This is a genomic window from Leclercia sp. LSNIH3 (assembly GCF_002935105.1).
In the GTDB taxonomy this organism is placed as follows: domain Bacteria; phylum Pseudomonadota; class Gammaproteobacteria; order Enterobacterales; family Enterobacteriaceae; genus Enterobacter; species Enterobacter adecarboxylatus.
Genome location: NZ_CP026387.1, coordinates 3,208,437 through 3,323,357, shown reverse-complemented (window position 1 = coordinate 3,323,357; position 114,921 = coordinate 3,208,437). Strand labels below are relative to the sequence as shown.

The following is a 114,921-nucleotide window of genomic DNA, read 5'->3' as shown; positions in this document are numbered from 1 at the left end:
TAACGGCGAAACTCGTTCGCGGCCTCTTCCAGCGCGCCGGTGAGACGTTCGCGCTCAAGAGCGGTGTCCAGCGTCGAGGCTTCGTAAACCTGCTCCATTAACGGCAGCGTGGCGTCCATCCAGCCTTCTGCAATCGCAACACCCGGTGAGGCCGGTAAAGCGCGAATGCGCGTCTGCCGGTACTGACCAAACAGTGCCGTCAGCTGAGATTGGGAAAGAATGGCGGCCATTTGCGTGGCCAGCGTAACGAGGAACGACTCTTCGCTTTCATCATACTGGCGCAGCTCACGCTGCTGTACCACCAGCACGCCAAGTAGCTGACGGCGCTGGATAATCGGCACGCCGAGGAAGGCGCGGAAGCGCTCCTCTTTGACGGAGGGGATATATTTAAAGCTGGGGTGTTTCTGCGCATCGGCAAGGTTGATGGGTTCCGCCAGACGCCCGACCAGACCTACAACGCCTTCATCAAATGCCAGCGCAACGGTACGACCACGCGGTTTTTTTAATCCGCGCGTGGCCATAAGGTAGTAACACCTGCGGTCGTGATCGGCCAGATAGACCGAACACACCTCGGTTTCCATCGCAAGGCAGATATCCGTGACCAGAATATCCAGCGCCTCGTTGAGCCGTGGGGCACTGGCCACCTTCTCGACTATTTCGCGCAGGCGGGTGAGCATAATGTGCGTAGCTTAACCTCTTTTACGTCGCCAGGCAGGTGCGCTCTGCGGCTTAGGAGGGGCCTCCTGAAGCATCATCACGGCACTTGCGAACTCTTTCATCACCCTACGGTAAACGTCGCGCTTAAAGGACACGACCTGACGAACGGGATACCAGTAGCTGACCCAGCGCCAGCCATCAAATTCGGGCGTGCTGCTGGTTTGCATATTGATATCCGCATCGCTGCTCACCAATTGCAGAAGAAACCATTTCTGTTTCTGGCCGATACATACCGGCTTTGTGTCCCAACGCACCAAACGCTTCGGTAACTTGTAACGCAACCAGTTGCGGGTCGAAGCCAGAATGCGGACATCCTTGCGGCTTAAGCCAACTTCTTCGAACAGCTCCCGATACATCGCTTGCTCTGCTGACTCTCCTGGATTAATCCCACCTTGGGGAAATTGCCAGGAGTGCTGACCATATCGCCGGGCCCACATAACCTGACCCTGGCGATTACAAATTACGATACCTACATTCGGGCGGTAGCCATCGTCATCAATCACCGGACTACCCCAAACTAAACCTTATATATAAATGATTGTTTCACACTCCAGTGAGGCGGTAAACCACTCTCTTTCTGGCCTGGAGCCGAATAACATTTGAATAACTCACAATTATCATCAGAGTTATAAACAGATGACCGGTCAGAAGGGCAATTTTATTCACTTTTTCTGTGGATAGAGTTGTGAAGAAGTGTGGAATTACCGATGGACAACCCAGATCACTCTGAATATTGCAGATAAGACTGATTTTTACAAAGGACTATATTTCATAGAGTTAAACTGTGGATTACCTGAATTACAGGCCTTAGTGTGATGCAGGTCACTTTAAAGATCGTCGTACTGATGAAAGATCGAACAACGTCGGTTTTATCCACAGATTGTGCCAATAAGTTAGGCACATTTTGTCTGATTTTTCGATTTTCATCCCACGTCAAGGCTGTAAATGGAAACAGTAGTGGGGGTTATGCCCAGTTATCCCATTTTTCTGTGGATAACAGGGTGTAAGATCCTGTTTATTGTCAGTGACCAGATTTGAACAACTGGGATATATCCCGTACCTAAACGGGTTAGCAGTTGATAAAAATTGTGATAAATCATCCACCTGGAACAGGCAAAAAGAAAAAGTTAAACTCTGTCTGTGCAGTGGAAAACTGCTGTTCATTTTTTAACCAAAAGGCAATCACCATGCTTCCCCTCGCTCCCCTGACCTCTCCCCCCGCAACGGAAGCGGCCTTATTGCAACAAGCGCAGCGCCTGGCGGGATACTCGCTGGGAGAGCTTGCCGCCCTGGCCGGTCTGCCTGTTCCGCCCGATCTGAAGCGTGATAAAGGGTGGACGGGCGTTCTGCTGGAGCTGTGGCTGGGGGCCAGCGCGGGCAGCAAACCAGAACAGGATTTTGCCGCCCTGGGGGTGGAGCTGAAGACTATCCCAATCGACAGCCTCGGTCGCCCGCTGGAGACGACCTTTGTCTGCGTGGCACCCTTAACCAGCAATACCGGGATCACCTGGGAGAGCAGCCACGTGCGGCATAAGCTGAAGCGGGTGCTGTGGATCCCGGTAGAGGGGGATCGTGCGATCCCGTTGGCGGCACGGCGCGTCGGCGCGCCTTTGATCTGGAGCCCGGATGAAGATGAAGATCGTCAGCTGCGGCTGGACTGGGAGGAGTTAATGGACATGATCGTGCTGGGTCAGGTTGAGCGTATCACCGCCCGTCACGGCGAAGTGCTCCAGCTGCGACCCAAAGCGGCAAACAGTAAAGCCCTCACCGAGGCCATCGGCGCGCGCGGCGAACCGATCCTGACGCTGCCCCGTGGCTTTTATTTGAAAAAGAACTTCACGGGTGCTCTGTTAGCCCGTCACTTTCTGCTGAACACGTGACTTTTTAGCCAGAATTATGTCTTTTATCACATAATTGCCCGTTTTTTCAGATTTCACCGCTTTGTTAAAACCTAAGCCCGAGTTATTACTACACTAAGATGTGATACGAGCCAGGTGGAGGTAATAAAAATGAAGAAATGGGCAGTAATAATCTCGGCTGTTGGTTTAGCGTTTGCCGTTTCAGGTTGTAGCAGCGATTACGTCATGGCGACGAAAGATGGCCGCATGATCCTGACCGACGGCAAACCCGAAGTCGACGATGATACCGGTCTGGTCAGCTACCGGGATCAGCAGGGTAATAATATGCAGATTAACCGCGACGACGTTTCACAGATTATTGAAAGATAGTCGTAAAGGTCAGCAGCTTGCTGGCCTTTTGATTTTTCTCTTCCCCTTTCGCTTCCCCTCTGCCATGTTTGTATACCCGTCATACTTCAGGTTACAGACGCGTTGGCTGCGCTTGCTCACTCCAGTCACATAGTTATCTATGCTCCTGGGGATGCGCTCTCCTGCCGCCTTCCTGCAACTCGAATTTTGTAGGGTATGTTCTTTGTCGGGAAGTTCCTTCCTGATGCGCTTAACATGTCAAATAAGGAAGCCGGCTATGCATTATCACCGTATCCCCCATAGCGCTCTTGAGATAAGCCAACTGGGGTTGGGCACGATGACATTTGGTGAACAAAATAGCGAAGCCGATGCCCATGCCCAACTCGATTACGCCGTCAGCCAGGGCATTAACCTGATTGATGTCGCAGAGATGTACCCGGTGCCACCCCGCCCGGAAACCCAGGGCTTAACCGAAACTTATGTCGGCAACTGGCTGGCAAAACGCGGCAACCGCGAAAAGCTGATTGTCGCCTCCAAAGTCAGCGGCCCGTCGCGCAATAATGACAGCGGCATTCGCCCGAATCAGATGCTCGATCGGAAAAACATCCGCGCCGCGCTGGATGCCAGCCTGACGCGTTTACAGACCGATTATCTCGACCTTTATCAGGTCCACTGGCCTCAGCGCCCGACCAACTGCTTCGGCAAGCTTGGATATAGCTGGAGCGATAGCGCGCCGGTCGTCACGCTGCTGGAAACGCTGGAAGCCTTAACCGAATGCCAGCGCGCGGGGAAAATCCGCTACATCGGCGTCTCTAACGAAACGGCCTTCGGCGTCATGCGCTATCTGCACCTGGCGGATAAGCACGACCTGCCGCGCATCGTGACCATTCAAAACCCGTACAGCCTGGTGAACCGCAGCTATGAAGTGGGTCTGGCGGAAGTGAGCCAGTATGAAGGCGTTGAACTGCTGGCCTACTCTTGCCTGGCCTTCGGGACGCTGACCGGTAAGTATCTCAACGGTGCCAAACCGGCGGGAGCACGTAATACGCTGTTTAGCCGCTTTACCCGTTACAGCGGTGAGCAGACGCAGAAAGCGGTGGCGGCCTACGTCGATATCGCTAAACGTCACGGGCTGGATCCAGCGCAGATGGCACTGGCCTTTGTGCGCCGTCAGCCGTTTGTTGCCAGCACCCTGTTGGGCGCGACCACCCTGGAGCAGCTGAAAACGAACATTGAAAGCTTCCATCTGGATCTGAGCGAAGAAGTGTTAGCGGAGATTGAAGCGGTGCATCAGGTGTATACCTACCCGGCGCCGTAATAAAAGCAAAAAGGCAACCTGAGTTGTAATGCCAGTCAGTTAAGCCCGGCGGATTGTTCCGTTCACCTCATGTTCAGCAGAAGATGGCATTACACAACCCGTGAACGTGACAAGGGGGGCCGCCGGGCCCCCCTTATCAATCCCCGCGGCCCCGCAATGAAACCGGTGCTCCGCACTGCGCTCACCTCCCGACCGGCTGCCTGCGGTCGGCTCAACTCGACATCCTGTCTCGATTCGCCTCTGGCCGCCATCCCTGGCGCCCAGCCCTTGTCATCCGGTCTCCGGTTCGCCGGTTTCAGCGGGGACTCAACACCCGTGCCACATTCAGGCGACTGAGAAGCGTGAGGGAGCGTGAATCCGGCTGAAAATCGCCGAAGCGTTGACCGCAGGCCGGGGCGAGGCGCAGGGACGCGCCGGGAGGGCATAGCCTGCAGGGATGCAGGCTGGTACCCGGCCCGAAAGCCGGAGGGAATAAGCTGAGGACAAAATTGCCGGGAGCCGGGGTAGCCAGGGGGGAGGCGGCGAGCCCCCCTGGCACGTTCACCGCAGCGGAGGGGGCATAAAGCAGAGGTGCTTTAGTGAACGGAACCCTTCCACTTCAGTCGCTTAGAAATACCGAATCGTTTAACTGACTGGCATTACAACCTGAGTTGCCTTATTTAATATTTGCGCCCTCTCTCAAGGAGAGTGCCTCAGGATGAAGGCATCAGACCGGACAGCCCGGCGCGGTATTACCGCCGACGCTGCCACACCCACAGCGCCGCAATCGCCAGCGCAAACAGGCCACCAAATCCAACGCCAATGCCCACCACCGGCACCCCCACCTTCACGGCCAGCGAGTAAAGCCCGAGCATCAGCAGCATGGCGGCGTTTTCACCGAGGTTTTGCACCGCAATGGCATTGCCTGCGCCAACGGTATGTTTCCCGCGCTCCTGCAGCAGCGCATTGAGCGGTACCACGAAGAAGCCCCCGCAGATCCCCATCAGGAACAGCAGCGCATAGGCCGGTAACAGCGCATGTTGCAGGGCGAAGATCAGCACCACCACGCCAATCAGGATCCCGGCAGGCATACAGCGGGCCACCGTTTGCAGTGTCACCAGCTTCGCCGCGGCACCCGCGCCGAGAACGATCCCCACCGCCACCATTGCGTTGAGATAGGTTGGCGTGGCGTTATCGGTAATACCCAGCGCCGTGGGCACCCACAGCACCAGCAGGAAGCGCAGCGTGACCCCCGCGCCCCAGAACATGCTGGTCCCCATCAGCGAGAAGCGGGTTTCACCGTTTTGCCACAGTACGCGGCAGGCGTTAAAGAAGCTGGCGGTCATCGGGGTAAAACGCCAGGACTGCCCCGGACGCGCCGCCGGCAGTTTCGGGATGAAGACGTTGGCGATCACCGCCCCGCCATACACCACGGCACAAACGCCCAGCGCCGCCAGCACATGCCAGTCTGCCAGCACCCCACCCGCCATGGAACCCAACAGGATCGCCGCAATGGTTGACGCTTCCATCAGCCCGTTAGCTTTGACCAGCTTATCCCCGGTCGTCAGCTCGCCGAGGATGCCGTATTTAGCCGGTGAGTAGGCTGCCGCCCCAATCCCCACCAGCGTATAGCCAATAAACGGATTCACGCCAAAGCAGATACTGGCGGCACCCAGCAGTTTCAGGCTGTTGGCGAACATCATCACTCGCCCTTTCGCGAAGCTATCCGCGACCTGACCCACAAAGGGGGCGAAAACGATGTAAGCGCCCACAAACACCATCTGTAGAATCGGTTGGCTCCAGTCCGGGTAAAACTGGGATTTGAGCAGCGCCAGGGTGGCAAACAGCAGTGCGTTATCGCCAAAAGCAGAGAGGAACTGGGCGGCAGTGACCGCCATCATCCCTTTCGACCAGATTGAGGTGTTAGTGTGTACTGACTCACTCATTATGCGGCTCCGCCTGGTCAACCATGCCTTTGAGGGTGACAAAATCCGGCTTGCCGCTGCCCAGCACCGGAAGCTGTTTTAAGTAGCGAATATCGCGCGGTACCGCCAGCTCAGGAATGCCATGCTCTCGCGCCTTCTGAAGCAACTGCTCGCGCTTCAGCTCGCTGTCGGTGGTAAAGAGCACCAGCGCCTCGCCTTTACTGGCATCGGTTTTCACTGCAGTGGCGTGCATTTTGTCCGCCGAAACGGCCAGCGCCAGCTGTTCAACCATCTCCAGCGACACCATTTCCCCGGCGATTTTGGCAAAGCGTTTTGCGCGGCCCTGGATCTGCACATAGCCCTGCTCGTCAAAGCGTACGATATCGCCGGTGTCGTACCAGCCGGTTTCGACCTCGCCGTTGATATTCTCTGCCGTTGGCGCTTCCAGCACGCCCGGGTTTTCTACCCGCAGGTAGCCGTTCATGACGTTCGGCCCTTTCAGCTGCAGGCGTCCGCCCTCTTCAATGCCCGGAACGGCGAGCAGACGCGCGTCCATCCCCGGTAGAATGCGCCCGACGGTGCCGGGCTTCGCCGCCATCGGCACGTTAATAGAGACCACCGGCGCGCACTCGGTCACGCCGTAGCCTTCCAGGATGCGCAGGCCAAACTTGTCCTGCCACAGCTGGCGGGTGCTCTCCTGTAATTTCTCCGCCCCGGCCACCACGTAGCGCACGCGGTGAAAATCATACGGATTGGCGAAACGGGCGTAGTTGCCGAGGAAGGTCGAGGTGCCAAAGATCACCGTACAGTTACGGTCATAGGTCAGCTCGGGCACAATGCGATAGTGCAGCGGGCTAGGATAGAGGAACACTTCGGCACCGGTAAGCAGCGGCGTGAACAGCCCCACTGTCAGGCCAAAGGAGTGGAACAGCGGCAGCGCCGACATAAAGCGATCCCGGGCGGTGAAGTCAGCGATAGTTTTAATCTGCTCGACGTTGGCCAGCAGGCTTTTATGGCTGTGGACCACCCCTTTCGGGTTCCCCTCCGAGCCGGAGGTAAAGAGGATCACGGCGGCATCTTCCGGCTGCTGTTTCACCTGCGCCAGGTGCGGCATCAGCAGGTGAGCAAAAATCCACAGCTTATCGCCCGCGGTGACCTCTGCTTTCAGATCTTCGAGGAAGACCCAGCGCACCTGGGTGAGCTGCTCAGGCAGATGCCAGAGTTTGCCTTTATCGAGAAACGTGCGTGAGGTAAACACAGTATTGATTTGCGCGGCGGTGAAGGCGCTGCTGAGTCCTTTCACCCCTGCGGTGTAGTTCAGCATCGCAGGAATACGCCCGCGGGAGACGGCACCAAAGATCACCGCGGCGCTGATCCCGGCATTCGGCAGCAGCAGGCCGATCTTTTCCCCTTGCTTGCTGTATTTTTCAAGGATACGGCCAACAAACAGGGTTTTGGTCAGCAGCTTGTGATAGCTGTCAGGGGCAAAATTGATATCGTCGATGCAGTGTTTCTTTGCGCCATAGCGGTACATCGCCGACAACAGCGACTCATACAGGGTTTCGCGCGGGCGCACCGCCATCCGGGCTTCCATCATGACCTGATGCAGCATCTCCCCGGCGATTTTACGTCGATCGCGGGCGCGAGGCGCATCGGGCATCGGCAAAGTGGTCGGCGGCAGCAGATGCAGGGTAATGCGTGGGAACAAGCGCTGTTTCACCAGCCCTTTCAGACGGCTGAAAAAGGTCAGCTCCGCGCCTTCAATGCGTACCGGCACCACGGTGGCACCGGATTTCGCCGCCACAAAACCCGCGCCGTCATAGATTTTCATCAGCGAGCCGGTGATAGAGATGCGCCCTTCCGGGAAGATCACCACCGGACGCCCCTGCTCAATCAGACGCACCAGGTGTTTGATCATCATCGGTTTGGTCGGGTCGAGCGGAACAAAATCAATCAGTGATGTCAGCCAGCGCATGTACCACTGCTTGCTGACAGAGGTATAGACCGCGAACACCGGCCGCACGGGTAAAAACAGCGCCAGCAGAATGCCGTCAATAAAGGAGACATGATTGGGGGTGATAAGAACGCGCCCGGCGTGCAATGCCTGGGTGTCGCCCGTCAGACGGACACGAAAAAGAATACGGAACAGCGTGCGGAAGAACCCAAATAACATCTCAACTCCCTTTGCCTTTCAATTTGTCGGGTTACGGTAAATTGTGGCAGATTACACGAGAAGTGCAGCAGGAGCGACAGCCGGATAGAGACAAAAAAAAACCTGCGCATCTGCGCAGGTTGGTGCAAGAGATGAGTACGCAGTACGTACTAAGAATTCTCACCAATCAATACCTCTGGGATCTTGATTGTGGCGTCTGGCACCCGACTTCTCCAGTGCTAAAAAGCAAGCGAATGAGCCGAAGTGCAACCAGGTGTGAATTTTATCTGCGGCTGTTACATGTTGAACAACAAGCAAAAAAAACCTGCGTAAGAACGCAGGCTGGTGTAAAGCTTGGCAGTTAACCGCGGGTTAACGTCACCTATCAATACCTCTGGGATCTCAAATGTAGCAATGGCGACTCTTTCCCTGCCAGCAGACAATCGCAACAGCCTGAGGCAAAGTGTAACCAAAGATTCAAATTCACCCGTCTTTGTCACGCTTCGCTGTGTAACGATTACACAATTTCCGCAGCCCTGTATCACCTTTGTGAAATGCCTCACCGCCCTGCGCTTGAATACACCTGACTTTTCCGCAACACTAATTAGTGTGTAAACGCTTACCCCAATGAGAAGGTAGAGAATGGCGACAATTAAGGATGTGGCCCGACTGGCGGGTGTTTCTGTTGCCACGGTTTCACGCGTCATCAACAATTCCCCCAAAGCCAGCGAAACCTCCCGTCAGGCGGTGCTGGCTGCGATGGAATCACTGAACTATCACCCTAATGCCAACGCCCGGGCGCTGGCCCAGCAGTCTACCGATACCGTCGGGCTGGTGGTGGGCGATGTGTCAGATCCCTTTTTCGGCGCGATGGTGAAAGCCGTGGAGCAGGTCGCCTACCACACCGGCAATTTTCTGCTGATCGGCAATGGTTACCACAACGAACAGAAAGAGCGTCAGGCGATTGAGCAGTTGATTCGTCACCGTTGCGCGGCGCTGGTGGTGCATGCGAAGAAGCTGCCGGATGATGAGCTCGTCCATCTGATGAAGCAGATCCCCGGCATGGTCATTGTGAACCGCATTATTCCCGGCTATGAACAGCGCTGCGTGGCTCTGGACGATCGCTATGGCGCCTGGCTTGCCACTCGCCACTTGATCCAGCAGGGCCATACCCGCATCGGCTACCTCTGCTCTAACCACCCTATCTCTGATGCCGAAGACCGGCTACAGGGTTATTACGATGCGCTGCGCGAAAACGACCTGCCCTGCAACGATCGTCTGGTCACCTATGGCGAACCCGATGAGCGCGGCGGCGAGCAGGCCATGACGGAGTTGCTGGGACGCGGGCGTAACTTTACGGCGATTGCCTGCTATAACGACTCAATGGCGGCCGGGGCGATGGGCGTATTAAACGATAACGGGATTGACGTGCCGGGAGATATTTCGCTAATCGGCTTCGATGACATTCTTATCTCCCGCTATGTTCGCCCGCGGCTGACCACGGTGCGCTACCCGATTGTCACAATGGCGACCCAGGCGGCGGAGCTGGCGCTGTCACTGGCGGATAAACGCCAGCCGCCGGAGATCACCCACGTGTTCAGCCCGACGCTGGTGCGCCGTCACTCGGTCACGCCGCCGGCAGAGTCCACCAGCGAATAGCGGTACAGGTGCACGGTTTTGTCCGGGTACTCCAGGCCGTCACCGATGTAGTTCCAGCCGTAGCGTTCATAGAAATCGCGGCAGGCTGACCAGAGATGCAGCTCGCGATGTCCGTTCTCTGCGGCATACCTCTGCACATGATGCTGTAATTTGCCCGCCAGCCCCTGCCCGCGCGCCGCTTCATCCACATAGAGCGCCGCCAGCCAGGGGTAGAGATCCTGGCGGGTGATCAGATCGCAGCGCCATAACCCCACCGTGCCAAGTAACTGCTCGCCCTCGGTGGCAATAAAGGTGAGCGGCAGCGCGCCCGGAGTCTGACTGTAGGTCACGACGCTGGCGAAAAAATCGCGCGACAGGCCGTCGCCAAAGGCCTGCCACAGCCAGTCGATCACCTGCTCCGCATGCTGCGGGGCGGCGTACAGCGGTTGGATCTTCACACCAGCTTCCCCTGGAAAAGGGGCACCGACTCAAACAGATAACCGTCAAAGTCCGGGGCGTCTTCATCGGAGAACTCCAGCAGGCTCTTTTTGACATTTTCCAGATGCTGGAACATGGCCTGCCAGGCTCCCATTACGTCGCGGCGGCGGAGGGCGGCGAGAATAGTTTGTCTGTCGCCCAGCCACTTCAGGCGATATGCCCGGCTGGCGATATGGACGTTGAACTGCTGCCACAGTGGACTGCTGTCCATGTGGTGCCAGACGCTTTCAACCGTCGCCAGCAGCATCTGATTCTGCGTAGCGGCTGCCAGCACCAGATGAAACATCTTGCTGTTGTCCTGGCTGTTGTCATTGGCGGCGATCGCCCGCTGCTCCTGCTCGATGATGCGACGCAGGTTGTCGATATCGGCGCGGGTCGCCATTTTGGCAGCAAAAGCGGCGATGTTGCTTTCGAGCAGCTGGCGCGCCTGTAAGATTTCAAACGGGCCAACGTCGCTTTTTAACAGACGCTCTTCCTCGTTTTCATGCTCTTCGGGGATGCGCATCACGTAGACGCCGGACCCCTGACGGATATCCACGGTGCCCTGCAGCTCCAGCATCAGCAGCGCTTCCCGCACGATAGTGCGGCTGACGCCGTAGGTTTCCGCGATATTGCGCTCCGGCGGCAGACGCGAGCCTACGGGATAGTGCCCCTGGATGATCTGGGCGCGTAAATCTTCGCCAATCTCCTGGTACTGCTTCTTTTCCGCCGGGACGACAGCCTTATCCACGTTATCACCTGTACTGTGAGTTAATGCGCGGGCCGGGCATCCTCCCGGCCAGTTTGCGCACTATGTTACCAGAAGCGTCGCGATCTGCGGCTACTTCCATTCGTCATCAATGGTCAGGGTCAGCACACGCTCATCACGCAGTTGCCGGAACCAGCTGGCCGACTTTTTGGGGTGTCGGGCGCGGTTATCCGCCAGATCGATCTCAATCAGGCCGTAGCGGTTTTTAAAGGCGTTCATTGGCGAGACGTTATCGGTGAAGGCCCACAGCATGAAGCCGTGGCAGTTTGCCCCCTCCTCCCGCGCCAGCAGCGTGTAATAGAGATGCTCGCTGATGAAGTTAATGCGGTAGCTGTCCTCAATGATTCCGTCGCGGTTGCGGTACTGGCCTTCGTTTTCCACTCCCATCCCGCTTTCGGCGACAAACCAGTCGATGTTGCGGTAGTCGTTTTTGATCCGCATCGCCATGTCGTAAATAATCCGCGGGGCGATCTCCCAGCCACGGGAGGGGTTCATTCGCCGCCCCGGCAGTTCAAAGGGTTCGTAGTACCAGGCCGGATGGAAGGGTGTGTCAGGATGCCATGCCCGGGACGGAGCCTTAACCCGATGCGGGTAATAGAGGTTGATCCCCAGCTCATCGACGGTGTTGTCAGCTATCAGCGCCAGCTCTTCGGCGCTGTATTCCCACTGCACCTGATGTTTCTCCAGCAGGGTAAACAATTCTTGCGGGTAGTGGCCGTGTACCAGTGGATCGAGGAATACCCGGTTGTAGAACAGGTCGTAGATCTCAGCGGCCTTCACATCATGGGCCGCGCGCGACCGCGGATAGGTCACCTCCGGGTTAAGAATGCAGCCCACGCTACCGCGATAACCTTTTTCACGGAACAGCTTCACCACCTTCGCCGTCGCCAGCACCTTATGGTGATTCCACTGCATCCAGGTGCTGGTGTTCTGTTCATACGGCCAGCGCAGCGCGTCGAGATAGACCCGGGTCTGGACCACAATCGGCTCGTTGAAGCTGAACCAGCGCTTCACCTGATGGTGATAGCGGGCAAACACTTTTTCGGCATAGCGCACGAACAGTTCCACCACATGCTTTGACGCCCAGCCGCCGTAGGTTTCCAGCAAGACGCCCGGCAGCTCGTAGTGCTCCAGGCAGATCATCGGCTCAATGCCCTGGCGGTGCATCTCCGCAAACAGGGCGTCGTAATAGGCGGCGTACTCCTCATCCACGGTGGCGTTTTCGTAATCGGTAAGAAAACGCGACCAGTTGATCGAGGTGCGGTAGTGGGTCAGCCCGGCCTGCTTCATCAGCGCCACGTCTTCACGGAACCGGTTGATGAAATCGGTGGCGACCGCCGGGCCGTAGCCGTTATGCCACACCTGACGATCGTTTTTGTACCAGAGATCGATCCACGAATCCTGCCCGGCTTTCTTGCCGCTCCAGCCCTCGGTTTGCCAGGCGGAGGCCGCCGCCCCAAGGATAAAATCCTCGGGGATAGTCATCTGTTTTATGCTCATGCGTTATTTGTCGCCTCCTTGTTGGCGGCCTGAATCGCAGCCTGCTCAGCGCGGCGTGAAGCAATTTTCACAAACGGCAGGTAAATCAGGACGGCAGTAATGATGCAGATACCCTGCGTGACCACCGCACCCATCGAACCGGCGGTGGAGAGCCAGGCGTTGATCAGCGGCGGTGTGGTCCAGGGCACCATCACCACGGCTTTACCGGCAAAACCGGTGACGGTGGCGAAGTAACCGATGGAGCCGGTCACCAGCGGGGTGATGATGAATGGGATCGCCAGAATCGGGTTGAGCATGATTGGCATACCGAAGATCACCGGCTCATTGATGTTAAAGATCCCCGGGCCGATGGAGAGCTTGGCAATCTCCTTCATCTCTTTGCGTTTGGTGCCGATCATCACGGCGATCAGCAGGCCAATGGTCAGGCCCGAGCCGCCGATGCTCATGTACACATCCCAGAACGGCATGGTGATGATGTTCGGGATCTCTTTGCCCTGCTCAAAGGCGCTCATGTTGACGGTGATCGCCCCCAGCAGTAGCGGCTCGCGGATCGGTTTGATCATCTGGTTACCGTGGATACCAATCACCCAGAACAACTGAGCGACGAACATCAGCAGCAGGATCCCCGGCAGGCTTTGTACCACCCGCTCCAGCGGCTGCTGCACCACCTGATAGACCGCATCGTACAGGTACATGCCGGTCACCTGATGGAACACAAAACCAAAGGTGGCGATGAGGGTGGTGGTAATGATCGCCGGGATCAGCGCCGAAAACGAGGCCGACACGTTCGGCGGCACGGTGTCAGGCATTCTGATTTTCAGCCCCGGGCGTCCCTCCAGCCAGCAGTAAATCTCCACCGACAGGATGGCGATAAACATGCCGAGGAACAGGCTGCGGGTATCGGAGAACTGGCGCAGCAGCACATCTTTTACGATGTGCATTTCGCCATCGACCATCATCTCAACGGTGGTGGGGGTGACGCAGATAAAGCAGATCACCGCCAGCAGCCCCGGGAACAGGGACTTCATGCCGTTGATGCGCCCCAGTTCGATGCCAATTAAGAACACGGCTCCGATATTAAGGAAGTTCAGCGTGGCGTAGTTCAGGGCGCTGGTGATCGGTTTTAGCGTGGCGAGAAACGAGAGCGACTGAAAGCTGGCTAAACCGTTTTTCGGATCCAGCACCATGTTGGAGATCAGCACCGAAAACGCGCCCACAATGATGACCGGCATTAAGGTGATGAAGGCGGACTTTATCGCCATGATGTAGCGATAACTGTTGAACTTAGTGGCGAAACTGCCCAGAGAGTTGATCAGTTTTTCCTGTAATGCCATGGGGTAATACCTCAGTAAAAGGGCCTTTATTGGGATAAGGTGTACAGCCGGCTTCTATTGGCATACCAAAAATAGCTTCCAGTCACGATTTGTTCTGTGATTAAGCTCTCAACGCGGAAAGAGGTATCCCAGAGAGTAATTTATAATCACTTTGGTATGCCACTTTTACGTTGTCCGCGACCCGTTACCAGAAAGCGTGATCCTGATGGGGGTTTTGCCCCTCCCGTCCGGCTTATGCCCCTGAACGTCTGTGATAAACTTGCGAGCATAACGTGGAAGCAGGAAGAACAAATGGCAACAATGCTGGATGTCTCACTGCGCGCGGGCGTGTCGAAAGCCACGGTGTCGCGCGTACTGAACGGCACAGGTCAGGTCAAAGAGAGTACCCGTCAGCAGGTGTTTAACGCGATGGAAGAGCTGGGCTATCGCCCCAATTTTCTGGCGCGATCGCTGGCGAACCGGACCAGCAACAGCATTGGTCTGGTGGTCTCGACCTTTGACGGTTTTTACTTTGGCCGCCTGCTGCAGCAGGCCTCGCGTCAGACCGAAACGCACGGCAAACAGTTGATTGTCACCGACGGTCACGATACCCCGGAGCGGGAAGAGGAAGCGGTGCAGATGCTGGCCGATCGCCAGTGCGATGCCATCGTGCTTTATACCCGCTACATGAGCGAAAAAGCGATCATGAAGCTCATCAACAGCGTGCAGATGCCGCTTATCGCGATCAACCGCGACGTCAGCCAGGCCCGGGAACGCTGCGTGTTCTTCGAGCAGCAGTCGGCGGCCTTCAGTGCCGTGGAGTACCTGATAAGCCAGGGGCACCGGGAGATCGCCTGTATGACGGTGCCGATCCACACCCCCACCGGCAAGGCGCGACTGGCCGGCTATCGCAAGGCGCTGGAAAAGCACGGCATTCCCTGGGATGAGAACCGGGTAAAATATGGCGATTCGGGGATGACCCGCGGGTATGAGCTGTGTCAGGAGTTACTGAACGACAAGGTGCCGTTCAGCGCCCTGTTTGCCTGTAATGATGATATGGCTCTGGGAGCCTCGAAGGCGCTGCACCAGGCCGGGCTGCGCATTCCGCAGGACGTGTCGTTATTCGGGTTTGATGACGCGCCCTGCGCGAAGTGGCTGGAACCGGCGCTGTCTACCGTCTATCTGCCGATCGACAACATGATCACTACCGCTATCGATCAGGCGATCCGGCTGACTAAGAACGAGCCGATCGAAGCGATCCCGCCGTTTACCGGCACGCTGGTACTGCGCGATTCGGTGGCGACGGGACCCTGGTTCGATCAGAAGAGTTCGAGCGCGAGCAGTTCCTGAATGGTCTGGCGGCGGCGGATCAGCCGCGCCTCGCCCTTATCAAACAGCACTTCCGGCAGCAGCGGACGGCTGTTGTAGTTTGAGGACATCGACGCACCGTACGCGCCAGTATCGTGCAGCACCAGATAATCCCCCGGCACCACCTGCGGCAGTGCGCGGGTTTCCACTTTCCCGCCCTCCTGCTGGGTAAAGACATCCCCAGATTCGCACAGCGGCCCGGCCACCACCGTCTCCACCACCGGTGCCTGGGTTAAATCCCGGCCGTCCGCCGCCAGGGCGGTAATGTGGTGATAGCTGCCGTACATGGACGGACGCATCAGATCGTTAAAGCCCGCGTCGATCAGCACGAAGTGACGGCTCCCCATCGCTTTCACGCTGCGCACCTGGGCCACCAGCACGCCCGATTCCGCCACCAGGAAACGCCCCGGCTCGATCTCCAGCTTCACAGGGTGACCCAGATGGGCGGCAATTTTGTCTCGCGCGCCGTTCCATAAACCGAAGTAGTGATCGGTATCGATCGCCTCTTCCCCTTCGCGATACGGAATGGATAACCCACCGCCCGCGGAGATCGCCTCCAGATCCTGACCAAACTCAATCACCTGGCGCACCATCGCGCCACACACCTGCTCAAGGTGACCGTAATCCACGCCGGAGCCAATGTGCATGTGGATACCCACCAGCTTCAGGTTATAGCGCTGCAATACTTCCAGTGCCGCGGGCAGATCGCTGTACCAGATACCGTGTTTGCTGTTTTCGCCGCCGGTGTTGGTCTTCTGGCTATGACCGTGACCAAAGCCCGGATTGACGCGCAGCCAGACGCGATGGCCCGGCGATACCTGCCCCAGTTGCTCCAGCATATCCACCGAACCGGCGTTGACCGGGATCTGCAGCTCACGCACCCGGGCAAGGGTGGCGCTGTCGATCAGATCGGCGGTAAAGACGATGGAATCCTGGTCGGCCTGTGGATCGTAGCCCGCCGCCAGCGCACGCTCGATTTCACCGAGCGACACGGAGTCGACCCTGACGCCCTGCTCACGCATCAGGCGCAGAATGTGGATGTTGGAGCAGGCTTTCTGGGCAAAGCGCACCACGTCGAACTGATGCAGTGCCGCAATTTTGTCGCGGATAATCTGCGCGTCATAGACCCAGACCGGGCAGCCAAACTCCGCAGGCAGGCGCAGCAAATTGTTGGCGTTCAGATCGGTATCGGTGTTGTTCAGCGGGCGTGGCATGGTGCTCTCCGGGAAATCAATTTTTTATGATTACGCCACAGCCCGAAGAGAATAAAAAATATCGTTTTATCGGCAGTCTATGCAAAAATGATATGGATACGCGCAACCAGGTCGCCTTCCATGCCCGCAGTAAACTTACGCCATATTGAAATTTTCCACGCCGTGATGACCGCCGGAAACCTGACCGAAGCCGCGCGCCTGCTGCACACCTCGCAGCCGACGGTGAGCCGCGAGCTGGCGCGCTTCGAGAAGGTGATCGGCCTAACGCTGTTTGAGCGCACGCGCGGGCGGCTGCACCCCACCGTGCAGGGGTTACGGCTGTTTGAAGAGGTGCAGCGCTCCTGGTACGGGCTGGATCGCATCGTCAGTGCCGCCGACAGTCTGCGAGAATTTCGCCAGGGCGAGCTGTCTGTCGTCTGCCTGCCGGTCTTCTCCCAGTCGTTTTTGCCTGCCCTGCTGCAGCCGTTTCTCGCCCGCTACCCGGACGTGAATCTGACTATCGTCCCGCAGGAGTCGCCCCTGCTGGAGGAGTGGCTCTCGGCCCAGCGCCACGATCTGGGCCTGACCGAAACCCTCGCGACCCCGGCGGGTACCGCGCGTCACGAACTGCTGTCATTAGATGAAGTGTGCGTTTTGCCCGCCGGGCATCCGCTTGCCGCCAGAACGGTGCTGACGCCGGCAGACTTTCAGGGCGAGAACTACATCAGCCTGTCGCGCACCGACAGTTACCGGCAGTTGCTGGATACCCTGTTTGCCGAACATCAGGTGAAACGACGCATGGTGGTGGAGACGCACAGCGCCGCCTCGATCTGTGCGATGGTGCGGGCGGGAGTGGGGATATCAGTGGTGAATCCGCTGACGGCGCTGGATTATGCCGACAGCGGAATTGCGATCCGCCGGTTCAGTATTTCGGTGCCCTTTACGGTGAGCCTGATCCGCCCCCTGCACCGCCCGGCCTCGGCGCTGGTGGATGCCTTTAGCGCCCATTTGCAACAGGGCTTGAGCACCCTTATTGACCCGCTGGAGCGGCTTTTAACTTCGCCCGCTACGAAAGCATAAACGTCACCGCATCGGCGGCGTGGATCGCAGCGGTATCGAACACCGGGATCGGGCTTTCATCCGCCGGGATCAGCAGGCCGATCTCGGTGCAGCCAAAGATCACCCCCTGCGCCCCGCGATCGGCAAGCTTCTGGATAACGCTCAGGTAGTAGTGCCGTGATGCGTCGCTGAAGGTGCCGAGGCACAGCTCCTCAAAGATAATCTGATTGATACGCGCCCGATCTGCCTCGTCCGGGATCAGGCTCTCGATGCCGTACTGGTCCGTCAGCCTCCCGCGGTAGAAATCCTGTTCCATGGTGTAGCGGGTGCCGAGCAGCGCCACACGGTTCATGCCCGCTGCGGTAATGGCCCGCCCGGTGGCATCGGCGATATGCAGGAACGGCAGCGAGCAGCGCGCTTCAATCTGCCCGGCGACTTTGTGCATGGTATTGGTACAAAGCAGAATGGCCTCCGCCCCTGCTCCCTGCAAACCCAGCGCCGCCTCCGCCAGGATCGCGGCAGCCTTCTCCCAGTCACCGCTGGACTGGCAGGCTTCTATCTCATGAAAATCGACGCTGTGCAGCAGCAGGCTGGCCGAGTGTAATCCCCCCAGGCGCTGCTTCACCCCCTCGTTAATCAGACGGTAATACGGAATGGTGGATTCCCAACTCATTCCTCCCAACAGGCCAATCGTTTTCATCGCGCTCTCCTTTCCGGTTTTACCCAGTGAAGCAAACTTGTGATCGAGTTTCCAGTTCTCTGGTTTCACATTTCCTTTTACCCGGCACTGGGATAAATTAAATGAAACGGTGTTTCACTATATAACAGGATATGAGCATGTTTATTTTCCACAAAGAGACCACGCTTCAGGATTTGGGTAATGGCGTTTCACGTCGCATTCTGGCCCATGACGGCAAAATGATGGCGGTGGAAGTCAATTTCGAAGAGGGTGCCGTTGGCCCGATGCATAACCACCCGCACGAGCAGCTGACCTACGTATTATCCGGTGAATTCGAATTTACCATTGGTGAAGAGAAACATGTCGTCACTGCCGGAGACACGCTATATAAAGAGCCCCATGTCATGCACGGCTGCGTTTGCCTGAAGCCGGGCACTCTGCTGGATACCTTTACCCCGGTTCGTGAAGACTTCCTGAAATAATGAAAAGGCGATGCTTCGGCATCGCTTTTTTGGTCCGCGCCTTATGCCCCAATCATTCAACAAGTAAATTATATCCTCGCTACCTTATTTGTAGCCCCCCGCTTGCTACAAATGTTAGTAGTTTGTAACTGCCGCCGATAGTTTCCAGAATACGGGCGTAAAGTCCCTGTTTAACTGGTTTTTTCTCATCGCCTTTCTTCGCAAGCCGATAAAAATGCCACCCATCTCACCTTATTGAAACGCTGTTTCGACCGCGATCACATTTCCACTATTTATCGAATGACGTGGATTTAAATCGCAATAAAATAAATTAAAACGATGTTTTACAAATTGAAAACACCGGTTCATATGTTTTAAAAATGGCTCACCGCACAGATTCCGTTTTAAACCATTAATTACCAGGTAGGTATGTATGAATGAAAACAAGATGCTGGGGCTGGCGTGGATATCACCCTACATAATTGGGCTGATACTCTTCACCGCCTTCCCCTTCGTTTCATCGTTCTTCCTCAGTTTTACTGAGTACGATTTGATGAGCCCGCCGGTATTTAACGGCATTGAAAACTATCGCTACATGTTTACGGAAGATACCCTCTTCTGGAAATCCATGGGCGTGACCTTTGCCTACGTCTTTTTAACCATCCCATTGAAACTGGCCTTTGCGCTGGGAATTGCGTTTGTTCTGAACTTTAAACTGCGCGGCATCGGCTTCTTCCGTACGGCGTATTATATTCCGTCGATCCTCGGCAGCTCCGTCGCCATTGCCGTGCTGTGGCGCGCCCTCTTTGCCATTGATGGCCTGCTCAACAGCTTTATTGGCGTGTTCGGTTTTGACGCAGTGAACTGGCTTGGCGAACCCTCTTTGGCGCTGATGTCCGTGACGCTGCTGCGTGTCTGGCAGTTCGGCTCCGCGATGGTGATCTTCCTCGCCGCCCTGCAGAACGTTCCGCAGTCGCAGTATGAAGCCGCGATGATCGATGGCGCATCCAAATGGCAGATGTTCATGAAAGTCACCGTGCCGCTGATTACCCCGGTGATCTTCTTCAACTTCATCATGCAGACCACTCAGGCGTTCCAGGAATTTACCGGGCCGTATGTTATTACCGGCGGTGGACCAACCTACTCCACCTACCTGTTCTCACTGTACATCTACGACACCGCATTCAAGTACTTTGACATGGGTTACGGCGCTGCGCTGGCCTGGGTCCTGTTCCTGGTAGTTGCTGTCTTCGCCGCTATCGCCTTTAAGTCTTCGAAATACTGGGTGTTCTACTCCGCCGATAAGGGAGGCAAAAATGGCTGATATTCAACAACTCTCCACGGCGAGAAGCATCGCAGAACGTGAAGTGGCCCGGACGCTGCGTCGTGAAAAAATAAGCGCCAGCATTCGCTATGTGATCCTGCTGTTTGTCGGCCTGCTGATGCTCTATCCGCTGGTGTGGATGTTCTCGGCGTCGTTCAAACCGAACCACGAGATCTTCACCACCCTGAGCCTGTGGCCAGCCCATGCCACCTGGGACGGCTTTATCAATGGCTGGAAGACCGGGACCGAGTACAACTTCGGTCATTACATGCTGAACACCTTTAAGTATGTGATCCCGAAAGTGATCCTGACCATTATCTCCTCCACCATCGTGGCGTACGGCTTTGCCCGCTTCGAGATCCCGTGGAAGAAATTCTGGTTCGCGACGCTCATCACCACCATGTTGCTGCCAAGCACCGTGCTGCTGATCCCTCAGTATCTGATGTTCCGTGAAATGGGCATGCTGAACAGCTACATGCCGCTGTACCTGCCGCTGGCCTTCGCCACGCAAGGGTTCTTCGTCTTCATGCTGATCCAGTTCCTGCGCGGCGTACCGCGTGACATGGAAGAAGCCGCACAGATCGACGGCTGTAACTCCATCCAGGTGCTGTGGTACGTGGTAGTGCCGATCCTGAAACCGGCCATCATCTCTGTCGCACTGTTCCAGTTTATGTGGTCAATGAACGACTTTATCGGGCCGCTGATTTACGTCTACAGCGTGGATAAATACCCGATTGCACTGGCTCTGAAAATGTCCATCGACGTCACCGAAGGTGCGCCGTGGAACGAAATTCTGGCAATGGCGAGCATCTCCATTCTGCCATCCATCATTGTCTTCTTCCTGGCACAGCGCTACTTCGTACAGGGCGTAACCAGCAGCGGAATTAAAGGTTAAGAGGGAAATATCATGGCTGAAGTTATTTTCAACAAACTGGAAAAGGTTTACTCCAACGGCTTCAAAGCGGTACATGCTATCGACCTGAAAATCGCTGAAGGTGAGTTCATGGTGATCGTCGGCCCATCCGGCTGCGCGAAGTCCACCACCCTGCGTATGCTGGCCGGCCTTGAGACCATCAGCGGCGGCGAAGTGCGTATCGGCGACAAGATCGTCAATAACCTCGCGCCGAAAGAGCGTGGGATTGCGATGGTATTCCAGAACTATGCGCTCTACCCACACATGACCGTGCGTGAAAACCTGGCCTTTGGCCTGAAGCTGAGCAAGCTGCCGAAAGCGCAGATTGAGGCTCAGGTTAACGAAGCGGCCAAGATCCTGGAACTGGATGAGCTGCTGGACCGTCTGCCGCGCCAGCTCTCCGGTGGTCAGGCCCAGCGTGTGGCCGTAGGCCGTGCGATCGTGAAAAAGCCGGACGTGTTCCTGTTCGATGAACCGCTGTCTAACCTCGATGCCAAACTGCGTGCTTCGATGCGTATCCGTATCTCTGACCTGCACAAGCAGCTGAAGGCCTCCGGCAAACCGGCAACCACGGTCTACGTGACGCACGATCAGACCGAAGCGATGACCATGGGCGACCGCATCTGCGTGATGAAGCTCGGCCACATCATGCAGGTGGATACCCCGGATAACCTGTACCACAAACCGAAAAACATGTTCGTTGCTGGCTTTATCGGCTCGCCGGAGATGAACATCCGCGCCAGCAAGCTGGTGGAACAGGATGGCCAGCTCTCCCTGACCATCGGCAACCAGACCATGCCGTTAAGCCCGGAGCTGAAAGAGAAAGTCGCCAGCTACGTCAATCAGGATATTTTCTACGGTATTCGTCCTGACTTCGTCTCGATCTCTGATGAGCCTTTCGCGCAGGGCTGCTGCAGCGGCGAGATGGTTCGCGCCGAAAACATGGGACATGAATTCTTCGTTTACCTGAAAGTTGGCGAGTATGAACTGACTGCCCGAATTCCTTCCGATGAAGCTAAACCTATGATCAACAAGGGCCTTCACCGTCAGGTGTACTTTAAGTTTGATATGAATAAGTGTCATATTTTTGACGCGAAAACTGAACAGAACATCTCTCTCTAATGGAGTTATAAAAATGAAAAAAGTGCTTTTAAGCGCCGTTATCTCCGCTACTTTTGGAATGAGTGCCCTACCCACTTTTGCTGCGGATAGCACAGATTTGCGTATGTCCTGGTGGGGCGGCAATGGCCGTCACCAGGTCACACTGAAGGCTCTGGAAGAGTTCCACAAACAGAACCCGGATATTAACGTTAAGGCGGAATACACCGGCTGGGACGGTCACCTGTCACGCCTGACCACGCAGATTGCGGGCGGCACCGAGCCGGACGTGATGCAGACCAACTGGAACTGGCTGCCGATCTTCTCCAAAACCGGCGACGGCTTCTACGACCTGAACAAAATGAAGGACGTGATCGATCTGACGCAGTTCGATCCGAAAGAGCTGCAGTCCACCACCGTGAACGGCAAGCTGAACGGGATCCCGATCTCCGTGACCGCGCGCGTGTTCTACTTCAATGATGAAGCCTGGAAAAAAGCGGGCGTTGAATACCCGAAAACCTGGGATGAGCTGAAAGCGGCCGGTAAAGCCTTCGAGAGCAAACTGGGCAAACAGTATTATCCGGTGGTCCTGGAGCACCAGGATACCCTGGCGCTGCTGAACTCCTACATGATCCAGAAGTACAACATCCCGGCGGTAGACGAGAAAACGAAGAAATTCTCCTACAGCAAAGAGCAGTGGGTTGAGTTCTTCCAGACCTATAAAAATCTGGTGGATAGCCACGTAATGCCGGACACCAAGTACTATGCGTCGTTCGGTAAGAGCAACATGTACGAGATGAAGCCGTGGATCGAGGGTGAATGGGGCGGAACCTACATGTGGAACTCCACCATCAAGAAATACTCCGACAACCTGAAGCCACCTGCGAAGCTGGAGCTGGGTAGCTACCCAATGCTGCCGGGTGCAACGGATGCCGGTCTGTTCTTCAAACCAGCCCAGATGCTCTCTATCGGTAAATCCACCAAGAACCCGGAAGCGGCAGCGAAAGTCATCAACTTCCTGCTGAACAGCAAAGAAGGCGTTGAGACGCTGGGTCTGGAGCGTGGCGTGCCGCTGAGTAAAGTGGCGGTGAAATACCTGACCGAAAACGGCACCATCAAAGAGGACGATCCGGCGGTTTCCGGCCTGCGTCTGGCGCAGTCCCTGCCTGCCAAACTCTCCGTATCGCCATACTTTGACGATCCGCAGATCGTGGCTCAGTTCGGCACCTCCCTGCAGTACATCGACTACGGCCAGAAAACCGTGGAAGAGACTGCCGCTGACTTCCAGCGTCAGGCTGAACGTATCCTGAAACGCGCAATGCGCTAATTAGCTTAGGTTATCAATACCCTACCGTTCTGCGGTGGGGTATTTTTTTATCTGAAGGAACATACAATGAAAGGAAAAATCATCCCCCTGAACTTCCGTACCCGTCAGGACAGCCAGACCGGCCACACCGTGATACGCATGACGCCCCCACACATTATTTGTCATCGTAATTACTTCTATCAGAAATGCTTTACCCGCGAGGGTAGCAAGATCCTTTTTGGTGGCGCCTTTGAGGGGCACTGGAACTACTATCTGTTAGATATCGGCCAACAGCAGGCAACCCAACTGACCGACGGCGCCGGGGATAACACCTTTGGCGGTTTTCTCTCTGAGGATGACCAGTCCCTTTGGTACGTGAAAAACAGCCGCGAACTGCGCCGCGTGGATCTCCATAGCCTGGAAGAGTATGTGGTGTATGAGGTCGATGAGGAGTGGGTGGCCTACGGTACCTGGGTGGCTAACTCGGACTGCACGAAGCTGGTGGGTATCGAAATCAAGAAAAGCGACTGGCAGCCGCTCACCGACTGGAGCAAGTTCCGCGCGTTTTACTTTACTAACCCGGAATGCCGCCTGATCAACATCGATCTGCACACCGGCGAACGGCAGGTGATTTTGCAGGAAAAACGCTGGCTCGGGCATCCGATTTACCGGCCATTCGACGACAATACCGTGGCGTTTTGCCATGAAGGCCCGCGCGATGCGATCGATGCACGCATGTGGCTGATTAATCAGGACGGCAGCAACCTGCGCAAGGTGCGCCAGCATGACGCGGGCGAGAGTTTTACCCACGAATTCTGGGTGCCAGATGGCTCGGCGCTCTATTACGTGGCGCACAAAGAGAACGATCCGCAGCGCTATCTGTTCAGCGCCGATCCCGCGACGCTGGAAAACCGCCAGCTGATGGCGATCCCACCCTGTTCCCACCTGATGAGCAACCACGACGGCTCGCTGATTGTGGGCGATGGTGCCCCGCACAATACCGGCGATATTAGCCTCAACGATCCCTTTATCTGGGTGTTCGACATTAAAAACGGGACGCAAAAAGCCATCTGCCAGCACAATACCAGCTGGAAAGTGCTGGATGGCGATCGCCAGGTGACGCATCCGCATCCATCGTTTTCACCGGATAATAAGTGGGTGCTGTATACCTCCGACGAAGAAGGGATGCCAGCCCTGTATCTCGCGCAGGTGTAAAAAAAGCCGGGTGGCGGCTACGCCCTCCCGGCCTACGAATAAAGGCTTTTGACCCTCCAGGCCCGGCGAGCGGCGCGCCGCCGGGCATTATCCTTACACGCCAATGTTTCTTAACTTCTCCCCGGCCATCAGCTTGCGCTCGATGTGCTCCAGGGTGACACCTTTGGTTTCTGGAATCAGCCAGAAGGTGATGCCAACAAATGCCACGTTCAGCACCGTATAGAGCCAGAAAGTTCCCGCAGCACCGATAGAATCCAGCAAGGTCAGGAAGGTGGCCCCAATGATCATGTTCGACACCCAGTTGGTGGTGGTGGAACAGGTGATCCCGAAGTCGCGGCATTTCAGGGGCTGAATTTCAGAGCACAGGATCCACACTACCGGGGCCGCACTCATCGCGTAACCCGCAATGCACATCATGGTCATTCCCACAGACAGCCAGGATAAGCTGCTGGACGCCGTACCGTTATCAAACTGCATCAGGCAATAGCCGAGGATCAGCGTCCCCAGCGCCATTACGCTAAAACCAATCTTGAGGGCTGGTTTACGGCCTGCTTTATCGACGGTAAAGACCGCAATGAAGGTGGCAAACATAAATGTCAGCCCAACCACCAGCGTGGCGATCATCTGTTGTTCGGTCGTTGTGAACCCGGCCATTTTGAAAATACGGGGGGCGTAATACATGATGATGTTCATGCCGGTAAACTGCTGCATCGCCTGCAACAGCATGCCGAGAAATACCGCGCGACGGACGTTGCGGTTTATTTTGAATAAGGACCAGCCCCCCTGTTTCAGCTTGAGGCTTTCACGGATCTCATTCAGCTCTTCACGCGCTTTTTCAGAGGTATCGCGCAGCATCCGCAGCACTTCTTCCGCCTCGACGTGACGCCCTTTCTGCGCCAGCCAGCGTGGGCTGTTGGGCAAAAAGATCACCAGCACAATCAGCAGTACCGCCGGTAATGCCAGTACACCCAGCATTGCACGCCAGTTGCCGCTGTAGCTGAAATAGGTATCAGACAGAAAGGCCAGCACGATACCCAGCGTCACCATCAGCTGGTACATGCTGATCATTTTTCCGCGCACGTTTTCGCTCGCCATTTCCGAGAGATAAAGCGGCGCGGTGTAGGACGCAATCCCCACGGCCACGCCCAGCAGCACGCGAGAAAGCAGTAAAGCTTCAACCCCTGTGGCAAACGCGGAGCCTAATGAACCCGCCACAAACAGAATGGCACCCACCATCAGGCTGTATTTTCGGCCGAGACGGAACGAGAGCCAGCCATTGAACAAGGCACCCACTGCTGCGCCCAGCATCATGCTGCTCACCACCCACTCCTGCAGGCGATTACTCAGCGTAAAGTGATCGGTGATAAAAGGTAACGCACCGGCAATAACGCCGATGTCCAGCCCAAACAGTAAACCGGCTACCGCCGCGGAAACAGAAACAAACATGTTCATCCTTCGGGTATCACGAAGGGCGCGGGGCATAAAGGTAGAGTCGTTAATAGATGTCATATTTTCCTGCCTGAACAGCGTAAGACGTTAAATGAAATTACGAGAAACCCTGAAAAAGTGTCAGGTCGTATAACGTGAAAATATGGATTTATTGGCTGGCAGAGGGCGATCTGTGATGGACATTACACTTTAAAACAAAGATGAAGATTCACCACTTTTAGTTAACAAGATGATTTATATGAATTAAAAATGTGATACACGTCATTTTCGTAGAAGGACTATGGATTTTTCTCTTTTATTGATATGGACAATGACTAATTCAGGGCAAAAAAAACCTCCGCCCGGGGGCAGAGGTCTTTTGGCAGGGGCGAGAATTAACGCGCCAGCCAGCCACCGTCAACGGCAACGGTGTAGCCGTTGATGTAATCAGATGCGCTGGAAGCCAGGAACACAACCGGCCCCATCAGATCGCTTGGCAGACCCCAACGACCCGCCGGGATACGCTCGAGGATCGCTGCGCTACGCTCTTCGTCTGCACGCAGCTGCTGGGTGTTGTTGGTCGCCATGTAACCCGGTGCGATGGCGTTCACGTTGATGTTGTGCTGCGCCCATTCGTTCGCCAGCAGGCGGGTAACGCCCATTACGCCGCTTTTTGACGCGGTGTAAGAAGGCACACGGATGCCGCCCTGGAAGGAGAGCATGGAGGCGATGTTGATGATTTTGCCGCCGTTGCCCTGCGCGATAAAGTGTTTCGCTGCTGCCTGAGACATGAAGAACACGCTCTTGATGTTCAGGTTCATGACGTCATCCCAGTCCTGCTCGCTGAAGTTGATTGCGTCTTCACGACGGATCAGACCTGCGTTGTTAACCAGAATGTCGATTTTACCGAACTCAGCTACCGCACGCTCCAGCAGCTCAGGGATGGCATCGATTTTACGCAGGTCAGCGGTCAGGCTCAGGAAACGACGGCCCAGCGCGGTCACACGCTCAATGGTCTCCTGCGGCTCAACGATGTTGATCCCGACGATATCACAGCCAGCTTCCGCCAGACCCACTGCCATACCCTGGCCCAGACCGGTATCACAACCGGTGACGACCGCAACTTTACCTTGCAGAGAAAATGCATCCAGAATCATTTTTTATCCTTTATCTTTCAGCGCCTGAACGAACAGGCAAGTTTATGCTTAACTGTCCGCGACTAGCGCAGATCCTTAACGGCAACATGGTCCATATCATCGAAGACCTGGTTTTCACCCACCATGCCCCAGATGAAGGTGTAGGCACGCGTACCCACGCCAGAGTGAATAGACCAGCTTGGCGAGATCACCGCCTGCTCGTTATGCATGACGATATGGCGAGTTTCCTGCGGCTGTCCCATCATGTGGAATACACAGGCGTCCTCTTCCATATTGAAGTAGAAGTACACTTCCATGCGGCGCTCGTGGGTGTGGCACGGCATGGTGTTCCACAGGTTGCCCGGCTCCAGCTCGGTCAGGCCCATGCTGAGCTGGCAGGTTTCCAGCACATCAGGAACGAAGTATTTGTTGATGGTGCGACGGTTGCTGGTGAGGTTGTCACCCAGGATGACCGGAGAGACCTCTGCCGGGGTCACTTTTTTGGTTGGATAGGTGGTGTGTGCCGGGGCGCAGTTGTAGTAGAACTTCGCCGGTTTGCCGCTATCGACGCTGGCAAAGACCACTTCCTGCGCGCCTTTTCCGACGTACAGGGCATCGCGATGGCCGATCTCATAGCACTGACCGTCAACGGTGATGGTGCCCGGGCCGCCAATGTTAATCACGCCCAGCTCACGACGCTCCAGGAAGAAGCTGACGCCAAGCTGCTTGCCCACTTCGCCCCCAACAGAGACCGTTTTTGCCACCGGCATGATGCCGCCAACAATGATGCGGTCAATGTGGCTGTACACCATGGTGTACTCATCCGCGACAAACACTTTCTCGACTAAAAACTCATCGCGCAGTCCCTGGGTATCCAGCGTTTTTGCATGCGCGCTGTGGATGCTTTGTCTGACTTCCACATTAACCTCCAGAATTTATCGGCCCCGAAGGCCTGGATAATTAACAAAACGGTGTTCCGTTTTCATGATGGGCACATATTATCTGCTGTGAAATGGGTTTTCAATTACATTTAAAACGATGTTTCACTTTTTCTGTCAGTTAATCTCAAAATTGCAGTTGCGATCACGATTGTCAGGGAGTTGACATCGCGTTGTTTAAACGATTTTTTAACCGCACATTTTTAATTTTCAAATTTAACAACAGGTTAATAAAGAAAAAAAGCGATACCGATATGATACAAATCTGAACAGATATAAAGAGGATGATGATTTTGCGGGCTTTTTCTTCAGAAGTGCGCCACCAGTCACACACACTGAAACGATGTTTTGATAATTTAACACCCAGTTTTTAAACTCATATTATACCGAGTGAACCGCAGGGAAATCCTGCCGTCGAATTCAAGGAGCGCATTATGGCAAAAGGCATGCGGGTCAAACTGAACTATGATGTCAGTCGCGACCCGGATACAGGTGTGGAAGTAACCCGCCTGACACCACCTGAAGTTACTTGTCATCGTAACTACTTCTATCAAAAATGCTTTTTCAACGACGGTAGCCATCTGCTGTTTGCCGGTGAATTCGATGGCCACTGGAACTACTATCTGCTGGATCTGGAAAAGGCCGAAGCGGTGCAGTTAACCGAAGGCACGGGCGATAACACTTTTGGCGGTTTCCTGTCACCGGATGATAAATCGCTCTACTACGTTAAGAATGATCGCACTCTGCGGGAAGTCAATCTGACCACCTTTGAGGAACGCGAAGTCTATCGCGTCAGCGATGACTGGGTCGGCTACGGTACATGGGTTGCCAACTCAGACTGCACTAAACTGGTCGGCATCGAAATTGCGAAAAGTGACTGGACGCCGCTGAACGACTGGCAAATCTTCCATGATTTCTTCCATAAAGGCCCACACTGCCGCCTGCTGCGCGTCTATCTGCAGACCGGTGAAAGCAGCGTGATCCACGAAGAGAAAAACTGGCTCGGCCACCCTATCTACCGTCCGTTTGACGACAACACCGTCGCGTTCTGTCATGAAGGCCCACACGATCTGGTGGATGCCCGTATGTGGATGGTCAACGAAGATGGCAGCAACGTGCGCAAGGTAAAAGAGCATGCGGAAGGTGAAAGCTGCACCCATGAGTTCTGGGTACCGAACGGCTCGGCGCTGGTGTATGTCTCTTACCTGAAAGGTGAGCAAGGCCGTACCGTGTATAGCTTCAACCCGGACACTGGCGAAAACAGCGCGGTAATGAAAATGCCGGCCTGTTCGCACCTGATGAGTAACTTTGACGGCACCCTCCTGGTAGGCGATGGTTCCGGTACGCCGGTAGATGTGAAGGACACCAGCGGTTACACCATCGACAACGATCCTTATCTCTATGCATTCGACGTGGCGAAGAAGGCTTACTTCCGTATCGCCCGCCACGATACCTCCTGGGCAACCGTGGCGAACAGCCGCCAGGTTACCCATCCGCATCCATCCTTTACCCCGGATGATAAAGCGGTACTGTTTAGCTCCGATAAAGACGGTAAACCGGCTCTTTATATTGCGAAGCTTCCTGAGCAACCTGAACTGTTGCGTGAATAAATGTTTGTGTTTGTGTTCCTGTAACTGGCCTTGCCCTCCTTATGGAGGGCTTTTTTTTATCTGTGTATGGCTTCAGCAATAAATCGCAGACATAAAAAAACCGGCTCTTTCGAGCCGGTTAATCCCGGAGATACTGTTTATTATTAGAAGGAATAAGCTACACCGACACGGAGACGGGTCTGACGCTCATCGGTCTCTTTCACACCAATGTTGCCCACTTCACCATACGGGGCCCAGTTTTTGTCGATTTTATACGCCAGCTTGACGTTATATTCCTGGGAATAATCTTTGTTGTTATTACGGATAGTGCCTTCGGTGCTTTTCGCGTATACGTAGTTAAGCTCGGTACGCCAGTCGCCCATCACCCAGCCAACCCATGCATCGCCACGGTTAACTTTATCGTCGTCCTTATCGGCACTTGACGGATAACGGGTGTAGTCATAACGATAACGCGCGGCGACGTAGAAGCCATTATCAAAGCTATATTGCGCATGCAGATACGGTTTATAAATGGTGAAACTGTCTTTACTTTCAACCGTAAAGCCTGGGGTTAAGGCAATATTCGGGGTTGCTTTCCAGCGCCAGCTGATCTGATCTTCGTGACCATTACCGACCACATCCGAAAAGGGTTGGTCAGCCTTATCGCCACCGGATTTCCATTTTGCTTCTACTGAAAAACCAAAACCATTTTCAAAACGGTGCGAAACTGACGCGCGGTCTGCGTTCGTGCCGGTATCAATATATTCGTGACGCAGATCCACGGTGACAGCCTGAGCTGCGAAAGAAGCGCCAATAAGTGAAGCAAGGACCAGAGATTTCTTAAACATGGAATAACCCTCGTTTAAAATGATGTTTCGTTTTTATGGAATTGCATTTTATTTTTTTAAATACGTAATTTTAGTGATCGCGATCGTAATTATTTGTTTCATTTTTTTTGGCAAAGTCAGGCGTGAGCAATATCAACAAAAGAGGGGTTTTAAGCGGAATTTAACGGATCGGGATCACACTAAAATCTTATTTTTGATTCAGCGAATGCATTAATTATTTTGAGGGTGTTTGAGAATTTACTTACAAGGGTAAAAATATGACGCGGCTCACAAACAAATAAGCCTCCACGATGGGAGGCTTATTGGGGTTGATATATATCAAAACATATTATCGTTCTATTGCTAAGGCCACGCCCTGCCCGCCGCCAATACACAGCGTCGCCAGCCCTTTACGGGCATCGCGTTTCACCATCTCATGCACCAGCGAGACCAGAATACGGCAGCCTGACGCGCCGATGGGGTGTCCCAGCGCAATCGCCCCGCCATTGACATTGACCCGGCGCTCATCCCACTCCAGCATTTTGCCCACCGACAGCGCCTGAGCAGCAAAGGCTTCGTTCACTTCGATCAGATCGACATCCGCCAGCTGCCACCCTGCCCGCTCCAGACAGCGACGCGTGGCATGCACCGGCGCGATTCCCATTAAAGCAGGATCCACGCCAACGCTGGCAAAGGCTTTAATGCGCGCCAGCACCGGCAGGTTCAGCGCTTCAGCTTTACTCTCGCTCATCATCATCACCGCGGCGGCGCCGTCGTTGATGGAAGAAGCATTCCCGGCGGTGACCGAACCGGTGATATCAAAGGCAGGATTGAGTAACGCCAGCCCTTCGGCGCTGGTGTCGGTGCGCGGCTGTTCATCGGTATCGACCAGCAGTGGCTCACCGTTCTGCTTCTGCGCGTTAACCGGGACAATCTCATCCCGGAAGCGGCCTGCGTCGATGGCGGCCCGGGCCTTCTGCTGCGAGCTAAGCGCATAGGCGTCCTGCCTTTCACGGGAGATACCATATTCTCGTGCCAGGTTTTCAGCCGTGACGCCCATATGGTAATCGTTGAAAGCATCCCATAGCCCGTCATGCACCAGGCTGTCGATAAGCTGGCTGTTGCCCAGTTGAGCACCCGTGCGGCTATCGGTCAGGACGTGCGGCGCACGGCTCATATTCTCCTGGCCGCCGGCGATCACCACATCCGCTTCACCGCACTGGATCGCCTGGGTTGCCAGGTGCAGCGCCTTCAGCCCGGAGCCACACACGTCGTTGATGGTAATCGCAGAGACAGTGTTGGGTAAGCCACCTTTAAGCGCGGCCTGACGGGCCGGGTTTTGCCCGGCTCCGGCGGTCAGCACCTGACCGAGGATCACCTCGTCGATCTCGTGGGCCTCAACGCCACTGCGCTCCACCAGCGCGCGAACCACCACGCTGCCCAGATCTACCGCCGAGTGGCGTGAGAGCGCTCCCTGGAAACAGCCAATTGCTGTGCGCAACGCACCCACTATCACGACGTCTTTCATCTCAACCTCTGCGCAAAATGACACCGCACATAGTAGAGGATTGTTATCAACTAATGATGTAATTGTTTAAAAATAGTGAGTTTTATCACAAAGCATCGCGTGGGTGTGGGCCGGGGCTGCCGTATGCATTCACGCCAATTATGATTTTCACGGTAATTATTAGATAACTCATTGGCATTGGGACGGCGCGGCGATAAGTTAGGAGATGCAAACACGCGTTAACACTGGAGTAACAAATGTCCGACTGTATCATTCCAGAAATAAAAGAATCAGAAGACGAAATCATCGCCATCCGCCGTCATTTACATGCCAACCCTGAATTAAGCCTCGAAGAGTTTAATACCAGTAATCTGGTTGCCCGCCAGCTGGAAGGCTGGGGTTATCAGGTGACCCGGGAGATCGGGAAAACCGGCGTTGTCGGCTCGCTCAGCAAAGGCCAGGGCAGCAAATCCATTGGCCTGCGCGCCGATATGGACGCCTTACCCATCTTCGAAGCCACCAATTTACCCTGGGCCAGTACCGTGCCGGGTAAAATGCACGCCTGCGGTCACGACGGCCACACGGCGATTTTACTGGCTGCGGCGAAATATATCGCCTCTGATGCCTGCCAGTTTAATGGCACCGTACACCTTATTTTTCAGCCTGCCGAAGAAGCAATTGGCGGCGCTGATTTAATGATTAAAGACGGGCTGTTTGACCGCTTCCCCTGCGATCGTATTTTTGCCCTGCACAATATGCCTTATCTGCCGACCGGTAAGTTTGGCTTCTATGAAGGCAACTTTATGGCCTCTGCCGATACCGTGAAAATTACCCTGCAAGGGTACGGTGGGCATGGCGCACACCCGGAACGTACCGTGGATCCGATTGTCACCGGGGCCGCCCTGATCATGTCCCTGCAGAGCATTGTGGCGCGTAACGTGCCGCCGGGTGAAACCGCCGTGGTGACCGTAGGGACTTTCCAGGCGGGCATTGCCTCCAACGTGATCCCGGACAGCGCGGTGATGGAACTGACGGTGCGTTCAATGAAGCCGGAGATCCGCGACCTGCTGATCCGCCGCATTCAGGAGCTTACCGATTTCACCGCCCGCAGCTACGGCGCCACCAGCGAAGTGGAGATCTATGACTCCTACCCGGTACTGGTGAACGATGCCGAGCAGACTGCCTTCGCCCGCCAGCTGGCCGTCGAATTTTTTGGTGAAGATGCGGTACTCGACAGCGTCTCGCCGTCCAACGGCAGTGAAGATTTCGCCTTTATGCTCCAGCAACGTCCGGGCAGCTATTTCCTGCTCGGCAACGGCGAGAAAGGGGAAAAAGGCGGCTGCATGGTGCATAACCCCGGCTACGACTTCAATGATGAGATCATCACGACCGGGGCCTCCTTCTTTGCTCGTCTGGTTGAAAACTACTGCCGTTAAAACAGGGATCTGAAATGAAAAAATACCTTTTACCGCTGGTCGCGTTACTGGCAGCGTCGTCTGCTTTTGCAGCCGAGACGAAAGAGCTGCGTTTTGGCGTAGATCCCACCTTTGCACCCTTCGAGTCGAAAAACCCGCAGGGCGAGGTGGTCGGTTTTGATATTGATTTGGGCAATGCCATTTGTCAGCAGCTACAGGCCAAATGCGTCTGGGTTGAAAGCAACTTCGACGGCATTATTCCGTCCCTGAAGGCGCGTAAATTTGATGCCATCCTCTCTGGGATGTACATCACTGAGAAACGTAAAGAGCAGATTGCCTTCAGCGATAAAATTTACAGCGGCCCGGCCTTCCTGGTGGCGCGTAAAAACAGCCTTACCAGCGCCAGCGTGGATCAGCTGAAAGGGAAAACCATCGGCGTGGAGCAAGGTTCCGCTCAGGAAACCTATGCTAATGAACAGTGGCGCGGCAAGGGTGTCAACGTCGTGGCCTATCAGGGCGCTGACCAGGTGATACGCGACCTCGAATCCGGGCGTATTGACGGCGCGGTGCTCTCCGGGGTGATGGCGGAATACAGCTTCCTCAACAAACCGCAGGGGAAAGATTTCGCCTTTGTTGGCGGCGCGCTCCAGGACGATGCGCTGTTTGGTGCCGGGGCAGCCATTGGTCTGCGCAAAGAGGATGATCAGCTGCGCCAGGAGCTGAACGGGGCGATCGCGGCGATCCTGGCCGACGGAACCTACAAAAAGCTTGCTGCCAAATACTTTAGTTTTGATATTTATACCGGCAAGTAATGCTATCCCGCCCTTCACGGGCTGAAGGGCGGGGTTTTCCAGAACTGGGTTAAGGGGAGCGAGTTGCCATTCACCGGATCCTGCTCAGGAAACGGCAGCGAGACGATACGCGACAGGACTGCGGGCGTCGCCGCCTGCTTACACAGATCGAACTCCATACCCGGCGGATAAGCGCCCACTACCTGAAAATCGAGCGTCGCCGATAAGCGGCAGTGTCCGGTTCCCGCAGGCAATAAAAGGGCGTCCCCGGCTTCGACCTCCACCTCTTCTCCCCCAGGACCGCCGATGACCAGGCGCGCCGCGCCGCGGGAAACCCCCAGGACTTCATGCGCAGTGGAGTGGTAATGGTGATAATCAAAAATCCCATCGCGCCACTGAGGCGGCCAGCCATTGTCGGCAAACCGTTGTTCAAACTGACTGGCAAAATCGCCATCCGTTACTGCCCCTTTATAAATCAGCACCGGCAGATGGGGATTATTCGGCACCCAGTCTTTTGACGAGAGCATCAACACCCGGGGCGTTATCTGGTTGTTAGCGGCCATGTCTCTTCTCAGTCGGTTAATTTACCCCATTCAGTGTAGACCTTTTAGATTTTGCTACCGATCAGGAAAATGTCGTATTCGTCACACGGGATCCGCCTTGTGCTGCAGATAGTGCCGCAGCCAGTTTCCCGCCGTGCCTGGCGGGGAGCGTTTATTCCATACCAGATCGATCGCCACCGAACGCGGCCAGCCCGACACGTTGAGCTGCACCAGCGTTTTCGCAGGCGCAAACTCCTCCACCAGCGCAGAGGGCAGCGCGCACCAGCCGAAGCCCTGCACCGCCATGCTGAGCAATAGCAGGTAGTTGGGTGCCGACCACACCGGCCCTTGCGCCAGCACCGGTTCGCGCTCCAGATAGGTATTCAGGCGCAGCTCCCGCCAGCCGTGCAGCTCGTCGGCTTCGATGCGGCTTTGCGCGGCGAGGGGATGCGTGGCGGAGGTATAGATCGCCATGTGGGTCTGCATCGGCAGGCGGATAGCGGCAATGTCGGTGGGATAACTTTCCCGCGCCTCGGTGAGGCCGATATGCGCCCGCCCCTTTTGGAGGAGGTCGATAACATCTTCCTCCTCACCAATCAGGCATTCGAACTCGGTATGGGGAAATCGCGCGTCAAAACGAAACAGCATCTCCTCCAGCACGTCCGGGTGCAGGGTGTCCGAGAGAACAAAGGTCAGGCGCGCTTCGGTCTCTTCGCTGAGGGAGACCGCCAGTTCATCGAGCCTTGCGCTGGCCGCGAGGATCGACTGGACATAGCCCAGCACCTGCTTGCCCTGGGGGGTGAGTACCGGCTGGCGGGCGCTGCGATCGAACAGCGCAAAGCCGAGGTCATCTTCCAGATGGGCGATGGCAGTACTGATGGTGGACTGGCTTTTACGCAGGCGGCGGGCGGCGGCGGAGAACGAGCCTGCGGAAACCGTCTCGACAAATGCCGTTAAGGCTTCGGGTGAGTAGCGCATGATGTATCTACTTTATCGATGGAATCTAACTTTAATATATCAGTTTTAGCGATAAAAATAGCGCCCTGGCTCTGCCCATCCTGGCAGGTTAATGAGGTATCAGGTTATGCAGCACAACGATATTCAGCGCAGAAAACTGCCGGAACGCATCTTCCACGCCGTCTTATTCGAAGGGATTGCCACGGCGATCCTGGCCCCCACCACCGCCTGGCTGATGCAACGTCCGGTGCTCGAGATGGGCGGGTTAACCATTCTTCTCGCCACGACGGCGATGATCTGGAACATCATCTATAACGCCGGTTTTGACAGACTGTGGCCGCGGCATATCGTTACCCGCACCGCCAAAGTTCGTGCCCTGCACGCCCTTGGCTTCGAAGTCGGGTTTATTTTTATCGGCGTCGGTATTGTATCGCTGGTGCTGGGCGTGAGCCTGTTGCAGGCGTTAACCTTAGAGATTGGCTTCTTCATCTTCTTCCTGCCGTACACCATGGTCTATAACTGGGCGTACGACACCCTGCGCGATCGCATCATGAAGCGCCGCCAGCAGCAGCACGCTGCCACGTCTTAATCCCTCCGGCCGGAAATGCTTTCCGGCCCGCTCCCTTCAGCGCCAACTGCGACCCCTACGGGTAATTATGGTAAAATAGTCTCCTTTTTGTTGGTTTCATAGTTGATACGTTTCTCTCATGTCGAAAATCTGGTCTAAAGAAGAGACCCTCTGGAGCTTTGCCCTGTACGGCACAGCCGTGGGCGCAGGAACCCTGTTTCTGCCCATCCAGTTAGGATCTGCGGGCGCTGTCGTCCTGTTCATCACCGCCCTTGTGGCGTATCCATTCACCTACTGGCCCCACAAAGCGTTATGTCAGTTTATCCTCTCAGCGAAAACGAAAGGCAGCGAAGGGATCACCGGTGCGGTGACGCACTACTACGGGAAAAAGATCGGCAATCTGATCACCACGCTCTACTTTGTCGCTTTTTTTGTGGTGGTGCAGATCTATGCCGTGGCGATCACCAACTCCCTGACTGAGCAGCTGGCGAAGCATATCCCGGTAGACATGACCGTGCGGGTGCTGGTCAGTCTGGGCGTCGTGCTGACGTTAAATCTGATCTTTCTGATGGGGCGTCACGTCACCATCCGGGTGATGGGTTTTCTGGTCTTCCCGCTGATCGCCTACTTCCTGCTGGTGTCGCTGTATCTCACCCAGAACTGGCAGCCCTCGCTGCTCACCAGCCAGATGAGCGTTGATCAGCACACCTTGCACCAGGTGTGGATCTCCATTCCGGTAATGGTATTCGCCTTCAGCCATACCCCGATTATTTCGACCTTTGCCGTTGACCGGCGCGAGAAATATGGCGACGCCGCAATGGGCAAATGTACCCGCATCATGAAGGTGGCGTATCTGATTATCTGCCTGAGCGTGCTGTTCTTTGTCTTCAGCTGCCTGCTGTCGATCCCTTCGTCTTACATCGTGGCCGCTAAAGAGCAAGGGGTTACCATTCTCTCTGCCCTCTCGATGATGCCCTCTTCCCCTTCGTGGCTTGGGATCTCCGGCATTGTGGTGGCCATCATCGCGATGTCGAAGTCGTTTCTCGGCACCTATTTTGGGGTGATTGAGGGGGCAACGGAGATGGTGAAATCAGCGTTAAATCAGGTTGGCGTAAAGAAAAGCCGGGCCTTCAATCGGGCCGTGTCGGTGATGGGGGTTTCGCTGATCACCTTTGCGGTGTGCTGTATTAATCCCAATGCTATCTCGATGATCTATGCCATCAGCGGACCGCTTATCGCCATGATCCTGTTTATCATGCCGACCCTGTCCACCTTCCTTATTCCGGCCCTGAAACCTTACCGCTCTATTGGCAACGTGCTGACGCTGATCGTGGGGGTGTTATGCGTGTCGGTGATGTTTATCGCCTGACCAGGAGGCAGCACGCTGGTTTGCGGCAGCGTGCTGTTCAACGTTAAGCGCGGATACTGTCATACTCGCGGTTGTTATCAAATTCATGTTTCGCGAACGGGCACAGGGGGATGATTTTGCGGTTTTCTGCACGCATCTTTTCCACCACCTTCGCGACCAGCTGTTTGCCCACGCCCTGCCCTTTCAGGATGGGATCGACATCGGTGTGCTCAATAATGCTGAGGTGTTCGCCGGTGGGAACAAAAACGATCTCCGCGACCTGGTTACCGTCGGCATCATTCACATAAAACTTGTTATGACCTTCCTGAATTTCCATGTTTTCTCGCTTATTTATGGCGGTATTTAAGTGCGCCGCTTGGGCAGGTGTCAATCACACGCACGACCGTATCAACATCCACTTCATCAGGGATGATCCACGGCTTACGTTTCAGGTTGAAGAGTCTGGCGCTGCCGCGCACGCAGTTTCCCGCGTGCTGACAGATACCGGTGTTGAAGTAGACATCAATTTTCTCACCGGTATAGGCCCGGTACCCGGCTTGCAGGAGATCGTTATCCATGACATTTCCTCTGTCGTTATTATGCTTTCGGGAATAGGGATGATGCTGGCTGTGAGAATCAAAAAGTTAACATTTATTTAATAGAATGATCCAGTGCCTTAAGCGGGGCAGAATTCTGACTGAGAAATCATGCTATTAATCAACGTTAAGGTGGTGTCTTTCAGGTAGTCTGTTTTTATCAGCAGACTACCCGGAGCGTCTGAATCACCATGGATAACCCGCTATTTTTAAAAGGATTAGTTGTTTTACTGCTCGCCTTATGGGCGTGGGATATCATTAGAGCAAAACGCAAAAAGCAGCCTGCGGATCCCGCCATTGCACACGCTGATGCCCGGGAACGCCAGGCATGGCGCTATGTCAGATGGGGTTTTCGGGTAATACAGATCGCCTGTGCGCTCTATTTCGTACGGATGCTGATTCAGATCTTACTGGTGTAGATTGGCAGGAAATAAGGGAACGTAAAAAAGGATGCTGGAGCGGGCGAAGGGAATCGAACCCTCGTATAGAGCTTGGGAAGCTCTCGTTCTACCATTGAACTACGCCCGCTTTGAGGTGCGTAAAGCATTATAGACCTTACGCCCCTTCTGACAAGACTCCCCTGCGCTAACCGGCGATTAAATAACCACTTAGCACTTCGGTTTGCCGCCCGGCGCCGGTAAATAGCGTACCGGGTCGATGGCGGTTGCCTTATAACGAATCTGGAAATGAAGCGCCACGGTGTTGGAGCCGGTGCTGCCCATGGTGGCGATCTTCTGCCCGGCCTTCACGTTTTGTCCGTTATTCACCAGCAGGGTGTCATTATGTGCATAGGCGGTGATGTAATCCTCGCCATGCTTAATCATGATCAGGTTGCCATAGCCGCGCAGCTGGTTGCCGACATAGACCACCTTGCCCGCATCGGAGGCGTAGACCGGCGATCCGCGGGTGCCCGCGATATCAATCCCTTTGTTGCCCCCTTCCGAGGTGGAGTACGGTATCACCACTTTGCCGCTGGCAGGCCAGACCCAGCAACGCTGTCCGACGGGTGGCCAGGAGGACTTAGGCACGACGTAAGAAGGAGTGACTGCGGCGGTTTTACCTTTGCTACGCGAAGAGGATTTTTTAGCTGTGGCGCTGCTGCCGTTAACCTTCAGCTTTTGCCCCACTTCAATGGTGTAAGGCGGCGAAATATTGTTCAGGCGCGCCAAATCCTTCACGCTGGTGCCAGTCGCACGGGAGATGCGGTACAGCGTATCGCCGCGTTTAACGGTATACACAGCACCAGAATCCGATGACTGATTGCCTGCGCATCCCGCCAGCAACAGGGCCAGGATCAGGCAAAACGGAGCAGAAACAGGGTTTTTCGTCGGGCTTCCTGCAAACAAAACAGTTCCTCGGTCAACGTGAATGGCCGCGCTATCATAGCAGCCCCACCGCGGATGCCCAAGAGCACCCTATGCGACAAACAGTTTAATGCCGATTGCGATATAATCGCCCGGGTCAGGCCGCGCTGAACTTAGTGGAACACTAACAAGTCAGTATCGCCTGACGATTTCAGCACGGAGTTACAATGGACACACACGAACACGTCATTTTGGTCAACGACCTGGGAAAGATAATCGGCACCCAGGAAAAGTACGCTGCACACACCTCTCACACCCCACTACATCTGGCCTTCTCTTGCTGGCTTTTCAACGACAAAGGTGAGTGTCTGGTCACCCGTCGCGCCATGAGTAAAAAAGCCTGGCCCGGTGTCTGGACCAACTCCGTTTGCGGCCATCCGCAACAGGGTGAAACGTCAGAACAGGTCATAATCCGCCGCTGCCGCTACGAAGTGGGCGTCGAGATTGCCGGGATTATTCCGATCGCACCCGCATTCCGCTACTGCGAAACCGATCCCTCCGGGATTGTTGAAAACGAAATATGCCCGGTCTTCGCGGCACATGCCGTCAACGACGTAAACATCAATCGCGACGAAGTGATGGAGTATCAGTGGGTAAAGCTGGACGCACTGTTACGCGCGCTGGAAGCCACTCCGTGGGCCTTTAGCCCGTGGATGGTGATGGAAGCGAGAGCGGCAGAAGAGGGTTTGGTCCGCTTCGCAGCAGACGCGAAGCAATAAAAAAGCCCCGACGCGATTAACGCCGGGGCTTTCTGGTAGCTGTGGCTTACTTAACCGGACGCATCGCCGGGAACAGGATCACATCACGGATGGTGTGGCTGTTGGTAAACAGCATCACCATACGGTCGATACCAATGCCCAGGCCCGCTGTTGGCGGCAGGCCGTGTTCCAGCGCGGTCACGTAGTCTTCATCGAAGAACATGGCTTCGTCGTCACCCGCCGCTTTCGCATCAACCTGATCCTGGAAGCGCTGCGCCTGATCTTCTGCATCGTTCAGCTCGCTAAAGCCGTTGCCGATTTCGCGGCCACCGATGAAGAATTCAAAGCGGTCAGTGATCTCCGGGTTCTCGTCGTTACGACGCGCCAGCGGAGAAACTTCTGCCGGGTATTCGGTGATGAAGGTAGGCTGAATCAGGTGCGCTTCCGCCACTTCTTCGAAGATCTCGGTCACGATACGGCCCAGACCCCAGCTCTTCTCAACCTTGATACCGATGCTTTCAGCGATCGCTTTCGCAGAGTCGAAGTTATCCAGGTCAGCCATCTCGGTTTCAGGACGGTATTTCTTGATCGCTTCGCGCATGGTCAGCTTAACGAACGGCTTGCCGAAGTCGAAGACTTCTTCGCCGTAAGGCACTTCAGTGGTACCCAGAATATCCTGCGCCAGCGTACGGAACAGGGATTCGGTCAGCTCGATCAGATCTTTGTAATCCGCGTAAGCCATATAGAGTTCCATCATGGTGAACTCTGGGTTATGACGTACGGAGATGCCTTCGTTACGGAAGTTACGGTTGATCTCGAATACGCGATCGAAACCGCCCACCACCAGACGCTTCAGGTACAGTTCCGGCGCGATACGCAGGTACATGTCCAGGTCCAGGGCGTTGTGATGGGTGATAAATGGACGCGCAGACGCACCGCCCGGGATCACCTGCATCATTGGGGTTTCCACTTCCATAAAGTCGCGGCCCACCATGAACTGACGGATGCCAGCCATAATCTGGGAGCGAATTTTGAAGGTCTTGCGGGATTCATCGTTAGAGATGAGATCCAGGTAACGCTGACGATAGCGCGCTTCCTGATCCTGCAGGCCGTGGAACTTGTCCGGCAGCGGGCGCAGGGCTTTGGTCAGCAGACGCAGCTCGGTGCAGTGGATGGACAGCTCGCCGGTCTTGGTTTTGAACAGCTTGCCTTTAGCGCCCAGGATATCGCCCAGGTCCCACTTCTTGAACTGCTCGTTGTAGATCCCTTCCGGCAGATCGTCGCGGGAGACGTACAGCTGAATGCGGCCGCCAACGTCCTGCAGGGTGATGAAAGACGCTTTACCCATGATACGACGGGTCATCATGCGGCCTGCAACGGCCACTTCGATGTTCAGCGCTTCCAGCTCTTCGTTCTCTTTAGCGTCGAAGTCAGCGTGCAGTTGGTCTGAGGTATGATCGCGACGAAAATCGTTCGGGAACGGCACGCCCTGCTCGCGCAGTGCAGCCAGCTTCTCGCGGCGGGTTTTCAGTTCATTGTTTAGATCGACGACCGCGTCAGCGCCCTGTGCTTGTTGTTCAGACATGTTGGTTCCTCATAACCCTGCTTTCAGACTTGCTTCGATAAATTGGTCCAGGCTGCCGTCCAGCACCGCCTGCGTGTTACGGGTTTCGACACCGGTACGCAGGTCTTTGATGCGGGAGTCATCAAGGACGTAAGAACGGATCTGGCTGCCCCAGCCGATGTCGGATTTGTTATCTTCCATCGCCTGCTTCTCAGCATTTTTCTTTTGCATCTCCAGTTCATAAAGCTTCGCTTTCATCTGCTTCATGGCCTGGTCTTTGTTTTTATGCTGGGAACGGTCGTTCTGGCACTGTGTTACCAGCCCGGTCGGAATGTGGGTAATACGCACCGCGGATTCCGTACGGTTAACGTGCTGACCACCCGCACCGGAGGCGCGATAAACGTCGATACGCAGATCCGCTGGGTTGATTTCGATGTCGATATCGTCCTTCACTTCCGGGTAGACAAACGCGGAACTGAAAGAGGTGTGACGGCGACCGCCGGAGTCGAACGGGCTTTTACGCACCAGGCGGTGAACGCCGGTTTCCGTACGCAGCCAGCCGTAGGCGTAATCGCCAATGATTTTGACGGTGACAGATTTCAGGCCTGCCACTTCACCTTCAGACTCTTCGATGATCTCGGTCTTGAAGCCGCGGGCTTCAGCCCAACGCAGGTACATACGGGTCAGCATGCTGGCCCAGTCCTGTGCTTCTGTACCGCCGGAACCTGCCTGAATATCCAGGTAGCAGTCGGCGCTGTCGTATTCACCGGAGAACATACGACGGAATTCCAGCTGTGCCAGCTTCTCTTCCAGACCGTCGAGTTCTGCTACGGCTTCGTTGAAGGTCTCTTCGTCGTCGGCTTCAACGGCCAGTTCCAGCAGCCCGGAAACGTCATCCAGGCCTTGTGCCATCTGATCCAGCGTATCGACGATAGCTTCCAGAGAGGAACGCTCTTTACCCAGCGCCTGTGCGCGTTCAGGTTCGTTCCAGACGTCCGGCTGTTCCAGCTCGGCGTTTACTTCTTCGAGACGCTCTTTCTTGGCATCGTAGTCAAAGATACCCCCTAAGAACGTCGGAGCGCTCCGTGAGGTCCTGAATGCGGTTTTTTACCGGATTAATTTCAAACATGGTCTGTTTTCTTTTATGGACGAGTCAAAATGCGGTTATAAGGGCGGAATTGTACCGGATTCACGCCCTTTTTTATAGCGGAATAGTGATGCTAAAGTGGCCAGATATGGTCGATGATGATTTGCAGCGTGCGGTTGCCGCGAAACTCGTTGATATCCAGTTTGTAGGCCAGTTCGACTTCGCGCACGCCGTTGTCCGGCCAGATGGTGGTATCGACGTTAAAGGCGATACCGTCCAGCAGCGGGCCGCCGCCTACCGGTTCTACCATCACTTTCAGGTGGCGTTCACCCACCAGCCGCTGTTGCAGCAGACGGAAGCGGCCATCGAACAGCGGCTCCGGGAACATCTGCCCCCAGGGACCGGCATCCCGCAGCATCTGTGCCACTTCCATGGTCATTTCGGCTGGTATTAACGGGCCGTCGGAGACCACTTCGCCCTGCAACAGGGCCGGATCCAGCCAGTCGGTGACCAGCTCGCTGAACAGGCGCTGGAACTGATCGAACTTCGCCTCCTCCAGTGACAGACCCGCCGCCATCGCATGGCCGCCAAATTTGATCATCAGCCCCGGATGCAGCGTGTCCAGCCGCTCCAGCGCATCGCGCATATGCAGCCCCTGGATGGATCGGCCCGATCCTTTCAGCGTGCCGTCGCCTGCGGGAGCAAAGGCAATCACCGGGCGGTGAAAACGCTCTTTGATACGCGAGGCCAAAATCCCGACCACGCCCTGATGCCACTCAGGATGATACATTGCCAGCCCGCCGGGCAGCGTTTCGCCGCTGCGCTCCAGCTTTTCGCACAGGGTCAGCGCTTCGGCCTGCATTCCCTGCTCGATCTCTTTACGGGTCTGGTTCAGCGCGTCCAGTTCGTTGGCCAGCACGCGCGCTTCCGCGATGTTGTCGCACAGCAACAGCGCCACCCCGACTGACATATCATCCAGACGCCCGGCGGCGTTAAGACGCGGGCCAAGGGCAAAACCTAAGTCGCTGGCCGCCAGCCGCTGTTGATCCCGGTTGGAGATCTCCAGCAGCGCCTTAATGCCCGGACGGCATTTGCCCGCCCGAATGCGGTTTAAACCCTGCCAGGTGAGAATGCGGTTATTGGCATCCAGCGGCACGACGTCCGCCACGGTGCCCAGCGCCACCAGATCGAGGAATTCCGCCAGATTCGGCGGCGCAATGCCCTGCGCCTCGAACCAGCCTTTATCCCGCAGCTTCGTGCGCAGCGCCAGCATCAGGTAAAACGCCACCCCCACACCTGCCAGGGATTTCGACGGGAAGGCGCAGTCTCGCAGGTTAGGGTTGATGATCGCTTCCGCCGCTGGCAGCGTGTCGCCGGGCAGGTGGTGATCGGTGACCAGCACCGGGATCCCCAGCGAGTGTGCACGATCGACACCGTTGTGGGATGAGATCCCATTGTCGACCGTCAGGATCATTTGAGCGCCACGGGCATGCGCTTGATCAACCACTTCCGGGCTGAGGCCATAGCCATCCTCGAAGCGGTTCGGCACCAGGTAAGAGACGTTATCGCACCCCATCGCCCGCAGGCTGAGCACGCTCAGCGCGGTACTGGTGGCACCATCGGCGTCGAAATCCCCCACCACGATGATGCGCGTCCCTTCGCGAAAGGCGTTATACAGCAGCTCCGTGGCCGTATCGACGCCACTCAGTTGCTGCCAGGGCAACATGCCTTTTACGCTTCGCTCAAGGTCGTCTGCCGTTTGCACGCCACGGCTGGCATACAGTCGACGCAACAGGGGCGACAGATCCGCGGGTAGCGCGGCGCTGTCGTTCACTTCACGACGACGGAGTTGTATCGAAGATTTCACGCGAATTATTTACCGCCAAACTGTTTCTGGTGCTCGTCGAGGAAGGCTTTCATCTCTTTCGGCCCCTGGTAACCTGGCACCACGTAACCGTTGCTGAGTACGATAGCTGGCGTACCGGTCACGCCAAACTGCACGCCCAGCGCGTAGTGGTTGGCAATGTCGATATCGCAGGAGGCTGGCTGAATGCCTTTGCCGCTCATGGCATCATCAAAGGCTTTGTTGCGATCTTTCGCACACCAGATGGCCTTCATGTCCTGCTCAGGCTGGCTCTGCACGCCCGCACGCGGGAAAGCGAGGTAACGCACGGTGATCCCCAGCGCGTTGTAGTCTTTCATCTCTTCGTGCAGCTTGTGGCAGTAACCGCAGGTGATGTCGGTGAACACGGTGATGACATGTTTTTCCTGCGCCGCTTTGTAGACAATCATCTCTTTTTCCAGCGCGTTCAGGTTTTTCATCAGCATCTGGTTCGTCACGTTAACCGGCTGGGCGCCGCTTACGTCATACAGCGGCCCTTGCAGAAAATGTTTACCGTCTTCGGTAACGTACAACACACCGCCGCTGGTCATCACGGTTTTCATCCCAGGAATTGGCGCAGGCTGAATATCGCTGCTGGTGACGCCAAGCTTCGCCAGAGATTGTTTGATGGCTGCATCGTCTGCATGCGCCAGGCCGGATAATGAGGCTGCCAGCAGAGAGAACAGCACTAAAGTCTTTTTCATATTGATTCCTGTTACACGTCACCACTCACGCGCGTGGGTGATGCTGTTGGTGGAGCTGTCGCAGGCGTTCCGTGGCGACATGCGTGTAGATTTGCGTCGTTGAAAGGTCACTGTGCCCAAGCAGCATCTGGACCACGCGCAGGTCGGCGCCATGGTTCAGAAGATGGGTCGCAAAAGCGTGACGCAGAACGTGCGGCGAAAGTTTTTCACTGTCGATACCCGCCAGTGTGGCGTAATGTTTGATGCGATGCCAGAAGGTTTGGCGCGTCATTTGTTGCGCACGCTGGCTCGGAAACAGCACATCGATGGAGACACCGTTAAGCAACCACGGACGCCCATGCTGAAGATAGTTCTCCAGCCAGTAAACCGCTTCTTCCCCCAGCGGCACCAGACGTTCTTTGTTGCCTTTACCGATCACCCGTACCACGCCCTGACGCAGGCTGATATCGCTCATCGTCAGCCCAACCAGTTCAGAGACGCGCAGTCCCGTCGCGTACAACACTTCAAGCATCGCTTTATCGCGTAACTCCAGCGGTTGGTCAACCACCGGCGCCTGTAATAATCTCTCAACTTGTGCTTCGCTGAGATCCTTCGGCAGACGCTGCGGCAGTTTTGGCGACGCCAGCACGGCGCTAGGATCGTCGGGACGTAATTTCTCACGATACAGATGCTGAAACAGACGCCGCATGGCGCTCAGCAGTCGCGCGGAACTGGTAGCTTTATAGCCTCCCTCCATACGCTCGGCAAGCAGCGCCTGCAGATCGTCGCTTTGGGCCGTCGCAAGAGAGAGTTGATGGTGATGCAACCAGGCTACCAGCATGCCCAGATCGCGTCGGTAGGCGCTGAGGGTATTTTCGGCAAGATTCTTCTCCAGCCACAGCGCATCGAGAAACTGCTCGATGAGTGCGAGATCCTTTTCCACGTCAGCCTCTTTCGTTCTGCAATGGGTGCATTATGCCTGAAGGCGGGTTGTTTCTGGTACACTACACGCAAAGTCATAGCAAGTATTGAGACATTTTAGCGATGAATATTGGTCTGTTTTATGGTTCCAGCACCTGCTACACCGAGATGGCGGCAGAGAAAATTCGCGACATTATCGGCCCGGAACTGGTCACCCTTCATAATCTCAAAGACGACGCCCCAACGATGATGGAACAGTACGACGTACTGATTCTGGGCATCCCAACCTGGGATTTTGGTGAACTGCAGGAAGACTGGGAAGCCATCTGGGATCAGCTTGATTCCCTGAAGCTGGAAGGCAAAATTATCGCGCTGTACGGCATGGGCGACCAGTTAGGCTACGGCGAGTGGTTCCTTGATGCGCTGGGGATGCTGCACGATAAGCTGGCGCCGAAAGGCGTGACCTTCATCGGTTACTGGCCGACCGAGGGCTATGAGTTTACCAGTAAGAAACCGATCATTGCCGACGGCCAGCTGTTTGTCGGGCTGGCCCTTGATGAGACGAATCAATACGATCTGAGCGAAGAGCGCCTGCAGAGCTGGTGCGAGCAGATCCTTGGCGAAATGGCGGAGCAGTTCAGCTAATCCCCTACCGCCCGTGCGTCGGTTGCTGCGAAAGCATCCGGCGCAGATCCCGCCACTCCCCTTCATCCATGCTGTCTGCCGACAACCACAAATGCTGGTAGCGTTTCCCGTCGCCCTTGCGTAAGCGGAGCATCATGCCGGAATTGAGCATCCACGGCGTACCGATAATCTCCCACTCGCTACCCTGCCACTGCAGGCGGGAATCCATGAATAGCTTGATTTCGCCCTGGCGGGAATTGATGCGCCGTTGGCTGCGTACGCTGTCAAACACCACCAGCGACAGTAAAATTAACCATAACGGGGTGTAGCTTAGCGGCCATGGTATCAACAGGATGCAAGCCGCAACCAGGCCGTGGAGCAAAAGAGACATCCACTGGGCGCGCCACGAGACGCGTAAATCAGATTGCCACAGGACCACGTTCCCGATTCCGTGTTTGAATTAAAAGCACCATCCGTTGCAGTTCGGCGTCGGCGGGTTCGCCGTGATTCATTAACCAGTTAAATAAATCAGGATCGTCGTTCTCCAGCAGGCGGATAAACAGCTTTTTATCCTCATCGCTCAGGGTGTCGTATTCGTATTCGAAGAACGGCATGATGGAGATATCGAGTTCGCGCATACCGCGACGGCATGCCCAATGAATGCGGGCTTTGTTAGTAATGTCCATGTGTATTTTCCTGCATAACGTTGAGTTCAGGCAGTGTTCCGTTCGTATCGGCTGAGAAAGAGAGTCCACCGGGAAGAAACGGCTCTTAGTGTAACGTGTTTTTTGCTGTTTCATTACTGGAATATTATGTTCCTGGCGCACTCTTCCATAAAAAACCACAACAAATACGGGTATTCATCCGTTTTGCGTAGCGTTATGCAGAATGGCGCAAGGGCACGAATAGCCTGATGAAACCGCTTGCAATGGCTACAGTCTCTTTTACCATTAGGCATCAACAAAGCGTTATGCAATTCAGGACCTCATTATGGCATTTACACCGTTTTCTCCGCGCCAGCCTGTCGCCTCTGCGCGTCTGCCGCTGACGCTTATGACTCTTGATGACTGGGCGCTGGCAACCGTTGTCGGCGTGGACAGCGAAAAGTACCTGCAGGGCCAGGTGACCGCTGATGTCAGTCAAATGACCGAACACCAACATCTGCTGGCCGCGCACTGCGATCCGAAAGGCAAGATGTGGAGCAACCTGCGCATTTTCCGCCGTCAGGACGGCTTTGCCCTGATCGAGCGCCGCAGCCTGCGTGACGCGCAGCTTACCGAGCTGAAAAAGTATGCGGTGTTCTCCAAGGTCACCATCGCTGCCGATGACGAACTGGTGCTGCTGGGCGTGGCCGGATTCCAGGCGCGCGCAGCCTTGAAAAACCTGTTCAGCGACCTTCCTGATGCTGACAACCAGGTCACTCACGACGGTGTTACTTCGCTGCTGTGGTTTGAACACCCGGCGGAACGCTTCCTGCTGGTGACCGATGTCGCCACCGCAGAGCGCGTAACCCAGGCCCTGCGTGGCGAAGCACAGCTGAATAATAGCCAGCAGTGGCTGTCACTGAACATTGAAGCGGGCATTCCAGTTATCGATGCCGCCAACAGCGGGCAGTTTATTCCGCAGGCCACTAACCTGCAGGCGCTCGGTGGGATCAGCTTTAAAAAAGGCTGTTACACCGGCCAGGAGATGGTGGCTCGCGCGAAGTTCCGCGGCGCCAACAAACGTGCGCTGTGGTACCTGGCGGGCCAGGCCAGCCGCGTACCGGAAGCCGGCGAAGATCTGGAGCTGAAAATGGGTGACAACTGGCGCCGTACCGGCACCGTGCTTGCCGCCGTTCAGCTTGATGATGGCCGTCTGCTTGTACAGGCCGTCATGAACAATGATATGGAGCCAGACAGCGTTTTCCGCGTGCGTGAAGATGTGAATACCCTGAGCATTGAGCCGCTGCCATATTCCCTGGAAGAGTGATGTTGTGAGTACCGGGTGGCAAAGGTAAAAGCAAAACGGTAACCCCAGGGTTACCGTTTTTAATGTTTGCGCCGCTATCCGCAGGAGAGGGTTGGCGTGAGGACATCAGGCCGCACCCAACAATCTTAATTAAACCTGTCCAACGTACAGATAAATCGCCAGGAAGTGACACACGCTGCCGCCCAGCACAAACCCGTGCCAGATCGCGTGGTTATAGGGTATGCGCTTACAGACGTAAAAAATTACCCCCAGCGAATAGACAATTCCGCCCACCGCCAGCAACGTCACCCCACCCGCCGCGAGTTTTACCGCCAGCTCATAGATGACAATCAGCGACAGCCAGCCCATGGTCAGATAGGTCACCAGCGACAGCACCTTGAAACGGTGCGTGATGGTCAGCTTAAACAGGATCCCCAGTAGCGCCAGGCTCCAGATAACAATCATTAATCCGCGCGCCAGCGGTGAATCCAACCCCACCAGCAAAAAGGGCGTGTAAGTCCCGGCAATCAGCAGATAGATGGCGCAGTGGTCGAATTTTTTCAGCCAGATCTTGGCCCGCTGATACGGAATGGCATGATAAAGGGTGGACGCCAGGAACAGCAGAATCATGCTTCCGCCATACAGGCTGTAACTGGTGATCGCCAGCGCGCTGGCGTTCGTGTCGACGGCCTGAACCAGGAGTAATACCAGCCCGACGATGCCAAACACCAGACCTACCCCGTGACTAATACTGTTGGCTATTTCCTCAGCCAGCGAATATCCCTGTGTGGTTAATGGTTTGCTAACCATAGATAACTCCGGGAAAACATAAGTGAATACTGCATCGCTGACTATGCTAACTGAGAATGATTCCAGTGAACACCTGTTAGCTAAAATAAATATCCTCCAGATATTTATTTAATACAATCATATAGTTGAATGAAATTTTCAGCTAACGGATGTTCACGATAAACATTAAACGCATTTAAAATCAATAACATAAAACTGACGCTGATTCGGGTAGATCTCTGCGATCACCCGCTTAAGTTCACCGAGGGTCATGTTTTCCTGCTGGGCATGTTTTTCGGTCAGCGTGTCCAGCGTCACGGTTGAAGTGCCTGTTACCTCAATGGTGCAAAAGTAGCCGTCATCTTCATAACGCCCCACCCGCAAAACATCGCCCGCTTTGAAGTGCGCCTCGCTCTCATCACGGATGGTGATGGTCTTACGTCCGGCCAGAATGTCATCCTGAAAGCGCTGAAAAAAAGTAATGTCGTTTGGCTGCATGTTATTATTCCCTGAAGATGAAGTCTGATGAGTGAGTTTAGCCACTGTGAGCATGTTCTCCCATTCCGCCATTGCCAGTCTCAATAATCTGGAGATGATGGTCTACAACACCGTCATTAAAAACCGTGACCAGGTGATGTACATGACCATTCGCGAACTGGCTGATGCGGCGGGGGTTTCCACCACCACCGTGCTGCGCTTTTGCCGCAAGCTGAAATGCGATGGCTATTCTGAATTCCGCGTCCGCTTTAAATTATATCTTGAACAAAACGAACCGCAGCAGGCGAATTTTGGTGCCAGTGAGATTATCAGTTTTTTCAAAAGCGTAAACAACGACGAGTTTGATACGCTTTTAAATAACGCTGTAGATATTATTTTATCCTCGGAGCGTATTATATTTGTCGGCGCAGGTACATCAGGCTCGCTGGCAAAATATGGTGCACGTTTCTTTTCCAATATTGGTAAATTCAGCAACCATATCGACGATCCTTATTTCCCGGTGACCAACGATATGGCGAAAAATGCCCTGGCGATTGTGCTCTCCGTCTCTGGCGAAACCGAAGAGATCCTGCGCTTCGCCAGCCAGTTCAGCCTGCATCACTGCAAGGTGCTTTCCATCACCAGCCACGAACATTCACGGCTGGCAAAACTGGCAGACTTTAATCTCTCGTGGCATGTGCCGCAAACGCGTATCGCGGGCGTCTATGATATTACCACGCAAATCCCGGTGATTTATATTCTTGAATCTCTGGGGCGCAAACTGGCGAAGAAATTAACGGAATAAAACACCCTGTTTTTTTGCCGTAACAAATCACAATGTCTGCAAATTGTTATATCGTGACTTTTTATTCCCCTTTGTTAGACTCCAAATAAGACAATAAATGAGATTAGCAAAGATGAAAAAACTCACCTTACCAAAAGACTTTTTATGGGGCGGCGCAGTGGCGGCGCACCAGGTAGAAGGCGGCTGGAACAAGGGCGGTAAAGGCCCGAGCATTTGTGACGTGCTGACCGGCGGCGCTCACGGCGTGCCGCGTGAAATCACCCAGGAAGTGGTTGATGGCAAATACTACCCGAACCATGAAGCCATCGACTTCCACGGCCACTATAAAGAAGACATCAAGCTGTTTGCCGAGATGGGCTTCAAATGCTTCCGTACCTCCATCGCCTGGACCCGTATCTTCCCGAAAGGTGATGAAACCCAGCCGAACGAAGAGGGGCTGAAATTCTACGACGACATGTTCGATGAGCTGCTGAAGTACAACATCGAGCCGGTGATCACCCTCTCCCACTTCGAAATGCCGCTGCATCTGGTGCAGGAGTACGGCGGCTGGACCAACCGTAAGGTGGTCGATTTCTTCGTTAATTTCGCTGAAGTGGTGTTTGAGCGCTACAAGAGCAAGGTCAAATACTGGATGACCTTCAACGAGATCAACAACCAGCGTAACTGGCGCGCCCCGCTGTTCGGCTACTGCTGCTCCGGCGTGGTCTATACCGAGCATCAAAACCCGGAAGAGACCATGTACCAGGTGCTGCATCACCAGTTCGTGGCCAGCGCCCTGGCGGTAAAAGCCGCGCGTCGCATCAACCCGGAAATGAAAGTCGGCTGCATGCTGGCAATGGTGGCGCTCTATCCATTCTCCTGCAAACCTGAAGACGTGATGTTCGCCCAGGAGTCAATGCGTGAGCGCTATGTCTTTACCGACGTACAACTGCGTGGTTACTACCCATCCTACGTGCTGAACGAATGGGAGCGTCGCGGTTTCACCGTCAATATGGAAGCGGGCGATGAGCAGATCCTGCGTGAAGGCACCTGTGATTATCTGGGCTTCAGCTACTACATGACCAACGCGGTGAAAGCGGAAGGCGGTACGGGCGATGCGATCTCCGGCTTCGAAGGCAGCGTTCCGAACCCGCACGTCAAAGCTTCTGACTGGGGCTGGCAGATTGACCCGGTGGGCCTGCGCTACGCCCTGTGCGAGCTGTATGAACGTTACCAGAAGCCGCTGTTTATCGTCGAAAACGGATTTGGCGCGTATGACAAAGTGGAAGAGGACGGCAGCATCAACGATGACTACCGTATCGACTACCTGCGTGCCCATGTGGAAGAGATGATAAAAGCGGTGACGTATGATGGCGTGGATCTGATGGGCTACACCCCGTGGGGCTGCATCGACTGCGTGTCCTTCACCACCGGTCAGTACAGCAAACGCTACGGCTTTATCTACGTGAACAAGCACGACGACGGTACGGGCGATATGTCTCGTTCCCGTAAGAAGAGCTTCGAATGGTATAAAGGCGCGATTGCCAGCAACGGCGAGACATTGTAATTTTTTGCCCGGTGGCGCTGCGCTTACCGGGCCTACGATTGATCCCCTCTCCCCTTTGAGGTGAGGGGTTATTTCCCGCCCGCTAACTCAATAAAACTGCCCGTCACGTACGACGCCTTCTCGCTCAACAGCCAGACAATCGCCTGCGCCACCTCTTCAGGTTGGCCGCCGCGCTGCATCGGCAGCATCGACTTCACCCGATCCACACGGCCCGGCTCACCGCCAGAAGCATGAATTTCCGTGTAGATCAGCCCAGGACGAACACAGTTAACCCGAATGCCCTGCGCGGCTACCTCCAGCGCTAACCCGGTAGTAAGAGAATCCACAGCACCTTTTGACGCCGCGTAATCGACATATTCCCCTGGCGCACCAAGCCGCGAGGCGGCAGACGAGACGTTCACAATCGCCCCGCCCTTTCCGCCATGTTTCAGCGCCATGCGTTTTACCGCTTCACGACAGCAGAGGAAATACCCGGTCACGTTGGTGCCCAGCACCCGGTTGATACGCTCGGCAGAAAGATTTTCGATAGTGCTCTGCTCGAACAGGATCCCGGCGTTGTTAACCAGCGCCGTGAGGGGTTCGCCTTCACGATCGAGGCTGTCGAACATTGCCATGACCTGCGCTTCGTCACTGATGTCGGCGCGCAAGGCAAAGGCCTTGCCGCCCTCTTCCACAATCTTTGCGATGACGTCGGTTGCAGCTTTGATATTGTGGTGATAATTCACCGCCACGGTGTAGCCTTCCCTCGCCAGTTGCAGCGCAGTTGCTTTGCCAATTCCGCGGCTGGCACCGGTTACAAGTGCAATTGCCATTACACACCTCCAGAAAGAAAAAAAGCCGGGTGGCGGCTTCGCCTTACCCGGCCTACATCAATACCTTACTCTAGCTGAGCGATTACTGATATTCGCTCATGGGTACGCAGGAGCAGAACAGGTTGCGGTCGCCATAGACGTCATCAAGACGTTTCACGGTCGGCCAGTATTTGTTCGCTACGCCTGCCGGGAAGACCGCCAGCTCGCGGCTGTAAGCGTGGTTCCACTCTGCCACCATTTCGTGCTGCGTGTGTGGCGCATTGACCAGCGGGTTATCTTCCAGCGTCCATTCGCCGTCCAGCACGCGATCGATCTCCATGCGGATCGCCAGCATTGCATCAATAAAGCGGTCCAGCTCGGCTTTGCTCTCAGACTCGGTTGGCTCCACCATCAGCGTACCTGCAACCGGGAACGACATGGTTGGCGCGTGGAAGCCGTAGTCGATGAGGCGCTTGGCGATATCCAGTTCGCTAATGCCACTCTGCTCTTTCAGCGGGCGAATATCGAGAATACATTCGTGCGCCACGCGGCCATCGCGACCAGTGTAGAGCACCGGGAAGGCAGATTTCAGGCGAGTCGCGATGTAGTTAGCATTCAGGATCGCCACCTGGCTTGCCTGCTTCAGCCCTTCTGCGCCCATCATGCGGATGTACATCCAGCTGATTGGCAGAATAGAGGCGCTACCAAACGGAGCCGCGGAAACCGCGCCCTGACGGGTGAGCATGCCTTCGATCTGCACGACGCTGTGACCCGGTACGAACGGTGCCAGGTGCGCTTTGACGCCAATCGGCCCCATGCCCGGGCCGCCACCGCCGTGCGGAATGCAGAAGGTTTTGTGCAGGTTCAGGTGTGACACGTCTGCGCCGATAAAGCCTGGTGTGGTGATCCCCACCTGGGCGTTCATGTTGGCGCCATCGAGGTAAACCTGGCCGCCATGCTGGTGCACAATTTCGCACACTTCACGGATGGTCTCTTCGTACACCCCGTGGGTAGACGGATAGGTCACCATGATGCAGGAGAGTTTATCGCTGGTCTGTTCTGCTTTAGCGCGCAGATCAGCTAGATCGATGTTGCCGTTTTTATCACAGGCCACGACCACCACTTCCATCCCTGCCATCTGTGCAGAAGCCGGGTTGGTGCCGTGGGCAGAGCTTGGGATCAGGCAGATATCACGATGGCCTTCGTTGCGGCTCTCGTGGTAGTGACGGATCGCCAGCAGACCCGCGTATTCACCCTGTGCGCCTGAGTTCGGCTGCATGCAGAGCGCATCGTAACCGGTCAGTTTCACCAGCCAGTCGGAGAGCTGGTTGATCATCTGATGATAGCCTTCCGCCTGATCTGCCGGGCAGAACGGGTGCAGCTCAGCAAACTCCGGCCAGGTGATCGGAATCATCTCGGCGGCGGCGTTGAGCTTCATGGTGCAGGAGCCCAGCGGGATCATCGCCTGGTTCAGCGCCAGATCCTTGCGCTCCAGAGAGTGCATATAGCGCATCATCTCGGTTTCGCTGTGGTAGCGGTTGAATACCGGATGGGCCAGGATCGCGTCGTCGCGCAGCATGGTTGCCTGGATTGAGCGGCTGTCATGCGCCACCTCTTTGTCCAGGGTATCAATGTTCAGACCGTGGTCATCACCCAGCAGGACGTTGAACAGCACCTGAACATCTTCACGGGTGGTGGTCTCATCCAGCGTGATGCTGACGGCATTCAGAATGTCGCTACGCAGGTTAATCTCTGCTGCCTCAGCGCGTGCCAGCACCGCCGCTTTGTCGGCCACTTCGACACACAAGGTATCGAAGAAGTGCGCGTGGCGCAGTTTTTGTCCTTTCTGCTGCAGACCGCAGGCCAGGATATCGGCCAGACGGTGAATACGGCTGGCGATACGTTTCAGGCCAACCGGGCCGTGGAAGACGGCGTACAGGCTGGCGATGTTAGCCAGCAGCACCTGTGAGGTACAGATGTTGGAGTTCGCCTTCTCACGACGAATATGCTGCTCGCGCGTCTGCATCGCCATGCGCAGGGCGGTGTTACCTGCGGCATCTTTCGACACACCGATAATACGGCCTGGCATGGAGCGTTTGAATTCATCTTTTGCGGCGAAGAAAGCCGCATGTGGGCCACCGTAGCCCATCGGCACGCCAAAGCGCTGTGCGGAGCCGAAGACAATGTCTGCACCTTGTTTGCCCGGGGCAGTTAACAGCACCAGCGCCATAAAATCGGCCGCCACGCTGACGACAACTTTGCGCGCTTTCAGCTCGGCAATCAGAGTCGTGTAATCGTGAACTTCACCGGTAGTGCCCACCTGCTGCAACAGCACGCCAAACACATCCTGGTGATCCAGCACTTTCTCTGCGTCATCCACAATCACTTCAAAACCAAAGGTTTCAGCACGCGTACGTACCACGTCGAGGGTTTGTGGGTGAATATCGGCGGCGACGAAGAAGCGGTTCGCCCCTTTCAGTTTACTGACGCGTTTTGCCATCGCCATTGCTTCGGCGGCGGCGGTGGCTTCATCCAGCAGCGAGGCGGAGGCGATGTCCAGACCGGTCAGATCCAGCGTCACCTGCTGGAAGTTCAACAGTGCTTCCAGACGGCCCTGCGACACTTCCGGCTGATACGGGGTGTACGCGGTGTACCAGCCCGGGTTTTCCAGCATGTTGCGCAGAATAACCGGCGGCAACTGCACGTTGGTGTAGCCCATGCCAATGTAAGACTTAAAGCGCTTGTTCAGGCCGGCAATGGCCTTCAGTTCTGCCAGCGCGGCAAATTCAGTCGTGGCTTCACCCACCTGCGGCGGGGTGGCGAGCTGAATATCCTTTGGCACGATCTGCGAAATCAGTGCGTTTAACGAATCCGCGCCAACCGTCTTCAGCATCTCCTGCTGTTGCTGAGCATCCGGCCCAATGTGACGTTCAATGAAGGCGCCACGGTTTTCAAGCTGGCTTAAAGTCTGTGTCATGAGCGATGGTTCCTGAAACGTGCAGTGAATGTGTTTTCTCCCTCTCCCTAAGGGAGAGGGCTGGGGTGAAGGTGTCGTCTGTTCCCCTCACCCTACCCTCTCCCCACAGGGGAGAGGGAAAAGGCTTATTCGTCTTCCAGTAATGCTTCGTACGCGGTCGCATCCAGCAGCGAGGCAACCTGCGCTTCGTCGCTGGCTTTGATCTTAAAGATCCAGCCGCCTTCATACGGTTCGCTGTTAACCAGTTCCGGGGAGTCGCTCAGCGCGTCGTTTACCGCAACGATTTCACCGCTCACCGGGGCATAGATATCAGAAGCGGCTTTTACCGACTCGGCCACTGCGCAGTCATCGCCCGCGCTTACGGTCGCGCCAACGTCGGGCAGATCTACAAACACCATGTCACCCAACAGCTCCTGGGCGTGTTCGGTGATGCCCACGGTATAAGTACCGTCGGCTTCTTTGCGCAGCCACTCGTGTTCTTTGCTGTATTTCAGTTCTGCTGGCACATTGCTCATTGAATTTCTCCTGATAAAAATGATTAGGCGACCGGCTTACCGGCGCGAACAAAAATCGGTTTGGTCACGCGGACCGGCATTTCGCGGTTGCGGATCTGCACCACGGCAGTCTCGCCAATACCCGCCGGCACACGTGCCAGAGCAATACTGTAACCCAGCGTCGGTGAGAAGGTGCCGCTGGTGATAATGCCTTCGCAGTGGTTGCCATTGGCATCGGTGAAACGCACCGGCAGCTCGCCGCGCAGCACGCCTTTCTCGGTCATCACCAGGCCAACAAGCTGTTCGGTGCCCTTCTCACGCTGCTGCTCCAGCACCTCACGACCGATAAAGTCGCGATCGGCCGGTTCCCACGCGATGGTCCAGCCCATATTGGCCGCCAGCGGAGAGACGCCTTCGTCCATCTCCTGGCCGTACAAATTCATGCCCGCTTCCAGACGCAGCGTGTCGCGCGCGCCCAGACCGGCTGGCTTAACGCCCGCTTCCACCAGAGCACGCCAGAAGTCGGCCGCTTTTTCGTTCGGCATCGCAATTTCATAGCCCGCTTCACCGGTGTAACCGGTGGTAGCCACAAACAGATCGCCCGTCTGCACGCCAAAGAACGGCTTCATGCCGTCGGTGGCCTGGCGCTGTTCATCGCTGAACAGTGACGCGGCTTTCGCCTGCGCGTTCGGCCCTTGCACCGCAATCAGCGACAGGTCATCACGCACGGTGATGTCGATGGCATAAGGTTCAGCGTGTTGGGTGATCCAGGCGAGGTCTTTTTCACGGGTGGCAGAGTTAACAACGAGGCGGAAGAAATCATCGGAGAGGTAATAGACGATCAGGTCGTCAATCACGCCGCCCGAGGCATTCAGCATGCCGGAATAGAGCGCTTTGCCCGGCTTCGTGAGCTTCGCCACGTCGTTCGCCAGCAGATAACGCAGAAAATCCCGGGTGCGGCTGCCGTGCAGATCGACAATGGTCATATGCGAGACGTCGAACATACCGGCATCGGTGCGCACCGCATGATGCTCATCAATCTGCGAACCGTAATGCAGCGGCATCATCCAGCCATGGAAATCGACCATGCGAGCACCGCATAAGGTGTGTTGTTCGTACAAAGGCGTCTGTTGAGCCATCTTATCCTCGTTGAATGAGCAGGGCTGTCATGCGTTTTATGCTGAAAAATTCACCATAAAACCCGGCATCGGCATCACTCCCGGACACCGACGCAAACGTTCTCTTTTACCTGAACTTACCACTGAAAACGGTGGTTAACCATAAGGAAAAACGGGCCATCACATTAGCTTATGGTCAAAAATGCCAACAAAGCGTACAGAGTTATTCACTACAAAAATGCGAAACATTCCGCACAAACGCAAAGCCGGGAAGATGGGATTCAGCACAGGGTGATATTTAGTGCGGAAAAATGCGCGAAATTTCCGTCACATAAAAATCGACAGATTAGATTATCTAATGCGAAAAAGTCGGTGAAATTAGATTATTTCAAACGAAGGAATTCCCCCGGCCCGCAGGCCGGGAGAATAAAGTGTGACGGGGGTCAAATAGACAACGTCATTCAGGTTGCAGTACAAAAATGCTGACAACGTTTTTGAACAACGCTGGCACTGGCCTTAAAGGGGCGAGGCCGGGTAACGTGGCAAGCCTCAGCATCCCCAGACGCTCACTCTGGTCAGTAAGCAGACGCAGCCAACGCAGAGGCAACCTGAAGGATGCAGTATGTTTTAGCGCAGCCAGTCCGGCAGATCGTTAAGACCCATCGCCTGACGCAGGAGCTGTGGCTTAACACCCGGGAGGGTATCAGCCAGCTTCAGGCCGAGGTCGCGCAGCAGTTTTTTCGCCGGGTTGGCACCGGCAAACAGCTCGCGAAAGCCCTGCATGCCTGCCAGCATCATGGCCGCACTGTGTTTACGGCTGCGCTCGTACCGGCGCAGATAAAGATGCTGGCCGATGTCCTTGCCGTCACGCTGTAAGCGACGAAGTTCGCTCACCAGCTCGGCAGCATCCATAAAGCCCAGGTTAACTCCCTGCCCGGCCAGCGGATGAATGGTGTGTGCAGCGTCACCCACCAGCGCCAGACGATGCGCCGCGAACTGGCGCGCATAGCGACCGGTTAACGGGAACACCTGCCGCTCGCTTTCGACGGCGCAAAGTCCCAGTCGGTTATCGAAGGCCATGCACAGAGCCTGATTGAACTCGTCGGCTGATGCCTCCTGCATCTGCTGCGCCTTCTCGGGTGAAAGCGACCAGACGATCGAGCAAAGGTGCGGATCGCTGAGAGGCAGGAAAGCGAGAATGCCATCATTGTGGAAAATCTGCCGGGCCACGGCCTGATGCGGCTCCACGGTGCGAATGGTAGCCACCAGCGCATGGTGGCGGTAGTCCCAGTACGTCAGCGGAATGTCGGCTTTGTTACGCAGCCAGGAGTTTGCCCCGTCGGCCCCCACCACCAGGCGAGCAGTCAGCATATCGCCACTTTGCAGGGTAATGAACGCATCGTTTTCGCCCCAGGCGACCTGCTGCAGCTGCGCGGGGGCAATCAGGGTAACGTCGCTGCACTGCTGCGCTTTCTGCCACAATGCATGGTGAATCACGGCGTTTTCGATGATATGGCCGAGATGGCTGTAGCCCATGCTTTCATCATCAAAAGCGATATGCCCGAAGCTGTCTTTATCCCACACTTCCATCCCGTGATAACGGCTGGCGCGCTGGGCAATAATGTCTGACCAGACGCCGATCCGCGTCAGCAGCTTTTCACTGGCGGCGTTGATCGCCGAAACACGGAGTTCAGGCGGCGCATCAGAAGCGACTGGCTGAGGCTGTTTCTGCTCCAGCACCGCCACGCGCAGACCGCTGCCCTGCAAACCACAGGCCAGCGCCAGTCCTACCATTCCGCCACCGACAATGGCAACATCAACATTCTGCACTTTGTTTACTCCTTAGCGAGCGACCCAACCGAGAGTCCTCTGCGCCAGCACATCGCGTGCCGGAATGAATAATTCCATCGCCATCAACCCCAGGTTACGCCCGACAACCAGCGGCGCCCAGCGATTGGCAAACAGATGTACCAGCCCGTCGGTCACGCCGATGGTCGCCTCTTTATCTGCCTGACGTCGTTTCTGATACTGGCACAGCACCGGATATGCTCCGCAATCCTGCTGTTGTTCAAACGCCTGCGCCAGCGTTTCGGCAAGGGTCATTACATCGCGCAGTCCGAGGTTAAAGCCCTGTCCGGCGATAGGGTGTAACGTCTGCGCCGCATTGCCTACCAGCGCGACGCGATGGGAGACAGACTGCGATGCCGTGGTTAATGCCAGCGGATAGGCCGAACGCTTCCCGGCCTGGGTGATACGCCCCAGCCGCCAGCCAAAGGCTTTTTGCAGTTCGGCGCAGAAGCGTTCATCAGACCAGCCCTGCACTTCATCCGCTTTTTCCAGCGGATGGCACCAGACCAGCGAGCTGCGCCCCTGCGACATAGGCAGCATGGCCAGCGGGCCATGCTGGGTAAAACGTTCAAAGGCGCGGCCACGGTGCGGCTCGGCGGTGGCCACGTTAGCGATCACCGCCAGTTGATGGTACGGCTGTTGCTGCCACTGGATCCCGCACTGCTGGCCGAGCGCCGAACGGGAGCCATCGGCCGCCACCAGCAGTTGGCCATCGAGCGTAGTGCCGTCATTCAGCGTGACGCTGACCGACGTTTCGCTGCGGGTAAAATGCTCGACACGTGCCGGGCAATGTAGCGTTACGCCTGGAGCATCCTGCAACAGACGGAACAGGCGCAGCCCCACGTCGTGCAGCTCGACCACCTGCCCCAGCGCATCAATGCGATAATCCTGCGCTTCCAGGGTGACAAACCCGGCGTGGCCCCGGTCGCTGACATGAACGGTTTCGATCGCGGTGGCGCAATCGGCAATCGCCTGCCAGATACCACTGCGGGCCAGCTGCTGGCAGGTCCCTTGCGCCAGGGCGATGGCACGGCCATCAAACCCCGGATGGCCGGTCGATTGTGGTGCCACGGCTTCCACCAGATGGACCGGAAGCTTACCCTGGGTCAGCGTGGAGAGGGTCAGCGCCAGCGTTGCTCCCGTCATGCCTCCGCCAACAATGATGATGCTCATGAGCGTGCCGCCGCCATCAGGGCTTCAATCTCGTCGGCGTTTTTCACCACGGAGGCCGTCAGGTTTTCGTTACCGGTTTCGGTGATCACAATGTCATCTTCAATACGAATGCCGATACCGCGATACTGGGCGGGCACGTCGGCATCCGGGGCAATATACAGACCCGGTTCAACGGTCAGCACCATTCCCGGCTCCAGTACGCGCGAACGTTCCGGGCCATACACGCCCACGTCATGCACGTCCAGCCCCAGCCAGTGGCTCAGGCCATGCATAAAGAAGGGACGGTGAGCATTGTCAGCAATCAGCAGATCGACGTCGCCGTTAAGAATACCCAGCTCCACCAGCCCGCTAACCATAATCCGCACCACTTCCCCGGTGACATCCTGAATGGAAGTGCCGGGACGGAACAGCATCAGCGCGGTGTCCAGCGAGTGCAGCACGATGTCGTAGATTTCGCGCTGGGCCGGGGTAAATTTGCCGTTCACCGGGAAGGTGCGGGTGATATCACCGGCATAGCCTTTAAATTCGCATCCGGCATCAATCAGTACCAGATCGCCATCCCGCAGTTCAGACTCGTTTTCGGTGTAATGCAGAATGCAACCATTTTCACCGCCGCCAACGATGGTGTTGTACGCCGGATAGCGCGCGCCGTGGCGGGTAAACTCATGGTGAATTTCGCCTTCCAGCTGATATTCGAACATCCCCGGACGGCACTTTTGCATCGCCCGGGTATGGGCCAGGGCGCTAATCTCCCCCGCTTTACGCATGACATCCAGCTCTTCGTCTGACTTAAACAGGCGCAGCTCGTGGACGGCAGGACGCCAGTCGGTGAGGGTTGCGGGTGCCTTCAGGTTTTGCCGGGAGCCTTTACGCAGCTTATCCAGCGCGGCAAAGACAATCTCGTCGGCATAAGCGTATTCACCCTGCGCGTGGTAGACCGTATCCAGGCCATTGAGCAACTGGTAAAGCTGCTCGTTGATTTCGCTGAACGCCAGGGCGCGATCGACGCCCAGCTTTTCCGGCGCGGCCTGCTGGCCCAGACGGCGACCAAACCAGATCTCGGCGGTGAGATCCCGGACGCGGTTAAACAGCACGCTGTGGTTGTGGGTATCGTGACTTTTAATCAGCACCAGCACCGACTCCGGCTCGTTAAAGCCGGTGAAGTACCAGAAATCACTGCTCTGGCGGTAAGGATATTCGCTATCGTTGCTGCGTGTGGCTTCCGGTGCGGCAAAAATCAACGCGGCGCTGCCCGGCTGCATCGTAGCCAGCAGCGCCTGACGGCGGCGAAGATACTCTTGCTGAGTCATGACACCCTCCAGTAGTTTTTATTAGTGTAAGGTTGGTTTACGCACTTCCGGCGCAGTGGGCTGTGTGCGCGTAAAGGTATCGTGGCAGAGCAGAGACGCAACGCGCACGTACTCGATGATCTCTTCGAGGGACATCTCCAGCTCTTCCTGATCTTCGTCTTCATCGTAGCCCAGTTGAGCGATGTTACGCAGATCGTCGATCGCTTCTCCCGCTTCGCCCGTCACTTTCTCGAGCTTAGGCTGCGTCACACCCAATCCTAACAGATAGTGGTTGACCCAACCGGCCAGCGCATCGGCGCGGTCGAATACGCTGACGCCGTCTCCATCAGGCAGATAAAGCTGAAAAAGGAAACCGTCATCTTCGAGCGCATCGCTGGTTGCGCCATGCATATTGCGCAACGCCTGGGCGAGATCGTGGCCGAACGCCAGACCCTCGTTCGTCAGGTCGTGAACCAGCGGCAGCCATGAGCTGTCGTTGTTTCCACCACACAGCATCCCGCTGATCAGACCGTGCATTTCAGCCGGCGTTAACCCCACGCCTTGCTGGTTCAGTAACTGGCTAACGTCGTTGTAACCAGGCATTTCGTTCTGTATAGACATGGCATTCGTCATCAATGGGAGGAATATTCATGATATGCTACCACTTTGGACCCTGGTGAACCAGAATAGGGCTTGTATCTACGCACCAGGGTAGCTATAGTGTCGCCCCTTCGCAGCCCCCGGAAGCGGATGTGAAGGCAGCGCAGTCAAACAGCAGGAAGGTGGCATGTCTGCACAACCCGTCGATATCCAAATTTTTGGCCGTTCGCTGCGAGTGAATTGTCCGCCTGAACAAAGGGATGCTTTGAATCAGGCTGCGGATGATTTGAATCAGCGGTTGCAAGATTTAAAAGAACGCACTAGAGTCACAAATACTGAGCAACTGGTCTTCATCGCCGCGTTGAACATCAGTTATGAACTGGCTCAGGAAAAAGCGAAGACCCGCGATTACGCGGCGAGCATGGAACAACGCATTAAAATGCTCCAGCAGACCATTGAACAGGCATTGCTTGATCAGGGTCGCATTACAGACAGACCGGGGCAAAACTTTGAATAACACTTCGTGGTCTACTATGGTAGAGTGACCCTGAAGGAAAAATTTCTCTGAGATGTTCGCATGCGGGCCAGTCCCCTGAGCCGATATTTCATACCACAAGAATGTGGCGCTCCATGGTTGGTGAGCATGCTCGGTTCGTCCGAGAAGCCTTAAAATCATGACGACACATTCACCTTGAACCAAGGGTTCAAGGGTTACAGCCTGCGGCGGCATCTCGGAGATTCCCTCACCTTTCTACCCAGCGACTACCATGACGCAACTTCCTGAAGTTCCTGCCTCACGTCAACATATTCGTCAGTTAATTCGTCAGCATCGCAGAGCCTTAACGCCTGAACAGCAAGCCCATTTTGCACAACAAGCCGCGGCCCGCATGATGGCGTATCCGCCCGTCGTAATGGCGCACACCGTCGCCCTGTTTCTCTCTTTTGATGGCGAACTCGACACCCAACCGCTGATCGATGAACTCTGGCGCACCGGAAAAAAAGTTTACCTGCCGGTACTGCACCCTTTCAGTCCGGGAAATCTGCTGTTTCTGCACTACCATCCTCATAGCGAACTGGTGGTGAATCGTCTGAAAATCACCGAACCGAAACTGGACGTGCGCGACGTGTTGCCGCTTGAGCAACTGGATGTGCTGGTAACGCCGCTGGTGGCTTTTGATAAAAGCGGTCAGCGTTTAGGTATGGGCGGAGGATTTTACGATCGCACGTTGCAGAATTGGCAGCAGCATGGCCTGCAACCGGTGGGCTACGCACATGATTGCCAGGGCGTTGAAAAGTTGCCGGTGGAAAAATGGGATATTCCGCTGCCAGCGGTGGTGACACCGTCGAAGATCTGGCAGTGGTGAAAAAAGCCGGGTGGCGACTCCGCCTTACCCGGCCTGTAAGACCCGCAGGCCCGGCAAGCGAAGCGCCGCCGGGGATCAGATGGCACTCACTTAGTAGAGCAAACGCGCGCGGATAGTGCCCGGAATGGCCTTCATCGCCTGCAACGCTTTCTCTGCAACATCTTCATCCGCTTCAATATCAATAACCACATAACCCATCTGCGCGTTAGTTTGCAGATACTGTGCCGCGATGTTCACACCCTGCTCAGCGAAGATCTGGTTAATGGCCGTCAGTACGCCTGGACGGTTTTCATGAATGTGCAGCAGGCGACGCCCGCCGTGCAACGGCAAAGAGACTTCCGGGAAGTTGACCGCAGACAGGGTTGAACCGTTGTCAGAGTATTTGCTCAGCTTACCAGCCACTTCAAGACCGATATTTTCCTGTGCTTCCTGCGTAGAGCCACCGATGTGTGGCGTCAGGATCACGTTGTCGAACTCGCACAGCGGCGAAGTGAACGGGTCGCTGTTGGTCGCAGGCTCGGTCGGGAAGACGTCAATCGCCGCGCCCGCCAGATGTTTGCTTTTCAGGGCTTCGCACAGCGCAGGGATATCCACCACCGTACCGCGCGCGGCGTTGATCAGGAGTGAACCCGGCTTCATCAGCGCCAGCTCTTCCGCACCCATCATGTTTTTGGTGGAGGCGTTTTCCGGCACGTGCAGGCTCACCACATCGCTCATATTGAGCAGGTCGGAGAGATGCTGAACCTGGGTGGCATTACCCAGCGGCAGCTTGTTTTCGATATCGTAGAAAAAGACGTGCATCCCCAGCGATTCCGCCAGAATGCCCAGCTGCGTGCCGATGTGGCCGTAACCGATAATGCCCAGTTTTTTACCACGCGCTTCGAAAGAGCCAGATGCCAGTTTATTCCAGATCCCACGGTGGGCCTTGGCGTTGGCTTCAGGGATGCCGCGTAGCAGCAGCAGAAGTTCACCGATGACCAGCTCCGCCACGGAACGGGTGTTGGAGAATGGCGCGTTGAAGACCGGAATACCGCGCTTCGCGGCAGCATTGAGATCAACCTGGTTGGTGCCGATGCAGAAGCAGCCAATCGCGACCAGTTTTTCTGCTGCGGCAATGACATCTTCGGTCAGGTGGGTACGGGATCGCAGGCCGATGAAATGAGCATCACGGATCGACTCTTTCAGCTGTTCGGTATCCAGCGCACCTTTGTGGAATTCGATGTTGGTATAACCTGCCGCACGAAGGCTATCCAGTGCTTTCTGATGCACCCCTTCGACCAGCAGAAATTTAATCTTGTCTTTCTCCAGTGATACCTTTGCCATTTCCCCGACCCTGTCTGATTGTCTGAACTGTTGTTGTGCTGATTTAAAATCCGCTCCCGCCAACATATCAAAAAAAACTATTGCAGCAATATGAACGTTTGCGTCGGCACTCTGAAGAAATGTCATACAGCGCCAAATGGCAGTGAAAAATGCTGTGGAGCAATACGAAAGCGGTAGGATCGTCAGGAGAGGGTTAGAAATGTGACACAAGTCACCGAATATCGCTGTTGCAAAAAAAGTTAGCGGGGGGAGGCTCCCCCCGTCAGATCATTTCACGATGGTTTTAACGCCATCGGCGGTGCCGATCAGCGCGACATCCGCGCCACGATTAGCGAATAACCCTACCGTTACCACGCCTGGCAGGCCATTGATGGCATTTTCCAGCGCCACGGCGTCGAGGATCTCCAGACCGTGAACATCCAGAATCACGTTACCGTTGTCCGTTACCACGCCCTGGCGGTATTCCGGGCGACCACCCAGTTTCACCAGCTCGCGGGCAACCGCGCTGCGCGCCATTGGGATCACTTCAACTGGCAGCGGGAAGTTGCCGAGGATATCGACCTGCTTGGAGGCATCCGCAATACAGATAAACTTGTCTGCCACGGAGGCGATGATTTTCTCGCGCGTCAGTGCCGCACCGCCGCCCTTGATCATCTGCATATGGCCGTTGATCTCATCCGCGCCGTCGACGTAAATCCCCAGGCGGTCAACTTCGTTCAGATCGAACACAGTGATGCCCAGGCTTTTCAGTTTTTCCGTGGATGCATCGGAGCTTGAAACGGCGCCCTCGATCTGGCCTTTCATCGTGCCCAGCGCATCAATAAAGTGTGCTGCCGTTGAACCTGTGCCCACGCCGACAATGGTACCCGGCTGTACATACTGGAGAGCGGCCCATCCTACTGCTTTTTTCAGTTCATCCTGCGTCATGATCTCTTGCCCGTGGTGATTTTGCGTGACGCGCATTATAGAGCATTCGCCTGCGCCATGTGATCTGCGAGGTCACCAATTTCGTCTGTATCAAACATAAATTTATGTCATAGTGCGAAGTATCGTATTTTTTGGGAGTCAGCCAGAGCAATGAAACGTCCGGACTACAGAACATTACAGGCGCTTGATGCCGTTATTCGTGAACGCGGATTCGAACGCGCAGCACAAAAGCTGTGCATTACCCAATCCGCTGTTTCACAACGAATCAAACAGCTTGAGAACATGTTCGGGCAGCCGCTGCTGGTTCGTACCGTGCCGCCGCGCCCAACCGAACAGGGGCAGAAGCTGCTGGCGCTGCTGCGTCAGGTTGAGTTGCTGGAGGATGAGTGGCTGGGCGATGAACAGACCGGCTCCACGCCGCTGCTGCTCTCTCTGGCGGTCAACGCCGACAGTCTGGCAACCTGGCTTCTTCCTGCCCTCGCTCCGGTGCTGGCTGATTCGCCTATCCGGCTAAATTTACAGGTAGAAGACGAAACCCGTACCCAGGAGCGCCTGCGCCGCGGTGAAGTGGTCGGGGCGGTCAGTATCCAGCCTCAGGCGCTGCCAAGCTGCCTGGTGGATCAGCTGGGGGCTCTGGATTACCTGTTCGTCGCCTCGAAAGCCTTTGCCGAGCGTTACTTCCCGAACGGCGTCACTCGCGCCGCCCTGCTGAAAGCCCCTGCCGTGGCTTTTGACCATCTTGATGATATGCATCAGGCATTTTTACAGCAGAACTTCGACCTGCCGCCGGGCAGCGTACCTTGCCACATCGTTAACTCTTCCGAAGCCTTCGTGCAGCTGGCACGTCAGGGCACGACCTGCTGCATGATCCCACATCTGCAGATCGAGAAAGAGCTGAACAGCGGCGAGCTGATCGACCTGACGCCAGGCTTACACCAGCGCCGTATGCTCTACTGGCACCGTTTTGCGCCAGAAAGCCGGATGATGCGCAACGTCACCGATGCACTGCTGGCCCATGGCCATAAGGTCCTGCGCCAGGATTAATAAAAAAGCCGGGTCGCATTAACGCGAACCCGGCCTGTATTTGTGCTGACAAACAAGACTTACGGTGCTTTGGTCGCCGTATCTTGCTCCTGAGTCTGCTGAGGCTGCTCGTTCTGGTGAGTCTGCTGAGTCTGCTGATTTTGCTGAGCCTGCGTGCTCTGCTGCTGGCCCTGAGCTGGCTCCAGCTGGAACACCACATCAACCTGATCGTCAAACTGAATCGTTGGCTGTTCGTAGGTATCCTGCGCAGAGACCGGTGCCGCTTCAGATTTCATCATGCGAACCATCGGGCTGGGCTGATAGTTAGAGACGTGGTAACGCACGCTGTAAACCGGGCCAAGCTTGCTGTTGAAGCCAGAAGCCAGTTGCTGCGCCTGACGCACGGCATCATCAATTGCCGCTTTACGCGCTTCATCTTTATACTTCTCAGGTTGCGCAACCCCCAGGGACACAGAACGGATCTCGTTCAGACCTGCTTTCAGCGCGCCATCTAACAGAGAGTTAAGCTTATCAAGCTGACGCACCGTCACTTCCACGGTACGCACCGCGCGGTAACCTTTCAGGATGCTTTTGCCATCCTTATAGTCATAGTCCGGTTGGGTACGCAGGTTGGCAGAATTGATGTCTTTTTTACCGACGCCGTTCTGCTCCAGGAAAGAGAGATATTGCGCAACGCGATCGTCTGCCTGTTTCTTGGCGGTGGCCGCATCTTTTGCCGCCACGTTCACTTCGATGGCTAAGGTTGCGATATCGGGTGCCGCATCCACGCTTGCGGTACCAGAGGTCACAATGTGCGGGCTATCAGGCAGTTCACTGGCCTGAACGGATGCTGCGCCAAAACCCATTAATGCCGCCAGGGCGATTACATTCAACTTCACTTTTATTCCTCCATGTTGCGAAGAGTGCCCATGTAACAGGGCGCATGCCAGCAAGCTTAGCGCCTGCTGGTCGAATGTCCATAAGACAACGCTTAGTAGAATAGTTCACGAATATGATGAATCCCCTCTTTCGCCAGCTGAAAAGCGATAAACCACATTACCAGGCCCACCAGTGCGTTGATAATGCGCTGAGCTTTAGCGGTGCGCAGACGGGGAGCCAGCCATGCAGCGAGCAGCGCCAGGCCAAAGAACCACAGGAAAGAGGCGCTGACGGTACCCAGCGCAAACCAGCGTCTCGGCTCGGCATCCAGTTGCCCTCCAAGGCTACCCAGCACCACGAAAGTATCCAGATAGACGTGTGGATTAAGCCAGGTCACCGCCAGCATGGTCACAATAATTTTCCAGCGCCCCTGCTTCATCACTTCGGCGCTGGCCAACTCAATATTGCTGCCCATCGCCGTTTTCAGGGCACCAAAACCATACCAGAGCAGAAACGCGACACCGCCCCAGGTCACTAGCGCCAGCAGCCAGGGTGACTGCATCAGCAGTGCGCTACCGCCGAAAATACCGGCACAGATCAGAAGCATATCGCTTACCGCGCAAAGCAAGGCAATCATCAGGTGATACTGGCGGCGAATCCCCTGATTCATTACAAACGCATTTTGCGGACCGAGGGGCAGGATCATTGCCGCACCAATCATAAGCCCTTGAATATAAAAAGATAACATCGGAATCAATCTCAATAAACTGTCTGAGGGCAAACTATACTGCGAGGGGATAATAAGAGGAAATGGATAATATTAATTGGTAATAAGTGAAGCTAATAAGCCCGGCACGCATTGCGCGCGCCGGGTAACGGAGAAACGTTATTCTGCCGGTTCTTTCACACGCTTGAAGTTAACGTCCATCTGCGGATATGGGAAGCTGATGCCGTTGGCGTCAAAGTCGCGCTTGATGCGTTCCAGTACATCCCAGTAAACGCTCTGCAAATCACTGCTGTTGCTCCAGACGCGCACCACAAAGTTGATGGATGAGGCACCCAGTTCATTCAGGCGTACGGTCATATCACGATCTTTCAGAATGCGGTCGTCCGACTCGATAATGTTGGTGAGCAGTTGCTTCACCTTTTCGATATCAGAGTCATACGCCACGCCAATAATGAACTCATTACGACGTACCGGTTCACGGGAAAAGTTGATGATGTTATTGGCAATGATTTTGCCGTTCGGGATCACGACCATACGACCATCCGCGCTGCGCAGCGTGGTAGAGAAGATCTGCACCTGCAGCACAGTACCGGCCACACCGCCGAGATCAACATATTCGCCGGAGCGGAACGGACGGAAGGTTACTAACAGCACGCCTGCGGCCAGGTTCGACAGCGAGCCTTGCAACGCCAGACCAATAGCCAGACCTGCGGCACCCAGCACTGCGATAACCGATGCTGTTTGCACCCCGACACGCCCCAGGGCCGCAATCAGCGTAAACGCGATAACACCGTAGCGCACCAGCGCGGAGAGGAAATCTGCCACCGTGGCATCAATATGACGCGCCCGCATTACGCGGTTAACGGCGTTAGAGATGATGCGCGCCACGATCATACCGATGACGATAATAGCGATGGCCGCCACAATGTTAACGGCATAACTCAGCAGCAACGCCTGGTTGCGCACCAGCCAGGAACCCGCGTTATTGATGCTATCTACAACACCGAGATCTTCCATTCAATATTCCTTATCTAAGCAAACCATAGAAATGCATCCCCCATCGAGGCAGGCAAGTTAGTAAAGGGTAAACAAAAGCGGGGGTTTTTGCCAAACAGATCACATAAATAGTGTCCGTAGACAGTTGAAAGGCATAAAAAAAGCCCGCGATTAACGCGGGCTTTCTGAGGCTGTTAGCAGCGCAAATTACAGAACGTCAACCGCGTTCAGCTCTTTGAATGCCTGCTCCAGACGCGTCACCATAGAGGTCTGCGCTGAACGCAGCCATACACGTGGATCGTAGTATTTCTTGTTCGGCTGGTCTTCGCCTTTCGGGTTGCCCAGCTGGCCCTGCAGGTAAGCTTCGTTAGTTTTGTAGTACTGCAGGATACCGTCCCAGGTTGCCCATTGGGTATCGGTATCGATGTTCATTTTGATAACACCGTAGCTTACGGAGTCTTTGATTTCCTGAGCAGAAGAACCGGAACCGCCGTGGAAGACGAAGTTCAGGCTGTTATGCGGCAGGTTATGTTTCTTGGAAACGTATTCCTGAGAATCACGCAGAATGGTTGGGGTCAGAACCACGTTGCCTGGCTTGTACACGCCGTGTACGTTACCGAAGGAAGCAGCGATGGTGAAACGCGGGCTGATTTTGCTCAGCTCGGTGTAAGCGTAATCAACGTCTTCTGGCTGAGTGTACAGGGCAGAAGCGTCCATGTGGCTGTTGTCCACGCCGTCTTCTTCGCCACCGGTGCAACCCAGTTCGATTTCCAGAGTCATGTCCATTTTGGCCATGCGCGCCAGGTATTTAGAGCAGATCTCGATGTTCTCTTCCAGAGACTCTTCAGACAGGTCGATCATGTGAGAAGAGAACAGTGGCTTACCGGTTGCAGCGAAGTGTTTTTCGCCCGCGTCCAGCAGACCGTCGATCCACGGCAGCAGTTTCTTCGCGCAGTGGTCAGTGTGCAGGATAACCGGAACACCATAGTGCTCAGCCATCTGGTGAACGTGGTGTGCGCCAGAGATTGCGCCCAGGATTGCCGCACCCTGAGGAACGTCAGTTTTCACGCCTTTACCTGCGATAAACGCAGCACCGCCGTTGGAGAACTGAACGATTACCGGCGCTTTAACTTTTGCTGCGGCTTCCAGTACGGCATTGATAGAGTCGGTACCGACGCAGTTAACCGCTGGCAGAGCAAAGTTGTTTTCTTTTGCTACCTGGAACACCTTCTGAACGTCATCACCAGTGATCACGCCAGGTTTTACGAAATCAAAAATTTTAGACATGTTGCGAGTCCTGTATCTTCGGCCTTGGAAAGGGGCGAGCTATTAAAAGCACGCTGAAAATTGGGCAGGTTTCCCTGCCCTAAAATGGCTTACTTCTTAGCGCGCTCTTCGAGCATGGCTACTGCTGGCAGAACTTTGCCTTCCACGAATTCGAGGAATGCGCCGCCGCCAGTGGAGATGTAGGAGATCTTGTCGGAAATACCGAACAGATCGATTGCTGCCAGGGTATCACCGCCACCAGCAATGGAGAACGCTTCGCTGTCTGCAATCGCGTTAGCCACGATTTCAGTACCTTTACGGAAGTTCGGGAATTCGAACACGCCAACCGGGCCGTTCCACAGAATGGTTTTTGCATTCTTCAGGATTTCAGCCAGCTTCTCTGCAGAGGCGTCGCCCAGATCCAGAATCTGCTCTTCGTTTTTGATGTCAGAGACAGATTTCAGTTCAGCGGTTGCGGTTTCAGAGAACTCGGTCGCCACGCGAACGTCAGTTGGGACAGGGATATCACAAGTGGTCAGCAGGCGTTTGGCTTCGTCAACCAGGTCTGCTTCGTACAGGGATTTACCAACGTTATGGCCTTGAGCAGCCACGAAGGTGTTAGCGATACCGCCACCCACGATCAGCTGGTCAGCAATTTTGGACAGGGAATCCAGAACGGTCAGTTTGGTAGAAACTTTAGAACCGCCAACGATAGCAACCATTGGACGAGCAGGTTCTTTCAGGGCTTTGCCCAGAGCTTCCAGTTCGTCAGCCAGCAGTGGACCTGCACAAGCGACGTCGGCGAATTTACCGATACCGTGGGTAGAAGCCTGCGCACGGTGAGCAGTACCGAAAGCATCCATTACGAACACATCGCACAGTGCCGCATATTTTTTGGACAGAGTTTCGTCGTCTTTCTTTTCGCCTTTGTTGAAGCGAACGTTTTCCAGAACAACCAGCTCACCTTCAGCCACTTCCACGCCATCCAGGTAGTCTTTAACCAGACGTACCGGGCTGGACAGTTTGTCTTTCAGGTAATTAACAACCGGCAGCAGAGAGAACTCTTCGTTGTACTCGCCTTCGGTCGGACGACCCAGGTGGGAGGTTACCATCACTTTTGCGCCCTGCTTCAGTGCCAGTTCGATGGTTGGCAGAGAGGCACGGATACGCGCGTCGCTGGTTACTTTTCCATCTTTAACCGGTACGTTCAGATCCGCACGGATGAAAACGCGTTTACCTGCCAGATCCAGATCGGTCATCTTAATTACAGACATGGTGAATCCTCTCGTTGATTCTTAAAGTTTTGCAGACGCAACAGGCGTCTTACCTGAAACCTTGTGCGGCCATGGCTAACGTGGTGTCGAGCATCCTGTTAGCAAAGCCCCATTCGTTATCACACCAGACCAGCGTTTTGATCAGATGTGCCCCACTTACGCGCGTTTGGGTGCCATCGACGATGGCGCTATGCGGATCGTGGTTAAAATCTACTGAGACCAACGGTAATTCCGTATAGTCAACTATACCATGAAATGCTTGCTGTGCCGCTTTTTGCAGCAACAGGTTGACCTCACAGGCTTTTACCGGTTTTTTCACGGTCACGCTGAGGTCAATCGCCGTCACGTTGATCGTTGGAACACGTACGGCGATGGCTTCAAAACGGTCTTCAAACTGGGGAAAAATTCGGGTAATTCCGGCCGCCAGTTTGGTATCCACCGGGATAATCGACTGACTCGCCGCGCGAGTGCGTCGCAGGTCCGGGTGGTATGCGTCAATGACCTGCTGATCGTGCATAGCGGAATGAATCGTGGTCACGGTGCCCGATTCAATGCCGTAGGCATCGTCCAGCAGTTTGATGACCGGAATAATACAGTTGGTGGTGCAGGAAGCATTGGAGACGATGCGGTGTTCCGCTTGCAGCTCATGATGGTTCACGCCGTAAACCACCGTGGCATCGAGATCGTTACTGCCCGGATGTGAGAAGAGCACTTTCTTAGCGCCAGCCGCCAGATGGGCTTCGCCATGCGCGCGATTACCGTAAACGCCGGTACAGTCGAGCACCACATCTACGCCCAGCTCACGCCAGGGTAAGGCGTCGATCGTCTGCTCGTGCAGGACACGAATCACGTCATCACCGACGAACAGCTGCTCTCTCTCCTGACGAACGTCCCAGGCAAAGCGCCCATGGCTGGTGTCATATTTCAATAAATGCGCCATGCCTGCGGCATCCGCCAGTTCATTGATGGCCACCACGGTCATTTCCGCCCGACGCCCGGATTCATATAAAGCACGAACCACGTTGCGTCCGATGCGACCGAAACCATTAATCGCTACGCGTACGGTCATAAGTCTCCTGCAAAGCTTTCCCTGATTCGAGGTGGCTGACAGAGTAATCCAGCAACGCTCTGAGGGGAATCCTCGCCTGTCACAAACTCCAACTGATTGGTCATTTGTCGAACGTTTAATCGACTGAAACGCTTCAGCTAGAATAAGCGAAACATGGAATAAAGGGAATGTCCGTCCAGAGCAATAAGCCAGCTATATGACGCATATCACATTTTGAATGGAATAACTTACAGGCGTATTACATTTATGAGGAATAAGATGCACAAAAAGCCGGGTGGGCAGGTAAAAGCAAAACGGTAACCAAAGGGTTACCGTTTTTAGGGTTTGCGCCCTCTCTTACAGGGAGAGTGCTGCGGTGAAGGCATCTGCCCGCACCGCATCAACCACGATTACAACAGTTCTTTCGCTTTCGCGACCACGTTCTCAACGGTGAAGCCGAACTCTTCGAACAGCTGCTCAGCCGGCGCAGACTCACCGAAGGTGGTCATGCCGACGATAGCGCCGTTCAGGCCCACGTATTTGAACCAGTAGTCAGCGATACCCGCTTCAACAGCAACACGGGCAGAAACAGCTTTCGGCAGCACGGACTCACGGTATGCCGCATCCTGCTTGTCGAAGGCGTCGGTAGACGGCATGGAAACCACGCGCGCTTTAACGCCTTCGCCTGCCAGCTGATCCCAGGCCGCAACCGCCAGTTCAACTTCAGAACCGGTCGCGATGAAAATCAGCTCAGGCTGACCGTCGCAGTCTTTCAGCACGTAACCACCGCGGGCGATGTTCGCCAGCTGCTCTTCGGTACGATCCTGCTGAGCCAGGTTCTGACGGGAGAGGATCAGTGCGGTCGGGCCGTCCTGACGCTCAACGCCATATTTCCACGCTACCGCAGATTCAACCTGGTCACATGGACGCCATGTGGACATGTTCGGGGTCACACGCAGGGAAGCAACCTGCTCTACCGGCTGGTGAGTCGGGCCATCTTCGCCCAGACCGATGGAGTCGTGGGTGTACACCATCACCTGACGCTGTTTCATCAGCGCAGCCATACGCACCGCGTTACGGGCATATTCCACAAACATCAGGAAGGTGGAGGTGTAAGGCAGGAAACCACCGTGCAGGGAGATACCGTTAGCAATTGCGGTCATACCGAATTCACGTACACCGTAATGGATGTAGTTACCGGCAGCATCTTCGTTGATCGCTTTGGAACCGGACCAGATGGTCAGGTTGCTTGGTGCCAGGTCAGCAGAACCGCCGAGTAATTCTGGCAGCCATGGGCCGAAGGCTTCGATGGCATTCTGGGATGCTTTACGGCTGGCGATTTTGGACGGGTTCGCCTGCAGTTTAGCGATGAATTCGTTCGCTTTCGCGTCGAAGTCTGCTGGCATTTCACCTTTCATACGACGGGTGTATTCAGCCGCTTCCTGTGGGAAGGCTTTAGCGTAGGCAGCAAATTTCTCGTTCCATGCAGCTTCTTTCGCCTGGCCCGCTTCTTTGGCATCCCACTGCGCGTAGATCTCAGACGGGATCTCAAACGCGGCGTGTTTCCAGCCCAGCTGTTCGCGGGTCAGGACGATCTCTGCGTCACCCAGTGGTGCGCCATGGGAGTCGTGCGTACCGGCTTTGTTCGGGGAACCGAAACCGATGATGGTTTTGCACATCAGCAGGGACGGTTTGTCGGTCACAGCGCGTGCTTCTTCTACTGCACGTTTAATCGCTTCAGCATCGTGGCCATCAACGCCACGCACCACGTGCCAGCCGTAGGCTTCGAAACGTGCTGCGGTATCGTCGGTGAACCAGCCTTCAATGTGACCATCGATAGAGATGCCGTTGTCGTCATAGAACGCAACCAGTTTGCCCAGCTTCAGGGTACCGGCCAGGGAGCATACCTCGTGAGAGATACCTTCCATCATGCAGCCGTCGCCGAGGAATGCATAGGTGAAGTGGTCAACAATGTCATGACCCGGACGGTTGAACTGCGCCGCCAGCGTTTTCTCAGCAATCGCCATGCCCACGGCGTTAGCAATACCCTGACCCAGCGGACCGGTGGTGGTTTCTACACCTGCGGTGTAACCCACTTCCGGGTGGCCTGGGGTTTTAGAGTGCAGCTGACGGAAGTTTTTCAGCTCTTCGATTGGCAGGTCGTAGCCGGTGAGGTGCAGCAGGCTGTAGATCAGCATGGAGCCGTGGCCGTTGGACAGTACGAAACGGTCACGGTCAGCCCAGGCCGGGTTATTCGGGTTGTGGTTCAGGAAATCACGCCACAGTACTTCGGCAATGTCAGCCATACCCATCGGGGCACCCGGGTGACCGGATTTAGCTTTTTGTACAGCATCCATGCTCAGCGCACGAATAGCATTGGCAAGCTCTTTACGTGAGGACATTTTGACTCCAGATCGGATGTTGAAGGCCATACCCGTTTCGGCTTGACGACAGCGCGTTTTGGGCTACGCCAGAAAAAAGTGCCAACAATGTAACCCAAGCGACAAAGCATGTACATGGACCATTCTTTTGCCGGTTAAGAAATCTCTGGAACACGCTCGCACGTTGCGCAATCTTCTCGCTCGCCGTCGTTTATATTCTTTATACTTAGCCATACTCCGGCTTCGCTGCCGTGATGTACTTTCAGAATTTATCGTGTTTAACGAGTGCGGAAGCAACCTAATGAAAATGCGTGCAATAGTGCTGGCTCTGGGAACAACGCTCCTGCTGAGCGGATGTCAGAATATGGACTCGAACGGTCTGATGAGCTCCGGTGCAGAGGCGTTTCAGGCCTACACCCTGAGCGATGCTCAGGTTAAAACATTAAGCGATGAGGCCTGTAAGGAGATGGACGGTAAAGCTACCATCGCGCCGGCAGGCAGCACTTACGCTCAGCGTCTGGATAAGATTGCTTCTGCGCTTGGCAATAACATCAATGGCCAGCCGATAAACTACAAGGTTTATATGGCCAAAGACGTCAACGCCTTCGCCATGGCCAACGGCTGCATCCGCGTTTACAGCGGGCTGATGGACATGATGACCGACAACGAAGTTGAAGCGGTTATCGGGCATGAAATGGGTCACGTTGCGCTCGGCCACGTGAAGAAAGGAATGCAGGTTGCGCTTGGCACCAACGCCGTTCGCGTGGCGGCTGCGTCTGCCGGGGGCATTGTCGGGAGCCTGTCGCAGTCACAGCTTGGCGATCTCGGTGAAAAACTGGTCAACTCCCAGTTCTCCCAGCGTCAGGAATCTGAGGCCGATGACTACTCTTACGATCTGTTGCGCAAACGCGGCATCAACCCGTCCGGTTTAGCCACCAGCTTCGAAAAACTGGCTCAACAGGAAGCAGGCCGTCAAAGCTCAATGTTTGACGACCATCCTGCCTCTGCAGCACGTGCGCAGCATATTCGCGATCGCATGGCCACAGACGGCATTAAGTAACAGCGATAATCAGGCCGGGCAACCTGTCCCGGCCTGTTTCTTTATTACTCGCCTTTTTTCGCAGCCTGGATGTAGAGCATCTCCAGCGCCAGCGTCGCAGCGGCAAGCGCCGTGATCTCAGACTGATCGTAAGCCGGAGCCACTTCTACTACGTCCATACCCACGATGTTCAGATCTTTCAGACCGCGTACCAGCTTAATGGCGCGATCGGAAGTCAGGCCACCGATGACCGGGGTGCCGGTACCTGGCGCAAAGGCCGGATCCAGGCAGTCGATGTCGAAGGTCAGGTATACCGGCATATCACCCACGATCTGTTTCACCTGCGCGATGATGTCGTCCACGCCGCGATCGTTCACCTGACCGGCATCCAGCACGGTGAAGCCGTTGTCTTTGTCAAACTCGGTACGGATACCAATCTGCACGGAGTGGTTAGGATCGATCAGACCTTCTTTCGGCGCGGTGAAGAACATGGTGCCGTGGTCAAATTCGCAGCCGTTCGCGTAAGTGTCGGTATGGGCATCGAAATGCACCAGCGCCATCTTACCAAAGTGCTTCGCGTGGGCGCGCAGCAGCGGCAGGGTCACGAAGTGGTCACCCCCGAAGGAGAGCATACGCTTGCCGGCAGCCAGCAGTTTTTCTGCGTGGGCCTGCAGTTTTTCACTCATCTCACGCGCGTCACCGAAGGCATACACCAGGTCGCCGCAGTCAACCACGTTCAGGCGCTCACGCATGTCGAAGTTCCACGGGAAACGATTGTGCTCCCAGGCCAGGTTAGTAGAGACCTGACGAATAGCCGCCGGGCCATGACGGCCACCGGCACGACCGGATGTCGCCATATCAAACGGCACACCGGTAATTACCCAATCCGCATCGCTGTCGTACGGCTGGAAATTCATCGGAAGGCGTAAAAAACCAAAGGCGTTAGATACCAGGGAGTTATCGTACTGATGGCCTAAAGTGCTCATGTCCTGACCTCTTTTTAAAGTCGATACATTAAAAATAGATGAAAAAAAATCCCTTCCGCGTCGTTAAACCCGACGAGGAAGGGATTGATTCGAATAGTGCTTGTTGCGGCGGATTATCGCCGCTAATTCATACGGGTTCAAGAGAGTATAAAGCATCGCGCGCGCTTTGCTCCTCACCCTACCCCTCCCCAAAAAGAAGAGGGGATGTGAACACCTGCTCCCTTTTAAAAAGCAGGCTGGAAAAGGAGAAAGCGCGGATGCTTTACTCGTCTTCCAGATACGTGTAGCCGTACAGACCCGCTTCAAACTCTTCCAGGAACTGCTTCTGCAACGTATCGTCAAGATCGGTGTTTTTCACCTGATCGCGGAACTGCGTCAGCAGCTTGTTCGGATCGAGCTGCACGTACTGCAACATATCCGCCACGGTGTCGCCCTCGTCAGAAAGCTCCACTTCGACGTTGCCGTCAGGGAAGACAAACACGTCAACCGCTTCGGTATCCCCGAACAGGTTATGCATGTTGCCCAGAATCTCCTGATATGCCCCGACCATAAAGAAGCCCAGCATAGGTGGACTCTCTGGATCGTACTCCGGCATCGGCATGGTGGTGGCGATGCCATCACCGTCAATGTAGTGATCGATAGCCCCGTCTGAATCACAGGTAATATCCAGCAGCACTGCGCGACGCTCAGGCACCTGGTTCAGCCCTTCGAGCGGGAGGACCGGGAACAGCTGATCGATACCCCAGGCATCCGGCATCGACTGGAACAGAGAGAAGTTGACGTACATCTTGTCCGCCATTCGCTCCTGCAGTTCGTCGATAATCGGACGGTGCGCACGATTGCTCGGGTCGAGCTGTTTCTGCACTTCGTGGCACATGTTCAGATACAGCTGCTCTGCCCAGGCACGCTCCTGCAGGCTGAACGCGCCGGATGAATAGCCGGTGTGAATATCGTGCAGGTCCATCTGGCTGTCGTGCAGCCATTCACGCAGGGAACGACGGGTGCCCGGCTCGTGCATCTCAATCCAGGTTTCCCACATGCTTTGCAGCGCGCGTGGGGCATCGTCTTCCGGTGGCGTGGCTTCGGTGTATTCGTTGCGCTCGACGCCGATGATGTTAGACACCAGCACCGTGTGGTGCGCGGTCACCGCACGCCCGGACTCGGTGATCACCGTCGGGTGCGGCAGGCCGTTCTCTTCACACGCATCGCCAATGGCCCAGATAATGTTGTTGGCGTACTCGTTCAGGCCGTAGTTTACGGAACAGTCGGACTTCGAGCGGGTCCCTTCGTAATCCACGCCCAGACCGCCGCCCACGTCAAAGCACTGGATGTTCACGCCCAGCTTGTGCAGCTCGACGTAGAAACGGGCCGACTCACGCACGCCCGTCGCGATATCGCGGATGTTGGCCATCTGCGAACCGAGGTGGAAGTGCAGGAGCTGGATGCTGTCCAGGCGACCACGTTCACGCATGATCTCCACCAGCTGCAGAACCTGGTTCGCCGCGAGGCCGAATTTGGATTTCTCACCGCCGGAGGACTGCCATTTACCGGAGCCTTGCGAGGCCAGACGCGCACGCACGCCAAGACGCGGCACCACGTTCAGGCGCTCGGCCTCTTCCAGCACGATATTAATCTCGGACATCTTCTCGATGACCAGATAGACCTTGTGACCCATCTTCTCGCCAATCAGCGCCAGACGAATGTATTCACGGTCTTTATAGCCGTTACACACGATCACCGAGCGGGTCATGCCGGCATGCGCCAGTACCGCCATCAGCTCTGCTTTGGAACCGGCTTCCAGCCCCAGCGGTTCGCCGGAGTGAATTAAGGATTCGATAACGCGACGATGCTGATTCACCTTGATCGGGTAAACCAGGAAATAGTCGCCGTTGTAACCGTAAGATTCACGCGCGCGCTTGAAGGCGGCGTTGATAGAACGCAGACGGTGTTGCAGGATCTGTGGGAAGCAGAACAGTGCAGGCAAACGCTGCCCCTGCGCTTCACGCGCTTTCACCAGTTTGGCGAGATCGACGCGCGCTTCCGGTACGTCAGGATCCGGGCAAACGCTGATGTGGCCCAGTTCATTGACGTCGTAGTAGTTATTGCCCCACCAGGCAATATTGTAAGTGCGCAGCATCTTGCTGGCTTCCTGGGAGCTCATCGCAACCTCCTGCATAGAACGTAGTACACCCTGTTCGCCTGCTGACGAAGGCGAAAAAGAAGACATGTCGTCAGACATAGCGAACCTCAACTCTTACTATTCAGTGTAAAACAGTTGACTACTATCGCAGCGTCAATCTGCGATAACAACCCATTATCCGACCGGATTTCCAGCACAGAATGCTGAAAGCCGGGGCGTGCGACCGGTTTCTTATTCATATCATTGTAAAACACGTATCCGAACTCTGTATGACAAGGTCCGGCGAAACCACGAGAAAACTCTTGTATTTACAAGAGCGCCCTTGTTCAGACTTCACAAAGCGTAGTGCCTGCCCTGGAATCCTGAGAAGCGCCGAGATGGGTATAACATCGGCAGGTTTGCAGATTAGAAATGCGAATGGCGGGGAGCATGTTCCGGCCTGAAAGGCAGAACTGATTAAGCGGAAAACGACGGTTCATTATCTCGTATCACCTCCACGCAAGCTTAAGCAAACTCGCGACAAGTTAAAGCTAAAAGTTCACTGCTTTACCCGGCTGGAAGTGGCGACACGAAGAAACGTCGTGTGCTTTTTTTGTATGAGCCGCGCGCCGCGTTTTATACCGACAAGACAGGGAAAATGCAAAATATAAATGTGTGCATTGCCAGGACCGTCAGTAAAAATTTCCAGTCGGGTTTTCAGGGTTGTAGGCGCACCGACAAAAAAAGCTGGAAATCGGGCGAAGAAGTGACCTAAAATAGCCGTCCAGATGTTAATCCATCCATACTGATTAACACTCAGACTGCCAGTGTCATCGTTTGCAAGCCCTGGTGGAAAACCCTGCCGCGGCTATCCCACACGACAGTTTGAGCTAAACAAATTCTCCTTAGGTAAATTAAAACATGGCAAAACACCTGTTTACGTCCGAGTCTGTATCAGAAGGACATCCTGATAAAATTGCTGACCAGATCTCCGATGCCGTGCTGGATGCGATCCTCGAGCAGGATCCAAAAGCGCGCGTCGCCTGCGAAACCTATGTCAAAACAGGCATGGTGATGGTTGGCGGTGAAATCACCACCAGTGCATGGGTTGATATCGAAGAGATCACCCGTAACACCGTGCGTGAAATCGGCTATGTGCATTCTGATATGGGCTTTGATGCCAACTCTTGCGCCGTACTGAGCGCCATCGGCAAACAGTCCCCTGACATCAACCAGGGCGTTGACCGTGCCGATCCGCTGGAACAGGGCGCAGGCGACCAGGGCCTGATGTTTGGCTACGCCACCAACGAAACCGACGTGCTGATGCCAGCCCCTATCACCTATGCTCACCGTCTGGTGCAGCGTCAGGCTGAAGTGCGTAAAAACGGCACCCTGCCATGGCTGCGCCCTGATGCGAAAAGCCAGGTAACCTTCCAGTACGATGACGGCAAAATTGTCGGCATCGACGCGGTGGTTCTGTCCACTCAGCATGCTGAAGATATTGATCAGAAATCCCTGCAGGAAGCAGTGATGGAAGAGATCATCAAGCCGGTTCTGCCGACCGAGTGGCTGAATGCTTCTACGAAATATTTCATCAACCCAACGGGCCGCTTCGTTATCGGTGGACCAATGGGCGACTGCGGTCTGACCGGTCGTAAGATCATCGTTGATACCTACGGCGGCATGGCCCGTCACGGTGGCGGCGCGTTCTCCGGTAAAGATCCGTCTAAAGTTGACCGTTCCGCAGCCTACGCAGCACGTTATGTTGCCAAGAACATCGTTGCGGCTGGCCTGGCTGACCGTTGTGAGATTCAGGTTTCCTACGCGATTGGCGTGGCAGAACCGACCTCTATCATGGTTGAAACTTTCGGCACCGAGAAAGTGGCAACTGAGCAGCTGACCCTGCTGGTGCGCGAGTTCTTCGACCTGCGTCCATACGGTCTGATCCAGATGCTGGATCTGCTGCACCCTATCTACAAAGAAACCGCTGCATACGGTCACTTTGGTCGCGAACATTTCCCATGGGAAAAAACCGACAAAGCCGCCCAGCTGCGTGAAGCTGCCGGTCTGAAATAATCGACTGACAGTCTTTCTGAAAGGCCAGCCCCGTGCTGGCCTTTTTGTTTTCAGTTTTACAACGCCCGCCATGAAATCGCTTACACCCAAATAAAATCAGGCCCTTTCGGAATACTCTCTTTGTCACTCCTGACCCTCTGACATATTTTTACTGTCTCCTCATAAAATCTTTACATTGATGAAACAGCTAAGCCAAATGGAGGGCAAAATGCCTGACAATAAAAAACAGGGGCGGACGTCTAACAAGACGATGACGTTCTTCGTCTGCTTCCTTGCCGCTCTGGCAGGATTACTTTTCGGTCTTGATATCGGCGTTATTGCCGGGGCATTGCCGTTTATCACGGATGAATTCCAGATCAATTCCCACACGCAGGAATGGGTGGTCAGCTCGATGATGTTCGGCGCGGCCGTCGGCGCAGTCGGCAGCGGCTGGCTCTCCTTCAAACTCGGGCGTAAAAAAAGCCTGATGATTGGCGCCATTCTGTTTGTCGCCGGTTCGCTCTTTTCCGCAGCAGCGCCAAACGTGGAAGTGCTGATTGTCTCCCGCGTGCTGCTCGGCCTGGCGGTAGGTGTTGCCTCTTACACCGCGCCGCTTTACCTGTCGGAGATCGCGCCAGAGAAAATTCGCGGCAGCATGATTTCCATGTACCAGTTGATGATCACTATCGGGATTCTGGGTGCTTACCTTTCCGATACCGCATTCAGCTATAGCGGCGCATGGCGCTGGATGCTGGGCGTCATTATTATCCCGGCGATCCTGCTGCTGATCGGTGTCTTCTTCCTGCCTGACAGCCCACGCTGGTTTGCGGCCAAAAGGCGCTTTAACGATGCGGAGCGCGTGCTGCTACGCCTGCGCGATACCAGTGCAGAAGCGAAACACGAGCTGGAAGAGATCCGTGAAAGCCTGAAGATCAAACAGAGTGGCTGGGCGCTGTTTAAAGAGAACAGCAACTTCCGCCGGGCGGTGTTCCTTGGCGTGCTGCTGCAGGTGATGCAGCAGTTTACCGGGATGAACGTCATCATGTATTACGCGCCAAAAATCTTTGAACTGGCGGGGTACAGCAATACCACCGAGCAGATGTGGGGCACGGTGATCGTCGGTCTGACCAACGTGCTGGCAACCTTTATCGCCATCGGCCTGGTGGATCGCTGGGGCCGTAAACCGACGCTGACGCTGGGCTTCCTGGTGATGGCCGCCGGCATGGGCGTGCTGGGAACGATGATGCATATGGGCATCCACTCCACTACCGGCCAGTATGCCGCCGTCGCGATGCTGCTGATGTTTATCGTTGGTTTTGCAATGAGCGCAGGTCCTCTGATTTGGGTGCTGTGTTCTGAGATCCAGCCGCTGAAAGGGCGTGATTTCGGTATCACCTGCTCCACCGCTACCAACTGGATCGCCAACATGATCGTCGGCGCAACCTTCCTGACCATGCTCGATACGCTGGGTAACGCCAATACCTTCTGGGTGTACGGCGGTCTGAACCTGCTGTTTATCGTGCTGACCCTGTGGCTGGTTCCTGAAACCAAACACGTGTCGCTGGAACATATTGAACGTAACCTGATGAAAGGTCGTCCCCTGCGCGAAATCGGCGCTCACGACTGATCCCGCCGGGTTCCTCCCCTCGGGAGGAACCCGCTTGCACCGCTCCGCGACAGGCTCTATGCTCTGCCGTTATGAAAACACCCCGTCTCCCCATTGCGCTTCAGCAAGCCGCCATGCGCAGCCTGCGTGACAACCTGGCGCAGGCCAATCTGAAGCTCGCCCGGAACTATCCTGAACCGAAACTGGTCTGGCAGCAGCGCGGCACCGCAGCGGGCACCGCCTGGCTGGTTGCGTATGAGATCCGCCTCAACCCGATCCTGATGCTGGAAAACCAGCAGGCTTTTATCGAGGAAGTGATCCCGCATGAACTGGCGCACCTGCTGGTGTGGAAACATTTTGGCCGCGTCGCCCCTCATGGCAAAGAGTGGAAATGGATGATGGAAGCGGTGCTGGGCGTTCCGGCTCGTCGCACGCATCAGTTCGAGCTTGATTCAGTACGGCGCAATACCTTCCCTTATCGTTGCTCGTGTCAGCAGCACCAGCTTACCGTGCGTCGTCACAACCGGGTGGTGCGCGGCGAAGCCACCTACCGCTGTGTGAAATGTGGTGAACCGCTTACGGCGGAGTAAGCGGCAGAACCAACAGGAACATTCCTGATCTAGCTGATTGCATACAGGAACAACTTTCGTTACGTTGCGGGCTCGTTTTGACACGGAGCTCACGATGTCCCGTAATTTCTCTCTCGCGGTCGCTTTTCTGACGACGGCGTTCTCAGGCCATGTGCTGGCCGAAGGTATCCATAGTTTCTCTCAGGCAAAAACTGCAGGCGTAAAGGTCAATGCCGATGTCCCCGGCGATTTTTACTGTGGCTGTAAAATTAACTGGCAAGGCAAAAAAGGCGTCGTGGATCTGGCGTCCTGCGGCTACAAAGTGCGTAAAAACGAGAATCGCGCCAGCCGCATCGAATGGGAACATGTCGTACCGGCCTGGCAGTTCGGCCACCAGCGTCAGTGCTGGCAGGATGGCGGACGAAAAAACTGCGCCAAAGATCCGGTCTATCGTCAGATAGAGAGCGATATGCATAACCTGCAGCCCGCCGTGGGCGAGGTGAATGGCGATCGCGGCAACTTTATGTACAGCCAGTGGAACGGCGGCGAAGGCCAGTATGGCCAGTGCGCCATGAAAGTCGATTTCAAAGATAAACTCGCCGAGCCGCCGGCCCGCGCCCGGGGCAGCATCGCCCGCACCTACTTCTACATGCGCGATCGCTATCAGCTGACTCTTTCCCGCCAGCAAACCCAGCTTTTCAATGCCTGGGATAAACTCTATCCGGTGACCGCCTGGGAGTGCCTGCGCGACGAGCGCATTGCCAAAGTGCAGGGGAATCACAATCCGTACGTCCAGCGCGCTTGCCAGGCGCAAAAGAGCTAACCTACACTAGCGGCAATTGTTTCTTTGTGTACCCCTCACCCTCGCCCTCTCCCCTCAAGGGAGAGGAGACAGAATGTGCAAGGGACTCAGCTCTTGATGGACTTCTTAACTATGCGTGTTCCTCGTATTTATCATCCCGAAATGATCGTTGCAGGCAGCGAAATTGCCCTCTCTGAAGAGGCCGCCAACCACGTCGGCCGCGTGCTGCGCATGGGCGCTGGCCAGGCGATTCAGCTGTTTGATGGATCAAACCAGGTGTTTGACGCACAAATCACCCGCGCCGATAAAAAAAGCGTGCAGGTGAGTATCCTGCGTGGCGAGCTCGACGATCGGGAATCGCCGCTGCATATTCATTTAGGCCAGGTGATGTCACGCGGCGAAAAAATGGAATTCACTATCCAGAAATCGATCGAACTGGGTGTAAGCCTCATTACGCCACTTTTTTCTGAACGCTGTGGCGTTAAACTGGATGCCGAACGTCTGAATAAGAAGCTCCAGCAGTGGCAAAAAATCGCCGTTGCCGCCTGTGAACAGTGTGGCCGCAATCGCGTCCCGGAGATCCGCCCGGTCATGGATCTCGAAGCCTGGTGTGCGGAAGAGGAGCAGGGTCTGAAGCTCAATCTGCATCCCCGCGCCAGCGCCAGCATTAACACCCTGCCGCTGCCGGTGGAACGCGTGCGTCTGTTGATTGGCCCGGAAGGCGGGTTGTCGGCAGAAGAGATTGCCATGACCGCGCGCTACCAGTTTACTGATATTCTGTTGGGACCCCGCGTTCTGCGTACTGAGACCACCGCGCTAACCGCCATTACTGCCCTGCAGGTGCGTTTTGGCGATTTAGGTTGAAGCATTAACGGAGAAGACAATGATCAAGCTCGGCATCGTGATGGATCCCATCACAAGCATCAATATCAAGAAAGATTCCAGCTTCGCTATGCTGCTGGAAGCGCAACGTCGCGGCTACCAGCTCCACTATATGGAGATGAGCGACCTGTACCTGATTAACGGCGAAGCGCGTGCCCGCACCCGCATTGTCAACGTCGAGCAGAATTACGATAAATGGTACGAGTTTGGTTCCGAGCAGGATCTGCCCCTGGCCGAACTCGACGTCGTCCTGATGCGTAAAGATCCGCCGTTCGACACCGAATACATCTACTGCACCTATATCCTTGAACGTGCAGAAGAGAAAGGGACGCTGATCGTCAACAAACCGCAGAGCCTGCGTGACTGCAACGAGAAGCTCTACACCGCCTGGTTCTCTGACCTGACGCCAGAGACGCTGGTGACGCGCAGCAAAACGCAGTTGAAAGCCTTCTGGCAGAAACACGGCGACATCATCCTGAAACCGCTGGACGGTATGGGTGGTGCATCTATCTTCCGCGTCAAAGAGGGTGACCCGAACCTCGGTGTGATCGCAGAAACCCTGACCGAGCATGGCTCTCGCTACTGCATGGCGCAGAACTATATTCCGGCCATTGTTGATGGTGATAAGCGCGTGCTGGTAGTGGACGGCGAGCCGGTGCCATACTGCCTGGCGCGTATTCCACAGGGTGGTGAAACCCGTGGTAATCTGGCGGCCGGTGGCCGTGGCGAACCGCGCCCGCTGACCGAAAGCGACTGGGAAATTGCCCGCCGCGTTGGCCCGATGCTAAAAGCCAAAGGGTTGATCTTCGTCGGCCTCGACATCATTGGCGATCGTCTGACAGAAGTGAACGTCACCAGCCCAACCTGTATTCGTGAAATCGAAGCGGCGTTCCCGGTGTCCATTACCGGCATGCTGATGGATGCGATCGAAAAACGGCTGAAGCAGTAGTAACCCAGCCAATACTGTTAGTGACAGCATCCGGGTTTGTACGCATACTGGGTGCTGTCGCTTTTTAAACCAGGAAACAGAACCTCTGACAATGAATTTACAGCATCACTTTCTTATTGCCATGCCTGCTCTCCAGGATCCGATTTTCCGTCGTGCAGTGGTTTACATCTGCGAGTACAGCGAAGATGGCGCGATGGGGATTATCATCAATAAACCGCTGGAAAATCTTACTGTTGAAGGCATTCTGGAAAAATTAAAAATTTCCCAGGACGAACGTGTTCCTGAAATTCGTCTCGACAAAGCTGTGATGCTGGGTGGCCCGCTGGCAGAAGATCGTGGCTTTATACTGCATACGCCGCCAGGGTTTTCCTCCAGTATCCGTATCTCTGACAACACCGTGATTACAACCTCCCGCGACGTGCTGGAGACCCTGGGCACAGAGAAACAGCCTGCTGATGTGCTGGTGGCGCTGGGCTACTCCTCATGGGAAAAAGGCCAGCTTGAGCAGGAGATCCTCGATAACGCCTGGCTGACGGCTCCGGCAGATTTGAACATCCTGTTTAAAACCCCGATAGCCGATCGCTGGCGTGATGCGGCAAAGTTGATTGGCATTGATATCCAGACCATGCCTGGCGTAGCGGGGCATGCCTGATGAGCGGCACGCTTCTCGCATTTGATTTCGGCACCAAAAGTATCGGCGTGGCGATCGGCCAGCGCATCACCGGCACCGCTCGCCCGCTGACGGCGTTAAAAGCGCAAAATGGCACCCCGGACTGGAACCTGATTGAGCGCCTGCTGAAAGAGTGGCAGCCGGATGTGGTGATTGTCGGGCTGCCGCTGAATATGGATGGCACCGAACAGCCATTAACTGCACGCGCACGCAATTTTGCCAATAAAATTCATGGCCGCTTTGGCGTGGCGATTAAGCTGCACGATGAACGACTGAGTACGGTAGAAGCCCGCGCCGGTCTGTTTGAGCACGGCGGTTTTCGCGCGCTCAACAAAGGCAGCGTCGATTCCGCTTCGGCGGTGATTATCCTCGAAAGCTTCTTCGAGCAGGGTTACTGACCCCCCTTCCCTTTGCCCGGCTTCCCGGGCAAAGACCTCTTATTGTTCCAGCAAGGTAGCGTTAAGCGTCGTCAGTTCAGCCAGACGCGTGCGAACCTGTTCATCATCAATATTCCACATCCCAGCAAAGGCCAGCGCGGCGTGATGCGCGCCCACGGGTAGTGCCATCGATACTTCGCCATCGTCATGGTGCCAGACAACATGTCCCTGCTGGCGTTGCTGCGCCACATGCGGAGCAAGGTTTTGCCACTGCTCAGGCGTAAAGCGCAACATCAGCGCCTCGTCCGTCTCACTCGCCAGCAGTGACATACCAATCACCGATTGCCAGGCAGGCAGCATGTGGAAACCTGCCAGCGCCTGGGTGGTCTGGCTGCCGGGCACGGAGTGCCAGATATAGATCACCTGGTCTTCCCACAACACACCCAGCGCCACCACGATATCGCGTGGTGCATCGCGCTCCAGCCGGGGCAAGGCGCGGGAGAAAAGCTCGGAACCGCGGATAGACTGCGCCGCCAGGGCATGAATGCCAGGGCCAGGCAGGTAACGCCGATGCTCGTCCTGCATGGTCAGGCCAATGGAGGCCATGGTCATCAGCAAGCGGTTAACACGGGTGGTGTTGATCCCCATCAGCCGCGCAAGTTCACGGCAGCCAATGGCGCGGCCGCTGGAAACCAGATATTGCAGACAGCGAATGCCGTCGATAAGACTTTGGTTCGGTTGTGATGACATAGCCACTTTTAAGGTGTGCAATCGGAGGCTCGATTTTACCGCCCGCGCAGAAGGATACAAGGCCGTGAAAATCATTCTCTGCCGTAAATTGCCCGTGCTTTAAAGCCGCCCCTGCGCCTTGCGTTCAGCACGGCTCTGCTCGAAGTTCTGCATCCCTGCCTGCAGCCCGGTCTGGATCACACCAGGCAGTTGATAGGTTTTGCCTTCACGAATCAAATTCGCCGCAGCTGGGGTGTTAATGAGTAACTCAAACAGCGCCACGCGCCCCTGCTGGTTGTCCCTTTCGAGTTTTTGTGCCAGCACCGCCTGCAAACTGCCGGCCAGCTGCTTGCGTACCGGCTCTTTTTCCTCCGCCGGGAAGGCATCCACCAGCCGCTCTATCGCCTGGGCTGCGCCACGGGTATGCAGGGTCGCCAGCACCAGATGCCCGGTCTCTGCGGCGGTGAGGGCAAGGCGGATCGTTTCGCTATCGCGCAATTCGCCTAACAGGATCACATCGGGATCTTCCCGCAATGCCGCCCGCAGCGCATCGGCAAAGGCGTTGCAGTGCAGGCCAATCTCCCGCTGCTGCACCAGGCAACGTTTGCTCTGATGGATAAACTCCACCGGATCTTCCAGGGTCAGGATATGTCCGTCGCTGTGGTGATTGAGAAAGTCGACCATTGCCGCAAGCGTGGTGGACTTGCCGCTGCCGGTGGCCCCGGTCACCAGAATCAGGCCGTTATCCCTGGTCAGCAGCTCGGGGATCGCCCGCGGCGTACCCAGACTATGCAATTGCGGGCACTGTTCTGGCAGCAGCCGGAGCGCCAGCGAACACCCTTGCGTATGGGCGAAGGCGCTGGCCCGCAGCCGGTGGCTCTTCAGAGTGACGGCAAAATCGACCTGCCCCTGAGCACACCATGCCCCCTGTTGTTCATCGCTGAGCCAGCTTTTCAGCAGCATCACCACATCCGGCCCCGGAAAAGGCGCCAATTCCATCTTTCCTCGTCGTCGCCAGCGAGGTGGTGCGTTACTGCACAGGTGTAGATCCGACACGTTATGCTTTACACTAAGGGCCACAATTTCTTCCATATCCATTTAATGATCCTCGGAAAATGAACGACATTGCGCATAACCTGGCACAGGTCAGGGATAAAATCTCAGCCGCGGCAACACGTTGCGGCCGTGCTTCAGAAGAAGTTACGTTGCTTGCAGTCAGTAAAACCAAGCCTGCGAGCGCCATCGCAGAAGCGATTGATGCAGGCCAGCGCATGTTCGGTGAAAACTACGTGCAGGAGGGGGTGGAAAAAATCCGCCACTTCCGGGAGAAAGGCACCGCGGATCTGCAATGGCATTTCATCGGGCCATTACAGTCGAACAAAAGCCGACTGGTAGCGGAGCATTTCGACTGGTGTCATACCGTCGATCGTCTCCGCATCGCCAGTCGTCTGAGCGAACAGCGCCCGGCCGAGATGCCGCCGCTTAACGTGCTGATTCAAATCAACATCAGCGACGAAAACAGCAAGTCCGGCATTGCGCTTGAAGCGCTGGATCAGCTGGCGGATGAGGTGGCGGCGCTACCTGGCCTTAAGCTTCGCGGGTTAATGGCGATCCCGGCCCCGGAGTCAGATTACGACAGGCAGTTTGCCGTCGCCCGGCAAATGGCTGTAGCATTTGAGGCGCTTAAAACACGCTTCCCAACGGTCGACACGCTTTCACTGGGCATGACGGACGATATGGCTGCCGCGATTGCGGCTGGCAGCACCATGGTGCGCATCGGCACAGCAATTTTCGGTGCGCGCGATTACACCCAATAATAAGGAAACCTGAGGAACGCCATGAAGACGTTGACCTTCCTGCTCTCAACGGTCATTGAACTGTATACGATGGTGCTTTTGTTACGCGTCTGGATGCAGTGGGCCCGTTGTGATTTTTACAACCCCTTCTCACAGTTTGTCGTTAAAGTCACCCAGCCCATCATCGGGCCGCTGCGCCGGGTGATCCCGCCGATGGGGCCGATTGACAGCGCCTCCCTGCTGGTTGCGCTGATCCTGTGCGTGGTGAAAGCGATCGTGCTGTTTATGGTCATTACCTTCCAGCCGATCATCTGGATCGCGGCGGTGTTGATCCTGATAAAAACGATCGGCCTGCTAATTTTCTGGGTACTGTTGCTGATGGCAATTATGAGCTGGGTGAGCCAGGGCCGTAGCCCGGTGGAATATTCACTTATTCAGCTTGCCGACCCGCTGCTGCGCCCGATCCGTAATCTGCTGCCTGCCATGGGCGGAATCGACTTCTCCCCGATGATCCTCGTGCTGCTGCTGTACGTGATCAACATGGGTATCGCTGAACTGCTGCAGTCCACAGGCAACATTCTGCTGCCGGGGCTGTGGATGGCGTTATGAGTGCTGTCAGCACCTGCGCCGACGGGCTGGTTTTACGGCTGTATATTCAGCCTAAAGCCAGCCGTGACACCATTATCGGGCTGCATGGCGACGAAGTAAAAGTCGCCATCACCGCCCCTCCTGTAGATGGCCAGGCGAACGCCCATCTGGTGAAGTATCTGGCAAAGCAGTTTCGCATTGCGAAAAGCCAGGTACTGCTCGAGAAGGGTGAACTGGGTCGCCACAAGCAGGTCAAAATTCTCAATCCGCAACAAATCCCGACGGAAGTCGCGGCACTGATACAACAGGACTAACGCATGCAAAAAGTTGTTCTCGCTACCGGTAATGCCGGTAAAGTGCGCGAGCTGGCCTCGCTGTTAAATGATTTCGGTCTGGATGTGGTCGCCCAGACCGAGTTGGGGGTGGACTCTGCTGAAGAGACCGGCCTGACCTTTATTGAAAATGCCATTCTGAAAGCGCGCCATGCGGCGCAGGTTACCGGTTTGCCGGCCATTGCCGATGACTCCGGTCTGGCGGTGGACGTGCTTGGCGGTGCGCCGGGGATCTACTCTGCCCGCTATTCTGGCATCGATGCCAGCGACCAGCAGAATCTTGAAAAGCTGCTTGAAGCGCTTAAGAACGTACCCGATGATCAGCGCAAAGCGCAGTTCCACTGCGTGCTGGTCTATATGCGCCATGCCGAAGATCCTACGCCAATTGTCTGCCACGGCAGCTGGCCGGGTGTCATTGCCCGCGAGGCGGCAGGCAACGGCGGCTTTGGCTACGATCCGATTTTCTTTGTCCCGACCGAGGGCAAAACCGCTGCGGAACTGTCCCGCGAAGAAAAAAGCGCGATTTCCCATCGTGGGCGCGCACTGAAACTGTTACTGGAAGCGTTACGTAATGGCTAATTTGCCACCTCTGAGTCTTTATATTCACATCCCGTGGTGCGTGCAGAAATGCCCGTACTGCGATTTCAATTCGCATGCGCTGAAAGGCGAAGTGCCTCATGACGATTACGTTCAGCATCTGCTTGCCGATCTGGACGCCGACGTCGCTTACGCACAGGGACGTGAAGTTAAGACCATTTTTATCGGTGGCGGTACGCCGAGCCTGCTCTCAGGCCCGGCGATGCAGACGCTGCTGGATGGCGTGCGTGCGCGCCTTAATCTGGCAGCGGATGCAGAAATTACCATGGAGGCCAATCCGGGTACGGTTGAGGCCGACCGTTTTGTCGAGTATCAGCGCGCCGGGGTGAACCGTATCTCCATTGGGGTACAGAGCTTCAGCGAGCCGAAGCTAAAGCGTCTGGGGCGCATTCATGGCCCGGGTGAAGCAAAGCGCGCCGCACATCTGGCAACCGGGCTGGGCCTGCGCAGCTTTAACCTCGACCTGATGCACGGCCTGCCGGATCAGTCTCTGGACGAAGCGCTGGACGATCTGCGCCAGGCCATTGAGCTGAACCCGCCGCACCTCTCCTGGTATCAGCTGACCATTGAGCCGAACACGCTGTTTGGTTCGCGCCCGCCGGTGCTGCCGGATGACGACGCGCTGTGGGATATTTTCGAGCAGGGCCACCAGCTGCTGACTGCCGCCGGGTATCAGCAGTACGAAACCTCGGCCTATGCGAAGCCAGGCTGCCAGTGTCAGCACAACCTGAACTACTGGCGTTTTGGCGATTATCTGGGAATTGGCTGCGGCGCACACGGTAAAGTGACCTTCCCGGACGGACGTATTCTGCGAACCGCCAAGACGCGCCATCCGCGTGGGTATATGGAAGGACGTTATCTGGAGCGCAGCCATGACGTTGAGGCCGAAGATAAACCGTTTGAGTTCTTTATGAACCGCTTCCGCCTGCTGGAAGCCGCGCCACGCGCAGAGTTTTCCCGCTATACCGGTTTAGCGGAGTCGGTGATTCGTCCTCAGATTGACGAAGCGCTGGCACAAGGTTATTTGACCGAATGCGATGAGTTCTGGCAGATCACCGAGCATGGCAAACTGTTCTTAAACTCCCTTCTTGAGCTGTTCCTCGCCGAAGAATCCTGAAGCCTGATTCAGGATGTTGCATCCCGTTCTGCTGGCTGAGGGAAAAGCTGGCAGAGTGCGGGGATGGACATGATTCGCTCTTATGCAAAACAGCTCCGCCGTGAGCTGACCACAGAAGAGAGACGACTCTGGTATCGGTTACGTAGTCGTCGATTCGCTCACTATAAATTTCGTCGCCAGCATCCTGTTGGGAATTACATTCTGGATTTCGTTTGTTGCGAAGCTCGCCTGGCTATTGAGCTGGATGGAGGACAACACGATGAAAGAGAAGAATATGACCGGCAGAGAACCGTCTGGCTGAATCAAAAAGGCTGGCAGGTGATTCGGTTCTGGAACAACGAAATCTGGCATAACGAGGAAGGGGTGTTGGATGAAATTTTAGAGAAGCTGCAAACGCTTTTACCCTCACCCCGACCCTCTCCCTGAAAGGGAGAGGGAGCAAACCATACCTGGGCTCACCTCGGGCAGCAAACTGCTCCTTCTGCCCTGTGAGAAAAGGAGGTAAACCATTTCCGGGCTCACTTCGGGCTGCAAACTGTTCCCTCTCCCTTTGGGGGAAGGAGGCAAACCCTTCCCGGTCTCACCTCGGGCAGCAAACTGTTCCCTCTTCCCTTTGGGGGAACGAGGCAAAACATTCGCGGGTACGCCTCGGGCAGCAAACTTTTCCCTCTCCCCTTTGGGGAGAGGGTTAGGGTGAGGGGTCCAGACCGCACTACACTACTTCAGCGACCCCACCAGCCCCTTGCGGCTCTCTTCCAGCGACACTACGCGTTTGCACACATCTTTGCCGAAAGCTTTGAAATCCGCTTCCTGGTTTTTCCACTCGTTCTGAATTGAGGTTTGCAGGCCGCCCAGGCTACCCAGCACGCCCTGCAGCGGGTTGCCACCGCCTTTCAGCACCGCTTTGGCACCCATCTCGTTGATGCTGTCCTGCAAAATGCCGCCCATCGCCTGGTTAACCAGCTGTTGGCCATCAGCACGCACCTGATCGATCGCCTGATAGTGGAACGTCAGGCCATCGGTACGATGTTCAATAATACGGTTCATCTGCTCTTTTAACTGGGCATCCAGTTTGGTCAGGCGCGAGCGCATATTGCTGCTCTCCCCCACCTCTTTAGCGATGATCTTATCCAGCGCGACACGGCCTTTTTCTACGCGTGTCAGAGCACCTTCATCGATCCACGGCAGCGCGCTACGCAGATCGGCCTGGTAATCTTTTGCCTGTTCACGTTGGGCTGCGCTCAGCGTGTACTGCTTGCCGTTGAACATGACATTGCCATCCGGGGTGATCACCAGATTGCCGTTCTCCCCTTTTACCTGCACGGTTTGCGGGCTCAGGATCACGTCATCACGCGGCGTGACTTCGCATTTGTAGTCGGCGTGAGCGGTCAGAGCCGTCGTCATTAAAGCCGCAGCGAGCAGCGTTTTGCGCATCATATCTTCTCCCTTATACAAAACGGGCCAGCAATTGCTGGCCCCTTATGTTCTATTAGTCCCACCAAATATCGAAAAGTTCGCTGATGCGTACCTCTTCGAATTTACGGTCTTCCAGCCACTTACGCACGATGGCCTGATGCTCTTCGGTGCACTGGCCGATCTCTTGTTTGCAGATCAAACCTTCCCACGCCAGGTAGCCACTGCCGTCAAACGCCAGCTTGTTCGGCTCGATAACTTCATTGATGAAGGCATCTACCTCTTCATCAATTTTTTCTACACTGGTGCCTTCCGGGAAACGCCATGCAACCGAAAAACCAATTTCCTGGAATTCTTCGATGTGCATTTTCTTACGCAGACGACGGCTACGGTTCTTTGCCATTATTTCACCCTCTCGAACATTAAGTCCCATACGCCGTGACCAAGACGATGGCCACGCTGTTCAAATTTCGTTACCGGACGTGAGTCAGGACGCGGCACATAATCATTGCTCGCCGACTGGTTTTTATACCCGTCGAGTGACGACATCACTTCCAGCATATGCTCCGCATACTGTTCCCAGTCGGTCGCCATGTGGAAAACACCACCCAGCTTCAGTTTGCTCTTTACCAGCTCAGCAAAGGGTGCCTGAACAATACGGCGTTTATTATGGCGTGCTTTGTGCCATGGGTCAGGGAAAAAGAGCTGAACCATGTTCAGAGAATTGTCAGGGATCATCTTGTGCAGCACTTCCACCGCGTCATGACACATCACCCGCAGGTTCTCGACGCCCTCTTCATGAGCCGTTGCCAGGCAAGCACCCACGCCCGGCGAGTGAACCTCAATACCGAGGAAATTCTGCTCCGGGCGCGCTTTTGCCATTGTCACCAGCGAGGCGCCCATGCCGAAACCGATCTCCAGCGTAATCGGCGCGTCGCGGCCAAACAGCTCCACAAAGTCGAGCGGCTGTTCGGTGAACTCCACGCCCATCACCGGCCAGTAGTTATCCAGCGCGTGTTGCTGCCCCTTTGTCAGGCGCCCCTGACGGCGGACAAAGCTGCGAATACGGCGCAGCGGGCGGCCGTTTTCATCAAATTCCGGTGATATGACGTCGTTTTTCATAAAAGAGTAGTCTGCTTGTGAGAATGTTCGGGAAACGGGCATTATCCAAAGTTAATGATGGGATGCAAGCATGGGAAAGATCCGGTTTACAGCCGCAGGCCTCTGTGCTGCAATCTGCGTCCCTGATATCGCGAAGCGAAGACCATGCAAGCCTCTCAATTTTCAGCCCAGGTGCTGGACTGGTACGACAAATACGGGCGTAAAACCCTGCCCTGGCAAATTGAAAAAACACCCTACAAAGTATGGCTCTCTGAGGTGATGTTGCAACAAACGCAGGTCGCGACTGTTATCCCCTACTTTGAGCGCTTTATGGCGCGTTTTCCAACGGTAACCGATCTGGCTACCGCCCCGCTTGATGAGGTACTGCATCTGTGGACTGGGCTAGGCTACTACGCCCGCGCCCGCAATCTGCATAAAGCCGCCCAGCAGGTGGTGTCGCTACACGGTGGCATCTTCCCTGAAACGTTCGAGGAGGTGGCAGCCCTGCCGGGTGTCGGGCGATCTACCGCGGGGGCGATCCTCTCCCTCTCGCTGGGTAAACACTTTCCTATTCTCGACGGCAATGTGAAACGCGTGCTGGCGCGCTGCTATGCCGTTGGCGGCTGGCCGGGCAAGAAAGAGGTGGAGAAGCGTCTGTGGGAAATCAGTGAGGCAGTAACCCCCGCTAACGGCGTCGAACGCTTTAACCAGGCAATGATGGATCTGGGAGCGATGGTCTGCACCCGCTCGAAGCCCAAATGTGAACTCTGCCCGCTGAATAATCTGTGTGTGGCTTATGCCAACCACAGCTGGGCGCAGTATCCCGGTAAAAAACCGAAGCAGACGCTGCCTGAGCGCACCGGCTATTTTCTGCTGATGCAGCACCAAGAGACGGTGTACCTCGCTCAGCGTCCACCAAGCGGTTTGTGGGGCGGTTTATTCTGCTTCCCGCAGTTCGAGAATGAAGAGAGCCTTCGCGACTGGCTGGCGCAACGCGGCATCCCTGCCGATACTCTTCAGCAACTCACGGCGTTTCGTCATACCTTCAGCCACTTCCATCTGGATATTGTTCCGATGTGGCTTCCCGTGTCCTCATTCACCTCGTGCATGGATGAAGGCACCGCTCTCTGGTATAACTTAGCGCAACCGCCATCAGTGGGGCTGGCAGCTCCTGTAGAGCGCCTTTTACAGCAATTACGTGTCGGAGCAACGGTTTAGCTCCGGGCGACAAAGAGGAATCAGTATGGCCAGAACAATTTTTTGTACCTTCCTGCAACGCGACGCAGAAGGCCAGGACTTCCAGCTTTATCCGGGGGACCTGGGTAAGCGCATCTATAACGAGATCTCAAAAGAGGCATGGGCGCAGTGGCAGCAAAAGCAAACCATGCTGATTAACGAGCGCAAGCTCAACATGATGAACGTTGAACACCGCAAGCAGCTGGAGCAGGAGATGGTGAATTTCCTGTTTGAAGGCAAAGACGTTCACATCGAAGGCTATACACCACCGGAAAAATAATTCCCTGCGGGCTGATGCCCGGCGGCGCTACGCTTGCACAGGCCTACGGTAACCAGGCCGGGTAAGCGTAACGCCACCTGCCACTCGCGCCAAAGCAAACACAACACGCACTCCCGGAATGATGAAAAAATTTTTAGCGCTTGCTCTTGTTGCACCGTTACTTGTTTCGTGTTCCTCCAGTAATAAAGGCGATAGCTATAACGAAGCCTGGGTCAAGGACACCAACGGTTTTGACATTCTGATGGGGCAGTTTGCCCACAACATCGAAAATATATGGGGATTTAACGAGGTTCTGATCGCCGGACCAAAGGACTACGTTAAGTACACCGACGCTTACCAGACCCGCAGCCACATCAACTTTGACGAGGGTACCATCACCGTCGAAACCATCGCCGGGACCGATCCTGCGGCGCGTTTACGCGAGGCGATCGTGAAAACCTTGCTGATGGGTGACGATCCCGGCTCTATCGACCTCTACTCCGACGCTGACGACATCACCATTTCAAAAGAGCCGTTCCTCTATGGCCAGGTGGTGGACCAAACCGGTCAATCGATTCGCTGGGAAGGTCGTGCCAATAACTTTGCCAACTACCTGCTGCAAACGCGTCTGAAGAGCCGCAGCAATGGTCTGCGCGTTATCTACAGCGTGACCATTAATCTGGTACCCAACCACCTTGATAAACGTGCGCATAAATACGTCGGGATGGTACGTCAGGCCTCGCGTAAATATGGGGTGGACGAATCGTTGATCCTGGCGATTATGCAGACTGAATCCTCGTTTAACCCGTACGCGGTGAGCCGGTCCGACGCCCTGGGCCTGATGCAGGTTGTTCAGCACAGCGCCGGGAAAGATGTGTTCCGTTCGCAGGGAAGATCGGGCACACCAAGCCGCAGTTATCTGTTTGATCCTGCCAGCAACATTGATACCGGCACCGCCTATCTGGCCATGCTGAATAACGTCTATCTGAGCGGCATCGATAACCCGACCTCGCGTCGCTATGCGGTGATCACCGCCTATAACGGTGGCGCGGGCAGCGTGCTACGGGTCTTCTCCAGCGACAAAATCCAGGCAGCAAACATCATCAACAGCATGACGCCAGGGGATGTTTACCAGACCCTGACCAGCCGTCACCCTTCCGCAGAGTCCCGGCGCTACCTTTACAAGGTCAATACGGCGCAAAAGGGCTATCGTAGAAAGTAACATTCTCTCTTTTACCCTCTCCTCCCCGGAGAGGGTAAAGATTCACTTCCCCTGTCACTGCCTCATCCATAGGAAAGTGTTATTTGCATCACAATCCAAACTGCAAATTAATGTGGATTGCATTTTTTTGCGGGAGGTAACAAAACATCACGTCACTCGCTGATAGAATTGCATCAAATACAAAACCTAAATGTTTCTACACCAACATACAGCCCGCTCTCTTGTGAGGAAAGTAACATGAACCTTAAGCTGCAGCTTAAAATCTTGTCGTTTCTGCAGTTCTGTCTGTGGGGGAGCTGGCTAACCACGCTCGGCTCCTACATGTTTGTCACGCTCAAGTTCGATGGCGCCTCTATCGGTGCCGTTTACAGTTCTTTGGGTATCGCCGCCGTCCTGATGCCGACTCTGCTCGGGATCGTGGCGGATAAGTGGATAAGCGCCAAGTGGGTGTACGCGCTTTGCCATCTGGTAGGGGCGGGTACGCTATTTATGGCGGCCGAGGTCACTACGCCAGGGGCGATGTTTATGGTGATCCTGCTTAACTCGCTGGCCTATATGCCAACGTTGGGCCTGATTAACACCATCTCCTACTACCGTCTGAAAGACGCCGGTATGGATATCGTGACCGACTTCCCACCGATCCGTATCTGGGGCACCATTGGCTTCATTATGGCGATGTGGGCAGTGAGCTTCGCAGGCTTTGAACTGAGCCACATGCAGCTCTATATCGGTGCTGCGCTGTCTCTCCTGCTGGCGTTGTTCACCCTGACCCTGCCGCATATTCCGGTTTCTAACCAGCAGAAAAACCAGAGCTGGAGCGCGATGCTCGGCCTGGATGCTTTCGCGCTGTTTAAAAACAAACGTATGGCGATCTTCTTTATCTTCTCCATGCTGCTGGGTGCGGAACTGCAGATCACCAACATGTTCGGCAATACCTTCCTGCACAGCTTCGATAACGACCCGCTGTTCTCCGGGAGCTTTATCGTTGAGCATGCGTCGGTAATGATGTCGATTTCGCAGATCTCCGAAACGCTGTTCATCCTGACCATCCCGTTCTTCCTGAGCCGCTACGGTATTAAGAACGTAATGATGATCAGTATTTTCGCGTGGATGCTGCGCTTCGGTCTGTTTGCTTACGGCGACCCGTCAGCCTTCGGTACTGTGCTGCTGGTGCTGTCGATGATTGTCTATGGCTGCGCCTTCGACTTCTTCAACATCTCTGGTTCCGTGTTTGTGGAAAAAGAGGTTCGCCCGGAAATCCGCGCCAGCGCCCAGGGTATGTTCCTGATGATGACCAATGGCTTCGGCTGTATTCTCGGCGGCGTGGTGAGCGGTAAGGTTGTAGAGATGTATACCACTAACGGTATTACTGACTGGCAGCCGGTGTGGCTGATCTTTGCAGGCTACTCACTGGTACTGGCCTTCGCCTTCATGGTGTTGTTCAAGTACAAACATGTTCGTACTCCAACAGGTGCGCAGAGCATCGCGCATTAATCTGTTACGTTCCCCCCTCCTGCTGAGGGGGGATTTTTTTATTTCAGTACATTTATTTCAGTACATAGCCGTACAACCGCTTAATCCCGTCCGCATCCTTCTCGCTGTAAACGCCCTGCAATTCCGGTGAAAAACCAGGCAGCAAATTAACGCCCTCTTCCAGCGCCAGGAAGTAACGCTGCACCGCCCCACCCCACAGTTCGCCCGGTACGACACACAGCACGCCCGGCGGGTATGGCAACGCCCCTTCTGCCGCAATGCGCCCTTCGGCTTCGCTGATGCGCACCAGCTCGACGTTACCGCGAATAAAGGCCTGGTTAGCATCCTGCGGGTTCATTGCCACGGTGGGCAGGCTCTCTTTGCGGAACATCGCTTTCTGCAGATCCTTCACGTCAAAGCTGACGTACAGATCGTGCATCTCCTGGCAGAGCTGACGCAGGGTGTAATCGCGATAGCGCACCGGGTATTTCTTCCAGATGGTTGGCAGAACATCCGCCAGCGGAGTGTCGTCCTCGATGTGCTGTTCAAACTGACCCAGCATCGCCACCAGTTGCGCCATCTTCTCTGCGCTCTCTGCCGGGGTGAGCAGGAAGAGTATGGAGTTGAGATCGCACTTCTCCGGCACAATGCCTTTCTCGCGCAGGTAGTGCGCCAGAATGGTCGCCGGGATGCCAAAGTCAGTGTACTCCCCGCTTTCAGCATCGATGCCCGGGGTGGTCAGCAGCAGCTTGCATGGGTCGACAAAATATTGTTCCTCGGCATAGCCCTCAAAACCGTGCCATTTCGCACCCGGCTCAAAGCTGAAGAAACGCAGCTCGCTGGCAATGGCGTGGGTAGGATGATCCTGCCACGGACGCCCGGCCACCACCGGCGGGATAAAAGGTTTAATCATTTTGCAGTTAGCAATGATCGCCTTGCGCGCTTCGATACCCAGCGCAACGCACTCAGCCCACAGTCGACGCCCGCTCTCCCCTTCATGGATCTTGGCATTCACGTCGAGGGCCGCAAACAGCGGATAGAACGGGCTGGTCGAGGCATGCAGCATAAATGCGTTGTTGAGCCGCTTATGCGGGCAGAAACGGGCCTGGCCGCGGATATGGTTATCCTTTTTGTGGATCTGCGAGGTCTGGGAGAAACCGGCCTGCTGTTTATGCACTGACTGGGTGACAAAGATCCCTGGATCGTTCTCGTTGAGTTCAAGCAACAGCGGTGAGCTGTCGGCCATCATCGGGATAAACTGCTCGTAACCTACCCATGCGGAGTCAAACAGGATGTAGTAGCACAGCTGGCCGATTTTATCGATTACCTGACGGGCATTATAGATAGTGCCGTCATAGGTGCCGAGCTGGATCACTGCCAGACGGAACGGACGCGCGTCACGGGCTTTTTCCGGTGCAACTTCACGGATCAGCTCCCGCAGGTACGTCTCGTCAAAGCAACGGTCATCAATACCGCCAATGAAGCCAAACGGGTTGCGTGCCGCTTCGAGATAAACGGGCGTGGCCCCGGCCTGAATCAGCGCACCGTGATGGTTAGATTTATGGTTGTTGCGGTCAAACAGCACCAGATCGCCACGGGTGAGTAGCGCATTGGTCACCACCTTATTGGCGGCCGAAGTCCCGTTGAGCACGAAATAGGTCTTGTCGGCGTTAAACACCTTTGCGGCAAACTTCTGCGCGTGTTTGGCGGAACCTTCATGGATCAGCAGATCGCCCAACTTCACGTCGGCGTTGCACATATCGGCACGAAAAACATTTTCACCAAAGAAATCGTAAAACTGACGCCCGGCCGGGTGTTTCTTAAAGAACGCTCCGTGCTGGTGCCCAGGACAGGCAAAGGTGCTGTTGTCCATGGCCACATACTGGCTGAGGGTGTCGAAAAACGGCGGCAGCAGGTTCTCTTCGTAGCGACAGGCTGCGGCTTCCAGCTCTAACCACTCCTGCGCTTTGCCGTCGATCACGCCATCAACGCCCGCAGGGATCTCAACAGGCTGAGGCGAGAACATAAATACAGGCAGGTTAAAGCCGGTGCGTTTCAGTAACGCGAGGATGCCGCTGTGACTGTCAGCGACGGTAATGACGACTGCCGCCACATCCGTAAAATCGGTGTTATCCAGCGTCACCACTTCCCGGTGCGTGGACAACGCGGACGCCAGCTCACGGCTGACGGCAATTTTCATTGATTTCATAAGCGCAAATACCCGTGCAAGGCGAGAAAAAGCCCCGGACAGGGAGTCCCCCTGTCCAACGAATGTGTCTGACCGGAGTTCAGCTCCGACCGCCAGACATCAGTAAAAACAGAACGCGTCTGGTTTTACTGTTGTCCTGCAGTGAGCCTGCATTACCCTCACCGCATGGTGAGCGTAGAATAAGATGTGTCGATACGGCCAGCCATTCGCGCAGCAAAAGAGAGTCTGTTCATCGGCGGCCCCGTATCTGAGAGGAGAAAATTCGCGCAATAATGTCACCTTTCGCCAGGGGGCGCAAGAAGGAATCATTATGCAAAAAACGGGATAACACTTGGTGATTACTCACTGAAAAGAGTAATAATAATGCAAGATCAATGAGTAAATAACAGGAGTTCACAGTGGTTATTGGACCGTTTATCAATGCGGGAGCCGTGCTGCTGGGCGGCGTACTTGGCGCCGTGCTCAGCCAGCGATTACCGGAGCGTATTCGCTCTTCAATGCCCTCTATCTTTGGCCTGGCCTCATTGGGAATTGGTATTCTGCTGGTCATCAAGTGCGCTAACCTGCCAGTGATGGTGCTGGCAACGCTGCTCGGGGCACTGATTGGCGAGTTCTGCTATCTGGAGAAGGGAATTAACGGCGCCGTCAGCAGAGCGAAAAACCTGCTCTCGCGCGGTCAGCATAAGGGCGGCGCTCATGACTCCTATATCCAGAATTATGTTGCCATTATCATTCTGTTTTGCGCCAGCGGCACAGGGATCTTTGGTTCGATGCAGGAGGGGATGACCGGCGACCCCAGCATTCTTATCGCCAAAGCCTTCCTGGATTTCTTTACCGCGACGATTTTTGCGACCACGCTGGGTATCGCCGTGGCCGCGATTTGCGTGCCGATGCTGCTTATCCAGCTCGCCCTCGCAACCTGCGCCACGCTAATCTTACCCCTGACCACGCCAGCGATGATGGCAGACTTCACCGCTGTCGGCGGTTTGCTGCTGCTGGCAACAGGGCTGCGAATATGCGGAATTAAGATGTTTGCGGTGGTAAATATGCTACCAGCGCTGGTGATCGCCATGCCCCTTTCTGCCCTGTGGACCGCGTTTTTTGCCTGAGATAGCAGCAAACTGGCGAGAGAGTGTGCGGTCGGTAGCGAATTCAACAAATTCCGTTGACGGCACGAGGCGGATCGGGTTTAATTCGCCCCGTTGCCCGGATAGCTCAGTCGGTAGAGCAGGGGATTGAAAATCCCCGTGTCCTTGGTTCGATTCCGAGTCCGGGCACCACTATTTAGAAAAACCAGCCTTAGGGCTGGTTTTTTGCTTTCAGGGGTTCAGGACTCTCCATCGAACTACGTTCGATTATTCGCCGCCAGCGGCTCACCCCTTCGGGGCCAGCGCGACAAGCGTGCTGTTCAACGCCTTCGGCATTAGTCCGGGTCCGGGCACCACTATTTAGAGAGTCCGCCCGAAAACAGTTTTTTGCTTTTGGAGAAACAGTACTACTACGGCACTCTCTCTTCCAGCTTTGCAGTCACCGAATCTGCCAGCTTTTTTGGGCATGCAAAACCCGACTGGACATGATGCGTCAGCAACTTTGAGCCATACTGGCGGGTAATTTGCGGCAGACAGGCGTCGTGGAAGGCTTTAACGTCCTCAAAGTAGTCCAGCGTATATTTATCCTCTCCAGACCGCCCTCGTGCCATACAGTCGTTATAACAGGACTCTGCATCACGATCGATATAGACCACCAGATCGATATGTGGGTAGCTCTTAAGGTGTTCCTTAACCTGGTAGAAATAGGACATATAACGGGCCGATGGCTGTTCAGTCGTTAGAAAATTCACATGGCAGAACACGATATCGCTGTAAAGAGAGCGCTCAATAACGTAGTTCCCTTCCGGGAGATTGTTTAACAGGCGCTGTCGGGAATCGGTTATATAGAGCTGAAAAGCCACCCTGGCGTCTGCGTCGTGCGGGTTCTCAACGAAGACCTGCAGTAACTCAAGGAACACCGGATCTTCATCTACGGGTTCCTTTAGCACATTCCAGTATGCGCCTGTTTTATCTGATAACGCTGCCGCCAGAGGCTCCAGCAGAGTGCTTTTTCCTGCAGCGATATTGGCCTCAATAGCGACGATCTTCATAGCGATCTTCCGGCGGAGGGATCATTTGATCCCGTATCAGCCTGTTGATCCTGATGAAGATCCGGCCACAAAGGCGCTTTGCAGGAAAGATACTCCTGATATTCAGCCACGTGAAGCAGAAGTAGCTCCCCGCAGGATTCCTGCTCGCCGTAGTCTACCCGCGTTGAAGAGTGTCTGAGGAAATGGATCATAATGCTTTCACACTGTATGAAGGAGCTCCCTTATTAATGATAAGGGAGCATTGAGATTATGCCTTTTTCGCGCTGTAAACTTCATCACCGGAAAACGGCGGTTCGGCCCAGAAATTGATATTAAACTGTGCATCATCGGTCATCTCAATACGGTGCCAGTACTGCGGTGGGCTGGTCGCAAAGGTTCCCGCGTTAATCACCACTTTCACTTCTGGCTCTGTCGCCTCTTCGTTGGCGAAGCCGTAGTAAGTCACTGTCCCTTCCATCACGCAGAGCTGGCCAAAGATACCAGCTGCGGTGTTGTGGTGGCTCAGAAGCGCTGCTGGAACATTGTCTTTCGTAAAAAAGGGAGTTGAACGTTTGATGGTCCAGTTTTTAGGGATTCTGTGATGGCTCATAAATACCTCCGACTTAAAACATGCATATAAAATACAACTTTGAATTCCAGCTGTAAAGTATTACTGATAATAAATCTCATTTACATTGAAAGCAGGAGATATGCCGAAAGAAAAGCCTTAATTGCCCGCCACCCGGCCGGGGTTAGGGTTTTATGGCCTGAGGATTTGAGGGTTTGAGAGTTGCAGGGTTTCAGGGCCTGAGGATTTTTTCATGCAGACGACAAAAAACCCCGTACCTTGCGGTACGGGGTTTCCGATTTGATGCCTGGCAGTTCCCTACTCTCGCATGGGGAGACCCCACACTACCATCGGCGCTACGGCGTTTCACTTCTGAGTTCGGCATGGGGTCAGGTGGGACCACCGCGCTACAGCCGCCAGGCAAATTCTGTTTCCGGGCCGCCTCGCGGGCCACCCGGTTAATCTGGTTCAGCTGAAAATTGTCTCAGTCGCCGAAAACAGCTTCGGCGTTGTAAGGTTAAGCCTCACGGTTCATTAGTATCGGTTAGCTCAACGCATCGCTGCGCTTACACACCCGACCTATCAACGTCGTCGTCTTCAACGTTCCTTCAGGAGCCTTAAAGGCTCAGGGAGAACTCATCTCGGGGCAAGTTTCGTGCTTAGATGCTTTCAGCACTTATCTTTTCCGCATTTAGCTACCGGGCAGTGCCATTGGCATGACAACCCGAACACCAGTGATGCGTCCACTCCGGTCCTCTCGTACTAGGAGCAGCCCCCCTCAATTCTCCAGCGCCCACGGCAGATAGGGACCGAACTGTCTCACGACGTTCTAAACCCAGCTCGCGTACCACTTTAAACGGCGAACAGCCGTACCCTTGGGACCTACTTCAGCCCCAGGATGTGATGAGCCGACATCGAGGTGCCAAACACCGCCGTCGATATGAACTCTTGGGCGGTATCAGCCTGTTATCCCCGGAGTACCTTTTATCCGTTGAGCGATGGCCCTTCCATACAGAACCACCGGATCACTATGACCTGCTTTCGCACCTGCTCGAGCCGTCACTCTCGCAGTCAAGCTAGCTTATGCCATTGCACTAACCTCCTGATGTCCGACCAGGATTAGCTAACCTTCGTGCTCCTCCGTTACTCTTTAGGAGGAGACCGCCCCAGTCAAACTACCCACCAGACACTGTCCGCAACCCGGGTAACGGGTCCACGTTAGAACACCAGCCATTAAAGGGTGGTATTTCAAGGATGGCTCCACGCAGACTGGCGTCCACGCTTCAAAGCCTCCCACCTATCCTACACATCAAGGACCAGTGTTCAGTGTCAAGCTATAGTAAAGGTTCACGGGGTCTTTCCGTCTTGCCGCGGGTACACTGCATCTTCACAGCGATTTCAATTTCACTGAGTCTCGGGTGGAGACAGCCTGGCCATCATTACGCCATTCGTGCAGGTCGGAACTTACCCGACAAGGAATTTCGCTACCTTAGGACCGTTATAGTTACGGCCGCCGTTTACCGGGGCTTCGATCAAGAGCTTCGCGTTGCCGCTAACCCCATCAATTAACCTTCCGGCACCGGGCAGGCGTCACACCGTATACGTCCACTTTCGTGTTTGCACAGTGCTGTGTTTTTAATAAACAGTTGCAGCCAGCTGGTATCTTCGACTGATTTCAGCTCCACCCGCAGGGGCTTCACCTACATATCAGCGTGCCTTCTCCCGAAGTTACGGCACCATTTTGCCTAGTTCCTTCACCCGAGTTCTCTCAAGCGCCTTGGTATTCTCTACCTGACCACCTGTGTCGGTTTGGGGTACGATTTGATGTTACCTGATGCTTAGAGGCTTTTCCTGGAAGCAGGGCATTTGTTACTTCAGCACCGTAGTGCCTCGTCATCACACCTCAGCGTTAATAAGGTACCGGATTTACCTGGAACCTCCGCCTACATGCTTAAACCGGGACAACCGTCGCCCGGCCAACATAGCCTTCTCCGTCCCCCCTTCGCAGTAACACCGAGTACAGGAATATTAACCTGTTTCCCATCGACTACGCCTTTCGGCCTCGCCTTAGGGGTCGACTCACCCTGCCCCGATTAACGTTGGACAGGAACCCTTGGTCTTCCGGCGAGCGGGCTTTTCACCCGCTTTATCGTTACTTATGTCAGCATTCGCACTTCTGATACCTCCAGCAACCCTCACAGGTCACCTTCGACGGCTTACAGAACGCTCCCCTACCCAACAACACCTAAGTGTCGCTGCCGCAGCTTCGGTGCATGGTTTAGCCCCGTTACATCTTCCGCGCAGGCCGACTCGACCAGTGAGCTATTACGCTTTCTTTAAATGATGGCTGCTTCTAAGCCAACATCCTGGCTGTCTGTGCCTTCCCACATCGTTTCCCACTTAACCATGACTTTGGGACCTTAGCTGGCGGTCTGGGTTGTTTCCCTCTTCACGACGGACGTTAGCACCCGCCGTGTGTCTCCCGTGATAACATTCTCCGGTATTCGCAGTTTGCATCGGGTTGGTAAGCCGGGATGGCCCCCTAGCCGAAACAGTGCTCTACCCCCGGAGATGAATTCACGAGGCGCTACCTAAATAGCTTTCGGGGAGAACCAGCTATCTCCCGGTTTGATTGGCCTTTCACCCCCAGCCACAGGTCATCCGCTAATTTTTCAACATTAGTCGGTTCGGTCCTCCAGTTAGTGTTACCCAACCTTCAACCTGCCCATGGCTAGATCACCGGGTTTCGGGTCTATACCCTGCAACTTAACGCCCAGTTAAGACTCGGTTTCCCTTCGGCTCCCCTATACGGTTAACCTTGCTACAGAATATAAGTCGCTGACCCATTATACAAAAGGTACGCAGTCACACCACAAGGGTGCTCCCACTGCTTGTACGTACACGGTTTCAGGTTCTATTTCACTCCCCTCGCCGGGGTTCTTTTCGCCTTTCCCTCACGGTACTGGTTCACTATCGGTCAGTCAGGAGTATTTAGCCTTGGAGGATGGTCCCCCCATATTCAGACAGGATACCACGTGTCCCGCCCTACTCTTCGAGTTCACAGCATATGCATCTTCGTGTACGGGAGTATCACCCTGTACCCTGCGACTTTCCAGACGCTTCCACTGACACACATGCTGATTCAGACTCTGGGCTGCTCCCCGTTCGCTCGCCGCTACTGGGGGAATCTCGGTTGATTTCTTTTCCTCAGGGTACTTAGATGTTTCAGTTCCCCTGGTTCGCTTCGTTAAGCTATGTATTCACTTAACGATAGTGTGACGAGTCACACTGGGTTTCCCCATTCGGAAATCGCCGGTTATAACGGTTCATATCACCTTACCGGCGCTTATCGCAGATTAGCACGTCCTTCATCGCCTCTGACTGCCTAGGCATCCACCGTGTACGCTTGGTCGCTTAACCTCACAACCCGAAGCTGTTTCACTTCTGATTGCGAAATCTGAGACCCGACCACACCTTCATCTGTTCTTATTACGGAGAACAGACACGGTGCGTCGTTTCAATTTTCAGCTTGATCCAGATTTTTAAAGAGCAAAACTTCTTAATGCACTCAAAAGTACATTCAGAAGTTCATCATTCATCAGACAATCTGTGTGAGCACTACAAAGGCAGGTTCTTTAAGGTAAGGAGGTGATCCAACCGCAGGTTCCCCTACGGTTACCTTGTTACGACTTCACCCCAGTCATGAATCACAAAGTGGTAAGCGCCCTCCCGAAGGTTAAGCTACCTACTTCTTTTGCAACCCACTCCCATGGTGTGACGGGCGGTGTGTACAAGGCCCGGGAACGTATTCACCGTAGCATTCTGATCTACGATTACTAGCGATTCCGACTTCATGGAGTCGAGTTGCAGACTCCAATCCGGACTACGACGCACTTTATGAGGTCCGCTTGCTCTCGCGAGGTCGCTTCTCTTTGTATGCGCCATTGTAGCACGTGTGTAGCCCTACTCGTAAGGGCCATGATGACTTGACGTCATCCCCACCTTCCTCCAGTTTATCACTGGCAGTCTCCTTTGAGTTCCCGGCCTAACCGCTGGCAACAAAGGATAAGGGTTGCGCTCGTTGCGGGACTTAACCCAACATTTCACAACACGAGCTGACGACAGCCATGCAGCACCTGTCTCAGAGTTCCCGAAGGCACCAAAGCATCTCTGCTAAGTTCTCTGGATGTCAAGAGTAGGTAAGGTTCTTCGCGTTGCATCGAATTAAACCACATGCTCCACCGCTTGTGCGGGCCCCCGTCAATTCATTTGAGTTTTAACCTTGCGGCCGTACTCCCCAGGCGGTCGACTTAACGCGTTAGCTCCGGAAGCCACTCCTCAAGGGAACAACCTCCAAGTCGACATCGTTTACGGCGTGGACTACCAGGGTATCTAATCCTGTTTGCTCCCCACGCTTTCGCACCTGAGCGTCAGTCTTTGTCCAGGGGGCCGCCTTCGCCACCGGTATTCCTCCAGATCTCTACGCATTTCACCGCTACACCTGGAATTCTACCCCCCTCTACAAGACTCTAGCCTGCCAGTTTCGAATGCAGTTCCCAGGTTGAGCCCGGGGATTTCACATCCGACTTGACAGACCGCCTGCGTGCGCTTTACGCCCAGTAATTCCGATTAACGCTTGCACCCTCCGTATTACCGCGGCTGCTGGCACGGAGTTAGCCGGTGCTTCTTCTGCGGGTAACGTCAATTGCTGTGGTTATTAACCACAACACCTTCCTCCCCGCTGAAAGTACTTTACAACCCGAAGGCCTTCTTCATACACGCGGCATGGCTGCATCAGGCTTGCGCCCATTGTGCAATATTCCCCACTGCTGCCTCCCGTAGGAGTCTGGACCGTGTCTCAGTTCCAGTGTGGCTGGTCATCCTCTCAGACCAGCTAGGGATCGTCGCCTAGGTGAGCCATTACCCCACCTACTAGCTAATCCCATCTGGGCACATCTGATGGCAAGAGGCCCGAAGGTCCCCCTCTTTGGTCTTGCGACGTTATGCGGTATTAGCTACCGTTTCCAGTAGTTATCCCCCTCCATCAGGCAGTTTCCCAGACATTACTCACCCGTCCGCCACTCGTCACCCGAGAGCAAGCTCTCTGTGCTACCGTTCGACTTGCATGTGTTAGGCCTGCCGCCAGCGTTCAATCTGAGCCATGATCAAACTCTTCAATTTAAGTTTGATGCTCGTGAATTAAACTTCGTAATGAATTACGTATGTTCACTCAGAGACTTGGTATTCATTTTTCGTCCGAGGACGTTAAGAATCCATGTCACTTTGAGTGCCCACACAGATTGTCTGATAAATTGTTAAAGAGCAGTGCAACGCGGCTTTCGCTCACCGTTGCGAGGTGGCGTATATTACGCTTTCCTCTTTCAGAGTCAAGCGATTATTTCACGCTTTTCTCTTCAACCGGCCCGGCTGTTTGTGTGAAGTGATTCACATCTGCCGTGTCGATGGAGGCGCATTATAGGGAGTTCTCTTCAGGCCGCAACCCTTAAATGACAGAAAAATGACTGACTGCTGCATTCCCCAGCAAAACCCCGCCTTATACGCATTTGCCCACAGAGTTATCCACAAAAACACTCAGATTCCCTGCGACATACACGCTAAGACGGGGCCAGAATCACTCTGCGACTTGCTCTTTCCTCACCAGAATGGTGGTTAAGGTAAAGGAAAGCACCAATGAGATCGCCACCCCTGCCAGAGCAAAGACAAAATACGGGCCTATATAAGCAGGCAAACTGAAGATGCTCGACAGAATGTAGCCATAGAGACGCACACCGAAGAAGGCAATAAAGGCTGAAGCCAGGGAGCTGGCCACCGTCGCGGCGATGAATGCTTTCTTGTAACGCGTCAGAACACCAAAGAGTGCCGGCTCGGTAATGCCCAGCAGCGCAGAGATGCCTGCCGATAGCGTAACGGTTCTTTCCTGACGGTCCCGGCTCAGACGCCAGATAGCAAATGTCGCCCCCGCAATCGCCATATTGGCCATAAACATCATCGGCATCAGCATGTCGTAGCCGCGGTCGCTAAAGTTCTGCAGAGCAATCGGCGTCATCGCATGGTGCATCCCGGTCAGGATCGCCACCGGGCGGATGGCACCAACGATAAGCCCGGCAAAGCTGGCCGACACGCTAAATAGCCCCTCTATAAAGAAGGCGAGTCCTTTACCGAGCCAGATTCCAATCGGGCCGATCACCACCAGCGCCGCCAGCGCACCTATAAAGAGGGTGAGCGTGGGCGTGAACACCGTTTTCAGAACATCCGGCATGATGCTGTCTACCCAGCGATGGATATAGCTCAATGCCAGCACTGAGAAGATCACCGGTATGACGCTCGAAGCATAGTTAAAGACGGAGACCGGGATCGCATTCATTAACCAGAGGGCACTAACCGCCCCCTCCTGATGGGTCGCCAGGGCTTTCGCTGCTTCTATTAAAGAAGGGTACATCAGACAGGCGGCCACCGCCGCGGCGAGATACTCGTTGGTCTTAAAGATCTTCGCCGCCGACACAGCAAGAAAGAACGGCAGGAAATAGAAGACGCCGCTGGCAATCAGGTCGATAACCATAACGGTATCGCTTTTCGCCGAAACCACCTTCAGCGCGATCAGCCCGGCCAGCAATCCTTTGATCATCCCGGCACCGGCAATGGCCGGAACAATCGGGCCAAACACCCCCGAGACGGTATCCATAAAGAGGGACACCAGGCTTTTACGTCCCTTTGTCGCCGTCGGCGCTTTCTCATTCCCCTGTCCGAGCACATTAAGCATTTGCTCGTACCAGCTGTTTACCTTTGGCCCGATAATCACCTGAAACTGATCGCTCTGGAGCTGCGCGCCAAGTACGCCAGGCAGATTTTTGATTGCGGTCTGGTCAACCTTATTATCGTCGATTAAATCAAACCGTAGCCGCGTCATACAGTGCCAGACTTTATTAATATTCCCCTGGCCGCCTACCAGACGAATAATATTATTGATGGCTTCTTGCGTCCCCATAAAGACTCCTGCCGGTATGGTTGTTGTTTTAGTGATGCCACGAGAATAGATAAACCACCCAGACAAAACAAACCAATAAAAGTTGATGTCGCTCACATTTAACCACTAACAGAGCCGCAAAACCGCTATCAATCCAAAATTGGTATGGTTTTTAATTAATATACATTCAAATAACTGACCAAAATAAATATTAAAAAAAACGGTTTACCTGTAAACATTTTTAGGGCGATGATATTCCTGTTCCGTATTTCCACAGCGCAGCAAAGGAGTTTTTCGTGACGCCTGTGATTATCAATAATATCGAGTGTTTTATTACCCGGCCGGACCGACATAACCTGGTGACTGTCCGGGTAACTACCGGGCAAGGGCTGGTAGGACACGGTTGTGCCACCTTTCAGCAGCGCCCGCTGGCGGTTAAAACGCTCGTGGATGAATACCTCAAACCGCTGCTGGTAGGCCGGGATGCCAGTAACATCGAAGATCTGTGGCAAATGATGAACGTTAACGCCTACTGGCGTAACGGCCCGGCGATGAATAATGCCATCTCCGGCGTGGATATGGCCCTGTGGGATATTAAAGGGCAGCTGGCTGGCATGCCGCTGTATCAGTTGCTGGGCGGTAAATCCCGCGATGCGATCCCGGCTTACAGCCACGCCAGCGGCGAAACGCTGGAGGAGCTTTTTACCTCCGTCGATCAACTGGTGGCGCAAGGCTATCGCCACATCCGCTGCCAGCTTGGTTTTTACGGCGGCACGCCATCGGCATTGCATGCCCCCGAGAACCCGACCCCGGGTGCGTGGTTCGATCAGCATGAATATATGCGTAATACCGTGGAAATGTTCCACGCCCTGCGCGAAAAATATGGCTGGAAGCTCCATTTCTTACATGACGTCCACGAACGTTTATTCCCGCAGCAGGCCGTACAGCTGGCAAAACAGCTCGAGCCTTATCAGCCCTACTTTATCGAAGATATTTTGCCGCCACAGCAGAGCGCCTGGCTGGAACAGGTTCGCCAGCAGAGCTGCGTGCCGTTGGCAATGGGTGAGTTATTCAATAACCCAGCTGAATGGCACGATCTTATCGTGAATCGCCGCATCGACTTTATTCGCTGCCACATCTCGCAGATCGGCGGTATCACACCCGCGCTGAAGCTGGCGCATCTGTGTCAGGCCTTCGGCGTACGTCTCGCCTGGCATGGCCCCGGTGATATGACCCCCATCGGCGTGGCGGTGAATACGCATCTGAACATTCACCTGCATAATGCGGCTATTCAGGAATTTATCCCGCGCTCCGCCACTACCGACAGCGTGTTCCCTGGCGCGCCAGAGGTGAAGGACGGGTTTATCTATCCCCCAACAGCGCCCGGCATCGGCACAGGCTTTAATGAAGAGCTGGCTCTCGCGCACCCGGTGGTCTATCGCCCACACGAATGGACGCAAAGCCGCCTGCCGGACGGCACCCTTCATACGCCCTGATTTTGTCGCCAGGCTAAATTATCGCGGTTATACGGGCTGACCCAGGTGCAGGTGTAGTTGATATCAATAATATCGCTCACTTCGAAGACCCGGCCTCCCTCCAGTATCCCGCGATTATTAATATGCATTGCCGGGCTGCCTTTTTTGCAGCCCAGAATGACTGCCTGTTCACGACTGACGCTGACCGCCCGGTAGGTCGTCAGCATATGTGAAATGATCAACCCTTTGCTAAGTACGTACTGCTGGATGGAACGCTCAATCGCCTGCTGATTAAGGTCCGGGAAATCTGCAACCGGCATGCTGGACACTTCCAGCTGTACAGGCTGGTCATCGACGTAGCGCAACCGGCAAAAGTGCCAGATAAAACTCTCTTCATCGATGCCGAAGATCTGCTGCGCCACGCGATCGGGCCTCTTCTTATGCAGGCTAATCATCCGGTAGCGCATCTGATCGAATCGTTTTTCCGTGATCGAGTTGTAAATCAGCGGGTTATTACGCGCATGCTCGTTGATCCAGATCCCCGATCCCTGCACGATCCGCACCACGCCAATACTGACCAATTTTCAGCGCCTGGCGGATAGTAAAACGCGAGACACCATACTCTTCAGCCAGCTGTCTTTCAGGGGGAAGCTTACGTGGCCCCGCCGTGGTGTCCTGGTAGATTTTGCTCAGCAGATCCTGGGTGACAAACTCTTTCTTTTTCATTGTTTGGTCCTGACGTCATTCAACGTTGCTTACACCTCAGCACTCCGGCACCCCCTGTGCCAGTAATCCCGGCCAGACTGCCCCCCAATCCGAACCATGCTCCATTCCGCTGACCACTTCCGTTTGCACGCACTTCCCCCCCACTGCCTGTTGAAAACGTCGGGCGACAGCAGGCGGCACGGTGGTGTCGGCCCCGCCACTGTAATGTATCTGCGGCAGGGCGCGAAGCGCGGGAGCACGATCGATTGCATTCTCAGCCGTGGGCATCGGCGTGACATGGTGAATGGCATTCACATACGCCACATCGAGATTGCCTGCCACCGTGCGCAGAGAACGCACATCGCTCCGGCGTTCCGCCAGCAGCGCAGCAATATTGCCGCCCCCGGAGTAACCCACCAAATCGAGCTGTACCCCAGGATAGCGCAGCACTATCTGGTTGAGCGCCTCGCTCATTGCATCAATCACCACGGGGGAGAAGCGGTCCTGCGTCCAGATATTTACGCGGCAGTTAGCCGGTAAGGGCGGCCCGATGAACTGGCAGGGCCGGGAAAGATAAAACACATTTGCCTGCTTATCTGCCGCAGCCAGTTTCAGGCCCGTGGGATTACGCGGCGTCGGATTATCGGACGGGATTGTGCGGCTCTTCCAGGCAAAGCCATCTCCTTCGATGTAAACCCGCAGGGAGTGAACCGGCGGCGTGATTCGATGCCATGCCACAACCGGGAAAAGCTCTGTGTCAAGTTTCTCACTGGTAAGACCACTATCGCTGGCTATTTTTTGC

General features: G+C 55.2%; 106 protein-coding genes, 2 tRNA genes, 3 rRNA genes, 1 other RNA gene and 1 pseudogene (2 of these 113 running past the window's edge). 48 read left to right on the top strand and 65 right to left on the bottom strand.

Annotated features, from left to right (window positions below; translation table 11 throughout):
* Both ptsP and rppH read right to left on the bottom strand, forming a co-directional pair.
* Positions 1–677, bottom strand: the 5' portion of a protein-coding gene (gene ptsP, locus C3F35_RS16205; RefSeq protein WP_032613760.1) for a phosphoenolpyruvate--protein phosphotransferase. It extends 1,570 nt beyond the left edge of the window; only the first 677 of its 2,247 coding nucleotides appear in the window; it begins with the start codon at positions 675–677; the stop codon falls past the left edge of the window.
* Positions 678–689: 12 nt separating this feature from the next.
* Positions 690–1,220, bottom strand: coding sequence for an RNA pyrophosphohydrolase (gene rppH, locus C3F35_RS16200; protein WP_032613763.1), 531 nt, complete (start codon positions 1,218–1,220; stop codon positions 690–692).
* Between the two features lie 684 nt (positions 1,221–1,904).
* Between rppH and mutH the strand changes: the two genes are divergently transcribed.
* From mutH to C3F35_RS16185, 3 genes are all read left to right on the top strand, one after another.
* On the top strand, positions 1,905–2,597 hold the full coding sequence (gene mutH, locus C3F35_RS16195) for a DNA mismatch repair endonuclease MutH (protein WP_032613765.1): 693 nt from the start codon (positions 1,905–1,907) through the stop codon (positions 2,595–2,597).
* Between the two features lie 129 nt (positions 2,598–2,726).
* The gene (ygdR, locus tag C3F35_RS16190; RefSeq protein ID WP_032613767.1) at positions 2,727–2,945 is read left to right on the top strand and encodes a lipoprotein YgdR; all 219 of its coding nucleotides are present in this window, start codon (positions 2,727–2,729) and stop codon (positions 2,943–2,945) included.
* 256 nt (positions 2,946–3,201) lie between these two features.
* Positions 3,202–4,242, top strand: coding sequence for an NADP(H)-dependent aldo-keto reductase (locus tag C3F35_RS16185; protein WP_032613769.1), 1,041 nt, complete (start codon positions 3,202–3,204; stop codon positions 4,240–4,242).
* Between the two features lie 731 nt (positions 4,243–4,973).
* Here the strand turns inward: C3F35_RS16185 and lplT are convergent.
* On the bottom strand, positions 4,974–6,167 hold the full coding sequence (lplT, locus tag C3F35_RS16175; RefSeq protein ID WP_040287807.1) for a lysophospholipid transporter LplT: 1,194 nt from the start codon (positions 6,165–6,167) through the stop codon (positions 4,974–4,976).
* Positions 6,160–8,319 carry a bifunctional acyl-ACP--phospholipid O-acyltransferase/long-chain-fatty-acid--ACP ligase gene (gene aas, locus C3F35_RS16170; protein WP_032613775.1) on the bottom strand — a complete coding sequence of 720 codons (2,160 nt, stop codon included), beginning with the start codon at positions 8,317–8,319 and terminating at the stop codon, positions 6,160–6,162. The genes lplT and aas overlap by 8 nt, the downstream gene beginning before the upstream one ends.
* Before the next feature lie 621 nt (positions 8,320–8,940).
* On the opposite strand from aas, the gene galR reads away from it, so the two are divergent.
* Complete coding sequence (gene galR, locus C3F35_RS16160) at positions 8,941–9,957, top strand: HTH-type transcriptional regulator GalR (RefSeq protein ID WP_032613777.1); 1,017 nt, start codon at positions 8,941–8,943, stop codon at positions 9,955–9,957.
* Here galR and C3F35_RS16155 read toward each other — a convergent pair.
* From C3F35_RS16155 to C3F35_RS16140, 4 genes are all read right to left on the bottom strand, one after another.
* The gene (locus C3F35_RS16155) at positions 9,918–10,394 is read right to left on the bottom strand and encodes a GNAT family N-acetyltransferase (RefSeq protein WP_103792585.1); all 477 of its coding nucleotides are present in this window, start codon (positions 10,392–10,394) and stop codon (positions 9,918–9,920) included. The genes galR and C3F35_RS16155 overlap by 40 nt on opposite strands.
* On the bottom strand, positions 10,391–11,164 hold the full coding sequence (locus C3F35_RS16150) for a GntR family transcriptional regulator (protein WP_059307264.1): 774 nt from the start codon (positions 11,162–11,164) through the stop codon (positions 10,391–10,393). Before C3F35_RS16150 ends, C3F35_RS16155 begins: the two co-directional genes overlap by 4 nt.
* Positions 11,165–11,254: 90 nt before the next feature.
* On the bottom strand, positions 11,255–12,682 hold the full coding sequence (locus C3F35_RS16145) for a glycoside hydrolase family 1 protein (RefSeq protein ID WP_103792586.1): 1,428 nt from the start codon (positions 12,680–12,682) through the stop codon (positions 11,255–11,257).
* Complete coding sequence (locus C3F35_RS16140; RefSeq protein ID WP_103792587.1) at positions 12,679–14,016, bottom strand: PTS sugar transporter subunit IIC; 1,338 nt, start codon at positions 14,014–14,016, stop codon at positions 12,679–12,681. The genes C3F35_RS16145 and C3F35_RS16140 overlap by 4 nt, the downstream gene beginning before the upstream one ends.
* A gap of 291 nt (positions 14,017–14,307) precedes the next feature.
* Here C3F35_RS16140 and C3F35_RS16135 point away from each other — a divergent pair, with 291 nt between their 5' ends.
* Positions 14,308–15,345: a LacI family DNA-binding transcriptional regulator gene (locus C3F35_RS16135; RefSeq protein ID WP_103792588.1), complete on the top strand. Its 1,038-nt coding sequence runs from the start codon at positions 14,308–14,310 to the stop codon at positions 15,343–15,345.
* Here the strand turns inward: C3F35_RS16135 and lysA are convergent.
* Positions 15,315–16,577, bottom strand: coding sequence for a diaminopimelate decarboxylase (gene lysA / locus C3F35_RS16130; protein WP_103792589.1), 1,263 nt, complete (start codon positions 16,575–16,577; stop codon positions 15,315–15,317). The genes C3F35_RS16135 and lysA overlap by 31 nt on opposite strands.
* Before the next feature lie 120 nt (positions 16,578–16,697).
* Here lysA and C3F35_RS16125 point away from each other — a divergent pair, with 120 nt between their 5' ends.
* Complete coding sequence (locus tag C3F35_RS16125) at positions 16,698–17,636, top strand: LysR family transcriptional regulator (protein WP_103792590.1); 939 nt, start codon at positions 16,698–16,700, stop codon at positions 17,634–17,636.
* On the opposite strand, the gene C3F35_RS16120 is transcribed toward C3F35_RS16125, so the two are convergent.
* Positions 17,623–18,315 carry an aspartate/glutamate racemase gene (locus C3F35_RS16120; protein ID WP_103792632.1) on the bottom strand — a complete coding sequence of 231 codons (693 nt, stop codon included), beginning with the start codon at positions 18,313–18,315 and terminating at the stop codon, positions 17,623–17,625. The two genes, C3F35_RS16125 and C3F35_RS16120, sit on opposite strands and share 14 nt — an antisense overlap.
* A 137-nt stretch (positions 18,316–18,452) precedes the next feature.
* Between C3F35_RS16120 and C3F35_RS16115 the strand changes: the two genes are divergently transcribed.
* The 6 genes from C3F35_RS16115 to C3F35_RS16090 all read left to right on the top strand — a co-directional run bounded on the left by C3F35_RS16115 (position 18,453) and on the right by C3F35_RS16090 (position 24,611).
* Positions 18,453–18,776 carry a cupin domain-containing protein gene (locus tag C3F35_RS16115; RefSeq protein ID WP_032613796.1) on the top strand — a complete coding sequence of 108 codons (324 nt, stop codon included), beginning with the start codon at positions 18,453–18,455 and terminating at the stop codon, positions 18,774–18,776.
* A 412-nt stretch (positions 18,777–19,188) separates the two neighbouring features.
* Positions 19,189–20,079: a carbohydrate ABC transporter permease gene (locus C3F35_RS16110; RefSeq protein ID WP_032613798.1), complete on the top strand. Its 891-nt coding sequence runs from the start codon at positions 19,189–19,191 to the stop codon at positions 20,077–20,079.
* Positions 20,072–20,974 carry a carbohydrate ABC transporter permease gene (locus tag C3F35_RS16105; protein ID WP_032613800.1) on the top strand — a complete coding sequence of 301 codons (903 nt, stop codon included), beginning with the start codon at positions 20,072–20,074 and terminating at the stop codon, positions 20,972–20,974. Before C3F35_RS16110 ends, C3F35_RS16105 begins: the two co-directional genes overlap by 8 nt.
* 12 nt (positions 20,975–20,986) lie before the next feature.
* Positions 20,987–22,114 (top strand): ABC transporter ATP-binding protein, encoded by a 1,128-nt coding sequence (locus C3F35_RS16100; protein WP_032613802.1) that lies wholly within the window; start codon positions 20,987–20,989, stop codon positions 22,112–22,114.
* A 13-nt stretch (positions 22,115–22,127) separates the two neighbouring features.
* The gene (locus C3F35_RS16095) at positions 22,128–23,417 is read left to right on the top strand and encodes an ABC transporter substrate-binding protein (RefSeq protein WP_032613804.1); all 1,290 of its coding nucleotides are present in this window, start codon (positions 22,128–22,130) and stop codon (positions 23,415–23,417) included.
* Between the two features lie 66 nt (positions 23,418–23,483).
* A complete protein-coding gene (locus C3F35_RS16090) occupies positions 23,484–24,611 on the top strand; it encodes an oligogalacturonate lyase family protein (RefSeq protein ID WP_103792591.1) in 1,128 nt (375 codons plus the stop codon).
* A gap of 93 nt (positions 24,612–24,704) precedes the next feature.
* On the opposite strand, the gene araE is transcribed toward C3F35_RS16090, so the two are convergent.
* The 3 genes from araE to kduI form a co-directional block, all read right to left on the bottom strand.
* Positions 24,705–26,138: an arabinose-proton symporter AraE gene (gene araE, locus C3F35_RS16085; RefSeq protein WP_223263958.1), complete on the bottom strand. Its 1,434-nt coding sequence runs from the start codon at positions 26,136–26,138 to the stop codon at positions 24,705–24,707.
* A gap of 296 nt (positions 26,139–26,434) precedes the next feature.
* The gene (gene kduD, locus C3F35_RS16080; protein WP_103792592.1) at positions 26,435–27,196 is read right to left on the bottom strand and encodes a 2-dehydro-3-deoxy-D-gluconate 5-dehydrogenase KduD; all 762 of its coding nucleotides are present in this window, start codon (positions 27,194–27,196) and stop codon (positions 26,435–26,437) included.
* A 62-nt stretch (positions 27,197–27,258) separates the two neighbouring features.
* Positions 27,259–28,095 carry a 5-dehydro-4-deoxy-D-glucuronate isomerase gene (kduI, locus tag C3F35_RS16075; RefSeq protein WP_103792593.1) on the bottom strand — a complete coding sequence of 279 codons (837 nt, stop codon included), beginning with the start codon at positions 28,093–28,095 and terminating at the stop codon, positions 27,259–27,261.
* 452 nt (positions 28,096–28,547) lie between these two features.
* On the opposite strand from kduI, the gene C3F35_RS16070 reads away from it, so the two are divergent.
* Complete coding sequence (locus tag C3F35_RS16070) at positions 28,548–29,723, top strand: oligogalacturonate lyase family protein (protein WP_103792594.1); 1,176 nt, start codon at positions 28,548–28,550, stop codon at positions 29,721–29,723.
* 143 nt (positions 29,724–29,866) lie between these two features.
* On the opposite strand, the gene C3F35_RS16065 is transcribed toward C3F35_RS16070, so the two are convergent.
* Both C3F35_RS16065 and C3F35_RS16055 read right to left on the bottom strand, forming a co-directional pair.
* Positions 29,867–30,550, bottom strand: a complete 684-nt coding sequence (locus C3F35_RS16065; RefSeq protein ID WP_059307255.1) for a porin — start codon at positions 30,548–30,550, stop codon at positions 29,867–29,869.
* 328 nt (positions 30,551–30,878) lie between these two features.
* Positions 30,879–32,057, bottom strand: a complete 1,179-nt coding sequence (locus tag C3F35_RS16055; RefSeq protein ID WP_032613822.1) for an acetyl-CoA C-acetyltransferase — start codon at positions 32,055–32,057, stop codon at positions 30,879–30,881.
* Positions 32,058–32,293: 236 nt separating this feature from the next.
* Here C3F35_RS16055 and C3F35_RS16050 point away from each other — a divergent pair, with 236 nt between their 5' ends.
* Together C3F35_RS16050 and C3F35_RS16045 are read left to right on the top strand one after the other, a co-directional pair.
* Entirely contained in the window at positions 32,294–33,472 is a 1,179-nt protein-coding gene (locus tag C3F35_RS16050; RefSeq protein ID WP_032613824.1) for a M20 aminoacylase family protein, read from the top strand.
* Between the two features lie 14 nt (positions 33,473–33,486).
* The gene (locus tag C3F35_RS16045) at positions 33,487–34,263 is read left to right on the top strand and encodes an ABC transporter substrate-binding protein (protein ID WP_032613826.1); all 777 of its coding nucleotides are present in this window, start codon (positions 33,487–33,489) and stop codon (positions 34,261–34,263) included.
* 14 nt (positions 34,264–34,277) lie between these two features.
* On the opposite strand, the gene C3F35_RS16040 is transcribed toward C3F35_RS16045, so the two are convergent.
* A complete protein-coding gene (locus C3F35_RS16040; RefSeq protein ID WP_146054043.1) occupies positions 34,278–34,805 on the bottom strand; it encodes a cupin domain-containing protein in 528 nt (175 codons plus the stop codon).
* 81 nt (positions 34,806–34,886) lie between these two features.
* The gene (locus tag C3F35_RS16035; RefSeq protein ID WP_032613829.1) at positions 34,887–35,762 is read right to left on the bottom strand and encodes a LysR family transcriptional regulator; all 876 of its coding nucleotides are present in this window, start codon (positions 35,760–35,762) and stop codon (positions 34,887–34,889) included.
* A gap of 106 nt (positions 35,763–35,868) precedes the next feature.
* Between C3F35_RS16035 and C3F35_RS16030 the strand changes: the two genes are divergently transcribed.
* Together C3F35_RS16030 and C3F35_RS16025 are read left to right on the top strand one after the other, a co-directional pair.
* Entirely contained in the window at positions 35,869–36,330 is a 462-nt protein-coding gene (locus C3F35_RS16030; protein ID WP_059307252.1) for a multidrug/biocide efflux PACE transporter, read from the top strand.
* Positions 36,331–36,448: 118 nt separating this feature from the next.
* The gene (locus C3F35_RS16025; protein WP_103792596.1) at positions 36,449–37,678 is read left to right on the top strand and encodes an amino acid permease; all 1,230 of its coding nucleotides are present in this window, start codon (positions 36,449–36,451) and stop codon (positions 37,676–37,678) included.
* A gap of 43 nt (positions 37,679–37,721) precedes the next feature.
* On the opposite strand, the gene C3F35_RS16020 is transcribed toward C3F35_RS16025, so the two are convergent.
* From C3F35_RS16020 to actS, 4 genes are all read right to left on the bottom strand, one after another.
* On the bottom strand, positions 37,722–37,994 hold the full coding sequence (locus tag C3F35_RS16020) for a GNAT family N-acetyltransferase (RefSeq protein WP_103792597.1): 273 nt from the start codon (positions 37,992–37,994) through the stop codon (positions 37,722–37,724).
* Positions 37,995–38,004: 10 nt separating this feature from the next.
* Positions 38,005–38,235, bottom strand: a complete 231-nt coding sequence (gene yjdI, locus C3F35_RS16015; protein WP_103792598.1) for a 4Fe-4S mono-cluster protein YjdI — start codon at positions 38,233–38,235, stop codon at positions 38,005–38,007.
* Positions 38,236–38,707: 472 nt separating this feature from the next.
* Positions 38,708–38,781, bottom strand: a tRNA-Gly gene (locus tag C3F35_RS16005).
* An 80-nt stretch (positions 38,782–38,861) separates the two neighbouring features.
* Positions 38,862–39,623: an amidase activator ActS gene (gene actS / locus C3F35_RS16000; protein ID WP_442786136.1), complete on the bottom strand. Its 762-nt coding sequence runs from the start codon at positions 39,621–39,623 to the stop codon at positions 38,862–38,864.
* Between the two features lie 161 nt (positions 39,624–39,784).
* Between actS and idi the strand changes: the two genes are divergently transcribed.
* Positions 39,785–40,336 carry an isopentenyl-diphosphate Delta-isomerase gene (idi, locus tag C3F35_RS15995; protein WP_103792601.1) on the top strand — a complete coding sequence of 184 codons (552 nt, stop codon included), beginning with the start codon at positions 39,785–39,787 and terminating at the stop codon, positions 40,334–40,336.
* A 46-nt stretch (positions 40,337–40,382) separates the two neighbouring features.
* On the opposite strand, the gene lysS is transcribed toward idi, so the two are convergent.
* The 5 genes from lysS to xerD form a co-directional block, all read right to left on the bottom strand.
* Positions 40,383–41,900 (bottom strand): lysine--tRNA ligase, encoded by a 1,518-nt coding sequence (lysS, locus tag C3F35_RS15990; protein ID WP_032613846.1) that lies wholly within the window; start codon positions 41,898–41,900, stop codon positions 40,383–40,385.
* Between the two features lie 9 nt (positions 41,901–41,909).
* A protein-coding gene (prfB, locus tag C3F35_RS15985; protein WP_103792602.1) for a peptide chain release factor 2 occupies positions 41,910–43,008 on the bottom strand; the annotation gives its coding sequence in 2 pieces (ribosomal slippage) (positions 41,910–42,932 and positions 42,934–43,008; 1,098 coding nt in all).
* A gap of 91 nt (positions 43,009–43,099) precedes the next feature.
* Positions 43,100–44,833: a single-stranded-DNA-specific exonuclease RecJ gene (recJ, locus tag C3F35_RS15980; protein ID WP_103792603.1), complete on the bottom strand. Its 1,734-nt coding sequence runs from the start codon at positions 44,831–44,833 to the stop codon at positions 43,100–43,102.
* Between the two features lie 5 nt (positions 44,834–44,838).
* Positions 44,839–45,552: a bifunctional protein-disulfide isomerase/oxidoreductase DsbC gene (gene dsbC, locus C3F35_RS15975; RefSeq protein ID WP_032613852.1), complete on the bottom strand. Its 714-nt coding sequence runs from the start codon at positions 45,550–45,552 to the stop codon at positions 44,839–44,841.
* Positions 45,553–45,577: 25 nt separating this feature from the next.
* Positions 45,578–46,474, bottom strand: a complete 897-nt coding sequence (xerD, locus tag C3F35_RS15970) for a site-specific tyrosine recombinase XerD (RefSeq protein ID WP_032613854.1) — start codon at positions 46,472–46,474, stop codon at positions 45,578–45,580.
* 101 nt (positions 46,475–46,575) lie between these two features.
* Here xerD and fldB point away from each other — a divergent pair, with 101 nt between their 5' ends.
* On the top strand, positions 46,576–47,097 hold the full coding sequence (fldB, locus tag C3F35_RS15965; protein WP_059307242.1) for a flavodoxin FldB: 522 nt from the start codon (positions 46,576–46,578) through the stop codon (positions 47,095–47,097).
* Between the two features lie 4 nt (positions 47,098–47,101).
* On the opposite strand, the gene C3F35_RS15960 is transcribed toward fldB, so the two are convergent.
* Positions 47,102–47,515 (bottom strand): protein YgfX, encoded by a 414-nt coding sequence (locus C3F35_RS15960; protein ID WP_032613858.1) that lies wholly within the window; start codon positions 47,513–47,515, stop codon positions 47,102–47,104.
* The gene (gene sdhE, locus C3F35_RS15955) at positions 47,496–47,762 is read right to left on the bottom strand and encodes an FAD assembly factor SdhE (RefSeq protein ID WP_032613860.1); all 267 of its coding nucleotides are present in this window, start codon (positions 47,760–47,762) and stop codon (positions 47,496–47,498) included. Before sdhE ends, C3F35_RS15960 begins: the two co-directional genes overlap by 20 nt.
* 304 nt (positions 47,763–48,066) lie before the next feature.
* Here sdhE and ygfZ point away from each other — a divergent pair, with 304 nt between their 5' ends.
* Positions 48,067–49,047, top strand: coding sequence for a tRNA-modifying protein YgfZ (gene ygfZ, locus C3F35_RS15950; RefSeq protein WP_032613862.1), 981 nt, complete (start codon positions 48,067–48,069; stop codon positions 49,045–49,047).
* 129 nt (positions 49,048–49,176) lie between these two features.
* On the opposite strand, the gene trhA is transcribed toward ygfZ, so the two are convergent.
* Together trhA and yqfB are read right to left on the bottom strand one after the other, a co-directional pair.
* Positions 49,177–49,836 carry a PAQR family membrane homeostasis protein TrhA gene (gene trhA, locus C3F35_RS15945; protein WP_103792604.1) on the bottom strand — a complete coding sequence of 220 codons (660 nt, stop codon included), beginning with the start codon at positions 49,834–49,836 and terminating at the stop codon, positions 49,177–49,179.
* A 165-nt stretch (positions 49,837–50,001) separates the two neighbouring features.
* The gene (gene yqfB, locus C3F35_RS15940; RefSeq protein ID WP_032613867.1) at positions 50,002–50,313 is read right to left on the bottom strand and encodes a N(4)-acetylcytidine aminohydrolase; all 312 of its coding nucleotides are present in this window, start codon (positions 50,311–50,313) and stop codon (positions 50,002–50,004) included.
* A 52-nt stretch (positions 50,314–50,365) separates the two neighbouring features.
* Here yqfB and C3F35_RS15935 point away from each other — a divergent pair, with 52 nt between their 5' ends.
* The gene (locus tag C3F35_RS15935; protein WP_032613869.1) at positions 50,366–51,097 is read left to right on the top strand and encodes a MurR/RpiR family transcriptional regulator; all 732 of its coding nucleotides are present in this window, start codon (positions 50,366–50,368) and stop codon (positions 51,095–51,097) included.
* Positions 51,098–51,209: 112 nt separating this feature from the next.
* Positions 51,210–52,643: a 6-phospho-beta-glucosidase gene (locus C3F35_RS15930; protein WP_103792605.1), complete on the top strand. Its 1,434-nt coding sequence runs from the start codon at positions 51,210–51,212 to the stop codon at positions 52,641–52,643.
* 68 nt (positions 52,644–52,711) lie between these two features.
* Here C3F35_RS15930 and C3F35_RS15925 read toward each other — a convergent pair whose 3' ends face one another.
* The 8 genes from C3F35_RS15925 to C3F35_RS15885 all read right to left on the bottom strand — a co-directional run bounded on the left by C3F35_RS15925 (position 52,712) and on the right by C3F35_RS15885 (position 62,954).
* Positions 52,712–53,455, bottom strand: coding sequence for an SDR family oxidoreductase (locus C3F35_RS15925; protein ID WP_103792606.1), 744 nt, complete (start codon positions 53,453–53,455; stop codon positions 52,712–52,714).
* An 82-nt stretch (positions 53,456–53,537) separates the two neighbouring features.
* Positions 53,538–56,411, bottom strand: a complete 2,874-nt coding sequence (gcvP, locus tag C3F35_RS15920; RefSeq protein ID WP_032613875.1) for an aminomethyl-transferring glycine dehydrogenase — start codon at positions 56,409–56,411, stop codon at positions 53,538–53,540.
* 125 nt (positions 56,412–56,536) lie between these two features.
* Positions 56,537–56,926 carry a glycine cleavage system protein GcvH gene (gcvH, locus tag C3F35_RS15915; RefSeq protein WP_103792607.1) on the bottom strand — a complete coding sequence of 130 codons (390 nt, stop codon included), beginning with the start codon at positions 56,924–56,926 and terminating at the stop codon, positions 56,537–56,539.
* A gap of 23 nt (positions 56,927–56,949) precedes the next feature.
* Positions 56,950–58,044, bottom strand: coding sequence for a glycine cleavage system aminomethyltransferase GcvT (gene gcvT / locus C3F35_RS15910; RefSeq protein ID WP_032613879.1), 1,095 nt, complete (start codon positions 58,042–58,044; stop codon positions 56,950–56,952).
* Between the two features lie 606 nt (positions 58,045–58,650).
* On the bottom strand, positions 58,651–59,853 hold the full coding sequence (gene ubiI / locus C3F35_RS15900) for an FAD-dependent 2-octaprenylphenol hydroxylase (RefSeq protein WP_059307237.1): 1,203 nt from the start codon (positions 59,851–59,853) through the stop codon (positions 58,651–58,653).
* Positions 59,854–59,865: 12 nt separating this feature from the next.
* Complete coding sequence (gene ubiH, locus C3F35_RS15895) at positions 59,866–61,044, bottom strand: 2-octaprenyl-6-methoxyphenyl hydroxylase (RefSeq protein ID WP_032613884.1); 1,179 nt, start codon at positions 61,042–61,044, stop codon at positions 59,866–59,868.
* Positions 61,041–62,354, bottom strand: a complete 1,314-nt coding sequence (gene pepP / locus C3F35_RS15890; RefSeq protein ID WP_103792609.1) for a Xaa-Pro aminopeptidase — start codon at positions 62,352–62,354, stop codon at positions 61,041–61,043. Before pepP ends, ubiH begins: the two co-directional genes overlap by 4 nt.
* A gap of 21 nt (positions 62,355–62,375) precedes the next feature.
* On the bottom strand, positions 62,376–62,954 hold the full coding sequence (locus tag C3F35_RS15885; protein WP_059307235.1) for a YecA/YgfB family protein: 579 nt from the start codon (positions 62,952–62,954) through the stop codon (positions 62,376–62,378).
* Between the two features lie 166 nt (positions 62,955–63,120).
* Between C3F35_RS15885 and zapA the strand changes: the two genes are divergently transcribed.
* The 3 genes from zapA to C3F35_RS15865 all read left to right on the top strand — a co-directional run bounded on the left by zapA (position 63,121) and on the right by C3F35_RS15865 (position 64,297).
* A complete protein-coding gene (zapA, locus tag C3F35_RS15875; RefSeq protein WP_032613890.1) occupies positions 63,121–63,450 on the top strand; it encodes a cell division protein ZapA in 330 nt (109 codons plus the stop codon).
* A 41-nt stretch (positions 63,451–63,491) separates the two neighbouring features.
* Positions 63,492–63,675: non-coding RNA, 6S RNA (gene ssrS, locus C3F35_RS15870), on the top strand.
* 25 nt (positions 63,676–63,700) lie between these two features.
* Positions 63,701–64,297 (top strand): 5-formyltetrahydrofolate cyclo-ligase, encoded by a 597-nt coding sequence (locus tag C3F35_RS15865; RefSeq protein ID WP_032613892.1) that lies wholly within the window; start codon positions 63,701–63,703, stop codon positions 64,295–64,297.
* Positions 64,298–64,387: 90 nt separating this feature from the next.
* Here the strand turns inward: C3F35_RS15865 and serA are convergent, their stop codons facing one another.
* Entirely contained in the window at positions 64,388–65,620 is a 1,233-nt protein-coding gene (serA, locus tag C3F35_RS15860; protein WP_032613894.1) for a phosphoglycerate dehydrogenase, read from the bottom strand.
* 267 nt (positions 65,621–65,887) lie between these two features.
* The gene (gene rpiA / locus C3F35_RS15855) at positions 65,888–66,547 is read right to left on the bottom strand and encodes a ribose-5-phosphate isomerase RpiA (protein ID WP_032613951.1); all 660 of its coding nucleotides are present in this window, start codon (positions 66,545–66,547) and stop codon (positions 65,888–65,890) included.
* A 150-nt stretch (positions 66,548–66,697) separates the two neighbouring features.
* Here rpiA and argP point away from each other — a divergent pair, with 150 nt between their 5' ends.
* Positions 66,698–67,591, top strand: coding sequence for a DNA-binding transcriptional regulator ArgP (gene argP / locus C3F35_RS15850; protein ID WP_032613896.1), 894 nt, complete (start codon positions 66,698–66,700; stop codon positions 67,589–67,591).
* 59 nt (positions 67,592–67,650) lie between these two features.
* Here argP and C3F35_RS15845 read toward each other — a convergent pair whose 3' ends face one another.
* From C3F35_RS15845 to tkt, 7 genes are all read right to left on the bottom strand, one after another.
* Positions 67,651–68,469 carry an oxidative stress defense protein gene (locus C3F35_RS15845; RefSeq protein WP_233211650.1) on the bottom strand — a complete coding sequence of 273 codons (819 nt, stop codon included), beginning with the start codon at positions 68,467–68,469 and terminating at the stop codon, positions 67,651–67,653.
* Positions 68,470–68,561: 92 nt separating this feature from the next.
* Positions 68,562–69,197: an arginine exporter ArgO gene (gene argO, locus C3F35_RS15840; RefSeq protein WP_032613898.1), complete on the bottom strand. Its 636-nt coding sequence runs from the start codon at positions 69,195–69,197 to the stop codon at positions 68,562–68,564.
* Positions 69,198–69,335: 138 nt separating this feature from the next.
* Complete coding sequence (locus C3F35_RS15835; RefSeq protein ID WP_059307234.1) at positions 69,336–70,193, bottom strand: small-conductance mechanosensitive channel MscS; 858 nt, start codon at positions 70,191–70,193, stop codon at positions 69,336–69,338.
* 186 nt (positions 70,194–70,379) lie between these two features.
* On the bottom strand, positions 70,380–71,459 hold the full coding sequence (gene fbaA / locus C3F35_RS15830) for a class II fructose-bisphosphate aldolase (RefSeq protein ID WP_032613902.1): 1,080 nt from the start codon (positions 71,457–71,459) through the stop codon (positions 70,380–70,382).
* Positions 71,460–71,548: 89 nt separating this feature from the next.
* Positions 71,549–72,712: a phosphoglycerate kinase gene (gene pgk / locus C3F35_RS15825; RefSeq protein WP_032613905.1), complete on the bottom strand. Its 1,164-nt coding sequence runs from the start codon at positions 72,710–72,712 to the stop codon at positions 71,549–71,551.
* Between the two features lie 49 nt (positions 72,713–72,761).
* Complete coding sequence (epd, locus tag C3F35_RS15820) at positions 72,762–73,781, bottom strand: erythrose-4-phosphate dehydrogenase (RefSeq protein ID WP_103792610.1); 1,020 nt, start codon at positions 73,779–73,781, stop codon at positions 72,762–72,764.
* A 389-nt stretch (positions 73,782–74,170) separates the two neighbouring features.
* The gene (tkt, locus tag C3F35_RS15810) at positions 74,171–76,162 is read right to left on the bottom strand and encodes a transketolase (RefSeq protein WP_103792611.1); all 1,992 of its coding nucleotides are present in this window, start codon (positions 76,160–76,162) and stop codon (positions 74,171–74,173) included.
* A 280-nt stretch (positions 76,163–76,442) separates the two neighbouring features.
* On the opposite strand from tkt, the gene C3F35_RS15805 reads away from it, so the two are divergent.
* On the top strand, positions 76,443–77,201 hold the full coding sequence (locus C3F35_RS15805; protein ID WP_103792612.1) for a M48 family metallopeptidase: 759 nt from the start codon (positions 76,443–76,445) through the stop codon (positions 77,199–77,201).
* Between the two features lie 44 nt (positions 77,202–77,245).
* Here the strand turns inward: C3F35_RS15805 and speB are convergent, their stop codons facing one another.
* The 4 genes from speB to C3F35_RS27370 all read right to left on the bottom strand — a co-directional run bounded on the left by speB (position 77,246) and on the right by C3F35_RS27370 (position 80,737).
* Complete coding sequence (speB, locus tag C3F35_RS15800) at positions 77,246–78,166, bottom strand: agmatinase (protein ID WP_059307233.1); 921 nt, start codon at positions 78,164–78,166, stop codon at positions 77,246–77,248.
* Between the two features lie 262 nt (positions 78,167–78,428).
* Complete coding sequence (speA, locus tag C3F35_RS15795; protein ID WP_032613916.1) at positions 78,429–80,405, bottom strand: biosynthetic arginine decarboxylase; 1,977 nt, start codon at positions 80,403–80,405, stop codon at positions 78,429–78,431.
* Positions 80,406–80,413: 8 nt separating this feature from the next.
* Positions 80,414–80,545 (bottom strand): acid stress response protein YqgB, encoded by a 132-nt coding sequence (gene yqgB, locus C3F35_RS15790; protein WP_127472193.1) that lies wholly within the window; start codon positions 80,543–80,545, stop codon positions 80,414–80,416.
* An 87-nt stretch (positions 80,546–80,632) separates the two neighbouring features.
* Entirely contained in the window at positions 80,633–80,737 is a 105-nt protein-coding gene (locus C3F35_RS27370; protein WP_439649348.1) for a hypothetical protein, read from the bottom strand.
* A 469-nt stretch (positions 80,738–81,206) separates the two neighbouring features.
* Here C3F35_RS27370 and metK point away from each other — a divergent pair, with 469 nt between their 5' ends.
* The 8 genes from metK (at position 81,207) to ruvX (ending at position 88,216) form a co-directional block, all read left to right on the top strand.
* Positions 81,207–82,361, top strand: a complete 1,155-nt coding sequence (gene metK, locus C3F35_RS15780) for a methionine adenosyltransferase (RefSeq protein WP_032613918.1) — start codon at positions 81,207–81,209, stop codon at positions 82,359–82,361.
* 208 nt (positions 82,362–82,569) lie between these two features.
* Positions 82,570–83,967, top strand: coding sequence for a galactose/proton symporter (gene galP, locus C3F35_RS15775; protein ID WP_032613920.1), 1,398 nt, complete (start codon positions 82,570–82,572; stop codon positions 83,965–83,967).
* A gap of 71 nt (positions 83,968–84,038) precedes the next feature.
* Positions 84,039–84,536, top strand: coding sequence for a SprT family zinc-dependent metalloprotease (locus tag C3F35_RS15770; RefSeq protein WP_103792613.1), 498 nt, complete (start codon positions 84,039–84,041; stop codon positions 84,534–84,536).
* A 94-nt stretch (positions 84,537–84,630) separates the two neighbouring features.
* A complete protein-coding gene (gene endA / locus C3F35_RS15765) occupies positions 84,631–85,338 on the top strand; it encodes a deoxyribonuclease I (protein WP_032613924.1) in 708 nt (235 codons plus the stop codon).
* Between the two features lie 111 nt (positions 85,339–85,449).
* Complete coding sequence (rsmE, locus tag C3F35_RS15760; RefSeq protein WP_032613955.1) at positions 85,450–86,181, top strand: 16S rRNA (uracil(1498)-N(3))-methyltransferase; 732 nt, start codon at positions 85,450–85,452, stop codon at positions 86,179–86,181.
* A 19-nt stretch (positions 86,182–86,200) separates the two neighbouring features.
* On the top strand, positions 86,201–87,148 hold the full coding sequence (gene gshB, locus C3F35_RS15755; RefSeq protein WP_032613926.1) for a glutathione synthase: 948 nt from the start codon (positions 86,201–86,203) through the stop codon (positions 87,146–87,148).
* A gap of 91 nt (positions 87,149–87,239) precedes the next feature.
* Positions 87,240–87,800, top strand: a complete 561-nt coding sequence (locus tag C3F35_RS15750; RefSeq protein ID WP_032613928.1) for a YqgE/AlgH family protein — start codon at positions 87,240–87,242, stop codon at positions 87,798–87,800.
* Positions 87,800–88,216, top strand: a complete 417-nt coding sequence (gene ruvX, locus C3F35_RS15745) for a Holliday junction resolvase RuvX (protein ID WP_103792614.1) — start codon at positions 87,800–87,802, stop codon at positions 88,214–88,216. The genes C3F35_RS15750 and ruvX overlap by 1 nt, the downstream gene beginning before the upstream one ends.
* Before the next feature lie 39 nt (positions 88,217–88,255).
* On the opposite strand, the gene C3F35_RS15740 is transcribed toward ruvX, so the two are convergent.
* Positions 88,256–88,945 (bottom strand): IclR family transcriptional regulator domain-containing protein, encoded by a 690-nt coding sequence (locus C3F35_RS15740; RefSeq protein ID WP_032613957.1) that lies wholly within the window; start codon positions 88,943–88,945, stop codon positions 88,256–88,258.
* Between the two features lie 99 nt (positions 88,946–89,044).
* The gene (locus tag C3F35_RS15735) at positions 89,045–90,022 is read right to left on the bottom strand and encodes a type IV pilus twitching motility protein PilT (RefSeq protein WP_103792615.1); all 978 of its coding nucleotides are present in this window, start codon (positions 90,020–90,022) and stop codon (positions 89,045–89,047) included.
* Between the two features lie 17 nt (positions 90,023–90,039).
* On the opposite strand from C3F35_RS15735, the gene C3F35_RS15730 reads away from it, so the two are divergent.
* From C3F35_RS15730 to C3F35_RS15705, 6 genes are all read left to right on the top strand, one after another.
* Entirely contained in the window at positions 90,040–90,741 is a 702-nt protein-coding gene (locus C3F35_RS15730) for a YggS family pyridoxal phosphate-dependent enzyme (RefSeq protein WP_032613935.1), read from the top strand.
* A gap of 21 nt (positions 90,742–90,762) precedes the next feature.
* Complete coding sequence (locus tag C3F35_RS15725; RefSeq protein WP_032613937.1) at positions 90,763–91,329, top strand: YggT family protein; 567 nt, start codon at positions 90,763–90,765, stop codon at positions 91,327–91,329.
* Positions 91,326–91,622, top strand: a complete 297-nt coding sequence (gene yggU / locus C3F35_RS15720) for a DUF167 family protein YggU (RefSeq protein WP_103792616.1) — start codon at positions 91,326–91,328, stop codon at positions 91,620–91,622. The genes C3F35_RS15725 and yggU overlap by 4 nt, the downstream gene beginning before the upstream one ends.
* Positions 91,623–91,625: 3 nt before the next feature.
* Positions 91,626–92,219, top strand: coding sequence for an XTP/dITP diphosphatase (locus tag C3F35_RS15715; RefSeq protein WP_103792617.1), 594 nt, complete (start codon positions 91,626–91,628; stop codon positions 92,217–92,219).
* Entirely contained in the window at positions 92,212–93,354 is a 1,143-nt protein-coding gene (hemW, locus tag C3F35_RS15710) for a radical SAM family heme chaperone HemW (RefSeq protein ID WP_103792618.1), read from the top strand. Before C3F35_RS15715 ends, hemW begins: the two co-directional genes overlap by 8 nt.
* Positions 93,355–93,417: 63 nt before the next feature.
* Positions 93,418–93,780, top strand: a complete 363-nt coding sequence (locus C3F35_RS15705) for an endonuclease domain-containing protein (RefSeq protein WP_103792619.1) — start codon at positions 93,418–93,420, stop codon at positions 93,778–93,780.
* A gap of 291 nt (positions 93,781–94,071) precedes the next feature.
* Here the strand turns inward: C3F35_RS15705 and C3F35_RS15700 are convergent, their stop codons facing one another.
* The 3 genes from C3F35_RS15700 to trmB are packed head-to-tail and all read right to left on the bottom strand — an operon-like array spanning position 94,072 to position 95,889.
* Positions 94,072–94,791 (bottom strand): DUF2884 domain-containing protein, encoded by a 720-nt coding sequence (locus tag C3F35_RS15700; protein ID WP_103792620.1) that lies wholly within the window; start codon positions 94,789–94,791, stop codon positions 94,072–94,074.
* A 52-nt stretch (positions 94,792–94,843) separates the two neighbouring features.
* A complete protein-coding gene (locus C3F35_RS15695; protein WP_059307224.1) occupies positions 94,844–95,170 on the bottom strand; it encodes a YggL family protein in 327 nt (108 codons plus the stop codon).
* On the bottom strand, positions 95,170–95,889 hold the full coding sequence (gene trmB, locus C3F35_RS15690; protein WP_032613969.1) for a tRNA (guanosine(46)-N7)-methyltransferase TrmB: 720 nt from the start codon (positions 95,887–95,889) through the stop codon (positions 95,170–95,172). The genes C3F35_RS15695 and trmB overlap by 1 nt, the downstream gene beginning before the upstream one ends.
* Before the next feature lie 144 nt (positions 95,890–96,033).
* Here trmB and mutY point away from each other — a divergent pair, with 144 nt between their 5' ends.
* From mutY to C3F35_RS15670, 4 genes are all read left to right on the top strand, one after another.
* Positions 96,034–97,086, top strand: coding sequence for an A/G-specific adenine glycosylase (gene mutY / locus C3F35_RS15685; protein ID WP_103792621.1), 1,053 nt, complete (start codon positions 96,034–96,036; stop codon positions 97,084–97,086).
* A gap of 25 nt (positions 97,087–97,111) precedes the next feature.
* Positions 97,112–97,384, top strand: coding sequence for an oxidative damage protection protein (locus tag C3F35_RS15680; RefSeq protein WP_032613973.1), 273 nt, complete (start codon positions 97,112–97,114; stop codon positions 97,382–97,384).
* A gap of 121 nt (positions 97,385–97,505) precedes the next feature.
* Positions 97,506–98,585 carry a membrane-bound lytic murein transglycosylase MltC gene (gene mltC / locus C3F35_RS15675; protein ID WP_032613975.1) on the top strand — a complete coding sequence of 360 codons (1,080 nt, stop codon included), beginning with the start codon at positions 97,506–97,508 and terminating at the stop codon, positions 98,583–98,585.
* 237 nt (positions 98,586–98,822) lie between these two features.
* Positions 98,823–100,079 (top strand): nucleoside permease, encoded by a 1,257-nt coding sequence (locus C3F35_RS15670; RefSeq protein ID WP_032613978.1) that lies wholly within the window; start codon positions 98,823–98,825, stop codon positions 100,077–100,079.
* A gap of 52 nt (positions 100,080–100,131) precedes the next feature.
* Here the strand turns inward: C3F35_RS15670 and C3F35_RS15665 are convergent, their stop codons facing one another.
* The gene (locus C3F35_RS15665) at positions 100,132–102,267 is read right to left on the bottom strand and encodes an ornithine decarboxylase (RefSeq protein ID WP_103792622.1); all 2,136 of its coding nucleotides are present in this window, start codon (positions 102,265–102,267) and stop codon (positions 100,132–100,134) included.
* Between the two features lie 398 nt (positions 102,268–102,665).
* Here C3F35_RS15665 and C3F35_RS15660 point away from each other — a divergent pair, with 398 nt between their 5' ends.
* Positions 102,666–103,376, top strand: a complete 711-nt coding sequence (locus C3F35_RS15660) for a DUF554 domain-containing protein (protein WP_032613982.1) — start codon at positions 102,666–102,668, stop codon at positions 103,374–103,376.
* 95 nt (positions 103,377–103,471) lie between these two features.
* A tRNA-Phe gene (locus tag C3F35_RS15655) sits at positions 103,472–103,547 on the top strand.
* 218 nt (positions 103,548–103,765) lie between these two features.
* On the opposite strand, the gene C3F35_RS15650 is transcribed toward C3F35_RS15655, so the two are convergent.
* The 6 genes from C3F35_RS15650 to C3F35_RS15620 form a co-directional block, all read right to left on the bottom strand.
* Positions 103,766–104,407, bottom strand: a complete 642-nt coding sequence (locus C3F35_RS15650) for a deoxynucleoside kinase (protein WP_103792623.1) — start codon at positions 104,405–104,407, stop codon at positions 103,766–103,768.
* A gap of 247 nt (positions 104,408–104,654) precedes the next feature.
* Positions 104,655–104,996, bottom strand: a complete 342-nt coding sequence (locus tag C3F35_RS15645) for a DUF1971 domain-containing protein (RefSeq protein WP_103792624.1) — start codon at positions 104,994–104,996, stop codon at positions 104,655–104,657.
* Positions 104,997–105,259: 263 nt separating this feature from the next.
* Positions 105,260–105,375: ribosomal RNA gene (gene rrf, locus C3F35_RS15640) — 5S ribosomal RNA — on the bottom strand.
* A 92-nt stretch (positions 105,376–105,467) separates the two neighbouring features.
* Positions 105,468–108,374, bottom strand: a 23S ribosomal RNA gene (locus C3F35_RS15635).
* A 221-nt stretch (positions 108,375–108,595) separates the two neighbouring features.
* A 16S ribosomal RNA gene (locus C3F35_RS15630) occupies positions 108,596–110,135 on the bottom strand.
* The 16S, 23S and 5S rRNA genes sit together here, the layout of an rRNA operon.
* Before the next feature lie 451 nt (positions 110,136–110,586).
* Positions 110,587–111,960: a PTS transporter subunit EIIC gene (locus tag C3F35_RS15620; protein WP_032614082.1), complete on the bottom strand. Its 1,374-nt coding sequence runs from the start codon at positions 111,958–111,960 to the stop codon at positions 110,587–110,589.
* 275 nt (positions 111,961–112,235) lie between these two features.
* Between C3F35_RS15620 and C3F35_RS15615 the strand changes: the two genes are divergently transcribed.
* Entirely contained in the window at positions 112,236–113,435 is a 1,200-nt protein-coding gene (locus C3F35_RS15615; protein WP_059307220.1) for an enolase C-terminal domain-like protein, read from the top strand.
* On the opposite strand, the pseudogene C3F35_RS15610 reads toward C3F35_RS15615, so the two are convergent.
* Together C3F35_RS15610 and C3F35_RS15605 are read right to left on the bottom strand one after the other, a co-directional pair.
* Positions 113,423–114,140 (bottom strand): annotated as a pseudogene (locus C3F35_RS15610) (GntR family transcriptional regulator). The gene C3F35_RS15615 and the pseudogene C3F35_RS15610 sit on opposite strands and share 13 nt — an antisense overlap.
* 36 nt (positions 114,141–114,176) lie before the next feature.
* Positions 114,177–114,921 carry the 3' portion of an alpha/beta hydrolase gene (locus C3F35_RS15605; RefSeq protein ID WP_103792857.1) on the bottom strand. The gene runs 95 nt beyond the window's last position, so only the last 745 of its 840 coding nucleotides appear in the window; its start codon lies beyond the right edge, outside the window; the stop codon is at positions 114,177–114,179.

Excerpts from the sequence above, each read along its gene's own strand:
- mutH (WP_032613765.1), top strand. The coding sequence starts at position 1,905 with ATGCTTCCCCTCGCTCCCCTGACCTCTCCCCCCGCAACGGAAGCGGCC.
- ygdR (WP_032613767.1), top strand. The coding sequence starts at position 2,727 with ATGAAGAAATGGGCAGTAATAATCTCGGCTGTTGGTTTAGCGTTTGCC.
- C3F35_RS16185 (WP_032613769.1), top strand. The coding sequence starts at position 3,202 with ATGCATTATCACCGTATCCCCCATAGCGCTCTTGAGATAAGCCAACTG.
- lplT (WP_040287807.1), bottom strand. The coding sequence starts at position 6,167 with ATGAGTGAGTCAGTACACACTAACACCTCAATCTGGTCGAAAGGGATG.
- aas (WP_032613775.1), bottom strand. The coding sequence starts at position 8,319 with ATGTTATTTGGGTTCTTCCGCACGCTGTTCCGTATTCTTTTTCGTGTC.
- galR (WP_032613777.1), top strand. The coding sequence starts at position 8,941 with ATGGCGACAATTAAGGATGTGGCCCGACTGGCGGGTGTTTCTGTTGCC.
- C3F35_RS16145 (WP_103792586.1), bottom strand. The coding sequence starts at position 12,682 with ATGAGCATAAAACAGATGACTATCCCCGAGGATTTTATCCTTGGGGCG.
- C3F35_RS16140 (WP_103792587.1), bottom strand. The coding sequence starts at position 14,016 with ATGGCATTACAGGAAAAACTGATCAACTCTCTGGGCAGTTTCGCCACT.
- C3F35_RS16135 (WP_103792588.1), top strand. The coding sequence starts at position 14,308 with ATGGCAACAATGCTGGATGTCTCACTGCGCGCGGGCGTGTCGAAAGCC.
- lysA (WP_103792589.1), bottom strand. The coding sequence starts at position 16,577 with ATGCCACGCCCGCTGAACAACACCGATACCGATCTGAACGCCAACAAT.
- C3F35_RS16125 (WP_103792590.1), top strand. The coding sequence starts at position 16,698 with ATGCCCGCAGTAAACTTACGCCATATTGAAATTTTCCACGCCGTGATG.
- C3F35_RS16120 (WP_103792632.1), bottom strand. The coding sequence starts at position 18,315 with ATGAAAACGATTGGCCTGTTGGGAGGAATGAGTTGGGAATCCACCATT.
- C3F35_RS16115 (WP_032613796.1), top strand. The coding sequence starts at position 18,453 with ATGTTTATTTTCCACAAAGAGACCACGCTTCAGGATTTGGGTAATGGC.
- C3F35_RS16110 (WP_032613798.1), top strand. The coding sequence starts at position 19,189 with ATGAATGAAAACAAGATGCTGGGGCTGGCGTGGATATCACCCTACATA.
- C3F35_RS16105 (WP_032613800.1), top strand. The coding sequence starts at position 20,072 with ATGGCTGATATTCAACAACTCTCCACGGCGAGAAGCATCGCAGAACGT.
- C3F35_RS16100 (WP_032613802.1), top strand. The coding sequence starts at position 20,987 with ATGGCTGAAGTTATTTTCAACAAACTGGAAAAGGTTTACTCCAACGGC.
- C3F35_RS16095 (WP_032613804.1), top strand. The coding sequence starts at position 22,128 with ATGAAAAAAGTGCTTTTAAGCGCCGTTATCTCCGCTACTTTTGGAATG.
- C3F35_RS16090 (WP_103792591.1), top strand. The coding sequence starts at position 23,484 with ATGAAAGGAAAAATCATCCCCCTGAACTTCCGTACCCGTCAGGACAGC.
- kduD (WP_103792592.1), bottom strand. The coding sequence starts at position 27,196 with ATGATTCTGGATGCATTTTCTCTGCAAGGTAAAGTTGCGGTCGTCACC.
- C3F35_RS16070 (WP_103792594.1), top strand. The coding sequence starts at position 28,548 with ATGGCAAAAGGCATGCGGGTCAAACTGAACTATGATGTCAGTCGCGAC.
- C3F35_RS16065 (WP_059307255.1), bottom strand. The coding sequence starts at position 30,550 with ATGTTTAAGAAATCTCTGGTCCTTGCTTCACTTATTGGCGCTTCTTTC.
- C3F35_RS16055 (WP_032613822.1), bottom strand. The coding sequence starts at position 32,057 with ATGAAAGACGTCGTGATAGTGGGTGCGTTGCGCACAGCAATTGGCTGT.
- C3F35_RS16050 (WP_032613824.1), top strand. The coding sequence starts at position 32,294 with ATGTCCGACTGTATCATTCCAGAAATAAAAGAATCAGAAGACGAAATC.
- C3F35_RS16045 (WP_032613826.1), top strand. The coding sequence starts at position 33,487 with ATGAAAAAATACCTTTTACCGCTGGTCGCGTTACTGGCAGCGTCGTCT.
- C3F35_RS16040 (WP_146054043.1), bottom strand. The coding sequence starts at position 34,805 with ATGGCCGCTAACAACCAGATAACGCCCCGGGTGTTGATGCTCTCGTCA.
- C3F35_RS16035 (WP_032613829.1), bottom strand. The coding sequence starts at position 35,762 with ATGCGCTACTCACCCGAAGCCTTAACGGCATTTGTCGAGACGGTTTCC.
- C3F35_RS16030 (WP_059307252.1), top strand. The coding sequence starts at position 35,869 with ATGCAGCACAACGATATTCAGCGCAGAAAACTGCCGGAACGCATCTTC.
- C3F35_RS16025 (WP_103792596.1), top strand. The coding sequence starts at position 36,449 with ATGTCGAAAATCTGGTCTAAAGAAGAGACCCTCTGGAGCTTTGCCCTG.
- C3F35_RS16020 (WP_103792597.1), bottom strand. The coding sequence starts at position 37,994 with ATGGAAATTCAGGAAGGTCATAACAAGTTTTATGTGAATGATGCCGAC.
- yjdI (WP_103792598.1), bottom strand. The coding sequence starts at position 38,235 with ATGGATAACGATCTCCTGCAAGCCGGGTACCGGGCCTATACCGGTGAG.
- idi (WP_103792601.1), top strand. The coding sequence starts at position 39,785 with ATGGACACACACGAACACGTCATTTTGGTCAACGACCTGGGAAAGATA.
- lysS (WP_032613846.1), bottom strand. The coding sequence starts at position 41,900 with ATGTCTGAACAACAAGCACAGGGCGCTGACGCGGTCGTCGATCTAAAC.
- dsbC (WP_032613852.1), bottom strand. The coding sequence starts at position 45,552 with ATGAAAAAGACTTTAGTGCTGTTCTCTCTGCTGGCAGCCTCATTATCC.
- fldB (WP_059307242.1), top strand. The coding sequence starts at position 46,576 with ATGAATATTGGTCTGTTTTATGGTTCCAGCACCTGCTACACCGAGATG.
- sdhE (WP_032613860.1), bottom strand. The coding sequence starts at position 47,762 with ATGGACATTACTAACAAAGCCCGCATTCATTGGGCATGCCGTCGCGGT.
- ygfZ (WP_032613862.1), top strand. The coding sequence starts at position 48,067 with ATGGCATTTACACCGTTTTCTCCGCGCCAGCCTGTCGCCTCTGCGCGT.
- trhA (WP_103792604.1), bottom strand. The coding sequence starts at position 49,836 with ATGGTTAGCAAACCATTAACCACACAGGGATATTCGCTGGCTGAGGAA.
- yqfB (WP_032613867.1), bottom strand. The coding sequence starts at position 50,313 with ATGCAGCCAAACGACATTACTTTTTTTCAGCGCTTTCAGGATGACATT.
- C3F35_RS15935 (WP_032613869.1), top strand. The coding sequence starts at position 50,366 with ATGTTCTCCCATTCCGCCATTGCCAGTCTCAATAATCTGGAGATGATG.
- C3F35_RS15930 (WP_103792605.1), top strand. The coding sequence starts at position 51,210 with ATGAAAAAACTCACCTTACCAAAAGACTTTTTATGGGGCGGCGCAGTG.
- C3F35_RS15925 (WP_103792606.1), bottom strand. The coding sequence starts at position 53,455 with ATGGCAATTGCACTTGTAACCGGTGCCAGCCGCGGAATTGGCAAAGCA.
- gcvP (WP_032613875.1), bottom strand. The coding sequence starts at position 56,411 with ATGACACAGACTTTAAGCCAGCTTGAAAACCGTGGCGCCTTCATTGAA.
- gcvH (WP_103792607.1), bottom strand. The coding sequence starts at position 56,926 with ATGAGCAATGTGCCAGCAGAACTGAAATACAGCAAAGAACACGAGTGG.
- gcvT (WP_032613879.1), bottom strand. The coding sequence starts at position 58,044 with ATGGCTCAACAGACGCCTTTGTACGAACAACACACCTTATGCGGTGCT.
- ubiH (WP_032613884.1), bottom strand. The coding sequence starts at position 61,044 with ATGAGCATCATCATTGTTGGCGGAGGCATGACGGGAGCAACGCTGGCG.
- pepP (WP_103792609.1), bottom strand. The coding sequence starts at position 62,354 with ATGACTCAGCAAGAGTATCTTCGCCGCCGTCAGGCGCTGCTGGCTACG.
- C3F35_RS15885 (WP_059307235.1), bottom strand. The coding sequence starts at position 62,954 with ATGTCTATACAGAACGAAATGCCTGGTTACAACGACGTTAGCCAGTTA.
- zapA (WP_032613890.1), top strand. The coding sequence starts at position 63,121 with ATGTCTGCACAACCCGTCGATATCCAAATTTTTGGCCGTTCGCTGCGA.
- C3F35_RS15865 (WP_032613892.1), top strand. The coding sequence starts at position 63,701 with ATGACGCAACTTCCTGAAGTTCCTGCCTCACGTCAACATATTCGTCAG.
- serA (WP_032613894.1), bottom strand. The coding sequence starts at position 65,620 with ATGGCAAAGGTATCACTGGAGAAAGACAAGATTAAATTTCTGCTGGTC.
- rpiA (WP_032613951.1), bottom strand. The coding sequence starts at position 66,547 with ATGACGCAGGATGAACTGAAAAAAGCAGTAGGATGGGCCGCTCTCCAG.
- argP (WP_032613896.1), top strand. The coding sequence starts at position 66,698 with ATGAAACGTCCGGACTACAGAACATTACAGGCGCTTGATGCCGTTATT.
- argO (WP_032613898.1), bottom strand. The coding sequence starts at position 69,197 with ATGTTATCTTTTTATATTCAAGGGCTTATGATTGGTGCGGCAATGATC.
- C3F35_RS15835 (WP_059307234.1), bottom strand. The coding sequence starts at position 70,193 with ATGGAAGATCTCGGTGTTGTAGATAGCATCAATAACGCGGGTTCCTGG.
- fbaA (WP_032613902.1), bottom strand. The coding sequence starts at position 71,459 with ATGTCTAAAATTTTTGATTTCGTAAAACCTGGCGTGATCACTGGTGAT.
- pgk (WP_032613905.1), bottom strand. The coding sequence starts at position 72,712 with ATGTCTGTAATTAAGATGACCGATCTGGATCTGGCAGGTAAACGCGTT.
- epd (WP_103792610.1), bottom strand. The coding sequence starts at position 73,781 with ATGACCGTACGCGTAGCGATTAATGGTTTCGGTCGCATCGGACGCAAC.
- tkt (WP_103792611.1), bottom strand. The coding sequence starts at position 76,162 with ATGTCCTCACGTAAAGAGCTTGCCAATGCTATTCGTGCGCTGAGCATG.
- C3F35_RS15805 (WP_103792612.1), top strand. The coding sequence starts at position 76,443 with ATGAAAATGCGTGCAATAGTGCTGGCTCTGGGAACAACGCTCCTGCTG.
- speB (WP_059307233.1), bottom strand. The coding sequence starts at position 78,166 with ATGAGCACTTTAGGCCATCAGTACGATAACTCCCTGGTATCTAACGCC.
- speA (WP_032613916.1), bottom strand. The coding sequence starts at position 80,405 with ATGTCTGACGACATGTCTTCTTTTTCGCCTTCGTCAGCAGGCGAACAG.
- yqgB (WP_127472193.1), bottom strand. The coding sequence starts at position 80,545 with ATGAATAAGAAACCGGTCGCACGCCCCGGCTTTCAGCATTCTGTGCTG.
- C3F35_RS27370 (WP_439649348.1), bottom strand. The coding sequence starts at position 80,737 with ATGCTCCCCGCCATTCGCATTTCTAATCTGCAAACCTGCCGATGTTAT.
- metK (WP_032613918.1), top strand. The coding sequence starts at position 81,207 with ATGGCAAAACACCTGTTTACGTCCGAGTCTGTATCAGAAGGACATCCT.
- galP (WP_032613920.1), top strand. The coding sequence starts at position 82,570 with ATGCCTGACAATAAAAAACAGGGGCGGACGTCTAACAAGACGATGACG.
- C3F35_RS15770 (WP_103792613.1), top strand. The coding sequence starts at position 84,039 with ATGAAAACACCCCGTCTCCCCATTGCGCTTCAGCAAGCCGCCATGCGC.
- endA (WP_032613924.1), top strand. The coding sequence starts at position 84,631 with ATGTCCCGTAATTTCTCTCTCGCGGTCGCTTTTCTGACGACGGCGTTC.
- rsmE (WP_032613955.1), top strand. The coding sequence starts at position 85,450 with ATGCGTGTTCCTCGTATTTATCATCCCGAAATGATCGTTGCAGGCAGC.
- gshB (WP_032613926.1), top strand. The coding sequence starts at position 86,201 with ATGATCAAGCTCGGCATCGTGATGGATCCCATCACAAGCATCAATATC.
- C3F35_RS15750 (WP_032613928.1), top strand. The coding sequence starts at position 87,240 with ATGAATTTACAGCATCACTTTCTTATTGCCATGCCTGCTCTCCAGGAT.
- ruvX (WP_103792614.1), top strand. The coding sequence starts at position 87,800 with ATGAGCGGCACGCTTCTCGCATTTGATTTCGGCACCAAAAGTATCGGC.
- C3F35_RS15740 (WP_032613957.1), bottom strand. The coding sequence starts at position 88,945 with ATGTCATCACAACCGAACCAAAGTCTTATCGACGGCATTCGCTGTCTG.
- C3F35_RS15735 (WP_103792615.1), bottom strand. The coding sequence starts at position 90,022 with ATGGATATGGAAGAAATTGTGGCCCTTAGTGTAAAGCATAACGTGTCG.
- C3F35_RS15730 (WP_032613935.1), top strand. The coding sequence starts at position 90,040 with ATGAACGACATTGCGCATAACCTGGCACAGGTCAGGGATAAAATCTCA.
- C3F35_RS15725 (WP_032613937.1), top strand. The coding sequence starts at position 90,763 with ATGAAGACGTTGACCTTCCTGCTCTCAACGGTCATTGAACTGTATACG.
- yggU (WP_103792616.1), top strand. The coding sequence starts at position 91,326 with ATGAGTGCTGTCAGCACCTGCGCCGACGGGCTGGTTTTACGGCTGTAT.
- C3F35_RS15715 (WP_103792617.1), top strand. The coding sequence starts at position 91,626 with ATGCAAAAAGTTGTTCTCGCTACCGGTAATGCCGGTAAAGTGCGCGAG.
- hemW (WP_103792618.1), top strand. The coding sequence starts at position 92,212 with ATGGCTAATTTGCCACCTCTGAGTCTTTATATTCACATCCCGTGGTGC.
- C3F35_RS15705 (WP_103792619.1), top strand. The coding sequence starts at position 93,418 with ATGGACATGATTCGCTCTTATGCAAAACAGCTCCGCCGTGAGCTGACC.
- C3F35_RS15700 (WP_103792620.1), bottom strand. The coding sequence starts at position 94,791 with ATGATGCGCAAAACGCTGCTCGCTGCGGCTTTAATGACGACGGCTCTG.
- C3F35_RS15695 (WP_059307224.1), bottom strand. The coding sequence starts at position 95,170 with ATGGCAAAGAACCGTAGCCGTCGTCTGCGTAAGAAAATGCACATCGAA.
- trmB (WP_032613969.1), bottom strand. The coding sequence starts at position 95,889 with ATGAAAAACGACGTCATATCACCGGAATTTGATGAAAACGGCCGCCCG.
- mutY (WP_103792621.1), top strand. The coding sequence starts at position 96,034 with ATGCAAGCCTCTCAATTTTCAGCCCAGGTGCTGGACTGGTACGACAAA.
- C3F35_RS15680 (WP_032613973.1), top strand. The coding sequence starts at position 97,112 with ATGGCCAGAACAATTTTTTGTACCTTCCTGCAACGCGACGCAGAAGGC.
- mltC (WP_032613975.1), top strand. The coding sequence starts at position 97,506 with ATGAAAAAATTTTTAGCGCTTGCTCTTGTTGCACCGTTACTTGTTTCG.
- C3F35_RS15670 (WP_032613978.1), top strand. The coding sequence starts at position 98,823 with ATGAACCTTAAGCTGCAGCTTAAAATCTTGTCGTTTCTGCAGTTCTGT.
- C3F35_RS15665 (WP_103792622.1), bottom strand. The coding sequence starts at position 102,267 with ATGAAATCAATGAAAATTGCCGTCAGCCGTGAGCTGGCGTCCGCGTTG.
- C3F35_RS15650 (WP_103792623.1), bottom strand. The coding sequence starts at position 104,407 with ATGAAGATCGTCGCTATTGAGGCCAATATCGCTGCAGGAAAAAGCACT.
- C3F35_RS15645 (WP_103792624.1), bottom strand. The coding sequence starts at position 104,996 with ATGAGCCATCACAGAATCCCTAAAAACTGGACCATCAAACGTTCAACT.
- C3F35_RS15620 (WP_032614082.1), bottom strand. The coding sequence starts at position 111,960 with ATGGGGACGCAAGAAGCCATCAATAATATTATTCGTCTGGTAGGCGGC.